At 74.8% G+C, this 115,343-nt stretch carries 89 protein-coding genes (1 of these 89 only partly in view); 51 read left to right on the plus strand and 38 right to left on the minus strand.

From position 1 onward, the window contains the following. The coding region (locus ACIRPP_RS02290) for a HAMP domain-containing protein (protein WP_382553684.1) at positions 1–433 on the minus strand (433 nt) is incomplete at its 3' end. A gap of 446 nt (positions 434–879) precedes the next feature. On the opposite strand from ACIRPP_RS02290, the gene ACIRPP_RS02295 reads away from it, so the two are divergent. After that, positions 880–1,251 carry a PRC-barrel domain-containing protein gene (locus tag ACIRPP_RS02295; RefSeq protein ID WP_403637208.1) on the plus strand — a complete coding sequence of 124 codons (372 nt, stop codon included), beginning with the start codon at positions 880–882 and terminating at the stop codon, positions 1,249–1,251. Between the two features lie 43 nt (positions 1,252–1,294). Here the strand turns inward: ACIRPP_RS02295 and ACIRPP_RS02300 are convergent, their stop codons facing one another. Both ACIRPP_RS02300 and ACIRPP_RS02305 read right to left on the minus strand, forming a co-directional pair. Continuing rightward, entirely contained in the window at positions 1,295–1,729 is a 435-nt protein-coding gene (locus ACIRPP_RS02300) for an ATP-binding protein (protein ID WP_192231648.1), read from the minus strand. A gap of 275 nt (positions 1,730–2,004) precedes the next feature. Continuing rightward, on the minus strand, positions 2,005–3,909 hold the full coding sequence (locus tag ACIRPP_RS02305; RefSeq protein WP_403637210.1) for an AMP-dependent synthetase/ligase: 1,905 nt from the start codon (positions 3,907–3,909) through the stop codon (positions 2,005–2,007). 151 nt (positions 3,910–4,060) lie between these two features. Between ACIRPP_RS02305 and ACIRPP_RS02310 the strand changes: the two genes are divergently transcribed. Beyond that, positions 4,061–4,294, plus strand: a complete 234-nt coding sequence (locus tag ACIRPP_RS02310; RefSeq protein ID WP_403637212.1) for a DUF6480 family protein — start codon at positions 4,061–4,063, stop codon at positions 4,292–4,294. 28 nt (positions 4,295–4,322) lie between these two features. Here the strand turns inward: ACIRPP_RS02310 and ACIRPP_RS02315 are convergent, their stop codons facing one another. The 6 genes from ACIRPP_RS02315 to ACIRPP_RS02340 form a co-directional block, all read right to left on the minus strand. Next, positions 4,323–5,411 (minus strand): glutamate--cysteine ligase, encoded by a 1,089-nt coding sequence (locus ACIRPP_RS02315; RefSeq protein WP_403637214.1) that lies wholly within the window; start codon positions 5,409–5,411, stop codon positions 4,323–4,325. Between the two features lie 109 nt (positions 5,412–5,520). Then, on the minus strand, positions 5,521–7,746 hold the full coding sequence (gene glgB / locus ACIRPP_RS02320) for a 1,4-alpha-glucan branching protein GlgB (protein WP_403637216.1): 2,226 nt from the start codon (positions 7,744–7,746) through the stop codon (positions 5,521–5,523). 3 nt (positions 7,747–7,749) lie between these two features. Further along, entirely contained in the window at positions 7,750–9,108 is a 1,359-nt protein-coding gene (locus ACIRPP_RS02325; RefSeq protein WP_403637218.1) for a maltokinase, read from the minus strand. Between the two features lie 28 nt (positions 9,109–9,136). Next, a complete protein-coding gene (gene treS, locus ACIRPP_RS02330; protein WP_403637220.1) occupies positions 9,137–10,855 on the minus strand; it encodes a maltose alpha-D-glucosyltransferase in 1,719 nt (572 codons plus the stop codon). Continuing rightward, positions 10,852–12,849, minus strand: coding sequence for an alpha-1,4-glucan--maltose-1-phosphate maltosyltransferase (locus tag ACIRPP_RS02335; RefSeq protein ID WP_403637222.1), 1,998 nt, complete (start codon positions 12,847–12,849; stop codon positions 10,852–10,854). Before ACIRPP_RS02335 ends, treS begins: the two co-directional genes overlap by 4 nt. A 73-nt stretch (positions 12,850–12,922) precedes the next feature. Further along, positions 12,923–13,222 (minus strand): DUF5133 domain-containing protein, encoded by a 300-nt coding sequence (locus tag ACIRPP_RS02340; protein ID WP_031101783.1) that lies wholly within the window; start codon positions 13,220–13,222, stop codon positions 12,923–12,925. A gap of 403 nt (positions 13,223–13,625) precedes the next feature. Here ACIRPP_RS02340 and ACIRPP_RS02345 point away from each other — a divergent pair, with 403 nt between their 5' ends. After that, a complete protein-coding gene (locus ACIRPP_RS02345; RefSeq protein WP_403637224.1) occupies positions 13,626–14,138 on the plus strand; it encodes a pep a2 in 513 nt (170 codons plus the stop codon). Next, a complete protein-coding gene (gene glgX / locus ACIRPP_RS02350) occupies positions 14,135–16,279 on the plus strand; it encodes a glycogen debranching protein GlgX (RefSeq protein WP_403637226.1) in 2,145 nt (714 codons plus the stop codon). Before ACIRPP_RS02345 ends, glgX begins: the two co-directional genes overlap by 4 nt. Positions 16,280–16,362: 83 nt before the next feature. Here the strand turns inward: glgX and ACIRPP_RS02355 are convergent, their stop codons facing one another. After that, entirely contained in the window at positions 16,363–17,166 is an 804-nt protein-coding gene (locus ACIRPP_RS02355; protein WP_403637228.1) for a VOC family protein, read from the minus strand. A gap of 250 nt (positions 17,167–17,416) precedes the next feature. On the opposite strand from ACIRPP_RS02355, the gene ACIRPP_RS02360 reads away from it, so the two are divergent. Then, positions 17,417–17,737, plus strand: coding sequence for an ANTAR domain-containing protein (locus tag ACIRPP_RS02360; protein ID WP_403637230.1), 321 nt, complete (start codon positions 17,417–17,419; stop codon positions 17,735–17,737). A 61-nt stretch (positions 17,738–17,798) separates the two neighbouring features. Here ACIRPP_RS02360 and ACIRPP_RS02365 read toward each other — a convergent pair whose 3' ends face one another. Continuing rightward, the gene (locus ACIRPP_RS02365; RefSeq protein ID WP_403637577.1) at positions 17,799–18,596 is read right to left on the minus strand and encodes a SigB/SigF/SigG family RNA polymerase sigma factor; all 798 of its coding nucleotides are present in this window, start codon (positions 18,594–18,596) and stop codon (positions 17,799–17,801) included. A 507-nt stretch (positions 18,597–19,103) separates the two neighbouring features. Here ACIRPP_RS02365 and ACIRPP_RS02370 point away from each other — a divergent pair. Beyond that, the gene (locus tag ACIRPP_RS02370; RefSeq protein WP_403637232.1) at positions 19,104–19,625 is read left to right on the plus strand and encodes a hypothetical protein; all 522 of its coding nucleotides are present in this window, start codon (positions 19,104–19,106) and stop codon (positions 19,623–19,625) included. A 63-nt stretch (positions 19,626–19,688) separates the two neighbouring features. On the opposite strand, the gene ACIRPP_RS02375 is transcribed toward ACIRPP_RS02370, so the two are convergent. Together ACIRPP_RS02375 and ACIRPP_RS02380 are read right to left on the minus strand one after the other, a co-directional pair. After that, entirely contained in the window at positions 19,689–20,465 is a 777-nt protein-coding gene (locus ACIRPP_RS02375; RefSeq protein ID WP_403637234.1) for an NPP1 family protein, read from the minus strand. A gap of 132 nt (positions 20,466–20,597) precedes the next feature. After that, a complete protein-coding gene (locus ACIRPP_RS02380) occupies positions 20,598–21,578 on the minus strand; it encodes an ATP-dependent DNA ligase (protein WP_403637236.1) in 981 nt (326 codons plus the stop codon). A 366-nt stretch (positions 21,579–21,944) separates the two neighbouring features. Here ACIRPP_RS02380 and ACIRPP_RS02385 point away from each other — a divergent pair, with 366 nt between their 5' ends. Beyond that, the gene (locus ACIRPP_RS02385) at positions 21,945–22,412 is read left to right on the plus strand and encodes a peroxiredoxin (protein WP_403637238.1); all 468 of its coding nucleotides are present in this window, start codon (positions 21,945–21,947) and stop codon (positions 22,410–22,412) included. A gap of 30 nt (positions 22,413–22,442) precedes the next feature. Here ACIRPP_RS02385 and ACIRPP_RS02390 read toward each other — a convergent pair whose 3' ends face one another. The 5 genes from ACIRPP_RS02390 to ACIRPP_RS02410 form a co-directional block, all read right to left on the minus strand. Continuing rightward, positions 22,443–23,051 carry a DNA polymerase ligase N-terminal domain-containing protein gene (locus tag ACIRPP_RS02390; protein ID WP_403637240.1) on the minus strand — a complete coding sequence of 203 codons (609 nt, stop codon included), beginning with the start codon at positions 23,049–23,051 and terminating at the stop codon, positions 22,443–22,445. 62 nt (positions 23,052–23,113) lie between these two features. Further along, positions 23,114–23,944, minus strand: a complete 831-nt coding sequence (locus ACIRPP_RS02395) for an aldo/keto reductase (RefSeq protein WP_403637242.1) — start codon at positions 23,942–23,944, stop codon at positions 23,114–23,116. A gap of 120 nt (positions 23,945–24,064) precedes the next feature. Next, on the minus strand, positions 24,065–25,588 hold the full coding sequence (locus tag ACIRPP_RS02400; protein WP_403637244.1) for a metallophosphoesterase family protein: 1,524 nt from the start codon (positions 25,586–25,588) through the stop codon (positions 24,065–24,067). Positions 25,589–25,733: 145 nt separating this feature from the next. Then, positions 25,734–26,489: a dienelactone hydrolase family protein gene (locus ACIRPP_RS02405; RefSeq protein ID WP_403637246.1), complete on the minus strand. Its 756-nt coding sequence runs from the start codon at positions 26,487–26,489 to the stop codon at positions 25,734–25,736. Between the two features lie 2 nt (positions 26,490–26,491). Beyond that, the gene (locus ACIRPP_RS02410) at positions 26,492–27,112 is read right to left on the minus strand and encodes an L-threonylcarbamoyladenylate synthase (RefSeq protein ID WP_403637248.1); all 621 of its coding nucleotides are present in this window, start codon (positions 27,110–27,112) and stop codon (positions 26,492–26,494) included. A 556-nt stretch (positions 27,113–27,668) separates the two neighbouring features. Between ACIRPP_RS02410 and ACIRPP_RS02415 the strand changes: the two genes are divergently transcribed. From ACIRPP_RS02415 to ACIRPP_RS02445, 7 genes are all read left to right on the plus strand, one after another. Then, entirely contained in the window at positions 27,669–29,171 is a 1,503-nt protein-coding gene (locus ACIRPP_RS02415) for a helix-turn-helix domain-containing protein (protein WP_403637250.1), read from the plus strand. Positions 29,172–29,536: 365 nt separating this feature from the next. After that, positions 29,537–29,773 (plus strand): hypothetical protein, encoded by a 237-nt coding sequence (locus ACIRPP_RS02420; RefSeq protein ID WP_403637252.1) that lies wholly within the window; start codon positions 29,537–29,539, stop codon positions 29,771–29,773. Positions 29,774–30,129: 356 nt separating this feature from the next. Then, positions 30,130–31,854, plus strand: coding sequence for a fatty acyl-AMP ligase (locus tag ACIRPP_RS02425; RefSeq protein ID WP_403637254.1), 1,725 nt, complete (start codon positions 30,130–30,132; stop codon positions 31,852–31,854). A 153-nt stretch (positions 31,855–32,007) separates the two neighbouring features. Beyond that, a complete protein-coding gene (locus ACIRPP_RS02430) occupies positions 32,008–46,398 on the plus strand; it encodes an SDR family NAD(P)-dependent oxidoreductase (protein WP_403637256.1) in 14,391 nt (4,796 codons plus the stop codon). Between the two features lie 93 nt (positions 46,399–46,491). Beyond that, the gene (locus ACIRPP_RS02435) at positions 46,492–49,470 is read left to right on the plus strand and encodes a thioester reductase domain-containing protein (protein ID WP_403637258.1); all 2,979 of its coding nucleotides are present in this window, start codon (positions 46,492–46,494) and stop codon (positions 49,468–49,470) included. After that, entirely contained in the window at positions 49,467–50,603 is a 1,137-nt protein-coding gene (locus ACIRPP_RS02440; RefSeq protein ID WP_403637260.1) for an alpha/beta hydrolase, read from the plus strand. The genes ACIRPP_RS02435 and ACIRPP_RS02440 overlap by 4 nt, the downstream gene beginning before the upstream one ends. Positions 50,604–50,669: 66 nt before the next feature. Then, the gene (locus tag ACIRPP_RS02445) at positions 50,670–51,464 is read left to right on the plus strand and encodes an alpha/beta fold hydrolase (protein WP_403637262.1); all 795 of its coding nucleotides are present in this window, start codon (positions 50,670–50,672) and stop codon (positions 51,462–51,464) included. A gap of 13 nt (positions 51,465–51,477) precedes the next feature. On the opposite strand, the gene ACIRPP_RS02450 is transcribed toward ACIRPP_RS02445, so the two are convergent. Then, entirely contained in the window at positions 51,478–52,401 is a 924-nt protein-coding gene (locus ACIRPP_RS02450) for an alpha/beta hydrolase family protein (RefSeq protein WP_403637263.1), read from the minus strand. 393 nt (positions 52,402–52,794) lie between these two features. Between ACIRPP_RS02450 and ACIRPP_RS02455 the strand changes: the two genes are divergently transcribed. From ACIRPP_RS02455 to ACIRPP_RS02475, 5 genes are all read left to right on the plus strand, one after another. After that, positions 52,795–54,453 carry a catalase gene (locus ACIRPP_RS02455; protein WP_403637265.1) on the plus strand — a complete coding sequence of 553 codons (1,659 nt, stop codon included), beginning with the start codon at positions 52,795–52,797 and terminating at the stop codon, positions 54,451–54,453. A gap of 246 nt (positions 54,454–54,699) precedes the next feature. After that, a complete protein-coding gene (locus tag ACIRPP_RS02460) occupies positions 54,700–55,023 on the plus strand; it encodes a hypothetical protein (RefSeq protein ID WP_192235826.1) in 324 nt (107 codons plus the stop codon). A gap of 82 nt (positions 55,024–55,105) precedes the next feature. Next, positions 55,106–55,639, plus strand: a complete 534-nt coding sequence (locus tag ACIRPP_RS02465) for a DoxX family protein (RefSeq protein WP_403637267.1) — start codon at positions 55,106–55,108, stop codon at positions 55,637–55,639. A gap of 114 nt (positions 55,640–55,753) precedes the next feature. Then, complete coding sequence (locus ACIRPP_RS02470; RefSeq protein ID WP_164339270.1) at positions 55,754–56,317, plus strand: hemerythrin domain-containing protein; 564 nt, start codon at positions 55,754–55,756, stop codon at positions 56,315–56,317. A 429-nt stretch (positions 56,318–56,746) separates the two neighbouring features. After that, positions 56,747–57,988 (plus strand): MFS transporter, encoded by a 1,242-nt coding sequence (locus ACIRPP_RS02475; protein WP_403637269.1) that lies wholly within the window; start codon positions 56,747–56,749, stop codon positions 57,986–57,988. Positions 57,989–58,011: 23 nt separating this feature from the next. Here ACIRPP_RS02475 and ACIRPP_RS02480 read toward each other — a convergent pair whose 3' ends face one another. Together ACIRPP_RS02480 and ACIRPP_RS02485 are read right to left on the minus strand one after the other, a co-directional pair. Next, positions 58,012–58,974: an NAD-dependent epimerase/dehydratase family protein gene (locus tag ACIRPP_RS02480; protein WP_403637271.1), complete on the minus strand. Its 963-nt coding sequence runs from the start codon at positions 58,972–58,974 to the stop codon at positions 58,012–58,014. Positions 58,975–59,136: 162 nt separating this feature from the next. After that, the gene (locus ACIRPP_RS02485) at positions 59,137–59,673 is read right to left on the minus strand and encodes a hypothetical protein (RefSeq protein WP_403637273.1); all 537 of its coding nucleotides are present in this window, start codon (positions 59,671–59,673) and stop codon (positions 59,137–59,139) included. A gap of 180 nt (positions 59,674–59,853) precedes the next feature. Here ACIRPP_RS02485 and ACIRPP_RS02490 point away from each other — a divergent pair, with 180 nt between their 5' ends. Next, positions 59,854–61,098: a cytochrome P450 gene (locus ACIRPP_RS02490; protein ID WP_403637275.1), complete on the plus strand. Its 1,245-nt coding sequence runs from the start codon at positions 59,854–59,856 to the stop codon at positions 61,096–61,098. A gap of 193 nt (positions 61,099–61,291) precedes the next feature. Here the strand turns inward: ACIRPP_RS02490 and ACIRPP_RS02495 are convergent, their stop codons facing one another. From ACIRPP_RS02495 to ACIRPP_RS02515, 5 genes are all read right to left on the minus strand, one after another. Beyond that, positions 61,292–62,665, minus strand: a complete 1,374-nt coding sequence (locus ACIRPP_RS02495) for a trypsin-like serine protease (protein ID WP_403637277.1) — start codon at positions 62,663–62,665, stop codon at positions 61,292–61,294. Positions 62,666–62,876: 211 nt separating this feature from the next. Then, the gene (locus tag ACIRPP_RS02500) at positions 62,877–64,532 is read right to left on the minus strand and encodes an alkaline phosphatase D family protein (RefSeq protein WP_403637279.1); all 1,656 of its coding nucleotides are present in this window, start codon (positions 64,530–64,532) and stop codon (positions 62,877–62,879) included. A 324-nt stretch (positions 64,533–64,856) separates the two neighbouring features. Next, positions 64,857–65,621, minus strand: coding sequence for a metallophosphoesterase (locus tag ACIRPP_RS02505; RefSeq protein ID WP_403637281.1), 765 nt, complete (start codon positions 65,619–65,621; stop codon positions 64,857–64,859). Further along, positions 65,618–65,905 (minus strand): BON domain-containing protein, encoded by a 288-nt coding sequence (locus tag ACIRPP_RS02510; RefSeq protein WP_403637283.1) that lies wholly within the window; start codon positions 65,903–65,905, stop codon positions 65,618–65,620. The genes ACIRPP_RS02505 and ACIRPP_RS02510 overlap by 4 nt, the downstream gene beginning before the upstream one ends. Before the next feature lie 63 nt (positions 65,906–65,968). Continuing rightward, on the minus strand, positions 65,969–66,661 hold the full coding sequence (locus ACIRPP_RS02515; RefSeq protein ID WP_403637285.1) for a nucleotidyltransferase family protein: 693 nt from the start codon (positions 66,659–66,661) through the stop codon (positions 65,969–65,971). A gap of 550 nt (positions 66,662–67,211) precedes the next feature. Between ACIRPP_RS02515 and ACIRPP_RS02520 the strand changes: the two genes are divergently transcribed. The 6 genes from ACIRPP_RS02520 to ACIRPP_RS02545 all read left to right on the plus strand — a co-directional run bounded on the left by ACIRPP_RS02520 (position 67,212) and on the right by ACIRPP_RS02545 (position 75,863). Continuing rightward, positions 67,212–67,796: a hypothetical protein gene (locus tag ACIRPP_RS02520; RefSeq protein WP_403637287.1), complete on the plus strand. Its 585-nt coding sequence runs from the start codon at positions 67,212–67,214 to the stop codon at positions 67,794–67,796. Between the two features lie 24 nt (positions 67,797–67,820). After that, complete coding sequence (locus tag ACIRPP_RS02525; RefSeq protein ID WP_403637289.1) at positions 67,821–72,155, plus strand: cation-translocating P-type ATPase; 4,335 nt, start codon at positions 67,821–67,823, stop codon at positions 72,153–72,155. A gap of 209 nt (positions 72,156–72,364) precedes the next feature. Then, positions 72,365–72,964 (plus strand): hypothetical protein, encoded by a 600-nt coding sequence (locus ACIRPP_RS02530; protein WP_403637291.1) that lies wholly within the window; start codon positions 72,365–72,367, stop codon positions 72,962–72,964. Positions 72,965–73,164: 200 nt separating this feature from the next. After that, positions 73,165–74,931 (plus strand): SulP family inorganic anion transporter, encoded by a 1,767-nt coding sequence (locus ACIRPP_RS02535; protein WP_403637579.1) that lies wholly within the window; start codon positions 73,165–73,167, stop codon positions 74,929–74,931. Continuing rightward, positions 74,928–75,359, plus strand: a complete 432-nt coding sequence (locus ACIRPP_RS02540; protein ID WP_403637293.1) for an ATP-binding protein — start codon at positions 74,928–74,930, stop codon at positions 75,357–75,359. Before ACIRPP_RS02535 ends, ACIRPP_RS02540 begins: the two co-directional genes overlap by 4 nt. A gap of 150 nt (positions 75,360–75,509) precedes the next feature. Further along, the gene (locus tag ACIRPP_RS02545) at positions 75,510–75,863 is read left to right on the plus strand and encodes a metalloregulator ArsR/SmtB family transcription factor (protein WP_192232881.1); all 354 of its coding nucleotides are present in this window, start codon (positions 75,510–75,512) and stop codon (positions 75,861–75,863) included. Between the two features lie 48 nt (positions 75,864–75,911). On the opposite strand, the gene ACIRPP_RS02550 is transcribed toward ACIRPP_RS02545, so the two are convergent. Beyond that, positions 75,912–76,565 (minus strand): class I SAM-dependent methyltransferase, encoded by a 654-nt coding sequence (locus ACIRPP_RS02550; protein ID WP_403637295.1) that lies wholly within the window; start codon positions 76,563–76,565, stop codon positions 75,912–75,914. Positions 76,566–76,698: 133 nt separating this feature from the next. On the opposite strand from ACIRPP_RS02550, the gene ACIRPP_RS02555 reads away from it, so the two are divergent. After that, positions 76,699–77,151, plus strand: a complete 453-nt coding sequence (locus tag ACIRPP_RS02555; RefSeq protein ID WP_403637297.1) for a flavodoxin family protein — start codon at positions 76,699–76,701, stop codon at positions 77,149–77,151. A gap of 13 nt (positions 77,152–77,164) precedes the next feature. Here ACIRPP_RS02555 and ACIRPP_RS02560 read toward each other — a convergent pair whose 3' ends face one another. Then, entirely contained in the window at positions 77,165–78,289 is a 1,125-nt protein-coding gene (locus tag ACIRPP_RS02560; RefSeq protein WP_403637299.1) for a YihY/virulence factor BrkB family protein, read from the minus strand. 99 nt (positions 78,290–78,388) lie between these two features. Between ACIRPP_RS02560 and ACIRPP_RS02565 the strand changes: the two genes are divergently transcribed. Beyond that, positions 78,389–79,021, plus strand: a complete 633-nt coding sequence (locus ACIRPP_RS02565; protein ID WP_403637301.1) for a GNAT family N-acetyltransferase — start codon at positions 78,389–78,391, stop codon at positions 79,019–79,021. Between the two features lie 322 nt (positions 79,022–79,343). Beyond that, positions 79,344–81,371 carry a DUF1996 domain-containing protein gene (locus ACIRPP_RS02570; RefSeq protein WP_403637580.1) on the plus strand — a complete coding sequence of 676 codons (2,028 nt, stop codon included), beginning with the start codon at positions 79,344–79,346 and terminating at the stop codon, positions 81,369–81,371. Between the two features lie 132 nt (positions 81,372–81,503). Here the strand turns inward: ACIRPP_RS02570 and ACIRPP_RS02575 are convergent, their stop codons facing one another. Next, positions 81,504–83,777: an MMPL family transporter gene (locus tag ACIRPP_RS02575; protein ID WP_403637303.1), complete on the minus strand. Its 2,274-nt coding sequence runs from the start codon at positions 83,775–83,777 to the stop codon at positions 81,504–81,506. Between the two features lie 216 nt (positions 83,778–83,993). Here ACIRPP_RS02575 and ACIRPP_RS02580 point away from each other — a divergent pair, with 216 nt between their 5' ends. After that, positions 83,994–85,190 (plus strand): serine hydrolase domain-containing protein, encoded by a 1,197-nt coding sequence (locus tag ACIRPP_RS02580; RefSeq protein ID WP_403637305.1) that lies wholly within the window; start codon positions 83,994–83,996, stop codon positions 85,188–85,190. Here ACIRPP_RS02580 and ACIRPP_RS02585 read toward each other — a convergent pair. Continuing rightward, positions 85,187–87,790, minus strand: a complete 2,604-nt coding sequence (locus tag ACIRPP_RS02585) for a SpoIIE family protein phosphatase (protein ID WP_403637307.1) — start codon at positions 87,788–87,790, stop codon at positions 85,187–85,189. The genes ACIRPP_RS02580 and ACIRPP_RS02585 overlap by 4 nt on opposite strands. A gap of 309 nt (positions 87,791–88,099) precedes the next feature. Here ACIRPP_RS02585 and ACIRPP_RS02590 point away from each other — a divergent pair, with 309 nt between their 5' ends. After that, on the plus strand, positions 88,100–88,696 hold the full coding sequence (locus tag ACIRPP_RS02590) for a hypothetical protein (RefSeq protein WP_403637309.1): 597 nt from the start codon (positions 88,100–88,102) through the stop codon (positions 88,694–88,696). A 70-nt stretch (positions 88,697–88,766) separates the two neighbouring features. Here ACIRPP_RS02590 and ACIRPP_RS02595 read toward each other — a convergent pair whose 3' ends face one another. Beyond that, complete coding sequence (locus tag ACIRPP_RS02595; RefSeq protein WP_403637311.1) at positions 88,767–89,459, minus strand: GAF and ANTAR domain-containing protein; 693 nt, start codon at positions 89,457–89,459, stop codon at positions 88,767–88,769. A 148-nt stretch (positions 89,460–89,607) separates the two neighbouring features. Here ACIRPP_RS02595 and ACIRPP_RS02600 point away from each other — a divergent pair, with 148 nt between their 5' ends. The 6 genes from ACIRPP_RS02600 to ACIRPP_RS02625 all read left to right on the plus strand — a co-directional run bounded on the left by ACIRPP_RS02600 (position 89,608) and on the right by ACIRPP_RS02625 (position 94,808). Beyond that, entirely contained in the window at positions 89,608–89,874 is a 267-nt protein-coding gene (locus ACIRPP_RS02600; RefSeq protein ID WP_403637313.1) for a hypothetical protein, read from the plus strand. 162 nt (positions 89,875–90,036) lie between these two features. Next, the gene (locus ACIRPP_RS02605; protein WP_403637315.1) at positions 90,037–90,918 is read left to right on the plus strand and encodes an oxygenase MpaB family protein; all 882 of its coding nucleotides are present in this window, start codon (positions 90,037–90,039) and stop codon (positions 90,916–90,918) included. A 308-nt stretch (positions 90,919–91,226) separates the two neighbouring features. Beyond that, a complete protein-coding gene (locus ACIRPP_RS02610; RefSeq protein WP_403637317.1) occupies positions 91,227–91,733 on the plus strand; it encodes an SRPBCC family protein in 507 nt (168 codons plus the stop codon). Next, positions 91,726–93,369 (plus strand): phytoene desaturase family protein, encoded by a 1,644-nt coding sequence (locus tag ACIRPP_RS02615; RefSeq protein ID WP_403637319.1) that lies wholly within the window; start codon positions 91,726–91,728, stop codon positions 93,367–93,369. The genes ACIRPP_RS02610 and ACIRPP_RS02615 overlap by 8 nt, the downstream gene beginning before the upstream one ends. 27 nt (positions 93,370–93,396) lie before the next feature. Then, on the plus strand, positions 93,397–93,900 hold the full coding sequence (locus ACIRPP_RS02620; RefSeq protein ID WP_403637321.1) for a hypothetical protein: 504 nt from the start codon (positions 93,397–93,399) through the stop codon (positions 93,898–93,900). Further along, positions 93,897–94,808 (plus strand): SDR family oxidoreductase, encoded by a 912-nt coding sequence (locus ACIRPP_RS02625; protein WP_403637323.1) that lies wholly within the window; start codon positions 93,897–93,899, stop codon positions 94,806–94,808. The genes ACIRPP_RS02620 and ACIRPP_RS02625 overlap by 4 nt, the downstream gene beginning before the upstream one ends. A gap of 15 nt (positions 94,809–94,823) precedes the next feature. On the opposite strand, the gene ACIRPP_RS02630 is transcribed toward ACIRPP_RS02625, so the two are convergent. Continuing rightward, entirely contained in the window at positions 94,824–95,519 is a 696-nt protein-coding gene (locus ACIRPP_RS02630; protein ID WP_403637325.1) for an adenosylcobinamide amidohydrolase, read from the minus strand. Positions 95,520–95,705: 186 nt separating this feature from the next. Here ACIRPP_RS02630 and ACIRPP_RS02635 point away from each other — a divergent pair, with 186 nt between their 5' ends. The 3 genes from ACIRPP_RS02635 to ACIRPP_RS02645 all read left to right on the plus strand — a co-directional run bounded on the left by ACIRPP_RS02635 (position 95,706) and on the right by ACIRPP_RS02645 (position 99,118). Further along, positions 95,706–96,149 (plus strand): helix-turn-helix transcriptional regulator, encoded by a 444-nt coding sequence (locus ACIRPP_RS02635; RefSeq protein WP_403637327.1) that lies wholly within the window; start codon positions 95,706–95,708, stop codon positions 96,147–96,149. 10 nt (positions 96,150–96,159) lie between these two features. After that, positions 96,160–96,570: a VOC family protein gene (locus tag ACIRPP_RS02640; protein ID WP_164338259.1), complete on the plus strand. Its 411-nt coding sequence runs from the start codon at positions 96,160–96,162 to the stop codon at positions 96,568–96,570. Positions 96,571–96,727: 157 nt separating this feature from the next. Beyond that, positions 96,728–99,118 (plus strand): ATP-binding cassette domain-containing protein, encoded by a 2,391-nt coding sequence (locus tag ACIRPP_RS02645; RefSeq protein WP_403637329.1) that lies wholly within the window; start codon positions 96,728–96,730, stop codon positions 99,116–99,118. A 66-nt stretch (positions 99,119–99,184) separates the two neighbouring features. On the opposite strand, the gene ACIRPP_RS02650 is transcribed toward ACIRPP_RS02645, so the two are convergent. After that, positions 99,185–99,337, minus strand: coding sequence for a hypothetical protein (locus ACIRPP_RS02650; protein ID WP_403637331.1), 153 nt, complete (start codon positions 99,335–99,337; stop codon positions 99,185–99,187). A gap of 321 nt (positions 99,338–99,658) precedes the next feature. On the opposite strand from ACIRPP_RS02650, the gene ACIRPP_RS02655 reads away from it, so the two are divergent. Both ACIRPP_RS02655 and pgm read left to right on the plus strand, forming a co-directional pair. After that, on the plus strand, positions 99,659–100,087 hold the full coding sequence (locus ACIRPP_RS02655; protein WP_403637333.1) for a hypothetical protein: 429 nt from the start codon (positions 99,659–99,661) through the stop codon (positions 100,085–100,087). Between the two features lie 182 nt (positions 100,088–100,269). After that, positions 100,270–101,913, plus strand: a complete 1,644-nt coding sequence (gene pgm / locus ACIRPP_RS02660) for a phosphoglucomutase (alpha-D-glucose-1,6-bisphosphate-dependent) (protein WP_403637335.1) — start codon at positions 100,270–100,272, stop codon at positions 101,911–101,913. A 67-nt stretch (positions 101,914–101,980) separates the two neighbouring features. On the opposite strand, the gene ACIRPP_RS02665 is transcribed toward pgm, so the two are convergent. Beyond that, entirely contained in the window at positions 101,981–102,496 is a 516-nt protein-coding gene (locus tag ACIRPP_RS02665) for a hypothetical protein (RefSeq protein WP_403637337.1), read from the minus strand. A gap of 371 nt (positions 102,497–102,867) precedes the next feature. On the opposite strand from ACIRPP_RS02665, the gene ACIRPP_RS02670 reads away from it, so the two are divergent. The 5 genes from ACIRPP_RS02670 (at position 102,868) to ACIRPP_RS02690 (ending at position 107,822) form a co-directional block, all read left to right on the plus strand. Further along, the gene (locus tag ACIRPP_RS02670) at positions 102,868–103,959 is read left to right on the plus strand and encodes a PP2C family protein-serine/threonine phosphatase (protein ID WP_403637339.1); all 1,092 of its coding nucleotides are present in this window, start codon (positions 102,868–102,870) and stop codon (positions 103,957–103,959) included. A gap of 183 nt (positions 103,960–104,142) precedes the next feature. Further along, positions 104,143–104,577: a cupin domain-containing protein gene (locus ACIRPP_RS02675; RefSeq protein WP_403637341.1), complete on the plus strand. Its 435-nt coding sequence runs from the start codon at positions 104,143–104,145 to the stop codon at positions 104,575–104,577. Between the two features lie 44 nt (positions 104,578–104,621). Next, on the plus strand, positions 104,622–105,887 hold the full coding sequence (locus ACIRPP_RS02680) for a glycosyltransferase (protein ID WP_403637581.1): 1,266 nt from the start codon (positions 104,622–104,624) through the stop codon (positions 105,885–105,887). Beyond that, entirely contained in the window at positions 105,884–106,699 is an 816-nt protein-coding gene (locus ACIRPP_RS02685; RefSeq protein ID WP_403637343.1) for a transferase, read from the plus strand. The genes ACIRPP_RS02680 and ACIRPP_RS02685 overlap by 4 nt, the downstream gene beginning before the upstream one ends. 97 nt (positions 106,700–106,796) lie before the next feature. Then, the gene (locus ACIRPP_RS02690; RefSeq protein ID WP_403637345.1) at positions 106,797–107,822 is read left to right on the plus strand and encodes a hydroxyacid dehydrogenase; all 1,026 of its coding nucleotides are present in this window, start codon (positions 106,797–106,799) and stop codon (positions 107,820–107,822) included. 126 nt (positions 107,823–107,948) lie between these two features. On the opposite strand, the gene ACIRPP_RS02695 is transcribed toward ACIRPP_RS02690, so the two are convergent. Further along, positions 107,949–108,611 (minus strand): hypothetical protein, encoded by a 663-nt coding sequence (locus ACIRPP_RS02695; RefSeq protein WP_403637347.1) that lies wholly within the window; start codon positions 108,609–108,611, stop codon positions 107,949–107,951. Between the two features lie 211 nt (positions 108,612–108,822). Here ACIRPP_RS02695 and ACIRPP_RS02700 point away from each other — a divergent pair, with 211 nt between their 5' ends. Together ACIRPP_RS02700 and ACIRPP_RS02705 are read left to right on the plus strand one after the other, a co-directional pair. Then, positions 108,823–109,710: a hypothetical protein gene (locus tag ACIRPP_RS02700; protein WP_403637348.1), complete on the plus strand. Its 888-nt coding sequence runs from the start codon at positions 108,823–108,825 to the stop codon at positions 109,708–109,710. A 139-nt stretch (positions 109,711–109,849) separates the two neighbouring features. Continuing rightward, positions 109,850–110,548, plus strand: a complete 699-nt coding sequence (locus ACIRPP_RS02705; protein WP_403637350.1) for a YoaK family protein — start codon at positions 109,850–109,852, stop codon at positions 110,546–110,548. Positions 110,549–110,569: 21 nt separating this feature from the next. On the opposite strand, the gene ACIRPP_RS02710 is transcribed toward ACIRPP_RS02705, so the two are convergent. The 3 genes from ACIRPP_RS02710 to ACIRPP_RS02720 form a co-directional block, all read right to left on the minus strand. Beyond that, entirely contained in the window at positions 110,570–111,646 is a 1,077-nt protein-coding gene (locus ACIRPP_RS02710) for a hypothetical protein (RefSeq protein WP_403637352.1), read from the minus strand. A gap of 108 nt (positions 111,647–111,754) precedes the next feature. Next, positions 111,755–112,780, minus strand: coding sequence for an MASE1 domain-containing protein (locus ACIRPP_RS02715; protein WP_403637354.1), 1,026 nt, complete (start codon positions 112,778–112,780; stop codon positions 111,755–111,757). A 50-nt stretch (positions 112,781–112,830) separates the two neighbouring features. Then, complete coding sequence (locus ACIRPP_RS02720; protein ID WP_403637356.1) at positions 112,831–113,661, minus strand: PP2C family protein-serine/threonine phosphatase; 831 nt, start codon at positions 113,659–113,661, stop codon at positions 112,831–112,833. Positions 113,662–113,924: 263 nt separating this feature from the next. Between ACIRPP_RS02720 and ACIRPP_RS02725 the strand changes: the two genes are divergently transcribed. Together ACIRPP_RS02725 and ACIRPP_RS02730 are read left to right on the plus strand one after the other, a co-directional pair. Beyond that, positions 113,925–115,010 carry a dihydrodipicolinate reductase gene (locus tag ACIRPP_RS02725; protein ID WP_403637358.1) on the plus strand — a complete coding sequence of 362 codons (1,086 nt, stop codon included), beginning with the start codon at positions 113,925–113,927 and terminating at the stop codon, positions 115,008–115,010. Between the two features lie 10 nt (positions 115,011–115,020). Beyond that, positions 115,021–115,343 carry the 5' portion of a carboxymuconolactone decarboxylase family protein gene (locus ACIRPP_RS02730; RefSeq protein WP_403637583.1) on the plus strand. 157 nt of this gene lie beyond the right edge of the window, so only the first 323 of its 480 coding nucleotides appear in the window; its start codon is at positions 115,021–115,023; the stop codon falls past the right edge of the window.

Consider the following 115,343-nt stretch of genomic DNA (forward strand, 5'->3'; position numbering starts at 1 on the left):
TGGTGTTCTTCAGCTGCAGGATCTCGCCGCGCGCGTCCACGTCGATCTTCTGCGACAGATCGCCCTGCGCGACGGCCGTGGCCACCTGCGCGATGTCGCGGACCTGGGTCGTCAGGTTGCCCGCCATGGCGTTCACCGAGTCCGTCAGGTCCGCCCAGGTGCCCGAGACCCCCGGCACCTGCGCCTGTCCGCCCAGGGTGCCCTCGGTGCCGACCTCGCGCGCCACCCGGGTGACCTCGGAGGTGAACACCGACAACTGGTCCACCATGCCGTTGAAGACCTTGGCGATGTCGCCCAGGAGGCCGTCGGCGTCGTCCGGCAGGCGGGTGCCGAAGTCCCCGTCCCGCACTGCCGTCAGCCCTGCCAGCAGCCTGAGCAGCTCCTGGTCTCCGGGCACCGCGTCGGTGCTCTCGGGACTGTTGCCGCTGGTCATGCGCACCCTCGTTCCGCTCCCCGGGAGTTCCCGCCGACGGGAACTCGACCACCCCTGCCGGGCCGCCGCGCGACCCGGCCGCCATCCCCGCGTTTACGCAGTTCACGGCTCCGCAAGATGAGAAAGACGCCGAAGGCTAACCCAGTTCGCGGGCGCTCACCAAAGCGCGGGCACCCGACCGGAATCGGCGGACGTGAACTGGCGCGAGCCGTGCATGGCCCGGACGATGAGGGGTAGTCGGACGAGTTCTCCCGCGGCCGCGGACGGCCCGCCGGACAGGCCGTCGAAGCATCCGGGTTTCCGGCGCCCGACTCGGTGTATGCGCAGGCGGGTAGCCGGGTATTCGCTGCTGTGAGCCGAGCGGCACGCACCCGCCCCGACCGCGCGCCCCCCGAGCTGCCGGCTCCGCGTCATCGTCACGTACCGAAGGAAAGGCAGGGGACAGCGTGCCCATCGACAGCATCTGGTCCTACGCGTCGGACCTGGGTCCGGCCCGGGAACAGGATCTGACCGGCTACACCGTCGTGGCGAGCGACGGCACCATCGGGCACGTGGACCGCCAGGCCGATCACCACGGCATGCGGCACCTGGTCGTGGACACCGGCGTCTGGGTGTTCGGCCGGAGTCTGCTCGTGCCGGTGGGCGTCGTCGAGGGCATCGACAGCGGGGAGCGGAGGATCACGGTGGCCTGCACCCGCGCCGAGGTGAAGGCGGCACCGCGTTTCCGGACCGACAGCGAGACCCAGGATCCCGTCTACCTGACGTCCGTGGGCGACTACTACCGGTCCCTGGGCGGGGGACAGGGGCCCACATGCTGAACCGTCACGTCCGCCGGCCGGACGCCGGTTCCGCCGGCGCCGGTCACCAGGGCAGGAAGACGTGGATGTCCTTGCCGCCGTCACCGGCGACGACACTGACCTGGTCGCACAGCGTGTGAATCAGGTGCCAGCCGATACCGCCCCCGCCGTGACTGGGGTGGAAGGGCCGCGGGGCGGGCTCGGTGGTGCTGGTGTCGTGCATCACCACGTGCACCCCGTCGAAGGTCCGGCGCAACCGCAGCTCGAACGGCCCCGGCGCGTACTGCACCGCGTTGGCGGCCAGCTCCGTCACCACCAGAAGGATGTCGTCCCAGTGCTCCGGGGCCGACGGCGCGGACACCCGGGCCAGGTCGAAGAGGAACTCCTCCGCGACCAGGCGTGCGTCCGTCACATCGTGCAGCTCCCCCGGGAAGCTGGCGACGCGACTCGTGATCTCCTCGGCAGCCAGTGTCCTGTCCCAACGCGACTCGAATGCCATCTCGCCTTCCCGGCCCCGGCTTCGGCGGGGCTGTGGTCCATTCCCTGCGTCTTTTCCCCGTGTGGTTGCTGCGGCTTCTCGGTCTGTGGGTTCCCGCGCCGACGGAGCCTACGCGCCCGCATGCCCGAGAGCCGACGGTGACAAACCCGCCACCGGCCCCGGCGGCCCCTGCGCCGCGTGCCCGTCAGGGCCGGAACGCCCGGCACGCGGCAGGGGCGCCCGCCGACGGATGTCGGCGGGCGCCCCTGGGTGAGTGAGGTCACGGTCCGGCCCGGTCAGCGGAAGACGTTGTCCGGGTCGTCCCAGCCGGGCGGCTCGTCCGCCGCGGTAGGACGTCCGGGACGGGACCGCGTCTGGTACATCGCGTCGATCTCCAGCGCGTGCCGGCGCACGATCTCGTCCCGGCGCAGCTTCATCGACGGCGTCAGCAGCCCGTTCGTCACGTCGAACGGCTCGGGCAGCACCCGGAAGACCCGGATGGACTCCGACCGGGACACGGTGCTGTTGGCCGCCGCGACCGCCCGCCCGATCTCCTCGCGCAACGCGTTGTCCTCCCGCGCCTGCCGGGTCGGCGCGTCCCCCTGCAGGGCCAGGGCGGCCCGCCAGTGGCTGAGGAACTCCGGATCGAGCGTGATCAGGGCACCGACACAGGGCCGGTCGTCGCCCACCACCACCGCCTGGTGGACCAGCGGGTGCATGCGCAGCCGCTGCTCCAGCGCGGCCGGGGCGACGCTCTTGCCGCTGCTGGTGACGATGATGTCCTTCTTGCGGCCGGTGATGGTGAGGTACCCCTCGGTGTCCAGCCGCCCGAGGTCCCCGGTCGCCAGCCAGCCGCCGCGCAGCGCCGCACGCGTCGCGGCCTCGTCGTTGACGTACCCCTGGAACACCGAGGGGCCCCGCACCAGGATCTCCCCGTCCTCGGCCAGCCGGATCTCGCTGCCCGGCAGCGGTCGCCCGACCGTGCCGGACTTCTCCCGGCCGAAGGGCTGCATGGTCACGCCGCCGCTGGTCTCGGTCAGGCCGTAGCCGTCGTGCACATAGATGCCGATGCCCTCGTAGAACAGGGAGAGGTCGCGGTTGAGCGGGGAGCCGCCGGAGGTGGCGCGGCACACCCGGCCGCCCAGAGCCGCCCGCAGCCTGCGGTAGACCGTGCGTTCGTACAGCGCGTGCTGCAGCCGCAGGTCGAGGCCCGGGCCCGGGCCGCGCCCCAGCCGCTGCCGCTCCGCGGCCCGGGCGAAGTCCCGCGCCGTGGTGGCGGCCCGTTCGAAGAGGGCACCCCGGCCGGCCTGCTGCGCCACCCGCAGGAAGTTCTTGTAGATCTTCTCCAGGAGCGAGGGCACCGCGTACAGGTAGGTCGGCCGGAAGGTGCGCAGCGCCGAGGACAGCGCCTCCGCGCTGATGTCCGGCTCGTGTCCCATCAGCAGGCCCCCGCGCACGCACAGGCCCTGCACCATCAGCCCGTAGACGTGGGAGAACGGAAGGAACGCGAGGACGGCGGCCTGCTCCCCGGGCGGTGCCGCGGTGTGGCCCCAGCCCGCCAGCAGGATGTCGCAGACCGAGGCCAGGCTCCGGTGGCTGAGCGCGCAGCCCAGGGCGTGGCCCGAGGTGCCGGAGGTGTAGGCGACCGCTGCCGTGGCGTCCGGCAGGACGATGCGGCGCATCGAGTCCACCGTGGCCTGCGGGATGAACTCCCCGCGCGCCGTCAACTGCTCGAGCGCGCCCGCGTCCAGCTGCCACACGTGCCGCAGCTGCGGAAGCGAGGCGCACACCGACCCGACGGTCATGACGCCCTGCTCGTCCTCCACGACCACCGCGACACAGCCGGCGTCCCGCAGGATCCACTCCACCTGGTCGCGCGAGGCGGTCGGGTAGATCGGCACGACCTCGGCGCCCACCGCCCACAGCGCGTAGCACAGGACGGTCCACTCGTAGCGCGTGCGCGCCATGATGGCCACCCGGTGGCCGGGCGAGAGCCCCGACGCTATGAGCCCCTTCGCGATGTCGACGACCTCGTCGCGGAACTCGACGGCGGTGACCTCCTCCCAGGTGGAGGAGGCCGCGTCGCGGCGGCGGGCGAGCATCGGCAGCGTGGGCGTGCGGGTGGCCGTCTCGAAGAGACTGTCGGCGAGGCCCCCGGTCAGGGGCGGGGTGGATGGGGGAGCCAGAGCGAGGTCGCGCATGCACTGCTCCTGACATGTACGCGGTGTGACTGGGCCGATGAGGACAGTCATCGGCGGTGCCTGAATGTAGCCCAGCCGGAGCCGCGCGGGGCCGGGTACGGCGGATTGTTCCCAGACCGATGATCTCGGCCCGACGGGGGACCCGTACCGCATGAGCCACTTCAATCCCGATCCCGAACCGGACCGCACCACCGGCCTCGAACCGGGCGGCGGCGTACCCCCGGGCGAGACCCCGCCCGCGGAGAGCAGCATGCCCGAGGCGGGCCCGCTGGAACGGCACAACCCCACCAAGGGCTGGAGCAAGGGCCCGCTGACCGTGATCGTCGTCGTCGCGGTGCTGATCGCGGCGTTCTTCCTGGCCTACGCCCTCGTGCTGATCCTCTGACCGGCCGCCCGCGGCCCGCCCGGGCGCCTCACGTGGCCTGGGTGTGCCGCACGCACTGCGTGACGACGTCCCGCAGGCTGCCGGTGCGGTCCAGCAGGGCCCGCTGCACCTGTGCCCCGTTGCCCTCGCGGAGCAGCCGGTCGCAGTCCTCGCGCGCCCGCTCCAGGTCACCGCTGCCGGCCAGCGCGTCGGCCGCGTGATCCAGCAGTGCCTTCACCACCGCCTCGGCGGGCGTGCGGCGCATGGTCACCGGGTGCAGCAGCTCACCGGACAGGCCCGACCGCGCCGACTGCCAGGCGGACAGGCGCAGCAGGCTCACCCCCGGGTCGAGCGGTTCCCGCCCCTCGCGCCACTCGCGGGCCGCGGTCTCCACCAGACCGCGGGCGAGCGTGGCGATCAGCGCCGCGGTCCGCGCGTGCAGGCAGACGTCCGAGACCCGGAGCTCCACCGTCGGGTAGCGCTCGGAGAGCCGGGCGTCGAAGTAGACCATGCCCTCGTCGAGGATCACGCCGGTGGCCACCATGTCGGACACCAGCCGGTGGTACCGCTCGGGCGAGCCGAAGGTCCCGGTCGGTCCGGCCGACGGCCAGCGCTGCCAGACGCGGCTGCGGTAGCTGCTGTACCCGGAGTCGTTGCCCTGCCAGAACGGCGAGTTGGCGCTGAGCGCGGTCAGGACCGGCAGCCAGGGACGCAGCCGGTCGAGGACCGCCACGCCCTCCTCGTCGGACTCCACGGAGACGTGCACGTGGCAGCCCATGACGAGCTGCTCCCGGGTGGCGATCCCGAACTGCTCCTCCATCCACCGGTAGCGCCGGCCGACCCCGATGGAGGGGCTGACCGGCAGCGGGGAGGTGGCCAGGGCCGCCACCGTGCAGCCGATCTGTTCGGCGTGCCGGGCGGCCTCCTCGCGGCACCGGGCGATCTCGGTGTGCAGGCGCTCCATGGAGGACTGCGGATGCGTGGCGAACTCCAGCATCTGCTCGTGCAGTTCCTGTTCGAAGACGTCGTCCGCGTCGTCCCGGGCGGCCCGGGCCAGCACGGCCGTCGACAGGGCCTTCGGCTCGCCGGATTCCGGGTCCACCAGGAGGAGTTCCTCCTCCACTCCCACCGTCCGCACGTGTGGCCGCCTTTCCCTGAGTCTCCGCGACGACGCCCGAGGTGCCCTCGGCCGTACGACCCCGGATGCCCCGCTCAGGGCATCGGACACCTCGCGGCGGCGCGGCTTCTCACGGCAGGGACGGAGTCAGCCACACGGTGGCCAGCGGCGGCAGGGTGAGCGAGAGGCGGCCGTCGTCCGGCTTGACCGGGTCCGGGTTGCCGACGTCGCTGCCGCCGTACCGGGCGGCGTCCGTGTTGAGGACCTCCTGCCAGGCGACCACGTCGTCGCCGGTCTCCAGCCGGTAGTCGTGCCGGACCACGGGGGAGAAGTTCGTCACCGCGAGCAGCGGCCGGCCGCCGGCGTCGTACCGCAGGAACGCGAAGACGTTGTCGTCGGCGGCGTCCACCGCCACCCACCGGAAGCCGGCCGGATCGGTGTCCCGCTGCCACAGCGCCGGCGTGGCGCGGTAGCCGGAGTTCAGGTCACGGACCAGGTCCTGGATCCCGCGGTGGTCGCCCGCGGAGTGGTAGTCGTCGTCGAGCAGCCACCACTCGGGGCCGTGCTTCTCCGACCACTCGGCACCCTGGGCGAACTCCTGTCCCATGAATAGCAGTTGCTTGCCCGGGTGGGCCCACATGAAGGCCAGGTAGGCGCGCACGTTCGCCCGCCGCTGCCACCAGTCGCCGGGCATCTTCGACACCAGCGCCTGCTTGCCGTGCACCACCTCGTCGTGGGAGATCGGCAGCACGTAGTTCTCGCTGTAGGCGTACACCATCGAGAAGGTCATCTCGTGGTGGTGGTACTTGCGGTGCACCGGCTCGTGGGAGACGTACTCCAGCGAGTCGTGCATCCAGCCCATGTTCCACTTCAGGCCGAAACCGAGGCCGCCGGTGTCGGTGGGCCGGGTCACGCCGCCCCAGGCGGTCGACTCCTCGGCGATGGTCACCACCCCGGGGCAGCGCCGGTAGACCGTCGCGTTCATCTCCTGGAGGAAGGCCATGGCCGCCAGGTCCTCCCGGCCGCCGTAGGCGTTGGGCTCCCACTGGCCGTCCTCGCGGGAGTAGTCCAGGTAGAGCATCGAGGCGACCGCGTCGACGCGCAGCCCGTCGATGTGGAACTCCTGGCACCAGTACACGGCGTTCGCGACGAGGAAGTTGCGCACCTCGGTGCGCGCGAAGTCGAAGGTGTAGGTGCCCCAGTCCGGGTGGTCCGCGCGCCGGGAGTCCCCGGGCTCGTACAGCGGCTCCCCGTCGAAGCGGGCCAGCGCCCAGTCGTCCTTCGGGAAGTGCGCCGGCACCCAGTCCATGATCACGCCGATGCCGGCCCGGTGCAGCGCGTCGATCAGGTGCTTGAAGTCGTCGGGCGTGCCGAGCCGCGCCGTCGGCGCGTAGAAGCCGGTGACCTGGTAGCCCCAGGACGGGCCGAACGGGTGCTCGGAGACCGGCATCAGCTCGACGTGGGTGAAGCCCAGGTCCTTGACGTAGCGGGGCAGTTCGACGGCCAGCTCGCGGTAGGACAGGCCGGGCCGCCAGGACGGCAGGTGCACCTCGTACACCGAGAACGGCGCCTCGTGCACGGGCGTGGCGGCCCGGCCGCGCATCCACTCCTCGTCGTCCCACTCGTAGTGCGAGGCCGTCACGACCGACGCCGTGTTCGGCGGCTCCTCCGCCAGCCGCGCCATCGGGTCCGCCTTGAGGAAGCGGTGCCCGTGCCGGGAGTGGATCTCGAACTTGTACCGGGTGCCCTCACCGACACCCGGCAGGAACAGCTCCCACACCCCGGACGAGCCGAGCGAACGCAGCGGGAAGGCGGTGCCGTCCCAGTGCGTGAAGTCGGCCGCGAGACGCACCCCCTGGGCGTTGGGGGCCCACACGGTGAACCGGGTGCCGGTCACGCCCTGGTGCGTCATGGGGTGGGCGCCGAGCGCCGTCCACAGCTCCTCGTGCCGGCCCTCGCCGATCAGATGCAGGTCGAACTCGGGCAGGGCGGGCAGGAACCGGTACGGGTCGTGCGTCTCCACGGGCCGGCCGTCCCCGTAGGCCACGGCCAGCGTGTAGACGGGCACGGCGTCCAGCGGCAGCACACCGGAGAACAGGCCGTCACCCTCCGACACGAGCGGGGTGCGGTCACCGTCGACGACGACCTCCACCGTGCGGGCGAACGGCCGCAGCGCACGGAAGGCGATCCCGCCCGGGACGGGGTGCGCGCCGAGCAGCGCGTGCGGGTCGTGGTGGGCGCCCGCCAGCAGGCGGCCCCGGTCGGCGGGGTCCAGGGGCGGCGCGGTCCCGCCCGCCACCGGGGCGGACGGGGCGGGCCCCGCGGATTCGGGCAGTGGGGTGTCACGCAGGGCCACGGCTCAGTCTCCTCTCACGGCGAGGCGCTCGATCGCCGCCATCGGTACGGGCAGCCAGTCGGGTCGGTGCCGGGCCTCGTACAGCACCTCGTACACGGCACGGTCGGTCTCGTAGGCGCGGAGCAGACCGTGCTTCTTGCGGGGGTCCCAGCCGGCCCGCGCGGCGTAGCCCGCGCAGTAGGCCTCGCGGCAGCGCCGCGCCCACTCCGGGCGCCAGGGGCGTCGCTGCCGGGCGGCGTAGTCGAAGGAGCGCAGCATCCCGGCGATGTCCCGGACGGGGGAGTGGGCGCTGCGCCGTTCGGAGAGCGGCCGGGACGGCTCGCCCTCGAAGTCGATGACGAACCACTCGCGCCCGGCCCGCAGGACCTGCCCGAGGTGCAGGTCGCCGTGGATGCGCTGGGCGGGCGGCCCGGAGTCGCAGGTGGTGAGCGCCGCGAACGCGGCCCGCAGTCCCGGCACGAACGGCTGGAGCGCCGGTACGGAGTGCGCCGCCGAGGTCAGCCGCTCGGTCATCGCCGCCGCCGTGCGGCCGTTCTCCCCGGGCCCGCCCAGCGGGAAGGCCGAGGCCAGGGCCAGGTGCACGTCGGCGGTGGCGCGGCCGAGCGCGTAGGCCTGGGCGGTGAAGTCGTCGCCCGCGGACAGCGCGGCCAGGGCCAGGGTCCAGCCGTCGGACGCGTCGCGCAGGTACGGCTGGAGCACGCCCAGCGTCGCCTTGAAGGGGTGGGTGGTGCGGAACCAGGCGACCGGCGCGGGCACCCGGTGGCAGCCCTGGCGGGACAGCGCGCCCGGCACCTCCAGGTCCGGATTGACGCCCGGCTGGATCCGGCGGAAGACCTTCAGGATGTACTCGTCGCCGTACACCAGCGAGGAGTTGGACTGCTCGGCGTCCAGCAGCCGCGGCACGAGTCCCCCGGGCAGCGGCTGGGACGGGTCGCACTCGAAGTGCAGCGGGCCGGCCGCCCCGGGGTTGCGCAGCCGCTCCAGGAGCAGCTGGGCGCACCGCGGGTCGTGGAGGGCGTCGTAGACCGTCCGGCCGGCCAGCGGCCCGTCCTGCACACAGCCGATGAGGGCCCGGCCGAGCCGCGGCGCGGGCCGCTCGCGCACTCCCAGCAGGAGCTGGTAGCAGTCACCGGCCGGGGGTGTGTGCCCGGGCGTGGGCACGCCGCCGTGCCCGGCGTGGACCAGCACGTGCAGGCAGCCCGGGAACAGCTCCGTCATCGACAGCACGTGGAGGTCGGAGACGGGGCGGTCCTTGCCGGCGAACCAGCGCTGGCCGGGCAGCCAGTCGCGCAGCAGCCCGGCGAGCGACTCCAAGGGCTCGGCGGGGGCGCTGCGGGGGCGCAGGAATGCGGTCTTCGTCATGGTGACGCCTCCTGACGTCGGCGCACGCTCACGGGCGTCGGCCGATGCGGGATGCGACTCGGGTGAGCCGGAACCAGTAGAAGCCGTGTCCCCCGAGGGTCAGCAGATACGGCAGCTCCCCGACGGCGGGGAAGCGCACCCCGCCGAACAGCTCGACCGGGTGGCGCCCGGCGAACTCGCGGAGGTCGAGCTCGGTCGGCTGGGAGAAGCGGGAGAAGTTGTGGACGCACAGGACGAGGTCGTCCTCGTACTCGCGCAGGAAGGCGAGGACGGCGGGGTTGGAGGAGGGCAGCTCGGTGTAGGTGCCCAGGCCGAAGGCAGGGTTCTGCTTGCGGATCTCGATCATCCGGCGGGTCCAGTGCAGCAGGCTGGAGGGGGAGGCCATGGAGGCCTCGACGTTGGTGACCTGGTAGCCGTAGACCGGGTCCATGATGGTGGGCAGGAAGAGGCGGCCGGGGTCGGAGGAGGAGAAGCCGGCGTTGCGGTCCGGGGTCCACTGCATGGGGGTGCGCACGGCGTCGCGGTCGCCGAGCCAGATGTTGTCGCCCATGCCGATCTCGTCGCCGTAGTACATGACGGGGGAGCCGGGCAGGGACAGCAGCAGGGCGGTGAACAGTTCGATCTGGTTGCGGTCGTTGTCCAGCAGCGGGGCGAGGCGGCGGCGGATGCCGATGTTGGCGCGCATGCGGGGGTCCTTGGCGTATTCCGCCCACATGTAGTCGCGTTCCTCGTCGGTGACCATCTCCAGGGTGAGTTCGTCGTGGTTGCGCAGGAAGATGCCCCACTGGCAGCCGGAGGGGATGGCGGGGGTCTTGGCGAGGATCTCGGAGACGGGGTAGCGGGACTCGCGGCGGACGGCCATGAAGATGCGGGGCATGACGGGGAAGTGGAAGGCCATGTGGCATTCGTCGCCGCCGACGGCGTAGTTGCCGAAGTAGTCGACCACGTCCTCGGGCCACTGGTTCGCCTCGGCCAGCAGCACGGTGTCCGGGTACTGCGCGTCGATCTCCTTGCGCACCCGCTTCAGGAAGGCGTGCGAGGCGGGCAGGTTCTCGCAGTTGGTGCCCTCGGCCGCGTAGAGGTAGGGCACCGCGTCGAGCCGGAACCCGTCGATCCCGAGGTCCAGCCAGAAGCGCAGGGCGGCCAGGATCTCCTCCTGCACCCGCGGGTTCTCGTAGTTGAGGTCCGGCTGGTGGGAGAAGAAGCGGTGGAAGTAGTACTGCTTGCGCACCGGGTCGTAGGTCCAGTTCGACGCCTCGGTGTCGACGAAGATGATGCGTGCGTCCGGATAACCCGTGTCGTCGTCGGCCCACACGTAGAAGTCGCCGTAGGCGCCGTCGGGGTCTTTGCGGGACTCCTGGAACCAGGGGTGCTGGTCGCTGGTGTGGTTCATGACGAAGTCGATGATCACCCGGATGCCGCGCTGGTGGGCGGCGTCGACGAACTCCACGAAGTCGGCGAGGTCGCCGAACTCGGGGAGCACGGCGGTGTAGTCGGAGACGTCGTAGCCGCCGTCGCGCAGGGGTGACTTGAAGAACGGGGGCAGCCACAGGCAGTCGACGCCGAGCCACTGGAGGTAGTCGAGTTTGGCGGTCAGCCCCTTCAGGTCGCCGACGCCGTCACCGTTGCTGTCCTGGAAGGAGCGGACCAGCACCTCGTAGAAGACGGCGCGTTTGAACCACTCGGGGTCCCGGTCCCTGGCGGGAGTGTCCTCGAAGGTGTCCGGCACGGGTTCGTTCAGGGTCATGACGGTCGTGGCCCTCCGTTTCGCGGTGCGGCGGGCGGTCGCTGGACGTGCAGGACATGCGCGGGAGCCCGCCCCGGCTCCAGCCGCACGTAGTTGGCGCTGCCCCAGTGATAGGTCTCACCGGTGAGTTCGTCGCGCACCGGCACCGACTCGTGCCCTTCCAGGCCGAGTTGCGGCATGTCCAGCGAGACCGTGGCCTCCTGGGTGTGGTGCGGGTCGAGGTTGGCGACCACCAGGACGACGTCGGAGCCGCTGCGTTTGCTGTACGCGATGACGGCGTCGTTGTCGGTCCGGTGGAAGCGCAGGTTGCGCAGCCGCTGGAGTGCCGGATGCTCCCGGCGGAGGGTGTTGAGCTTGGTGATGAGCGGGGCGATGGTGCGGCCCTCGCGTTCGGCGGCTTCCCAGTCGCGGGGCCTGAGCTGGTACTTCTCGGAGTCGAGGTACTCCTCGCTGCCCTCGCGCAGCGGGGTGTTCTCGCACAGTTCGTAGCCGCTGTAGATGCCCCAGGTCGGCGAGAGGGTGGCGGCCAGGACCGCGCGGACCTCGAAGGCGGGCCGGCCGCCGTGCTGCAGACAGGCGTGCAGGATGTCGGGGGTGTTGGCGAAGAAGTTGGGCCGCATGTAGGAGGCGGCCTCCCCCGACAGTTCGGTCAGGTACTGGGTCAGCTCCTGCTTGCTGTTGCGCCAGGTGAAGTAGGTGTAGGACTGCTGGAAGCCGATCTGCGCCAGCGTGTGCATCATCGCCGGCCGGGTGAACGCCTCCGCCAGGAAGATCACGTCCGGGTCGGTGCGGTTGATCTCACCGATCACCCGCTCCCAGAACACCACCGGCTTGGTGTGCGGATTGTCCACCCGGAAGATCCGCACCCCCACCCCCATCCAGTGCCGCAGCACCCGGCAGGTCTCCGCCACCAGCCCGTCCAGGTCCGCGTCGAAGGCGATCGGATAGATGTCCTGGTACTTCTTCGGCGGGTTCTCCGCATACGCGATCGACCCGTCCGGGCGGTGGTGGAACCACTCCGGATGCTTGTGCACCCACGGATGGTCCGGCGAGCACTGCAACGCGAAGTCCAGCGCCACCTCCATCCCCAGCTCCCCGGCCCGCGCCACGAACCGGGCGAAGTCCTCCAGCGTGCCCAGCCGCGGATGCACCGCGTCGTGCCCGCCCTCGGCCGACCCGATCGCCCACGGCACCCCCACATCGTCCGGACCGGCGTCCAGGGTGTTGTTCGGGCCCTTGCGGAACGTGGTCCCGATGGGGTGGATCGGCGGCAGGTACACCACGTCGAACCCCATCGCCGCGATCGCGTCCAGCCGCCGCGCGGCCGTCTCGAACGTGCCGTGCGGCTCCCGCGCGGTGCCCTCCGAGCGCGGGAAGAACTCGTACCACGACCCGTACAGCGCGCGTTCCCGCTCCACCAGCAGCGGCAGCGGTTCGCTGCTGGTCACCAGCTCCCGCAGCGGATACCGGGCCAGCACCGCCGCCACCTGTGGCGTCAACGCCGCCGCCAGCCGCGTGGCGCAGGGCAGGGTGTCGTCGCGCAGGGTCTCCGCCGCGGCGAGCACGTCGGCCCGGCCGTCCTCCCGGGGGATGCCGGCCGCTGCCCGTTCGTAGAGGTCGCCGCCCTCCTCCAGCACCAGTCCCGCGTCGATGCCCGCGGGCACCTTGATGCCGGCGGTGCGTCGCCAGGTGGCAATGGGGTCGGCCCACGCCTCGACGCGGTAGGTCCACAGGCCGACGGCGCCGGCCGTGACCTCGGCGCCCCACCGGTCGCTGCCGGGCGACAGTTCCCGCATCGGGGTGAACGGGCCCGGACGGCCCTCCGGGTCCTTGAGCACCACGTTGGCGGCCACCGCGTCGTGTCCCTCGCGGAACACGGTCGCCGAGACCTCGAACGCCTCGCCCACCACCGCCTTGGCCGGCCTGTTGCCGCACTCGACGGACGGGCGGACGTCCCGTACCGGAATGCGGCCGATGGGCTGGGTCGTCTTCATGGGTCTGCACCTCCGCCGTGTTCGACGCCGGGCCCGCGCCCGGTCGTGGGACCAAACTGAGGCGGGAAGGTCCTCACCTTCCCGCCGGGGAGTGCCGCTCGCCGACCGGTGGCCCCCTCCGCACCGTCGCGGTGGGACGGGGCCGGTCGTGCTGTTCCTGCAGATACGTGACGGGGGTGGTGCGCAGGTACCGCTCGGCGGCGTCCGCCGCCTCGCGGGCGCAGCGCTTCCCCATCAGCACGCAGAGGGTGTAGCCGGAGTCCTCGAAGGTGGCCCGTACCGTGAGGTCCGCCGGGGCGGCGAGCATCACGCGTTCCCAGGCCCGGTAGCGACGCAACTGCCGGGCAACTTCGGCTTTGGCGGGTAGCAGCATGGCGCCGTTCACCTTTCCGGGGCTCGATGAGGGCACGTTGTCCCGACGGTCGGGCGGCGGCCGTGCGTGTGTCGGCACGGACCCGTAACGGCGATCGAGGTCTTCACACATGGTGCACGTGGGGTGACTCAGCGTCTTGTTGGATTTTCAACCGCCTTCCGCCGCCTTCCGCCGCCTTCCGCCGCCTTCCGCCGCCTTCCGCCCGTCCGCACCCGCCTCCGGGCCGGCTCTCGCGCTCAGATGTCGCCCCCTGTGCCTCAGGCGTGCTCTCGTGTTGCACGAATGGACCAACCCCCTCACGCTGAAGGTGACTCAGAAGCGCCAACCGCTCACGTTCCGTACTCGGGGGTCCGTCCCGACGGACGAGAGGAACGCCGAGCTTCGCGGTGAGGAGCCAACGACGATGAAGACCGCAGTGCCCTGCTACTACCACCTCGACGTGGAAGTCAGCCCGGAGAAGGTCGGGCAGGTCAGCCGCATTCTGGCCGCGTACCTCCGGTTCTGGGACCTGGAGAACCTGATGCAGCCCGTCTGCAACGGCGCCGAGATGCTGCTGCGCGCCATCGACGAGCACGCCACCGACAAGAACACGTCGATCGAGATGTGGTGGAACGGCCAGCACCTCATCACGGCCATCGGGGACAACGACCGCGCGCTGCGCCCGGACCAGGAACTGCGCGGCTGCCTCCAGCACATCGCCGCGAGCAGCGACGGCTGGGGCTGCTGCGCCACCGAGGGCGGCAGCAAGGTCATCTGGTTCTCGCAGCGCGCCCGCGCCGGGGAACGCGTCCCGCTGGTGCCGACCGCACCCGACCCGCGCACGAGCGAGGGCCTGGACCTGCCCCGCGAGGCGGCCGTCGCCCAGGCGATCGCCCTGGTCCGAACGCCGGCCGGGGTCCTGGAGGAGGCCCGGTGACCCGGCGCCGGAACAGGAAAGGGGCGCCCGCCTGGAGCGGGCGCCCCTATCCGCTGGGTGCGTCCCCGGACGGGGAGGGCACCAACTTCGCCCTGTTCAGCGAGGTCGCCGAGCGCGTCGAATTGGTCCTGGTCGACGACGACGGGCGGCACAGCACCGTCCCGCTGACCGAGGCCGACGGCTTCGTGTGGCACGGCTACCTCCCAGGCATCGGCCCCGGACAGCGCTACGGCTACCGGGTGCACGGCCCCTGGGACCCGTCGGCCGGCCACCGCTGCAACCCGGCGAAGCTGCTCCTCGACCCGTACGCCACCGCCGTGGACGGGCAGATCGACAACCACCCCTCGCTGCACGAACGCGACCCGCACGGGCCCGACCCGGGCGACAGCGCCGGGCACACCATGCTGGGCGTGGTCACCGACCCCGCCTTCGACTGGGGCGACGACACCCGGCCCGGCCGCCGGTACGCCGACACCGTGATCTACGAGGCCCACGTCAAGGGCCTCACCCGCACCCACCCGGAGGTGCCGCCCGAGCTGCGCGGCACCTACGCCGGTCTCGCCCACCCCGCCGTGGTCGAGCACCTGACCTCACTGGGCGTCACCGCGGTCGAGCTGATGCCGGTGCACCAGTTCGTCCAGGACGGGGTCCTCCAGGGGCGCGGGCTGGCCAACTACTGGGGATACAACACCATCGGCTTCTTCGCCCCGCACAACGCCTACGCGGCGGCGGGCAGTCGGGGCCAGCAGGTCACCGAGTTCAAGGAGATGGTCAAGACCCTGCACGCGGCCGGGCTCGAGGTGATCCTCGACGTCGTCTACAACCACACCGCCGAGGGCAACGAGAAGGGCCCCACGCTCTCCTTCCGCGGCATCGACAACTCCTCCTACTACCGCCTGGTGGACGGCGACTGGCGGCACTACTACGACACCACCGGCACCGGCAACAGCCTGCTGATGCGCCACCCCTACGTCCTCCAGCTGATCATGGACTCGCTCCGGTACTGGGTCACCGAGATGCACGTCGACGGATTCCGCTTCGACCTCGCGGCCACCCTGGCCCGGCAGTTCCACGAGGTCGACCGGCTCTCCGCGTTCTTCGACCTCATCCAGCAGGACCCGGTGATCAGCCGGGTCAAGCTGATCGCCGAACCCTGGGACCTGGGCGAGGGCGGCTACCAGGTGGGCAACTTCCCCCAGCTCTGGTCGGAGTGGAACGGCGAGTACCGGGACGCCGTGCGGGACTTCTGGCGCGGCGAGGACCACACCCTCGGCGAGTTCGCGTCCCGGCTGACCGGCTCCGCCGACCTGTACGCGCACAGCCGGCGCCGCCCGCGGGCCAGCGTCAACTTCGTCACCGCGCACGACGGGTTCACGCTGCGCGACCTGGTGTCCTACAACGACAAGCACAACGAGGCCAACGGCGAGCACAACCGGGACGGCGAGAGCACCAACCGGTCCTGGAACTGCGGCGTCGAGGGCCCCACCCGCGACCCCGCCGTACTCGAACTGCGAGCCCGCCAGCAGCGCAACTTCCTCGCCACCCTGCTGCTGTCCCAGGGCATCCCGATGCTCTCCCACGGCGACGAGCTCGGCCGCACCCAGCGCGGCAACAACAACGCCTACTGCCAGGACAACGAGATCTCCTGGATCGACTGGCGGCTCGGCGACGAGCAGCGGGACCTGCTGGACTTCACCCGGCGCCTGATCGCCCTGCGCGCCGCCCACCCGGTGCTGCGCCGGCGCCGCTTCTTCCTCGGCGAGACCGTGCGGCACGCCGGCCAGCCCCTGCCCGACCTGGTGTGGCTGCTGCCGAACGCCCGGGAGATGACCGACGACGACTGGCGGCGTTCCGACGCCCACTCGGTGGGCGTCTTCCTCAACGGCGACGCCATCGCCGAGCGCGACCCCCGGGGCCGGCGGCTGGTCGACGACTCCTTCCTGCTGCTGCTCAACAGCCACTGGGAGCCGGTGGGCTTCCGGCTGCCGCCCAAGGCGTACGGCGAGCGCTGGACGGCGCTGATCGACACGGCCGACCCGGAGGGCACCCCGGACGAGGCGGAGTACAAGGCCGCCACCCGGCTGACCGTCGGGGCCAGGAGTCTGATGGTGCTCTCCCGGCCGCCCCACGGCGACGGCTGACCCGCCCCGGCCCCACGGCCGGCGGTGGGCCCCCGCACAGGCGCCCACCGCCGGCCGTGCCGCGCCGATCCTCGTCGCCGGGGTCAGCGGCGCCGGCGGGAGCTCACCGTGAACCGGGCGCCGTCGTTGTCGCGCAGCACGGCCTCGTCCTCGGACTCGGAGAGCACACTGCCGCCGTGCCGCTCGGCGGCCCGGGCGCAGGCCGCGACGTCGGACACGGCGAAGTGCACCCGCCAGTGCGGCCGGATGTTCGGGTCCGGCGCCGACTCCAGGGCCCCCGACTCGATGCGTGCCACGACGTCCCCGCCGCTGCGCAGCACCACCTCGTCGCTCTCGTAGCGCACCTCGCACAGGCCCGGGCCCTGCGAGCCCCAGTCGAAGACCTCGCCGTAGAAGATGGCGGCGTCGAAGGCGTCCCGGGTGTGCAGCATGATGGAGACCGGCTGGGCGCGATGCCAGGTCAGCCAGTCGGTGAAGAGCTCGCCCTCCCAGATCCCGAAGGTCGCCCCGTCACGGTCGGCCAGCAGCGCCGCCCGCCCCGGCGGCAGCGACAGGGGTCCGACGGCCAGGGTGCCGCCGCGTTCCTGCACCCGGGAGACCGCCTCGTCGGCGCTGCGCACGGCGAAGTACGGGGTCCAGGCGACGGCCATCCGCCACATGGTGGCGACCGCCGCGATCCCGGCCACGGGCGCCCCGTCCGCCAGGGCGACCCGGAAGGACTCGCCCAGCCGGGCGGGCCGCCATTGCCAGCCCAGGACGGCGCCGTAGAACTCCTCGGTCGTCTTCACGTCGCGACTGGTCAGACTCACCCAGCAGGGCGCGCCGTACACGGAGTGCGTCGAGACGACGTCCGTCGCGCCGGTGGGGGAGGGCATGTCGTGGTTCATGGAAGTCGTGTCCTGATCTCTTCGGCCCGGCAGCCACCGGAATGACACCAGTGTCCGGCCCGGACCGCCTCGGGCGCCTGCCGAGTACCCCGGCGGCACTGCCGAAACGAAGATCCGGAAGGCTCCCGTCCGGCCCCGGTGGCAGAGGGCGGGACGAGTGGCGACGATGGAGGGGCCGGACACTGGGTGAAGGCACTCAAGCACTCTGCGACGGCATCACGACGGCGGCACACCGGATCCGGAGGTGACCATGCCCACGGACGGGGGCTCGGACCGCATACTCCAGCTGGAGGAAGAGGTTCAGCAGCTCAAGGACGCCGTGGTCTCCCACGCGGTGGTGGACCAGGCGATCGGCATGATCGTCGCCCTTGGACGGGTCTCCCCCGACGAGGGCTGGACCGTGCTCCGGGAGGTCTCCCAGCGCACCAACATCAAGCTCCGCAACGTCGCCGACCTGATCCTGGTCTGGGGGCGGACGGGGCTCCTGCCGCCGGAGGTGCGCGCGGAACTCGAGGACGCCCTGGACCGCCTGGGCCCCACCCGTGTCCTGGGATCACCACCGGACGCCTGATCGGGACGATCCCGGTCCGGCCGCCAGGCCGTGCCCGGTCCCGGCCGTCTGCGCCCCGCCGTCACCGCCCCTCGGAGAGCAGTTCGGCCCGCAACTGGGCGAAGCAGCCGCTCAGCAGCCGGGACACGTGCATCTGCGAGATCCCGAGCCGCTCGGCGATGTCGCTCTGCGTCATCCCGCGGAAGAACCGCAGGTACAGGATGACCCGTTCGCGCTCCGGCAGCGCCTCCAGGCACGGCCGGGCCGCCACCCGGTCGACGACCTGGTCGAAGGCGGGGTCGGGGGCGCCGAGCGCGTCCCCCAGCGCGTAGCCGTCGGTGCCCGGCATCTCCGCCTCCAGCGACAGCGCGGTGAAGCACTCCAGCGCCTCCGAGCCGGTGCGCACCTCGTCCTCCGTCATCCGGGCGTACGCCGCTATCTCGGCGACCGTCGGGGCCCGGCCGGGTGTGGTCTGCGCCAGCTCCCTCACGGCGCCGCGCACCCGGTTGCGCAGATCCTGCACCCGCCGGGGCACGTGCAGGGTCCACATGTGGTCCCGGAAGTGCCGCTTGATCTCGCCGGTGATGGTCGGCACCGCGTACGCCTCGAAGGCACGCCCGCGCGCCGGGTCGTAGTGGTCGACGGCCTTGACCAGGCCCAGCGCCGCGACCTGGTACAGGTCCTCCAGGGTCTCCCCGCGGCCCCGGAAGCGGACGGCCAGCCGCTCCGCCATGGGCAGCCAGGCCGCGACCAGGGCGTTGCGCAGGTCGCGCCGTTCCGGGCCGTCCGGGAGCCGGACCAGCCGCGCGAAGTCGGCGGCCGTGTCGGGAGCGTCGTCGTGGGGATGATGCGGCTTCGTGGTGCTGCCGGCGATACGCATCATGCGCACCTCCCTGAGCAGGTGCCGGGGGACAGACACCGGGGAGGCGCGGGGCTCGGACCACGGGAGGACCCGGGACCCGGCGCGCCGTTCCCGCGGACGTGCCTCCTGTCCGAAGCACTGAGCATTCCTTTCCCGTGACCCGCCATTCCGAAACGGTACGGAAAGCAATATGCGAAAAGACCGGGAAAACAGAACAGCGTCGCACACGGTATGGAATCGCGGGAATTCGAAGTGTGAAATTCCGGGGGCGGGCGCGGAGCCCCGCGGCGCGCGGGTGCGGGCCGCGCCGCGGTCCCGCCGGCCGCCCGGACGGCGCTCCCCCTCCGGACGTGATGTGCGGCACGCCCCGCCCGGGGCACGGGGCGCGGTCCGGGGGAACCCTCCAGCGCAGCGCTTGATCGCCGATTCCGGGGGGCGAACTGCCTGACCACGCCGCATTCTGCCCATTTGACAGTGCGCTGAGCCCACAGATAGGAAGCTGCCACAGAAATCGAGAGGTGCACTGTGTACGAGCCGAACGTGGTCGGGGACTGGCAGGAGTACGACGAGCATGCCGGTCTGCGGGTCCGCGTCCACCGTCTGGAAACGGGCGAACCGCCGCGCGGACGCGACGAGGCCGCCGAAGGGCTGACGTACTTCAGTGTCCGCGTGACCGTCGAGAACCGCGGACGGCGTGCCGTCGGAATTCATCTCGAGGACGGCCAGATCGACGTACGAATCGGCCCCGACGGAGAGAGCGCCTTCATCGACTGGCGCAACTCCCAGTTCATCGAGGGGTTCGACGTCTATCCGCTGCGCCGCGCCACCGCCGTCGTGTACGCGGCCGGGCGCGAGGCGGCCCTGACCCATGTCGACGTCCAGGTCCAGCTGCGCGTCGACGAGGAGTGGACGGCCCGCCGGCTGTGGACGGGCGGCGTCGGTGTGCACGAGGGGTCCCCGGGGGCGCCGGCGGCCGCCGGCCGGGAGAGCCTCGCGCAGCAGGTCAGCGTCTTCCTCCAGGACCAGGCGGAGGAGGGGACCGCCTGACGGGGCGTCCGTGCCGCCCGCGGGAGCCGGGCGGCACCCGGACTCCCGCGGACGGACCGGCGCTCACCCGTTCGGGTCGAAGGGGACGCCCGACGGCTTCGCCTTGGCGAGGTGGGAGGCGAAACTGCCGTCCTTCAGTCCGAAATGGGCGCTGCCGAAGTCGTGGGAGACCAGCTTGTCGCGCAGCCCGGGCGGATAGCCGTCCCAGCCGACCAGGGCCGGGTACTGCCAGGTGCCCCGGTGGTTCTCCGGCGGTTCGTCGCGCGAGGTGGCGAGGCGGAAGCAGTGCGTGCTGATGCCGTCCTTGTGGTACACGACCTTCGGATGCGTCCCCTCGAAGCGCACGGCCGAGCGGGCGTGGATGGTGAACGAGCCGTGGTTGGACGTCGCGACGTACTCCACCGTGCCGTCGCGCACCCATACCACCACGTGCTCCCAGTCGTGGCGGTGGCCGCCGAGGCTGACGCCCGGCAGCGCCTGGTCCTTCTCGAAGTAGAGGGCGTAGACGATGGCGCACCAGCCGTTGTTGCAGGTGGAGCGCGCGTAGCCGTTGGTGTTCTCCAGGTCGGAGGCGTCCCGGCAGTTGCCGTTGAGGGCGCCGGTCGGCTTGAGCCCGGGGTTGACGGAGCCGTCAGGGCCGATGGCGGGGGAGGCGTAGCAGCCGTCCTTGTCGTAGTCGTAGGCGGGCTGGAAGGTCCGCTCGAGGTCGTTGGCGTCGGCCGGCAGGGCCGGGGGCGGCGCGGCGAAGGCGGTGGCGGGGAAGGCCAGTACCAGCGCGGCGGCTCCGGCGAGACCGGTCAGCCATCTCCTGCGGTGGGTCCGGGACGTGCTCGACGACACTGCGTCCTCCTCTTGGTCCGGGCGCAGCCCAACGGCTGTGGGGGGCAAGGGCGTTCAGCATCGCGGCTGGACGCTCCGGTGCCAAGAGGCCTCTGACGCACGATCGTTGAGGGGGAGCGGGATCCGCTCCGATCACACCACGTCGTCCGGAATGTCCGCGGCCGAATCCTCGGGCGCCAGGTCCGGGCGCAGGCGCAGCCAGGACGGCTGGCGCAGCCGCCCGTCCCGGGTACGGGTGCTGTAGCGCACCTCGCCGACCAGCCGGGGCACCACCCAGCGTGCGCCCGGCACCGCCGGCACCGGGTCGAAGGGGCACACGTCGGTCGCGGCGGCCCGCAACAGGCCCGCGAGTTCCGTCCGTTCGTCCTCGCTCCAGCCGGTGCCCACCCCGCCGACGTACCGCAGCCGTCCCGCCGCCCGCTGACCGACGAGGACGGCACCCGGCAGGCCCGTGAGCCGTCCCTTGCCGGGCAGCCAGCCGCCGATCAGGACGTCCTCGCTGCGCATGTTGCGGATCTTGATCCACGCCCTGGAGCGCACCCCCGGTTCGTACACCGAGTCCAGCCGCTTGCAGACCAGGCCCTCCAGCCCGTGCTCCCGGGTGGCCCGCAGGGCCTCGGCGCCGTGGCCCACCAGCGCGACCGGGGTGGACCACGACGGCCCGGCGAGACCGAGCCCCTGAAGTTCCTCCCGGCGCCGCGTGTAGGGCAGCCGCAGCAGGGACCGGCCGTCCAGGTGCATCACGTCGAAGAGGATCAGGTGGACGGGGACGGCCGCGGCCCGCCGCGCCGCCCGGCCGGGGGCGTGCGCCAGCCCCATGCGGGACTGGAGCAACTGGAAACTGGCGCGCCCCTGTTCGTCCAGGGCGAGGATCTCGCCGTCCAGCACGGCGGGGGTGCCGCCGAGGGCGTCCGCCAGCGGCAGGAGTTCCGGATACGCGCCGGTGATCTCATGACCGGACCGGGCGCGCAGGACGATGCCGCCGTCCCCGGGCAGGTACACCACCACGCGCTGACCGTCCTGCTTGGTCTCGTACGCCCAGCGGGCGTCCGCCGCGGGGGAGGGGAGGGTGCCGGGGGTGGCGAGCATGGGCGGAATCAGCGGCAGGGTCACGGGTCAGTTGTGAACGCCCGCCCGTGGCGCCACGCGCGTCCCCCGGCGCTTTCGCCCGAACGGCGCCCCGGGGAGCCGGCCGGGCACGGCCGGAGGAGTCACCGGGCCCGGAGCCGTTGTCCAGGGTCCCTGTCCCCGGGCCGGGCGGCGGGAAACGGCGGTGGGAGCGGCGGCCGGGTCCGGCGGGGCCGGCGCTCACTTACCGTCCGGTAGGGTTGCGGGCCACGTCTCCAGAGGAGGAACCGTGCCCCGGTCACCCCGCTCGCCCCTGCCGCTCTCCGGCCGGCCGGCCGCCGGTGCGCTGCCGCCCCGACCCCGCAGCGCCTCGCCCGTGACGGCCGGCCGTCGGGCCGCGGAGGGCGCCGCGTGAGCGGGCGGGTCGGGGTGGGCGACACCGTCGAGGACTTCGCCCTGCCCGACGAGACGGGCACCGAACGCAGGCTGTCGGAACTGCTCGCCGACGGACCCGTGGTGCTGTTCTTCTACCCGGCCGCGCTGACCCCCGGCTGCACCGCGCAGGCCTGCCACTTCCGGGACCTGGCCGCCGAGTTCGCGGCCGTCGGCGCCCGGCCGGTCGGCGTCAGCGGTGATCCCGTCGAACGGCAGGCGGAGTTCACCGGACGGCACACCCTGGGCATGACCCTGCTGTCCGACGTCGACGGCACCGTGCGGGAGAGGTTCGGTGTGAAGCGGGGCTTCGCCGTGGCCCCCACCAAGCGGGCCACGTTCGTCATCGCCCCGGACCGCACCGTGCTCGACGTGGTACGCAGCGAACTGCGGATGAACGCGCACGCGGACCGGGCGCTCGCCGCCCTCCGGACGCACCGGGGCTGAGACCGGCCGAGGGTTCCGGGCCCCGGCCCGTCAGCTTCCGCCGTCGTCCGCGGCGACCTGGGCCAGAGTGCGGCCCGACATGGCCGAGCGGGCCCGGCGCGGGTCGGGCGCGCCCCGGCCGCGGCCCCCGGCCCGGGCCTTGCGCACCAGCAGCCACGCCTGCTCCGCGTCGCCGTCCCCGCGGAAACGGGTGAGGGCGTAGACACCGCTCAGCTTCCTGCCGTGCAGCCGGAAGGTGGCGTGCCCGCGCCGCAGCGACTCGGCGAAGTCGACGGGCCGGCCCCGGCGGTCGTGACTGAGCGGCTCGTAGGTGCCGAGGTCCCAGACGATGACCGTGCCGCCGCCGTACTCGCCGTGCGGGATCACGCCCTCGAACTCCTCGTACTCCAGCGGGTGGTCCTCCGTGGGCACGGCCAGCCGCTTGTCCCGGGGGTCGGCGGACGGGCCCTTCGGAAAGGACCACGACTTCAGCACGTCGCCCACCTGGAGCCGGACGTAGAAGTGCATCCGGCGCGCGTCGTGGATCTGCACGACGAAACGGGGCTCCGCCTCCCGCCCCGCCGCCCGGCCCCGGGGCTCAGCCGTCCGTCCGAAGTCCCGCCTGGCGTGGTAGTCCCGCAGCCGGTCGCCTTCGCCCACGGTGGTGCTCCTCTCCGTGCCGGGCCGTCCCCGCGCGGGGCCCGGGTACCCGCGCGGCGCCCTCAGAACTCCTCGTGCACCTCCGGGTCGCCGCCGATGCGGCGGTGGGCGCGGTCGGAGACCGTCCGCATCTGGGCGTCGTCCAGGGTGAAGCCGAACACGTCCAGGTTCGCGCGCTGCCGTGCGGGGTCGGAGGACTTCGGCACGGGCAGCGCCCCGAGCTGGAGGTGCCAGCGCAGCACGGCCTGGGCGGGCGTCACCCCGTGGGCCTCCGCCACCGCGGCAACCGCCAGGTCGTCCAGGAGCTTCGAGCCGCGGCCCAGGGGGCTCCAGCTCTCGGTGAGCACCCCCTTGGCCGCGTGGTGGGCGCGCAGGTCCTCCTGCGGGAAGTACGGGTGCAGCTCGATCTGGTTGATCGAGGGCAGCACTCCCGTCTCCCGCTCCAGCCGCCCGATGTGGTCCGCGGTGAAGTTGGAGACGCCGATCGACCGCACGAGTCCCCGTTCGCGCAGGTCGATCATCGCCCGCCAGGAATCGGCGTACCGGTCGACCCGGGGGAGCGGCCAGTGGATGAGGTACAGGTCGACGTACTCCAGGCCGAGCCGGGACCTGGACTCCTCGAAGGAGGCGAGGGTCTCCTCGTAGCCGTGGTGGCGGCCCGGCAGTTTCGTCGTCACCACGATCTCCTCGCGGGGCACGCCCGACCGGGCGACGGCGCGGCCCACACCGGTCTCGTTGCGGTAGTTCGCCGCCGTGTCGATCAGGCGGTAGCCCGTCTGAAGGGCCGTCGTCACCGCCCGCTCGGCCTCCGCGTCGTCCATCGGCCAGGTGCCCAGGCCCAGTGCGGGGATCGTCGTGCCGTCGTTCAGCGTGTGGCTCGGGATGCTGCTCACGGGGGGACCCTTCCGGTGGGGGTGTCGTCCCTCCAGCCTCAGGGACGCGCCGGGGGGTGCTCAACCCGGGGCCGGTCGGCCCCGGGCGCCGTCACCCCGCCGGCCGGTGGTGAGCCGCCGTCACTCCACCGCCCCCGGCAGCGGAATGGTCACCTCGTCCTCCACCGGCGGGTCGATCTCCTGGGCGCGGTTGCCGGTCGCGGCACAGCAGCGCAGCCGGACGGCGTCGGGACCGACGTCCAGCCGCAGGAAGCTCTTGAAGAACGGCGGGCGGTACGTCGCCGAACCCGGCGAGAACAGCTGCGTGTACAGCTTGCGCACCGGCAGCCGGAACCGTCGGGTGCGGTCGGGCCGGCGGCCGGTGCCCAGCAGGCCCGCGACCAGACGCATGCGCCGGGTGACCCGGGCGGGCGCCTCCGGTGCCCGGGTCGGGCCGATGCCCAGGCGCTCCGCGATCACGGCGGCGGCCTCCGCCTCGGTCAGGGCGAAGAAGCGGGGCAGCCGCAGCCGTCGTCCGTAGAGCGCGCTGTAGAAGGCGAGGGAGTCGCCGCGCAGCGGATAGCAGCGGAAGTCCCGCTCGCTCACCCCGGCGACGTCGACGCGGGGGATGGTGTGGGTGGCGTGGGTGAAGGCACCGCCGCCGCCCGCCACCACGTACTGCAGGGTGCGGCCGTCGGGCAGCCGCACAGGGTAGCGCTGGTAGTTGTGGATGTCGCCGCCGATCGCCGCCACGAAGCGGTTGTCCGGGGCGCGGACGATGTCGTCGACGGTGCCGCCGCCCTCGATCGGGCACGGGCGGTACCGGCCGTCCACGTACAGGGGCGAGCCCGTGACGAGGATCTTCGGGCGGGGCCCGCGCGCGACCTCCCGCAGCCAGGCGCCCTGCTCGGCGTCGAGGGTCCCCAGCAGTCCGGTGTCGATGCCGATGACGCGCACCGGCCCGGCGTCGATCGCCCAGTACGGCCCGGGCTGGACGGCCCGCTGGCCGGGTGCCGACCGCAGCGCGCGGGCCTCGTCGAGGCGCCGGCCGTCGTCGGCGCGGGGCCGGTGCCACAGCAGCGCGCGCAGCCGGGCCCGGGTCAGCGGGCGGGGCGCCGGCCCGGGCGGCAGCGCGGGCGCGTCGTCGCAGAACACCCGCATGAACGCGCCGAGATCCTCGTACCAGTCGTGGTTGCCGGGTATCGCGTAGACGGGCGCCGGATAGTCCCGGTAGGGCCGGAAGAACTTGGCGGCGTAGTCGTCGGCGCTGCCCACCGGGTAGATCACGTCGCTGGCGATCACCGCGAACCGGGTGTCCCGGCCCGCCTCCAGCAGCCCCGGGACGACCGCGTACTGCGGCTCCCCGCCCTCACCGGTGTCACCGATCACGAGGAAGGAGAAGCGGTCGGGGTCGTCCCGCCGGATCACCTTGTCGGCGGGTGCGCCGGCCGCCTCCCGCTGGGCCACCCACCGGCTGCGGGTCCGCCCCGTCGGGTCGCCGAACCAGGACGCGAGGACGCCGTTGCGGGCGGCCCACAGCATCCTCGGATCGAGCCAGGAGATCCGCTCCCGGCGGTCCGAGGCGGGCATCGACGGCCGGTAGGTGCCGCGTTCCGCGGGTCCCCAGCCGGCTCCTTCGGCACTCTCGCGCGATGAGGAGGACATCGGGGCACCGTAACAACGCGGCGGGCGGCGGCCGGAGGGCGGGGCGGGCGCCGGGCCCGGGCGCAACCGCCGCAGCCGCACGGGCCGTTGGCCGTTGGCCCCCTGTCGTGCACCCCGCCCGGCCGCTCCACCGGCCGGTCGCGGCTCACAGGGCGCGGCGCAGCAGGCCGAGCAGGGCGGCCCAGTGCCGCTCGTCCGCCTCCCGGTCGTAGGCGGACGTGTCGGCCTGCGTGTAGCCGTGCGCGGCCCCGGCGTACACCTCGCAGCGGTGGCGCACCCCGGCCGCGGCGAGAGCGTCCCCGAGGCGCTCGATCTGCTCGCCGGGCAGCGACGGGTCCTGGTCGGCGTGGCCGAAGTACAGCTCGGCCGTGACGTGGCCGGCCACCAGGTGGGGACTGTCCGGCCGGTCCGTGGCCAGCCGGCCCCCGTGGAACCCGGCCGCCGCCGCCACCCGGTCCGGGTGGGCGCCCGCCGTGCGCAGCGCGAGCGCCGCGCCCATGCAGTAGCCGGTCACCCCGACCGGGCCGTCGGCCGCCACCGGGCAGGCGGCCAGCCAGCGCAGGTAGGCGCCGGCGTCACGCATCGCCCGCTCCGGCGTCAGCTGCCGCATCACCGGCATCATGCGCCGCAGGACCGGGCCCCGCGCCCGGTCGTCGACGAACGCGGGCACCTCGGTGACCGGGGCCCGCCCGCGCCGGTGGAACACGTTGGGCACCAGCACCGTGTGACCGGCTTCCGCGAGCCGGTCGGCCATCGCCCGCACCGCCGGGCGCAGGCCGAAGGCGTCCGTGTAGAACAGCACGGCCGGCCGGGGCTCGCCGTCCGCCGGGTGCGTCAGATACGCGTCGGCGACGCCGTCCCCGGCCGGCACGTCGACCTCGGTTCCGCGTACGGCGGTCACGGTCACTCGAACCGTGAGGTGTCGCCCGCGCCCCGGCGGACGATCTCGGCCTCGCCGCCCGAGAAGTCGATCACCGTGGTGGGTTCGGTTCCGCAGTCGCCGGAGTCCAGCACCGCGTCCACCACGTGGTCGAGACGGTCCTTGATCTCCCAGCCCTGGGTCATCGGCTCGTCCTCGCCCGGCAGCAGCAGCGTGCTGGACAGCAGCGGCTCACCGAGCTCGGCGAGCAGCGCCTGGGTGACGACGTGGTCGGGGATGCGCACCCCGACGGTCTTCTTCTTCGGGTGCTGGAGCATGCGCGGCACCTCCTTCGTCGCGGGCAGGATGAAGGTGTAGCTGCCCGGCGTGGACGCCTTGACCGCCCGGAACACGTCGTTGTCGATCCGTACGAACTGGCCGAGCTGCGCGAAGTCCCGGCACACCAGCGTGAAGTGGTGCCGGTCGTCCAGCTTGCGGATCGTCCGGATCCGGTCGATGCCGTCGCGGCTGCCCAGGCGGCAGCCCAGGGCGTAGCAGGAGTCCGTCGGATACGCGATGAGAGCGTCCGAACGGATGCTCTCGGCCACCTGGGAGATGGTGCGCGCCTGCGGGTTGTCGGGGTGCACGTCGAAGTACTTCGCCATTCACCGAGCTTATGCCTCTCCCGCGGCCGGCCCGCACCGACGACCCCTCCCGTCCCGGCGGCCCCGTCGGGCACGACCCCCAGAGGCGCTCGGGATGAGCCCGGCGCGAGGGTGGGGTAACGTCCCCGGACTGGCCGGAAACAGTGAGCGCGACGAGGGGAAGGCCGAGGTGACAGGCGGCAGGGACGGCATCCGGCGGTCCGACGGGACGGACGGGCCCGGCGGGACGGAAAGCGGTGGGACGAGAGGGACCCGAGGAACGCCAGGGGCCCCCGGGACCGCCGGAAACGGCACCGCACACGGGGCTCCCGGGACCGGAACCTCACCAGGGACCCCGGGCGACGCCGGAACCGCACCAGAGCCCCCGGGCAACGCCGGAACCGCACCAGAGCCCCCGGGCAACGCCGGAACCGCACCAGAGCCCCCGGGCAACGCCGGAACCGGAACCGCACCAGGGGCCCCGGGCAACGCCGGAACCGGAACCGCACCAGGGGCCCCGGCCAACGCCAGAACCGGAACGGCGGGGGTCGCCGCGGCCACCGGGACCGGCGCGCCCGTGGCGCATCCCGCACCGGCCGGCGGGGGCGCCCCCGCCTGGGAGCGGGAACTGCTCGAACACCTGCGTCCCGCCGGACGCGACCTGCGCCGGGTCGTCGACTGGCTCGCCGGGACCGTGCGGGGCGTCGCGGGCCTCCAGGACGCCGACGGCACGCTTCTCGCCGGCACCCTCCTCCCCCTGGAGAAGGGCGTCGCCACCGGCATCACCTCCGGCCGGCTCGCCTCCGCGGCCTGGGAGGGCGAGGGCCGCCACCTGCGGCTGGTCAAGGTCGAGCACGCCGGCCGGATCCACCTGCTGGCCGTGTCCCGCCCGGCCCCCTTCGACCGGCACACCTCCGACGTCGTCACGCACACCGCGCAGGTGATCGAGCTGCTGCTGGCCGCGCGGGAGAGCACCGCCGCCGGGCAGCGGCTCCGCCGCGCCACCGCCGACCTGCGGCTGGCGATCCTGCAGCTGCTGATGGTCGAGGACACCGTCGCCGCGCGCCGGGTCGCCGCCGGCCTCTGGCCGGGCCTGCTCGACGCGGACCGGGCCTGCGTCTACGTCGTGGAGTCCGACGCCGAGCGGCGCGACCGGCTCGCGGAGGAGTGCCTGGACACCACGGAGGAGGAGGCCCTGGTCGTCCGGTGCCCCGCCATGGACGGTCACGTGATCGTCGTGAGCCCCCGCGAGGCCACGGCACCCGCGCTGCGCTCGCTGGTCCGGCGCCACCCCGGCACCTATCTGGGCGGCAGCGTCTGGCAGAGCCTGGCCCGCACCGCCACGGCGTACGGGCAGGCCGTCAGCGCCCTCGCCGTCGCCCGCTTCCGGCCCGACAAGACGGCCGTGTACGCCGAACGCACCCGCCCCGAACGACTGATGGACCCGGCGGCGCTGCGCGGCTGGAGCGCCGCCCTGCTGCGCCCGCTCGACGCGCTGCCGCACCACACCCGGGCCGAGCTGCTCGCCACCACCCGCCTCGGCCTGGAGTTCACCGCGGTCAACACCGCCAAGATCCTCGGCGTGAGCCGCAACACCGTGCGCGCCCGCATGGAGCGCGTCGAGTCCATGCTGGGCACCGACTTCGACGACATCGCCGCCCGGGCCGTCGTGCACCTGGCCCTGCACACCCAGATCAACCTCCAGGACGGGCGGCCGGGCACCGGCCCCTCGGCGGCCCCCGGCAGGCTCGCGGACCTGCTGGCCGGCCCCGCCGTCCGCACCTGGGCCGAGGGGCTCCTCGGTCGCCTGGACGAGGACACCCGGAACCTGCGCCGCACCCTGCGCGCCTGGATCGCCGTCGGCGGCAACGCCGAGCGGGCGGCGCAGACCCTGGGGGTGCACGCCCAGACCGTGCGCGAGCACGTGCGCAGCGCCGAGCCGGTCCTGGAACGCCGGCTGCCGGCCTTCGGCACCGACCTGTACGAGGTGGTCCTCGCGCATCTGGCCCTGGGCGACCTCCCCCGGCCCGTCTTCGCGGCGGAGCGCGCGGGGGAGCCGGGTCCTTCACCGGCCGGCTGAACGACGTGCGGGGACGGCGGAAGCGGATGTGCTCCCGGACTGCGCCCAATCCGGACATCCGGTGTGTTCCGGACGCGGCTGTGCACGGCTGAGTCCTCCCGCGGCTCCACCGGGCACGGACGCGATACCCAGGCCCGCCGCGGGCCGCGTAGTTTCGGCGTATCGCGGGAGCGCGACCGGAACGGGGGACCGGTCGGCTCCCGCGTCGTGCGTCCGTCCGCCGTGCGGACGGCGGTGTGTCCCGGGGGAGGACGGGTACCCGGCTGCCGCTGTGGGGTCCGGGTTCCCCGGACGCGGGACGGTTTCCCGGTGCCGCGGACCGGCAGGAGGGCCCCGAGGGAGAACACCGCGAGGAGGAGGCCCGCATGAGCAGTGGCACGGAGACCGGCGAAGTCACCGGTACCCAGGACAAGGACTACAACCTGATCTGGTACGTCGAGGCCTGCCTGAGCAACGCGCTCCGCCTCGACAGTTACATCCAGGACGCCGAACGGGCCAAGGACACCGAGGTCGCGGACCTGTTCCGCAAGGCCCAGGCGGACAGCCGCAAGGGTGCAGAGCTGGGCAAGGACCTGTTGCGCGCGCGGCTGGGCGGAGGCTGACGCTCCGGCCGACCGGGCCCGGCCGTCGCGCGGTGCGCGCACGGCCGGGCCTTCGGCGTTCCCGGGGGAAGGGCCGCACGCGTCTGCTACGGTCGAATACGCGTCCAACTCGGTTGGTTACGCGCTGTTCACCTCCGCCTGTTCGACCGGGCGGACGGGGTTGCTATCGTGCCACTCGCCGATAGCACGTTGAACGGGGGTTCGGGGGGCGGGTGTTGACCACACCAGTGCTCCCCGGGGTGTCAACGGCATGGGCTGGCAAGGGGGCCAGGCCGGCCGCGGCGTCGCGCGTACCCGGAACGCGGCCCTCTCACTCCGGTCCCTCGCACTGACGCAGAACAGGTGATTCTCCTCCCATGGCCCGATCCCTGGTCGACCTGCTGTTCCACCACGCCGCCGAGCATCCCGACCGGACCGCCTACCGCTTCCTCGTCTCCGGGGACAGCGACGGCGAGGTCCGCACCGTGTCCTACGCCCGGCTCGCCGAGCGCACCCGCGCCGTCGCCGCCCGGCTGCAGGAACGCGGCCTCGCCGGCTCCCGCGCGATGCTCCTGTACCCGCCCGGACTGGAGTTCATATCCGCCTACCTCGGCTGTCTCGCCGCCGGTGTGGTCGCCGTGCCCGGAGTGCCCCCGCGCGGACGCACCGCGAACCACCGGGCGCTGACCCGGATGAAGCGCCTGATGGCCGACGCCGGGGCGACGGTGGTCCTCGGCGACCGCGAGGCGGTCACCGTGCTGGACACCCTGGCCGAGCACCTCCCCGGACCGGCCGGCGTCACCCGCGTCGCCACCGAGGACATCCCCGACGCACTGGCGGCCGACTGGCGCGAGCCCGGCCTCGGCCCCGACACCGTCGCCTTCCTGCAGTACACCTCCGGCTCCACCGCCGCCCCGCGCGGCGTCATGGTGACCCACGGCAACCTGCTCGACAACGAGCGCGTCATCACCGAACGGCTCGGCCACACCCCCGACGTACTCGCCGAGTACGACAACGAACTGTTCGTCAGCTGGCTGCCCGTCTACCACGACATGGGCCTCATCGGCCCGGTGCTCAACACCGTCTACACCGGCGGCACCAGCACCCTCTTCTCCCCGCTGGACTTCCTCCGGCAGCCCCGGCGCTGGCTCGACGCCGTCAGCCGCCACCGCCCGCACACCAGCGGCGCCCCCAACTTCGCGTACGAACTCGCCCTGAAGCACGCCCCGCCCGCCTTCCTCGACGGACTGGACCTCAGCGGCTGGCGGATCGCCTTCAACGGCGCCGAACCGGTACGGGCGGCCACCCTGCGCCGCTTCGCCGACACCTTCGCACCGGCCGGGTTCCGCCCCGAGGCGCTCACCCCGTGCTACGGGCTGGCCGAGGCCACCCTCATGGTCACCTCCGGCGGGGCCGGGGCCCCGCCCACCCTGCTGCGGGCCGACGACGGCGGCCCGCACGCCGGCGCGGCCGACGCGGCGGCCGTCGGCACGGGCCGTCCCGGTCCCGGCGTGACCGTGGTCGTCGCCGACCCCGACACCCTCGACGAACTGCCCGACGGCGAGGTCGGCGAGATCCGTGTCGGCGGCCCGAGCGTCGCCCGGGGCTACTGGCGCAACGCCCTGGCCACCCGCGAGACCTTCCGCGCCGGGGTCAACGGCCGGGACGGCCGTTTCCTGCGCACCGGCGACCTCGGCTTCCTGCGCGACGGTGAACTCTTCGTCACCGGCCGCCTCAAGGACCTGATCGTCGTCGACGGCCGCAACCACTACCCGCAGGACCTCGAACTCACCGCCGAGATGGCCCATCCGGCCCTCCGCCCCGGCTGCACCGCCGCGTTCGCCGTCGACACCGGCACCGACGGCGAACGGCCCGTCCTCGTCGCCGAGACACCACCGGAGAGTGCCGGCGAGGCGGAGAAGATCACCGACGTCGTCCGGGGCGCCCTCGGCGACGCCCACGGACTGGCCGTCCACGACGTCGTCCTGGTCCGGCCGGGCACCATCCCCAAGACGTCCAGCGGGAAGATCCAGCGCCACGCCTGCCGCACGGCCTACCTCGACGGGACCCTGTCCCGGACCGACGCGCCGACCGCCGGGTGACACCCGGTCCGGCGCCACCCCCGCCGGCCGTCCCGCCCCGCGAGGCCCCCGCGGTCCTCCCGCCCCGCGCCCGCGCGGCGGCGGGCGGTGACCGCCGGTCGCCCTCCCGTCACCGAACCAGCCCGCCCAGCGCCCGAGTTGCCTAGGACACCTGTGCCGAAGACGCCCGAGAACGACCGCCCGCACCCGTCCGACCAGCAGGTCCCGACCACCGTGGACGAGGTGCGGGAGTGGCTGGTGGCGGCCGTCGCCGAGGCGGCCGGGGTCGACCCCCGCACCGTCGACCCGGACCGCCCGATCGCAGAACTCGGGCTCGGATCACGGCAGTTGGTGACCCTCGGCGCCGGGCTCGCCGAGCTCACCGGCCGGACGCCGGACGCCTCCGCCGTGTTCGACCACCCCACCGTCACCGCTCTCGCCGCAGCGGCCCTGCACGAGCCCGGCGCGGCACCGGACACCCGGCCCGGCGTCCCCGCCCCACGCCCGCCCTCCGGTCCCATCGCCGACGAGCCCCCCGGTCCCGCCGGCGACGACATCGCCATCGTCTCCATGGCCTGCCGCTTCCCCGGCGGCGCCGACGACCCCGAGGCCCTGTGGCAGCTCCTCGTCGAGGGCCGCGACGCGGTCACCGACGTCCCCCCGGGACGCTGGACCACCGACGGTCTGCACGACCCCGACCCGGAGGCGACCGGCACGGCGTACAGCCTGCGCGGCGGCTACCTCACCGGCATCGACCGCTTCGACGCCCCGTTCTTCGGCATCTCGCCCCGCGAGGCCGAGGCCATGGACCCCCAGCAGCGGCTGCTCCTGCAGACCGCCTGGGAGACCGTCGAACGCGCAGGCATCGTCCCCGGCACCCTTGAGGGCAGCGCCACCGGCGTCTACGTCGGCCTCTACGACAGCGGCTACCTGGCCGCGGCCGGCCTGGACCGGCTGGACGGCCACGTCGGCACCGGCTCCGCCTCCAGCGTGGCCTCCGGGCGCATCGCCTACTCCCTCGGGCTCCAGGGCCCCGCCGTCACCGTCGACACCGCCTGCTCCTCCTCCCTGGTCGCCCTGCACCTGGCCGCCCGCGCCCTGGCCGACGGCACCTGCGACCTGGCCCTCGCGGGCGGCGCCACGCTCCTCGTCACCCCGCGCGGACACGTGGAGTTCAGCAGGCTGCGCGGACTGTCCCCCAGCGGGCGGTGCAGCCCCTTCTCCGCCGACGCGGACGGCGTGGTGTGGGCCGAGGGCTGCGGCCTGGTCCTCCTCAAGCGCCTCGCCGACGCCCGGCGCGACGGCGACCGGGTGCTCGCCGTGATCAAGGGCTCGGCGGTCAACCAGGACGGCCGCAGCCAGGGCCTCAGCGCCCCCAGCGGACCGGCGCAGGAACGCGTGCTGCGCGCCGCGCTCGACGCGGCCGGCCTGCGGCCCGGCGACCTGGACCACGTGGAGACGCACGGCACCGGGACCCGGCTCGGCGACCCGATCGAAGGCCGGGCCCTGGTACGGGTGTTCGGACCGGACCGCCCCGCCGGCCGGCCGCTCGCCATCGGCTCCCTGAAGTCCAACCTGGGCCACACCCAGGCCGCCGCCGGCATCGGCGGCGTCATCAAGACGGTCCTCGCGCTGCGGCACGAGACCCTCCCCGCCTCCCTGCACGCCGGGACCCCGACCGAGCACATCGACTGGGCGGACGGCGGTCTGCGCGTCGTCGGTGCCGCCGAACCCTGGCCGCGGGACCGGCACCGGGTGCGGCGGGCGGGCGTGAGCGCCTTCGGCATCAGCGGCACCAACGCGCACGTGATCCTGGAGGAGGCGCCCGATCCGGCCGGCGCGGGCGAGGAGCCGGCAGGGCTCGCGGCCCAGGGCACCCCGGGAGAGGCGGCATCGCCGTCCCGGCCCGGCACCCCACCGGGGGCAGCACCCGCGGAACCCGCCGGACGCCCGCTGCTGTTCCCGCTGTCCGCCCGCACCCCGGCCGCCCTGCGCGGGCAGGCCGACCGCCTCGCCGACGCCCTGGCCGTTCGGCCCGGCACCCCGCCCGCCGCGGTGGCGGCCGCGCTCGCGCACCACCGCACCCACTTCGAACACCGCGCCGTCCTGCCCGCCGCCGACCGCGACACCCTGCTCACCGCGCTGCGCTCCCTCGCCGCCGGCACCCCCGACCCCGACATCGTGATCGGCCCAGCGCGGGCCCTGCCCCGGGGCAAGGTGGCCTTCGTCCTGCCCGGCCAGGGCTCCCAGTGGGCCGGCATGGCGCGCGACCTCCTCACCCACGACCCGGTGTTCGCCGACGAACTCGACCGCTGCGACGCCGCCCTGCGCCCCTACACCGACTGGTCGGTCACGGCCGTCCTGCGCGGCGACGACGGGGCCCCCTCCCTCGGCCGGGTGGACGTCGTCCAGCCCGTGCTGTTCGCCGTCATGGTCGCGCTCGCCGCCGTGTGGCGGGCCCGGGGCGTCGAGCCGGACGCCGTGATCGGACACAGCCAGGGCGAGGTCGCCGCCGCCTGCATCGCGGGCGCCCTCAGCCTCAACGACGCGGCGGCCGTGGTCGCCCTGCGCAGCCAGGCCCTCACCGGCCTGTCCGGCACCGGCACCATGGCCGTCGTGGCGCTCTCCCCCGGCGAGGCGGAGGCGCGCATCGCCGGGTCCGGCGGCCGGGTGTCCGTCGCCGCCGTCAACAGCGACCGCTCCACCGTCCTCGCCGGGGACACCGAGCCGCTGGAGCGCCTGCTGGACGGCCTCCACCGTGACCAGGTCTTCGCCCGCCGCCTCGACGTCGACTACGCCTCCCACACCGCCCGGGTGGAACCCCTGCGCCGGGAACTCCTGGAGGAACTCGACGGCGTCCTCACCTCACCCACGCCCGTCACCTGGTACTCCACCGTCACCGGCGAACCCGTCACCGGGGAACTGGACGCCGGGTACTGGTACACCAACCTGCGCGAACCCGTCCGGTTCGCGCCCGCCGTCGAGCGCATGATCGCCGACGGGCACCGCTTCTTCGTCGAACTCGCCCCCCACCCCGCCCTGCTCACAGCCCTGCGCACCGTCGCCGGGGACGAGGACGACGTCGTCGTGGTCGGCTCGCTGCGACGCGACGAGGACGGCCCGGCCTGCCTGGACCGCGCGAGCGCCGAACTCCACGTCCGGGGGCTGCCCGTCGACTGGCGGCGGCTCGTGCCCCGCACCGCCCCGGCCGACCTGCCGACGTACGCCTTCGAACCGCACCGCTACTGGTCCGAGCCGGCCGCCGCGGCGACCGCGCCCGGCCTCTTCGACCGTGCCGAGCACCCCCTGCTCGGCCTGCGGGTCCGCTCGGCGGACGCCGCCCGCTGGACCTTCCGCGCCGCCTGGTCACCGGCCACCGCCCCCTGGCTCGCCGACCACGAGGTCTTCGGCCGCACCGTGGTCTGTGCGACCACCCTCCTCGAACTGTGCCGCGCCGCCCTCGCCGAGGCCCGCCCGGACGGCCCGCCGGACGTCACCGGCCTGCTGCTGCCGGCGCCCCTCACCCTGCCCGCCACCGGCACGGTCGAGGTGTCCGTGGAGGTGGACACCTCCCTGCCGGTGCCGGAGGTCACCGTGCACAGCCGGCCCGTCGGCCGGGACGGCGCCGACTGGGTCCTGCACGCCACCGCGTCCGCGCACCCCGCGCTCCCGGCCACCGGTGAGGAACCGCCGCCCCGCCCCGAGGGGGCCGCCTCCACCTGGACCGAGGAGACCTACGACCGGCTGGCCGCCCTGGGGCTCGGCTACGGCCCGGCCTTCCGCGGGGTGCGCGAGGTGCTCCGCACCGGCGACGACACCCTGCTGGCCCGGCTGTCCCTGCCCCGCGCCGCCCGTGACGACGCCGACGGCTACCCGGTCCATCCCGCCCTGCTGGACGCGGCACTCCAGGCGGCGGCGGTGTTCGACCCCGACGACCGGCGGGTGCTGCTCCCCGTCGCGGTGGGCCGCTGCACCCTGCCGCCCGGGGGCGCGAGCGACCTCACGGCGTCCCTGCGGCGCACCGGCTCCTCCGGCCCGGACGTCACCCTCGACGTGCTCCTGTGGGACACTGACGGCATGCCGGCCGGCCGGCTCGACGACGTGCGGCTGCGCGCGAGCGACCCGGCCGACCTGGACGGCGCCTCCGAGAACGCCCGGCACCTGTACGAGGTCGCCTGGACTGCGCTGCCCGGCGGCGCCCCCGGCGGGCCGGACCCCGAGGGCACCTGGTCGGTACGGGAGCCGGAGCGCTCCTCCGCCTCACCCGACCCGTCCCTCACGGAGGCGCTCGCGGCGGCGGGCGTCCCCCTTGCCGCTCCCGGGACCCGCCCCGACGTCGTCGTCCGCCTCTGGCCGGGGTCCGGCCCGCAGGACGAACCGGCCGCCGCGGCGCACGCGCTGGCCGCCGCCGCGCTCACCGAACTGCGGGACCTGATCGCCCTCCCGCCGGACCGGGCACCCGCCCGGACCCTGTGGGTGACCCGGGGCGCCGTCGCCGCCCGGCCGCAGGACACGGTGCCCGGCCTCGCCCAGTCGGTGCTGTGGGGACTGGCCCGCAGCGCCCGCGCCGAGCACCCCGGCCTCGGCCTCGTCCTGCTGGACCTCGACCCGGCCGACTCTCCCGACGACACCGTCGCCGCCCTGCGCTCCGATGACGACACCGTCGCCGCCCTGCGCTCCGCCGCCGCCCGGCACGACGAACCCGAACTCGCCCGGCGCGCAGGGACGTTGCTCGCCCCCCGGCTGGTGCGGGCCCGCCCCGACACCGCCCTCGTCCTCCCCGCCGGCGACGCCTACGCCCTGACCGGCTTCCCGGCCGCGCCACGGGCCGACGCCGTCCCGGCCCCCGCGCCCGGCCCCGGGCAGGTGCTCGTCGAGGTGCGGGCCCTCGCCCTCGGGGACGACGCCGTGCCCGCCGTCGGCGCCGGCGTGATCACCGCGTGCGGCCCCGGCGTCGACGGCCTCGCGCCCGGAGTCCGGGTCACCGCCCCCGCCGGGAGCGCACCGGGCTCCGGCACCGTCGCCGACGCCGCGTCCGTCACGGTGCTGCCGGAGGACATCCCGTACACCGTCGCCGCCGCCGGGACGGACCCGGCCGGCCCGCCGCCGGTGGTCCTGCCCGTCACCGCCGCCCGCGAGGCGGTCCGGCGGACCGCCCCGGGCGGCCGTCCCGTCGTCCTCGACCTCGCCGGGCGCCCCGCCCCGGTACCCGCCGACGGCACCGTGCTGATCACCGGCGGCCTCGGCGCGATCGGCCGGACCGCCGCCCGGCTCCTCGCCGCCCACGGCGTCCCCCGCCTGCTGCTCACCTCCCGCCGCGGCGCCGACGACCCGCGCGCCGAAGACGTCACCGCCGAACTCACCGCGCTCGGCGCCCGCGTGGAGATCGCCGCCTGCGACGTGGCCGACCCGGACGCCCTCGCGGCCCTCGTCGCCGGCATCGACACCGCGGCACCCCTGCGCGGCGTCGTGCACTGCGCCGGCGTCCTGGCCGACGCGGCCGTCACCGAACTGACCGCCGACCGCCTCGCCCACGTGCTGCGCCCCAAGGCCGACGGCGCAGCCCACCTGCACCGCCTCACCGCCGGCCGGCCCCTCGACCTGTTCCTGCTCCTCTCCTCGGCCGCCGGTGTCCTCGGCAGCCCCGGCCAGGCCAACTACGCCGCCGCCAACGCCTTCCTCGACCAGCTCGCCCACCACCGCCGCGCCCTCGGCCTGCCCGCCCTGTCCCTCTCCTTCGGCGCCTGGGCGGACGAGGGACTGGCCGCCGCGCACGCCGACCTGGACCGCCTGGCCCGCCACGGCCACCGCGCCCTCACCCCGGACCAGGGCCGGGACCTGATCGAGCTGGCCCTGCGCCGCACCACCGCCCACCTGGTCGCCTCGGCGCTGGACCTGCCCCGCCTGCGCGACACCGTGACCGGCGGCCCCGCCGCCACCACCGCCGTCTGGCGCACCCTGCTGCCCGCACCGCGCACCGCACCCGGCACCGGCACCGCGTTCGCCGAGCGGCTGGCCCGGCTGCCCGAGGCCGAACGCGGCGCCCGCGTCCTGGCCCTGGTCCGCGAGGAGGCCGCCCGGGCCCTCGGCCTCCCCGGCCCGGACCCGGTCCGCCCCGACGAGCCGCTGCGCGACCTCGGCATGGACTCGGTGACCGCCGTCGACCTCCGCAACCGCATCGGCGCCCGCCTCGGGGCCCGGCTCCCCGCCACCCTGCTCTTCGACCACCCCACCCCGGACCGGCTCACCGCCCACCTGCTCACCGGCGTCCTCGCCGCCGGGCCCGCGCCCGCACGCCCCGCCCCTGCCCGCCCCGCGCCGGCCGCAGGCACCCCGGCCGCCGACGAACCCGTCGCCGTGGTGGGCACGGCCTGCCGGCTGCCCGGCGGGGCCGACGACCCGGAGTCCCTGTGGCGGCTGCTCGCCGAGGGCCGGGACGCGGTCGGCCCGTTCCCGTCCGGACGCTGGGACGTGGAGTCGCTGTACGACCCCGACCCCGACACCCCCGGCACGTCCTACGTCCGCGAGGGCGGCTTCCTGGACGACATCGAGTCCTTCGACGCGGCCTTCTTCGGCATCACCCCCAAGGAGGCCGCCGCCATGGACCCCCAGCAGCGGCTGCTGCTGGAAACGGCCTGGGAGGCCCTGGAACGCGCCGGGATCGTGCCCGGCGACCTGGAGGGCGGCACGGCGGGCGTGTACGTCGGCATGTTCGGCAGCGACTACCTGGCGGGCTCCCGGCTGGACCAGCTCGACGGCTACGTCGGCACCGGCTCCGCGCTCAGCGTGGCCTCCGGCCGGCTCGCCTACACCCTCGGGCTGCACGGCCCGGCGATGACCGTGGACACCGCCTGCTCCTCGTCCCTGGTGGCGACGCACCTCGCCGTGCAGGCGCTGCGCTCCGGGGAGTGCGACCTGGCCCTCGCGGGCGGCGCCACCCTGATGGTGACCCCGCAGACCTTCGTCGAGTTCAGCCGCCTCAGGGGCCTGTCCCCGACCGGCCGCTGCCGCTCCTTCTCCGACGATGCCGACGGCGCCGTGTGGGCCGAGGGCGCCGGCATGGTCGTCCTGAAGCGGCTCGGCGACGCGCACCGCGACGGCGACCGGGTGCTCGCCGTGCTGCGCGGCACCGCCGTCAACCAGGACGGCCGCAGCCAGGGCCTGTCGGCGCCCCACGGCCCGGCCCAGGAACAGGTGATCCGGCGCGCGCTGGAACGGTCCGGCCTGCGGCCCGGCGACATCGACCACGTCGAGGCCCACGGGACCGGCACCACCCTCGGCGACCCGATCGAGGCGCACGCCCTGGCGCAGGTGTTCGGCGCGGACCGCCCCGCCGGCCGCCCCCTCCACCTCGGCTCCCTCAAGTCCAACATCGGCCATGTGCAGGCCGCGTCGGGCATCGCGGGACTCATCAAGGTCGTCGAGTCGCTGCGGCACGAGACCCTGCCGCGCAGTCTGCACGCCGGCACGCCCACCCGGCACGTCGACTGGGACGGCAGCGGACTGCGTCTGCTGCGCGAGCCCGTGGCCTGGCCGTCGGGCGGACGGGTGCGGCGGGCCGGGGTCAGCGCCTTCGGCATCAGCGGCACCAACGCGCACGTCGTCGTCGAGGAGGCGCCGCCCGCCCCGGCCGCAACGGATTCCGAATCGGCACCGCCCGCCCCGGCCGCAACGGACGCCGAAGCGGCACCGCCCGTGCCGGGCCGCGGCCTGTTCCTGCTGTCCGCGCGCAGCGAGCCCGCCCTGCGCGGCCAGGCCGCGCGGCTGGCACACCACCTCGGCGACGGCGGCACACCACTGACCGACGTGGCCCACACCCTCGCCCGGCACCGCGGCCACTTCGAGTGGCGCGCCGGCCTGGTCGCCGGCGACCGGGACGAACTCCTGGCCCGCCTCGACGCCTTGGCGAGCGGACGCATGCCGGTCTCCCCGGTCGCCGCCGACCCGGCCGGCAAGGTGGCCTTCGTGTTCGCCGGACACGGCGGGCAGTGGCCCGGCATGGGCCTCGAACTGATGCGCCAGTCACCGCAGTTCCGCGACGAACTGCACCGCGTCGACGAGGCCGTGCGGCGGCACGCCGGCTGGTCGGTGCTCAACGTGCTGCGCGCACCGGAGGAGTTCTCCCCGCTGGAACGCACCGAGTACCTCCAGCCGGTGCTGTTCGCCGTCAACGCGTCGCTGGCCGCCGCCTGGCGGGCCCTCGGCGTCCGCCCGGACGCGGTCGTCGGCCACAGCCTCGGCGAGATCGCCGCCGCGTACACCGCGGGCGCCCTCGGCCTCGACGACGCGGTCACCGTGGTGACCGCCCGCGCCCACGCCGTCGTCCCGCACGTCGGACACGGCGGGATGCTGGCCGTGGAGCTGCCGCCCGAGGAGGTCGGGGACCTGCTGTCCGCCGCCGACGGACGGCTGTTCGTCGCGGCCGTCAACGGCCCGCGCTCCACGGCGGTCTCCGGCGATTCCGGTGCGCTCGCCGAGCTGCGCGGCCGGCTGGAGGAGCGGGGCGTCACCGTGCGCCCGCTGTCGACCCCGTTCGCCTCGCACACCCCGCTGATGGAACCGCTGCGCGACGAACTCCTCGCCCGCCTCGGCGACATCCGGCCCACCCCGTCCGACGTCCCGGTCTACTCCGCCGTCCACGCCGAGCGCGTCCCCGGCGAACGCCTCGACGCCGCCCACTGGTTCGGCAACCTGCGCCGGCCCGTCCGGTTCGCCGACACCGTCCGCCGCCTGCTCGACGACGGCTACCGCCACTTCGTCGAACTCAGCCCGCACCCCTCGCTCACCGGCTCCGTCGAAGCGGTGGCCGCCGACGCCGGCATCGCCGTGTCCGCCGTCGGATCACTGCGGCGCCAGCAGGACGGCCGGAACGTGCTGCTGCGCCGGGCCGGCGAGCTGTACGCGGGCGGACACACCCCCGACCCGGCCGTCCTGTTCCCGGCCGGCCGGCCCACCGTCCTGCCGACCTACGCCTTCGCCCGGTCCCGCCACTGGCTCGCCCCCGCCTCGGCCGCCGCACCCGGCGCCCCGCCCCTGCTCAGCACCCACGTCGAGGCCGCCGACGAGCCCGGACGGCACCTGTTCCAGACCGAGATCGACCTGCGCGACAGCCGGTTCGCCTACCTGGCCGACCACCGGGTCACCGGTGAGGTCTGGCTGCCCGCCGCCGCCTTCCTGGAAACCGTCCTGGAGGCGGCCGCCGCGCTCGACCCCGGCGCCGGCGCCGAACTGACCGACATCGGCTTCCTGCGCCCGCTGCGCCTGCCCGACGACGGGCCGGTACGGCTCCAGCTGGTCCTGCGGCCCGCCGAGGACGGCGCCCGCGACGTCACCGTCCTCGCCGCGGCCCCCGGCGCCCGCTGGCACCAGCACCTCACCGGACGCGTCCGTACCACGCCCCCGGCCGCCCCGGCGGACCGCGAACCGCCCGCGGCGCTGCGCGCCCGCGCCACCGGGCAGGCGGACCTGCCCGCCCTCTACGGCCGGTTCGCCGCCCTCGGCATCGACTACGGGCCCGCCTTCCGCGGCCTCGCCGAGGGCCACCGCGCCGACGGGGCCGCGCTGGCCCGCCTGACCGGCCGGCCCGCCGAGGGCCACCTGATCCACCCGGCGCTCCTCGACGCCGCGTTCCACACCGCGGCCCTGCCCGCCGGGGCGCCCACGGACCGGGCCTTCGTACCCGCCGGGATCGGCAGGCTGCGGTTCACCGGCCGGCGCGCCGCCCCGGCCTGGGTGACCTGCCACCCGCGGTCGGTGTCCGGCGACACCCTCACCTACGACCTGCGGCTGTGGGACGCCGACGAGCACCTCGTCCTGGAGGCCGAGGACCTCCGGCTCGCCGCGCTGTCCCCGCTGGACGGCGCCCTGTTCGAAACCCGCTGGCAGCCCCGCCCCGACCCGGCCGGACGGCCCGACCGGGGGAGCTGGCTGATCCTCGCCGACGACAGCGGCACGGCCGCCGGGCTCACCGGCCGGCTGGACCCGTCGGTGCCGCACGTCGTCGCCCGGCGCGGAGCGCGGTTCGCCGCCGAGGGCCCCGGCCGCTACGTCCTCGACACCGCCGACCCGGACCAGCTGGCCCGGTTGCTGGACGAGGCGTTCCCCGACGCGCCGCCCTCCCGCGTGGTCCAGCTCTCCGCCCTGGACGCCCCCGCCGTCACCGACGGGCGCACCGCCGAGGAGGCGGCCCGGCTGTGCTGCCTGACCACCCTCCACCTGGTCCGGGCCCTGGCCGGACGCGGCCCGGCCCCGCGCCTCTTCGTCATCGTGCGCGGCAGCCAGGCGGCCGGTGACAGCACCCGTGTCGCCCACCCGCAGCAGGCCCTCGCCTGGGGCTTCGGCCTCGCCCTGGACCAGGAGCACCCGGAACTGTCGACCACCCTGATCGACCTGCCGGAGACGGACGGCGCCGACGCCCTGTGGACCGCGCTCGCGCACGCCGACGACGAACGCCTCGTGGCCCTGCGCGACACCGGACGGCTGGTGCCGCGCCTGACCCGCGCCCGCCCCGACGACGGCGGCACCGGTGTCTCCGCGGACGGGGTCCACCTCGTCACCGGCGGACTGGGCGGCCTCGGCCGGGTCGTCGCCGAACGGCTGGTCCGCGGCGGCGCCCGCCGCCTCGCCCTGATGAGCCGCGGCACCCCCGACGCGGACACCGCGGCCTGGATCGCCGGACTGCGGGACGACGGCGTCACCGTGCACCTCGCCCGGGCCGACGTCGCCGACCGTGCCGCCCTCGCCTCAGCCCTGGACACCCTGCGCCGCGACGCCGGCCCGATCGCCTCCGTCGTCCACACCGCCGGCGTCCTCGACGACGCCACCGTGGCCAACCTGACCGACGAACGCGTCCTGCGCGTCCTGGCGCCCAAGGTCCTCGGCACCGCCCTGCTCACCGAGCTCACCCCCGAGGCGGACGGCCTCGTGCTGTTCGCCTCCGCCGCCGGACTCCTCGGGTCGGCCGGCCAGGCGCCGTACTCCGCCGCCAACGCCTTCCTCGACGCCTGGGCCCACCACCTGTCCCGCGCCGGCCGCCGCGCCCTCAGCCTGGACTGGGGCGCCTGGAGCGGCGTCGGCATGGCCGCCGCGTCCGCCACCCGCGCCGCGGAGACCGGCCGGTCCGGCCTCCTCCCCTTCACCCCGCAGGAGGGCGGCGAGCTGTTCGCACGCGTGCTGGGCACCACCCGGCGCCAACTGGCCCCGCTCGCCCTGGACCGTGAACTGCTGGCGCTGGCCCCCGACCTGGTCCGCTCCCGCCCGCTCCTCGGCGACCTGGCCGGCGGCACGACCGCGCCCGGCGACACGGACGGGCTCGCCGCGAAGGCCCTCGCCGCCACCACCGGCGCCGACCGCGCCACCTGGCTGGAGGCGTACGTGCGCGCCCGCGTCACCGCCGTCTCCGGCGGCACCGTGGACGCGTCCGGGACGGCGGCACTGAAGGAACTGGGCCTGGACTCCCTCATGCTGGTCCGGCTGCGCAACGACTTCGCCCGCGACCTGGGCGTCGAGATCCCCGCCGCCGAGGTGTTCGCGGCCACCGACACCCGCGGCCTCGCCCGCGTGCTGGCCGAGGCCCTGCCCGAGCGGGCGGCCCCCACCACGGCGGCACCGGGGGAACCGGACCGCGGCCGCACCGACGTGCCCGACAGCGAGCTGCTGCCCGCGACCCGGGACGTCGTCCGCCTGCTGCGCAGCGCCCGGCCGGACATGCCGGCCGCCGCCCACGGCATCGGCCTCGCGGCCCGCGTCACCACCCCCGTCACCCGCGAGGACCTCACCGCCCTCCTCACCCGCCTCGCCGCCCGCCACGCGGCCCTGCGCACCGCCGTCGTCCCCGGCCCCGACGGCCCCCGGCTGCGGGTGGACCGCGAACCGGCGGGGCCGCTGCTGCGCTGGACCACCGCTACCGGCCCCGACGACCCCGGCCTCGACCCCGGCGAGCGGCTGAGCGCCCTCCTGGAGGAGCCGTTCGACCTGGCGGAGCCGCCCCTGTGGCGGTTCGAGTTCGTCGACGGCGGCGAACGCGGCCGGTATCTCGTCCTGGGCGCCCACCACGCGGTGAGCGACCTGCAGTCCCTGCTGCTGGTCGCTGCGGAGATCGACGCCGAACTGTCCGGCACCCCGCTCGACGGGAGCCCCGACAACCGTGACCTCGCCCTGCTGGCCGAGGCGCAGCGGACCGGCCCGCACGACCCGGAAGCGGCCGCCGCATGGCGGTCGGCCTTCGAGGGCGCCGCCCGCCTGGACCTGACGCTCAGCCACCCCCGCCCGGCCCGCCGGACCTACCGGGCCGGCAGCGTCACCGTGCCGCTGCCCGAGGACCTCACCGCCCGCATCGCGGCCGCCGCGAGCCGCCTCGCCGTCACCCCGGCCGCCTACTGCCTCGGCGTCCTCACCGTGCTCCTGGCCCGGCTGCGGGAACGCGAACGGTTCGTCCTCGCCGTCCCGGTGGACACCCGCATCCACGCCGACGCGCCCGGCGCCGTGGGCTTCTTCGGGGTGCCGGTGCCGTTCCCGGCGCAGGCCGGGCCGGGGGAGCGGATCGAGGAGGTGCTGCGCCGCACCGACCGGCGGCTGCGGCGGATCCTCACCCGGGGCGCCATGTTCTCCGACGTCCTGCCCGCCCTCGCCCGGCAGGGCCTGCACCGGCCCGAAGCCCCGCTGGTGGAGGTCTACTTCAACTACGTGCGCTCCGGCGGCGGCCGGATGGATCATCTGGAGGTGCTGCCCGCCGGCACGGGCTGGTCCGACCTCGACCTGATGGTCACCATGACCCCCGACGCGGGACGGATCCGGCTGGACCACAACCTCGACATCCTCGACGCGGCGACGACGCACGGCCTGGCACAGGAGTTCCTGCGGCTGCTGGAGACGGCGGCCCAGGACCCCTCCGGGACGGTCGCGGCGGAGACCGCCCCCCGCACGGCCGCCGGACCCGGGCAGCAGGACGGTGCCCGCCCGGCCCTCGCCGCCACCTTCGCCCTCGGCCGGCTGCCCCTGATGTGCGGCACCGCCCTCGACGCCCGGCACGAGCACGACCGAGGCCCCGACCACCCCCGGACGACGGTCGCCGAGGCCCCCTACCACCAGGTCCTCGCCGCGCTCCGGGACCCCTCCGGGGTGCTCGCCGACCCGCGGACGGACGTGGGCGTGGTGCTGCTGCGCGGCGCCGACCTCGCCCGCTTCGGCCCCGTCGACGACACCCTGCTCGCCGAACTGCGCACCGCCTACCCGCAGGCCGTGCGCGACCTGGCCGAACGGACCGGAAAGCCCCTCGTCGTCGGCATCCTGCCCACGGCCCGGCCCGAGGACCGGTTCACGCGCTGGGAACAGGAGGTGACCGCCGCGCTCGGCGAACAGAACGGCGTGGCGGTCCTCGGCCCGGACGACTGGACCCGGCACCACCCGGTGGACGAACGCTTCGACGAACGCACCGAACGCCTCGCCCACCTGCCGTTCACCCCGCAGTTCCAGGCGGCCGTCGCGCTCACCCTCGCGGAGGTCGTCGACACGGTGCGCCGCCCGGCACCCAAGGTGATCGCGGTGGACGGCGACGAGACCCTGTGGGGCGGCGTGGCCGGGGAGACCGGCCCGGACGCCGTGGACCTCACCGGGGCACGCCGGACACTGGCACGCCACCTGCTGCGCCTGCGGGAGGCCGGAGCCCTGCTCGTGCTCGTCAGCAACAACGACGAGGACGTCGTCCGCGCGGTGCTCGACCGTGCCGACAGTCCGCTCGGGCCCGACCACTTCAGCGTGCTGTCCGCCGGCTGGGAGCCCAAACCGGAACGCCTCTCCCGGGCGGCCCAAACCCTCGGCCTCGGCCTGGACAGCTTCCTGTTCCTCGACGACAACCCGGCCGAGATCGCCCGGATGCGGGCCGCACTCCCGCAGGTGCTGTCCGTGACCTGCCCCCCGGCCGACCGACTGCCCGGCTTCCTGCGGCGGTTGTGGCCCCTCGTGCCGGCGGCGGTCACCGCGGAGGACGGCCTGCGGGCCCGCTTCTACGCCCAGGAACGCGAGCGGGACGCGGCCCGCGCCGAGGCGGGCTTCGAGGAGTTCCTGGCCGGCCTGGAACTGGCGGTGGACATCCGGCCCCTGGCCGACGCGGACGTCCAGCGGGGCGAACAACTCGTGCGCCGCACCAACCAGTTCGTGCTGCGCGCCCGGGCGTCCGACGGTACGGACCTGCAGCGGTGGCGTGCCGCCGGCGAGGTCTGGACGGCCGCGGCCCGCGACCGGTTCGGCGACTACGGGCAGATCGCCCTGCTCGCCGTCCGGGCGGACGGCGACCTGCTCGACGTCCTCGCCTGGGCCATGAGCTGCCGGGCACTGGGCCGCGGCGTCGAGGAACGGCTGCTGCAGTGGCTGGCCGACCGCGCCGACGCACTGGGCTGCACGAAGGTCCGGCTGACCGCGGACCGCACCCCGCGCAACGCACCGGCCCGGCGGCTGCTGGCCGCGCTCGGCGGCGGCAGCCCGGACGACGACCGGCTGGAGGCCGTCGTGACACCGGAACACCTGCGCACGTTCCGGTCCTGGCGCACGACGGACGCACCGTCGTGACACCTGCGCACGACCGACCGGCGGACACACCCGCGGCAGCGGGACGGAAAGGACACGGAACAGTGACGGCAGCGAAGGCGTCGGGGGGCTCCCTTGCGTAAGACGGAGGACCAGGACGCGGTGGCCCGCGCCGAGGCGATCGAACAGGGCGGTGGCGGCCCCCTCGGCATCGCCGACCTGCTCGCCAGGGTGGCGGAGGCGGAAGCGGCACAGCCCGCAGAGGCCGAGCCGCCCCGCGACGCGGACGCGGCGGGTGCGCCGTCCCCGGCCGCCGCCGCGGCGGGCCCGCCACCACCACCGGACGCCGACACGGCGGATGCGCCGCCGCGGCCGTTCGAGGACGCAACGGGCGCGCGTTCGCCCGGCGTTGCGGCGTCGGACGTGTCGCCGTCGCCGTCGGTGGCTGCCACGCCGGGCGCGCCCGCGTCGGCTGCTGCTGAGACGGAGCCACGGTCGCCGGCCGCTGCCCGGCCGAACGCGCTGTCGACGGCCGTTGCCGAGACGGGCGTGTCCGGGTCGGGCGCTCCCGTGCCGGACGCGTCCCCGTCGGCCGCCGCCTCGGCGGAGTCACCGTCACCGGCCGCTGCCTCGCCGAGCGCGCCGTCGCCCGCTGCACCCGTGCCGGACGTGCCCCAGTCACCCGCCGCTGCCGAGTCGGACGCGTCCCCGTCGGCTGCTGCCGGGACAGAGCCACCGTCCCCGGCCGCTGCCCCGCCGAGCGCGCCGTCACCGGCCGCCTCGCCGGACGCGTCGGCGAAAGCCGCTGCCCCGCCGAACGCGCTGTCACCGACAGCTTCTTCGCCGGACGCGCAACCGCCGGCCCCCTCCGTCGCCCCGCCTCCGTCCCCGCCCGCCCCGCACACCCCCGACGGCCTGGTCGCCGCCATCGCCGCGACGGCCGGCCGCTTCCTGCCCGGCGGGCACCTCGCCCCCGACGCCGACTTCTTCGACGCCGGAGGCACCTCCGTCGACGCGGTGGAACTCGCCGCCGCCCTGGAGGACGAACTCGGCGTCGTCCTCGACCTGGACGAGATCTTCTCCGACGCCCGCCCGACCAGCCTGGCCCGCCGCTGCCTGCCCGCGGCGGCCACCGGCACGGCCACGGACACACCGACGGCCGCCGACGACACCCCCGCGCCACACACCCCCGCCTCCGAAGCCCCCGCCCCCGAACCCCCCGCGCCCCCAACCCCGCCCCCGGCGGCCCGCCCTGCCGCAGCGCAGGGCGGGCCCCGCGCCGGGGCCCGCCCCGAGGTGCTGGACCAGATCCTCGCCGACCTCGCGCTCGCCGACCGCCTGCCGTTCACGGCGGACCCCGAGCCGCTGCCGCCCCGCCGCCTGCTGCTGACCGGAGCCACCGGGTTCCTGGGCGGGCACATGCTTCTCGACCTGCTGCGGCACAGCGACGCCCACGTGTACTGCCTGGTGCGCGCTGCCGACGAGCAGGCCGGGCTCGCCCGCCTCGGCGAGGCGCTGGCCGGTCACCGCCTGCCCTGGTCCTCGGAGGTGCGCCGCCGCATCACCGTCCTGCCCGGTGACCTGCGCAGCCCGCGCCTCGGCCTGGCGGAGGAGACCTGGAACCGGCTCGCGGACGAACTGGACGGCATCGTCGGTGTGGGCGCCGCCGTGGACTTCCTGCGCGGCTACGCGTCGCTGCGGCAGAGCAACGTCCTCGGCGCGCTCACCCTCGCCGAACTGGCCGCGACGGGACGCCCGAAGCCGCTGCACCACATCTCCTCCGTCGCGGTGTTCAACGAGGTGGGGATCGTCTCGATGGGGGAGGACGACCCGCTCGCGCACGTCGACCGCCTGGTCGCCGGGTACGACCAGAGCAAGTGGGCCGCCGAGGTGGCCCTGCGCCGTGCGCGGGACCACGGGCTGACCGTCACCGCGCTGCGCCCCGGCGGCATCGGCGGCCACACCCGTACCGGCGCCTACAACCCGCAGGACCTCAGCAGCGGCCTGATCTCGGCCTTCGGCCGCTTCCGCACCGTGCCCGCCTTCCGCTACCTGAACGCGGCGCCCGTCGACTGGGTGAGCCGGACGGCGGTCGCCGTGATCTGCGAACCGGACGCCTGGGGCTTCGACTACAACCTCACAGGTGTCCCGAACACGCTGGACGACGTCGTGCGGGACATGGCGTTCGGCGGGCTGCACGTGAGGGTGCAGGACTGGGACGAGTGGCGCGCCGACACCCTGGCCCGTCTCGAGGCCGAGCCGGTCGACGGGCTGTCCTTCCTCACCCGCGTCCTGAGCAGCCCGTCCGCTCTCGCCCTGTGCGAGGCGACCCTCACGGGCCCGGCGGCCGGCATGGAACGCACCGCAGCCCTCGTGGAGGCGCTGGACCTGCCCCGGGCCGCCCGGTACGACGCCCGGGCGCAGCTCAGGACGTTCGAGCGGCTCGCCGAGGACGGCCTGGGGCGGCTGCCGGGCAAGGAGGACCCGCCCTACCTGTGGTTCACCGAGACGACCGAGGGCTCCGTCGGCCCGGCCGGTGCACCCGCCGACAGCCCGTGTTCCATGGCACTGACCCTGTCCGTCGCGAGCATGCACCAACTGGTCTCGGAGCGCCGCGTCGACGTCCGCGGGGTGGTGAGCTGCCCCGCCGTGCACGAGGGGCCGCTGACCGTGGAGGACGGCGACCTGTGGGTGCGGCCCGAGGAGGGCATCCCGCAGCGGCACGGCATGACCCACCAGCTCATCCGCTACCGGCTGCGGTTGCGGGACCCGGACGGCGGCCAGTGGTGGCTGGAGGGGCGCAAACACGCCCGGGCCCGCCGCGACCTGTGGCGGCAGACGCGCGCGCTGACCGTGGAGATCGGACGGGAGGGCGAGCCGGCCCGCCTCACCGGCGAGGTCGTGGTCCCCGCCGACTCCTACGTCCGGGACCAGATCGACGGCATCCGGGTCGACCCGCGGCTGACGGACCGGGAGAAGCGGGCCGCCAAGCTGACCTGGCTCGCCTGGTTCGGTCTGGAGATGGGCCGGGGGCTCCTCGGCCCGTTCGCCCGGGCCGCCGCGGACCTCCTCGACCTGCGTCGCACCACCACCCTCACGGAGCGCCACCGATGATCTTCCGAACCGCTCGTTCCGCTCCCCGGCCCGCGCTGCGCCGGGTCCGGTCGGGTCCCGCGCTGCGGCCCCTGAAGCACCGCCTCGACCCGGCGGCCGTCGAGGAGATCCCGTTCCGGGCGGGCGACGGCGTCCGCCTCGGCCTCACCCGGGTGGATCCCGGCGAGCAGGGCCGTCCGGCGGTGCTGCTCCTGCACGGGCACACCGCCTCCGCCGACATGTTCCTGCTGCCCGAGGTCCGCAATCTCGTCGACGTGCTGCTCGACGACGGCTACGAGCCCTGGCTGCTGGACTGGCGCGGCAGTTGCCGGCTGCCCTCCAACGAGACGGGCGGCCGCTACACCTACGACGACGTCGCCCTGTACGACATCCCGGCCGCCGTCGACCACGTCCGGGCCCGCATCGGGGAGCGGCCGCTGTTCGTGGTGGCGCACTGCATCGGTTCCCTGTCGCTGTCCCTGAGCATGACGGCGGGCCTGGTGCCGGGACTGGCCGGCGTGGTCTCCCAGGGCGTCTTCCTGACGCCGAAGCTGGCCGGCCGCACCACCCTGCGGATGTCCGTGGCGGGGGAGCTGCTGAAGTCCCGGATCGACCACATCCCCGTCGACTTCCGCAAGGTCGGCCTGTGGTCGAAGTACACGCCCCTGTTCGCCCTGGCCTCCCGCGGGGCGGGCTGCCCCGACCCGACCTGCCAGATCCTGCACAACTCGGCCTGGGGCAGCGGCGCCTCGCTGTTCCGGCACGAACACCTCGCCGCGGCCACCCACGACCGGCTCGCCGAACTGCTCGGGCCCGCGCCCCTGTGGATCCTGCCCCACCTGCGCCGCATCGAGCTGGCCCGCACCGTGGTCCGCTGGCACGACACCGACCACCGCTACCGCGCCCTGCCCGCCAACGCGCTGGACGCCGCGGGCCGGATCGACAGCCCGGTGCTGCTGCTGTCGGGGAGCGACAACGGGCTGTGGCTGGATTCCCAGAAGCTGTGCCACGAGGTGCTGACCCGCCGGCAGCCGCACCTGGACGTGCGCTACACCGAGATCCCCGGGTACGGGCACCTCGACACGTTCCTCGGCCGGGGCGCCGCGCTGGACGTGTACGGCCACATCCTGGACTTCCTCGCCGAACGGCGCTGACGGCAACCCCGCCGACCGCTACGCTACCCGTGAGTAACCGGATCGCACTCCAGGAGGCGACGCCCCATGCCGCAGTTCGCTGTCGACGGCGCGGAACTGACGTACGACGACGAGGGGCCCCGTGACGCCGAGGACGTCCCCCTGGTGTTCATCCACGGCTGGACCGCGAACCGGCACCGCTGGGACCACCAGCTGGCCCACTTCTCCGCCGGCCGCCGGGTGATCCGTCTGGACCTGCGCGGGCACGGCGGGAGCAGCGGAGCCGGCGCGCCCAGCATCGACGCGCTGGCCCGGGACGTCGTCGCCCTGCTGGACCACCTCGGCGTCGACCGGTTCGTGCCGGTCGGCCACTCGATGGGCGGCATGATCGCCCAGACCCTCGCCCTCGCCCACCCCGACCGGGTCGAGCGCCTGGTCCTGGTGAACTCCATCAGCCGCATGACCTACAGCCGCGGCCGGGGACTGCTGATGGCGGCGTCCACCCGGGTGCCGTTCCGGCTGTTCGTCGCGGCCAACATCCAGCGGGCGTTCGCCCCCGGCCACCCGCGCGAGGAGGTCCGGAAGTACATCCGTGACTCCTCGGCCACCCCGCGCGAGGTGGTGATGACGCTGTACTCCGCCATGCGGGCCTTCGACGTCCTGGACCGGGTCGGCGAGATCCGTGTCCCCACGCTCCTGGTGCACGGACTCCACGACATCCAGCTGCCGGTACGGCAGATGCTGCGGATGGCGACCCGCTACCCGGACGCGGTGATCCGCATCGTGGACGCGGGACACGAACTCCCGGTGGAGAAGCCCGCCGAACTCACCGCGGCCCTGGACCGCTTCCTCACCGCCCCGGCCCCGGAGGCGACCGCCTGACCACGGCCGTGGGCTACTTGCCGCGCACGTCCCCGAGGGGTTCGGGGGCCGCCTCCAGCGCCGCGACCGCCTCCTTCCAGTCCGTGTCGTCCTCCGCCAGACGGCTGCGCAGGTAGGCGGTGGTGAGCCGCTGGAGCAGCGCCACCCGGGCCGGGTTCTCGTCCGTCGTCTCGGCGGCCTCGTAGCCGGAGATCCCGCCGAGGGAGTGCTCCGCGCCGTACAGGGTGAGCAGGTCCGTGGCGCCGGGGGCGTGGGCGTAGACGTCGGTGAACCAGTCGGGCCCGCGGGTGGACAGCGCGGACCGGTCGTGGTCCCCGGCGACGACGAGCGTCGGTGTGGTCAGCGTGGCGAAGTGCGGGCGCATGAAGGGCAGGTGCTCGACGGCGAACGGCGTCAGGTCGTCGCCCAGCCCGGTCGCGGCGAGCAGGACACCCGCGGTCACCCGGGGGTCGGACAGGTCCTCGCCCACCTCGCCGTCGGGTCCGAGGACCCGCGCGCCGAGCAGGACGCCGGCCGTCTGGGCGCCCCACGAGTGGCCGGCCACGGCGACGCGCCGCCGGTCGACGCGCCCGCCCAGTCCCGGCACGGCCGCCTCCAGGGCGTCGAGTCCGTCCAGGACGCGGGAGAGGTCCGTGACCCGGTGGCGCCAGATCAGCGGGGTCCGCGGGTCCGTCGGCGGCAGGGCGAGCGTGCGGGAGTCGAGGTGGGTGGGCTGCAGGACCACGAAGCCGTGGGCGGCCCAGTGGTCGGCCAACGGGCCGTAGTGACGCATCGAGCAGCCGAAGCCGTGCGAGAGGACGACGACCGGCAGGTCGCCGCCGGCCGCGGGGGCGGACACGCGGACCTGGAGGTCCTCGCCCCGGCCGGGGGCGGGCAGGACGACCGGCTGTGCGGAGATCACGGTGGCGGGGCCACCGGTGGTGTGCGCGAGATCCATGAGAAGTGCCTTCCGGGCAGCACGCGAGGGCGGCCGCCGTGGGGAAACTGAAACGGAACAGTGCTCCGCTTCAAGATACGGATCAGTGTTCCGTTTCGCAATGGACTCCGGAAATCGTCGCTCTGCGTCATCTCCCGGATGCGCCGAGTCGCCGCCCGGATCGATCCACGGCAGCATGGCCCCGTACGCACGCCCTCGCGTGCCCCGGGCACCCGCCGGTGCCGGCCGCGGTCCTCCGCCCGTCCGCCGGGCGGGGCGAACGGGGCTGCCGGAGCGTGCGTGACCCCGCGACGCGGGGATACCCGGCCCTCCGCCACGGCGGCCGGTGGCCGGTGGCCGGCGTCACCCGCACCGGCCCGCCAAGCCATGAGCAGTTCGAAGGAGCCCACGATCATGACGGACGTTTCCAGCCGGGGTCCCGCTCCGGGCGACGAGCGCAAGGTCCTCACCAACCGCCAGGGCCACCCGGTCTACGACAACCAGAACCAGCGCACGGTCGGCGCCCGCGGCCCCGCCACGCTGGAGAACTACCAGTTCCTGGAGAAGATCAGCCACTTCGACCGGGAACGCATCCCCGAGCGCGTCGTGCACGCCCGCGGCGTCACCGCCTACGGCCACTTCGAGGCGTACGGGAAGTGGGGCGACGAGCCGATCTCCCGTTACACCCGCGCCAAGCTGTTCCAGGAAGCGGGCAAGCGCACCGACGTGGCCGTCCGCTTCTCCACCGTCATCGGGGGGCGCGACTCCTCCGAGACGGCCCGCGACCCCCGCGGCTTCGCCGTGAAGTTCTACACCGAGGACGGCAACTGGGACCTCGTCGGCAACAACCTCGGCGTCTTCTTCATCCGGGACGCCATCAAGTTCCCCGACGTCATCCACGCCCTCAAGCCCGACCCGGTCACCTTCGAGCAGCAGCCGCGCCGCATCTTCGACTTCATGTCGCAGTCGCCGGAGTCCATGCACATGCTGGTGAACCTGTTCAGCCCGCGCGGCATCCCGTCGGACTACCGCCACATGCAGGGCTTCGGCGTGAACACCTACAAGTGGGTGAACGAGGCCGGCGACACCAAGCTGGTCAAGTACCACTGGATGCCCAAGCAGGGCGTGCGGTCCATGACCGAGGAGGACGCGGCGAACGTCCAGGCGGAATCCCTCGGCCACGCCACCAAGGACCTGTACGAGGCGGTGGCCCGCGGCGAGTACCCCGAGTGGGAACTGCTGGTCCAGATGATGGACGACCACGACCACCCGGAGCTGGACTTCGACCCGCTCGACGACACCAAGACCTGGCCCGAGCAGGACTTCCCGCCGAAGCCGGTGGGCCGGATGGTGCTCGACCGCATGCCGGAGAACTACTTCGCCGAGAACGAGCAGATCTCGTTCGGCACCGGCGTCCTCGTCGACGGCCTGGACTTCTCCGACGACAAGATGCTCGTCGGCCGGACCTTCTCCTACAGCGACACCCAGCGCCACCGCGTCGGACCGAACTACCTCCAGCTGCCTGTCAACCAGGCCAAGAACGCCGAGGTGCGCACCAACCAGCGCGACGGCCAGATGACGTACCACGTGGACGGCGGCGGGGAGAACCCGCAGGTCAACTACGAGCCGTCGATCACGGGCGGCCTGCGGGAGGGTGAGTTCCCGACCCACGACGAGCAGGGCCCGGAGATCCGGGGCCGGCTCACCCGCAAGCGCATCCCGCGCACCAACGACTACCTCCAGGCGGGCCAGCGCTACTGCCTGATGGAGGACTGGGAGCGCGACGACCTGGTGAAGAACTTCATCGACCTGTTCGGCCAGTGCGACCAGGAGGTGCGCGAGCGCATGGTCTGGCACTGCTACCTGGCCGAGAACGACCTCGGCCGCCGCGTCGGCGAGGGGCTGGGCATCACGCCCGAGGACCTCGCCGGCCTGGAGCCGCTCGCGAGCCAGGACCTCACCGACGAGGACCGCAAGCGGCTCGCCAACCTCGGCGACAACCCCCCGCGGGACGTCGAGGGGCTCACCATGACCCACTGCGTGCCCAACGAACGGCACGTGGTGACCCGCTGACCGACCGGCCCGGCCCAGCGCCGGGCACCCGGCCCCGGGCAGCACCCGGCGGCACCGCACCACGGCACACGGCGTGCACCGGCGACCCGGAAGGGCACCGGCGCACGCCGTGCGGCGTGTCCGGCCCGGCTCTCTGCCCGCCCGCCCCGCCGTACCGCTCCGGATGCACCCGGCACCGGTCACGCGGGACGGTGAAATCCCGCCCCGCACCGATCGGACGGCCGGGCGGCGGGGGACTGCTGGAACATGACGAGTTCATCGTTCCAGCGCACCCTCATCCTGCCCGCCGCCGTGTGCGAACAGGCCGCCCAGTACCTCGAACAGGCGGCCCGCCGGACCGTCGACGGAGCCGGGATCCCCCTGAAGGCGTTCCGCGCCGCAGCCGACAGCGACTACACCCTCCCCGTCTCCGTGGTCGAGCAGGCGGCGGGCTGCCTGCTGGTCCTGGCGACCGAGACGGCGCAGACCGTGCGGCCCTCCGCCCTGCGCGCCACCATCAGCGTCGCCCTGTCCCTGAGGGACGCCGTCGAGGCGCTCCACCAGCCGGCCCTCACCACCCGCTACTGGTGAGGGCGGCCCGCGCGCCGCATGCCCGCACCCCGCCGGGGAACCCGGCGTCCCGTCCCGCACCCACGGAACCCCAGGAGAAGGCATGAGTCTGCTGCGCGTCCTCGGCCGTCCGATGCTGGCCTCGATGTTCGTCGCGGGCGGTCTGGACTCCGTCCGCAACCCGCGGAAGGTGTCCCCGGCCGCCGAGTCCGTGGTGCGGCCGGTCACGGAACGCGTCGACGCCGTGCCCGACCGCACCGAGGACGCCGTACGGCTCAGCGGCGCCGTCCAGGTCGTGGGCGGACTGCTCCTCGCGAGCGGACGGCTGTCCCGGCCCGCCGCGCTCGCGATCGCCGCCACCCTGGTCCCCACCACGCTGGCCGCCCACCGCTTCTGGGAGGTGGACGACCCGTCGGAGCGCGACCGGCAGCGCATCCACTTCCTGAAGAACCTGTCCATGCTCGGCGGCCTGCTGATCACCGCCGACGACACCGGCTCCGCCCCCTCCCTGCTGTGGCGTGGCCGGCACGCCGCCCACGACCTGCGCCGCGACGCCCACCTGGTACGCCGTTCCGTCCGGGCCGGCGCCCGCCCCGCCGCCGCGATGGGCCGGGTCCGCGCCAAGCTGCCGGCCTGACCGACGCCGGCCGCACCGCACGGCCGGGTGCCGGGTTAGTCCCGCGGGGCCCTGGGGACCCGGGGGTTCAGCGGCGCCCGGCCGGGGGGCCGCTGCGATACGGAGGTGAAGACGATGGGACACGGCGGAAACGTCATCGACGAGCTGGTGACCGACCACCGGGAGGTCGAGGAACTCTTCGGCAAGATCGAGGCGCTGCCGCCCGGCCACAAGGACCGCAAGCTGTACGCCGACCAGGCCACGATCGAGCTGGTGCGGCACTCGGTGGCCGAGGAGGCCTACCTCTACCCGGCGGTGCGCGAGCACGTGGCCAACGGTGACGCCCTGGCGGACCGGGAACTGCGGGACCACGCCGAGGCCGAGCAGATGATGAAGGACCTCGAGGGCTGCGACGCGGGCGACGCCGAGTTCGACCGGCTCATCGGCATGCTGATGAGCGAGATCCGCGAGCACATCGCGGACGAGGAGCAGAACCTCTTCCCCCTGCTGCGCGCGGCCTGCGGCCCCGAGGAACTCGACCGCCTCGGCGACAAGATCCGCCAGGCGAAGAAGACCGCGCCGACCCGGCCGCACCCGGCCGCCCCGGACAAGCCCCCGGCGAACAAGCTGCTGGCGCCGGGCGCCGGGATGGTGGACCGGCTCCGGGACGCGCTGAGCGGCCGCGGCAAGGCCGACTGACCTCCGGGTCACGGCGCCGGGGACACCCAAGGAGGGGCCCGTCGGGGAGACGGGCCCCTCCCACGTGCCCGGGTGCCTCGTGAACCGTCCCCGGCCCCCTTGTGAGCAACCCCACTCACACCCCAACGCCCGTGCGCGCCCGCCCCTTTGGCGCCTGCCGGGCCCGGCGGCACCGCCCACCGGACATGACTCGGCGACCTCGTCTGCCACGATGGTCCGCGCCGTGTCCCGGTGCCGGGGGCCGCCGCGCGACGCAGCCGGTGCTCCGCCTCCCGCGCCCCCTCGCCCGGAGTCCTCCGGCTCGTCCCCGAGTAGCGCCCTGTGTCTTCCTCCTCCACCCCTGCCCGGCCCGCCCCTGCCCGCGACGCCGCTCCACCGCCCGCCGGGAAGGGGTCCCACTCGCCGTGGCGGTCCCTGCGCCACCGCAGCATGCGCTGGTGGTCCGTCGCCAACCTCGTGTCGAACGCCGGCACCTGGATGCAGCTCACGGTGCAGAACCTGCTGGTGCTGGAGATCACCGGGTCCGCCGCCGCCACCGGCCTGTCCATGTCGGTGCAGGCCGCCCCCGCCCTGCTGATGAGCCTCCTCGGCGGCGCCGTGGTCGACCGCTGGCCCCGGAAGCTGACGGCCGCCGTCAGCCAGGCCCTGCTCGGCGCGATCGCCTTCACCACCGCGGTCCTGGTCGCCCTGGACCGGCTCGACCTGACGTCCCTGATGACCCTGGCCGCCGTCACCGGCATCGTCGCCACCGTCGACGGGCCGGCCTGCGCCCTGCTCGGCAACGACCTGGTGCCCGCCGAGGACGTGCCCTCGGCCATCGGCGTGGGCGCGCTGGTGCACAACGCCGGGCGCCTCGCCGGTGCCGCGCTCGCCGGGGTGACCGTCGGTCTCCTCGGCACGGCCGCCGCCTACTTCGCGAACGGGATCTCCTTCCTCTTCGTCACCGCCGTCATCCCCTTCCTGCGCCCCGCGCGCGGCGCCGCCCGGCGCGTCGCCGGGGAGCGGGGGAGCGGTGAACGGGCCATGAGCATCCGCGAGGGCCTGGCCTTCTTCGTCCGCCGCCCCCGCCTGCTGGCGCTCGCCGGGGTCACCGGGGTCAGCGCGGTCTTCGGCCGCAACTACGCGCTCACCCTGGCCGTCCTCGTCACCGGCCCGCTCGCCGGCGGTGCCGGGGCGTTCGGCACGGTGTCCACCGTCCTCGCCGTCGGCGGCATCATCGGCGCGGTGCTCGGCGCCCGGCTGCGCAAGCCGTCCGTGCGCCTGGTCGGCGCCCTCGCGGCGGCGGGCGGGCTGCTGCAGGTGGTGGCGGGGATGTCGCCGTCGCTGGCGGTGCTGCTGGTGCTCGTGCTGCCGATGGCGGTGGTCGAGTCCGTCTCCGACACCGCGGGCACGGCCGTGCTGCAGACCGACCCGCCCGCCCGGCTGCGGGGCCGGGTCCTCGGCGTCTGGGGCAGCATCGGCACGGTGTGGGGCCTCGGCGGCCCGCCCGCCCTCGGCCTCCTCATGGAACTGGCCGGGCCGCGCGGCGCGCTCATCGCGGGCGGTCTGATCATCGCCGGCTGCATCGGCGCCGGCCACCTGCTGCGCGGCCGGCGCACCGCGGCGCCGGTCCTGCTGCCCGCGGAGCCGGGCGGGCCCGCCGTACGGCCCGCGCTCGGCCGGGCGGCCTGACGCCCCTCCCGCGGGCGCCGGGGTCAGGCGGCGGCTTCCGCCCGGAACCAGTCGATGGTGCGGCGCAGGCCCTCCTCGGCGCCTGTCCGCGGCTGCCAGCCCAGCTTGTCGCGGGCCAGGGTGATGTCGGGGCAGCGCACGGCCGGATCGTCCACCGGCCGTTCGATGAAGCGGATCTCGGAGTCCGACCCGGCGAGCTCGATGACCAGCTCCGCCAGCTCCAGCATGGTGATCTCACCGGGGTTGCCGATGTTGACCGGGCCGCGCAGGCCGTGCGCGGCCGCCGCGAGGATGCCGGCCACCGTGTCGTCGACGAAGCTCAGCGACCGCGTCTGGCGGCCGTCGCCGGTCACGGTCAGCGGCTCCCCGTCCAGCGCCTGCCGCACGAAGGTCGGCACGGCACGGCCGTCGTGGCCGCGCATCCGCGGGCCGTAGGTGTTGAACAGCCGCACGATGCACGTGTCGGTGCCGTGCGCGTCGGCGTACGCGGTGGTCAGCGCCTCGCCGAACCGTTTGGCCTCGTCGTAGACGCTGCGCGGGCCGACCGGGTTGACGTTGCCCCAGTAGCGCTCCTCCTGCGGGTTCTGCTGCGGGTCGCCGTAGACCTCGGAGGTGGACGCCAGGACGAAACGGGCGCCCGCCGCACGGGCGAGTTCGAGGGCGTTGCGGGTGCCGAGGCTGCCGGTCTCCATGGTGTGCAGCGGCAGCCGCAGGTAGTCGGCGGGGGAGGCGGGGGAGGCGAAGTGCAGGACGAGGTCCGGTGTCCGCCGCACCGGCAGCTCCTCGGCCACGTCGGCCTGCACCAGGGTGAACCCCGGACGGTCGAGCAGGGGGGCGATGTTCTCCGGCCGGCCGGTGCAGAAGTCGTCGACACAGGTGACGGCGGCGCCCGCGTCCAGCAGGGCGGCGCACAGATGGGAGCCGACGAAGCCCGCGCCGCCGGTGACGACGACGTGCTCCCAGTTCCGCGAGATGACGGTGCTCATGGCGATCGGCCTTCCGGGCGTCGGTGGACGGGCCCGGGTACCCAGGGCGTCGGACCCTCGGCCAGCGTGCGCCGTCCCGGGCCCCGCGGCACGGCCGCCTGGTACGAACCGGTGAGTGACGGAACGTGAGGGACGCGGAGCGTGAGCGGGACGCCGGGGGCGTCAGGCGGTGAGCGTGTGGTCCGGCGCGAGGCGGTCGACGAGGCCGGCGTGGTGGAGCGCGCTCACCGGGGCCAGCAGATCGGGGTGGCGCAGCAGGGCCGCGGCCCTGCGGTCCGCCTCGTCGGGTTCGAGCAGGCGCCGGAACTCGCCCGGGGCGGCGCCGGGGCCGTCCGCCGCGAGCGCGGCCACCGCGCGGGCCGCCAGCCGGGGATCACCGAGCAGACAGGCCGCCCAGCTGGCCACCACCTCGTCCACCCACGTCCGCCAGGCGTGGCGGTCGCCCGCCGCACCGCAGTCGTCGGCCGTGCCGGTGTCGGCGCCGGTGACCCAGTCGAGCCGGGCCGACCCGCCCGGGCCGGCCACGCCGACCAGCGCGGCGTCCATGGCCGTCGGGTAGCGCAGCCGGGCGGCGACGGTCACCGCCTGCCGGGCCTGCACCTCGCACAGGGCGGCGGACAGCGCACCGCCGGAGGCGGGGAAGGAGAGGGTCAGCCACTGCGCGGTCGCCGCGACGACGGGAGAGAGATCTGCGTGCACTGCGGGCCGTCCGAACGGTTGGGTAAGGTGAGCCTTCCTCGGCACCGTAGCCCGCCCCGCGAGCGGCCCGGAGTGATGTAAACCTCCTCCGCGGTGTGGGATCGGCCACACCGGTGCCCGGGCCCGGCGATCACCCGACGGGCGGAGTGTCCCGGCAGGCCGCCGGGGCACCCGCCGACCATGGACGTACTCAGCCGCCCCCTGGGTGACCGCACGCTGCCCCTGCTCGTGGAGGGATACGGCTGGCTGCCCAACCGCATGCGCGACAGTGCCGGCCCGGTCGTCCGGACCCGGCTTTTGGGACGGCCCGCCCTGGCCCTGCGCGGGCCCGACGCCGTGCGGTTCTTCTACGACGAACGCAACGTGCAGCGGCACCGCGCCATCCCCGAACCGGTGCTCGGCACCCTGTTCGGCCACGGGGCCGTGCACACGCTCGACGGGCCCGCCCACCGCTCCCGCAAGGGGCTGTTCCTGCCGCTGACGGAGCCGGACCGGATCGCCCGGCTCGTCGACCACGTCACCCAGGCCTGGGACGAGGCGGTCCAGGCCTGGAGCGGGCGGGACTCCGTGGTCCTCTTCGACGAGGCGAGCACCGTGCTCACCCGCGGTGTCCACCGCTGGGCCGGCGTCCCGCTGGACGGCGCCGAGGCGGAGTCGACCGCCCGGGACATGATCGCCATGGTCGACGGGTTCGCCACCGCCGGACCCCGCCATCTGCGGGCCCGCAGGGCCCGCGCCCGGCAGGAGGAGCGGCTGACCGCCCTCGTGACCGGGGTCCGCGCGGGCCGTGTCCCGGCCCCGGCGGGATCCGTGCTGGACCTGGTGTGCCGGCACCGGGACGCGGAGGGCGGCGTGCTGGACGCGGACACGGCCGCGGTCGAACTCCTCAACGTCCTGCGCCCGACGGTCGCCGTCAGCTGGTTCGTCGCCTTCGCCGCCCACGCCCTGCACCGCTGGCCCGGACACCGGGCGGCGCTGCGCGCGGGTGATCCCGCGTTCGCCGCCGCCTTCACCCACGAGGTGCGCCGCTTCTACCCCTTCGTGCCCTTCCTCGGCGGCCTGGCCGTCCGCGACCTGGAGTGGCGGGGCGAGGCGCTCCCGGCGGGCGGCCTCGTGGTGCTCGACGTGTACGGCCAGAACCACGACGAGGAGCTGTGGGGCGACCCGTACGCCTTCCGCCCGGAGCGGTTCCGGGACCACGCGCCCAACGGCGACACGCTGATCCCGCAGGGCGGGGGCGACACCCGCACCGGACACCGCTGTCCCGGCGAGGGCGTCACCGTCGGCGTGCTGGAGGCGCTCACGCAGCGGCTGGCGCGCCTGGAGTACACCGTGCCCGAGCAGAACCTGACGATCGCCCTGCACCGCGTGCCCACCCGCCCGCGCAGCGGCGTCGTCGTCACCGGGGTCCGCCCGCCGGGGTGAGGAAAACGCCAGGGGTCCGGGCCCGGCCCGCGGCGCCCGCATGCCCCGGCCGGGCAGCCCGCTCCCGTATGACGTTGCCGGGTCCGGACGGCTGAGAGCCGAAGACCCCGGCCGGCACCCGGCACGCACACGGCGGCGCCGGCCGCGGCACCGGGGCCGCCGCCGGCGCCGGAGCGCGCCGCCGGAAACGGTGTCAGACGCGCTGCCACAGGGCCGGGGTACCGGCGGGTGCCCACGCGCTCTGCGCCTGGTGGGTCTGCAGGCACCGGTAGCTGACGCCGTCACGGGTCACCGTGGCACCGGCCTCGTAGACCCGGCCGGCCGTCCACGCCCGCGGGTCGCCGTCCTGGGGGAGCGGGGCGGCCGCCTGCCCGGCGGCGGTGGTCAGGGTGAGACCGAAGTCGGCGAGGACGGGGTTCACCGGCTGGTAGAACGTCGTGCCGCCCCTGGTGCAGTCACCGGAGCCGCCGGAGGTGACGCCCTGCGCCTGGGAGCCCGCGAGGTAGGGGCCGCCGGAGTCACCCGGCTCGGCGCACACCGTGGTCCGGGTCAGTCCGTCGACCCGTCCCTCGGCGTAGCTGACGCTCGTGTCGTGCTGCTGGATGGTGCCGCAGTGCCATCCGGTGGTCGAGCCGGAACGGCACACGGACGCCCCGACCAGGGCCTGCACCGAGCCGGTGACCTGGACGACCTCGCCGTCCTGCGCCTTGACGCCGGGCGTGGCCGTCCACTGGTCGTTGGTGGCCACCCAGGCCATGTCCTTGCCGGGGAAGGTGGACGCCTCGAAGGTGCCCTGCGCGGTCCGGTCGAACCCGGTCGTCGTGTCACCGGGGTCGCCGCAGTGCCCGGCGGTGACGAAGCCCGGCTGTTCGTCCGCGGTGACGGAGAACCCGACCGAGCAGCGGGCCGAGTCGTCGATGTAGAAGGCGTCGCCGCCGGTGATGTCCGCCAGCAGGCGTGGCCGCTGCTCGGCGACCCGGACGGCCACGTCCTGCCCCGCGAGCCCGGCGGCCTCCACGAAGGCGGTCCCCGCGGCCTCGTCGAGCGCCTCCACGACGACCCGGTTCGCGGTGACGTCGACGTACCACAGCGGGGTGTCGGCGGTGTCCCGGCCGGCGGCGGCCGCGTCCAGCTTGCCCTTGGCCGCCGTGAGGTCGGCCAGGGTCCGGCCGACGACCGCGGCTTCGGCGCCCTGCTCCCGGATGGCGGGGACGTCCGCCGCGTCGGTGGTGGCGACCGTGAGCTCGCCGGAGGTCGCGCCGCGCACCCAGGCACCGGCGAACCGGTCGCCGAGGGAGGCGCGCAGGACACCCGCCCGGGTGCCCGCCTCGGCCTCGTTGACCAGGCGTTCGGAGGCCTGGGCGGAGGTCAGGTCCAGGTCCCGCCCGAGGGCCTGGAGCAGGTGCGCCGACGGCCGGTCGGCGCCCAGCGTCTGGGCGGCGCCGGGCACCGGCCCGGCGGTGGGGGCCGGTTCGGCGGCCACGGCGGAGGGCGCCGCGGCCAGGGCGAGGGCGCCGAGGGCGGCCAGGGCCGCCCGGGCGGCGGTCCCGGCGTGTCTGTGGACCATGCGGTGGGTCTCCTTCGTTCGGTGGCGGGCTGCCGCGAGCGGTCGACGTCCTGTCGTCACCTCGGCGCCGGTCCCGCGACGTCCGGCACGGCCCCAGTCCTTGCCCGCGGCGTCCGGCGGGATGTCACCGGGGGCACCTTTTCGCGCGCTTTGGGGAACCGGACGGGCGCCATGTGCAGTACGGGGGGCGCGGCGGGGTGCGCCGGCGCGGTCAGACGGGCCGCAGGCCGGGCGATCCGGCCTCCGTGACGAAGGAGGCCGTGGTGGTGACGGGGGCGCCGGGGGTGGTCACGGCGGTGACGGTGCGGAAGTCGGCGCGGGCGCTGTGCCGTCCCAGTTCGACCCGCAGGTAGCCGCGCCGCCCGTCGTAGTGCTTCAGGTGCGGGTTGGCCCGCATGTAGGTGTCCCAGTTGGCCGGCCGCTCCACGCCGTCCCGCCCGCTGGTCACGGAGGTGCAGGTGAGTTCGGTGCCCAGGGTGGCGGAGTCGGGGTCGTCGAAGTCGTCCTTGATGTCGAGGGCGTACGCGACGTGGACGTCGCCGGTGAGGACCAGCCAGTTGCCGGCGCCGGCGGCCTTCGCGCCCGCGACGACGCGGTCGCGGTTGGCGCGGTAGCCGTCCCAGGCGTCCATGGACAGCTTCGCCCGCGCGTTGAGGTCCAGTCTCCGCTGGGAGAAGCACACCTGCTGGGGCATCACGTTCCACAGCGCGGTCGACGCCGCCCAGCCGTCGATCAGCCAGCGCTCCTGGGCGTCCCCGGTGAGACTGCGCGCCGGGTCGTCGCTCTCCGGTCCCGGAACGTGCGGCGCGTCGCCGTAGGCCTGGTCGGAGCGGTACTGGCGGGTGTCGAGGATGTCGAACTGGGCGAGGGAGCCCCACCGGAGCCTGCGGTACACCTGCGCGTCGGGGCCCTGCGGGATCTGGGCGGCCCGCAGCGGCTGGTTCTCCCAGTAGGCCCGGTGGGCGGCGGCGCGGCGCACCAGGAACCGCTCCGGAGGGCTGCCGTTCTCGTCCCGGTCGGCGGCGTAGTTGTTCTCCGTCTCGTGGTCGTCCCACGTGACGACGAACGGGTGCGCCGCGTGCGCGGCCCGCAGGTCGGGATCGCTCTTGTAGAGCGCGTACCGCATCCGGTAGTCGGTCAGGGAGGACGTCTCCCGGTTGAACACCGGGGGCAGCACCCGGTCGGTGTACCCGCGGGCACCGCCCGCGGAGTTCACCGCGTACTCGTAGAGGTAGTCGCCGAGGTGGAACACCAGGTCGACGTCCTCCTCAGCGACGTGCCGGTGCGCGGTGTAGTAGCCGTCGTGGTACGCCTGGCAGGCCACGGCGGCCAGGCGCAGACCCGGCACGGCGCTGCCGGCCGGGGGAGCGGTGCGGGTGCGGCCCGTGGGGCTGATCCAGCTGCCGGTGCGGAACCGGTAGTGGTACGGGGTGCCGGGGATCAGGCCGCGCACGTCGACGCGCACGCTGTGGCCGTACTCCGGATGGGCGAGGGCGGTGCCCCGCTGCACCACCACGGCGAAGGAGTCGTCCAGCGCGACCTCCCAGGACACCGGCACGCGCCGCTGCCCCAGCCCGCCGTCGGCCTCGAAGGGGGCGGGGGCGAGCCGGGTCCACAGGAGCACCGAGTCGGGCCGCGGGTCGCCGGAGGCGATGCCGAGGGTGAACGGGTCGGCGGTGAGGCGGGCCCCGTCGAGTTCCGTGGCGGCGAACGCTCCGCGGGAGGGGAGATTGGTGGTGAACGCGAGGGCGGCGGCGGCCGCGGTGACGGTGAGGAAGCGACGGCGGGCCAGGCGCGGGGCGGCGCCGCGCAGTTCGGCGTCGTGCGGGGAGGCGGCATGCTCACGGAGGCGGCCGGTCGGCGCCATCGGGTGTCCTCTCGGGGGCGGGCGGATCGGTCGACGAACGGCACGACGAGCGATACGGCCCCCGGCGGTCGCCCCGCGCAGGCCGGCGGCGAGCCCGGCCGGCCGGCGCGGTCCGCCGCCCGTGCCCGGTGTGTGGCGACAGCGATCACGGGAGGCGGAGCCTGCATGGTAAGCAGGCAAAATGCTTGAACCGGGCGCACCGGGCGGGCCGTTCACACAAGAGGCGGTACGCGGGACCCGGCGCGCACGACGACAGCGCCGCCGGCGGACGCCGACGGCGCTGGGGGAGCGGGGCGGTGGGGGGAGTGGTGCAGCGGGCCGGGCTCAGCCGGCGGGCCGGGCACCCGGGCCGGAGACCACCCGTTCCCGGACCGGCAGGTGGTACACGTGGAACGCCCGGCCGATGACCGGCTGGGCCACGTTGCGGACCTTCACGCCCCCCGTGGTCATGCCGTGTTCGGTGCCCGCGTGCGCATGGCCGTGCACGGCGAGATCGGCACCCGCCGTGTCGATCGCCTCGGCCAGCAGATAACTGCCCAGGAACGGATAGATCTCCAGCGGCTCCCCGGCCAGGGTCTCGGGCACGGGGGAGTAGTGGGTGAGCGCGACCCGCGCGTCGCAGACCTCGCCCGCCAGCCCCTCCAGCGCGGTGCGCAGCCCGTCGGCGCACTCCCGCGAGTGCCGCACGAACTCCTTCATCACCGGCTCGCCGAACTCCCCGGCGCTGCGCCCCGGGAAGCCGCCGCCGAACCCCTTGGTGCCGGCCACCCCGATGCGGGCGGAACCGGTGTCCACCACCGTGCCCTCGCCCTCCAGCACCCGGGCGCCGGCGTCCCGCAGCAGCGACATGACCTCCCCGGGGCGGTCGTCGTGGTGGTCGTGGTTGCCGAGCACCGCCACCACGGGGACGCCGAGCCCCCGGATCTCGTCGGCCACCACCCGGGCCTCCTCGACGGTGCCGTGCCGGGTGAGGTCCCCGGCCAGCAGCAGCACGTCGGCGCACTCGGGCAGGGTGTCGAAGGCGGGCCGCAGCAGACCCCGGCTGTCGGGGTCCAGATGGATGTCCCCCACGGCGGCGATGCGGATCATGTCAGCTCCTCCGCGTGGTCGGGCGAGGAGGCGTCGGCGACCACCAGGTCGCAGTGCACCTCCAGTCCGGTCAGCTCCTCACGGACGGTGCGCAGCACCTCCTCGCGGCACGGGGCGGAGGGTACGGTCCCGGTGACCAGCACCGCCCCGCCGCGCACCTCGACGCGCACACCGAGTTCGCCGGGCTCCCCGGCCGCGAGCCGCTCCTGGAGGTGGGCGACGCGGTACTCCGGGCTCTGCTCCGGGGGCACGCCGCCCGCGGAGGCGGTGCCTTGGCTGCTCATGGGTGCTCCTCTCCTCGGGCCTTCGGACGCCGCGCATGCGCACGGTGGCCTCCGGCGGCGCCCTCACGTCCCGGGGCGCCGGATGACGTCCAGCCGCTCCAGCAGGTAGAAGAAGGCGGACGGCATGGGCTCGTCCCCGCAGTCGCGGCGCACCCGCTCCCAGTCGACCTTCTCCCGCAGCGCGCGTGCGATGGGCAGCACCGCGCCGAAGTCGCAGTGGTGTTCGGAGAACGCGGCCATCAGGCTCCACAGCAGGTCGGTGGGCGCCAGGACCGGCATCCGCACCGACTCCACCGGGAGTTCCTCTGCCCGGCCGAGCATCTCCGCGGAGACGGGCCGGTGCGCCATCTCGAAGATGATGTCCACGTCCTGGCCGAAGCACCGCGCCTTGATCAGCCAGTCCTCCGGCGGGGTGTAGACGGTCAGCCCCGCCTCCCGGAGGGTGGCCGCCACCCGTTCGGCGTCCTCGGGCAGCACGCAGAAGTCGACGTCGTGCTGGAGGTTGCCGCTGCCGCCGTGGGCGTACACGGCGACGCTTCCGGCCAGCGCGAACGGGTGCTCCGCTCGCTTGAGGACCGCGCCCACCTGCTTGGCGGCCTCCAGGATGGCCTGGTTGCGGTCGCGCGGCAGTTCCGCCTCCGGGCCGCCGGACGGTGCCACGCCCACCGGGGCCTGCCCGGCGACGTCCGTGGCCAGACGGAGGTCGGGGATCCCCGTCCGGCCCACGAACGGGGTGTCGTCACCGTTCTCCGTCATCGCCACTCCACTCCCTTCGTCCCGGACCGGGGTGCTCGGACCCGCCGCACATCCGGTCCGGGCCCGTGTTCCGCCCGTGCTGAGTACCCTCCGCGCCCGCCGCGACACGGGTCCGCCGGACGGCTTCCGGCAGCCCCCCGGGGGGTACGGCGGCGGACGCCCAGCGATGGCGGACGTCGCCCCTCCTGGTGAGGCTGGGGCCACCCGGCCCGCGTCCCAGGGAGCACCCATGCACCGTCCGCCGTCCTCACCACCGGCGCCTCCGCTCTGCCGTGCGCACCCGCCGCCGCGGCCGCTCCCACCGACGCCGAGGCCAGGGAGTGCATCGCGGGCGGCGGCATGATCGCCATCTCGGAGGAGGGCGCCGGGTCCCCGGCGTCCACCATGCGCTGCTCCGGGGGGGCCCACGACGGCGGGACGGTCGTCCGACGGCCCGCCCGGCGGCCGACCCGGGCCGTCCCGGAGCGCGCCGGAGGCGAACCAGGCCGAATATGGGGCCGAGGACAGGGAAACCGACCATCGCCCCGGAGACGCGCTCGTGGAGGTCGTCATGGACCAGGACACATCTCGCTCGCCCGATCTTCCCCCGCCCCTGCGGGCCGTCGTCTCGGGGCTGAAGCACCTGCCGGGAGCCGAGCAGGCCGGAAAGGCCGCCGGCGGCGCGCTGGACGCGATCGGCGCGGTGTCGCCGCGCGGCCGCCGCATGGCCGTCTACGCCGGGGCCGGAGTGCTCGGCGTGGCCGGACTCGTCGAGTGGCCGGTGGCCGTGACCGGTGCCGCCGTCGCCTGGCTCACCCGGCCGCGCCCCGGGCACGGGCCGGAGACGGGACCCGCCGACGGTACCGGGGCGCACGGCGCGCGCCCCGCCGCGGAGACCGCCCGGACCGGCTCCGGCGACGCCCCGGCCGCCGACCTCGGCCCCGGTGACCGTCTGGAGTCCTCCCGCCGCCGCCCCCGTCCGCCCGCACCCACGGCGCACGAACAGCCGGCGAAGGTCGGCGACACGGCCACGGCCTCCGCGCTGAAGCAGGTCGCCGAGGCGACCGCGCACCACGACCCCCACCACGAAGCCCCGCACCCCGCCCGGCAGCCGGACGCGGACGCGGCCGACGGCGCCGGCCGGCACGACGGCTGAGCCGAGGAACCGGGACCCCCACAGATGCTCACACGAATCGACGTCGCCCCCCTCGCCGGCGCCGTGGCCGGGGCCGCCGCGGGCGCCGCCCGCACCACCGCCCAGGGCCTGACGTCCGCCCACACCACCACCCGCCGCATCGGCCACGTCGCCCGCAACGCCCTGTCCGGCGGACGGCACTGGCGCGCGGGACACCGCTTCCACCTCGCCCTGCACGGCGCCGGGGACGACGCCGCCCCCCTCGCCCGCAAGGTGGCCGCCGAACTCCTCGACCACCCCGACGTGCTGACCGCGTACTGGGACGCGGGACTGTCCCGGCTGGTGGTGACCGCGGTCGGGGACGCCGCCGCCGACCGCGTGACCGAGCGGGCCACCGCCCTCGCCACTCGGCTCGGCCTCGGCGAGGGAACCGGACCCGGACCGGACGACGACACCCCCCACCCCGGGGACCCCCGCGAGGTCCGCGTCGCCGCCGCCGCCCTGCTGCTGAACGCGGCCGGCGCCGCCGGAGCCCTGGCCGGCCGGTCCCTGCGCCTGCCCCCCACCCCGAAGACGGTCACCGCCACCGTGACCCTGCTGCGCGAGAACCCCCAGTTCAAGGCGATGCTGCGGCGCCGACTCGGCAGGAGCGGCATGGAACTCGTCCTGGCCGCCGCCAACGCCGCCGCGCACGGCGCGGGCCAGTCCCCGGTGTCCCTCCTCCTCGACGGACTGCTGCGCGCCGGCCAGCTGGCCGAGGCGACGGCCCGGACCGCCGCCTTCGAGGCCCTGCACGACGACCTCTGCCGCGAGCAGCGCACCAGCCTGCCCCCGCCCGACGGCGTCCGCCCGCCGCTGCGGGTGACACCGGCCCAGGAGTACGCGGCCCACGCCGGCACCGGCAGCGTCGCGGGCGCCGCCGCCACCCTGCTGGTCACCCACGACACCCGGGAAGCGGCCGAGGCGGTCCTCGCCGGGTCGCCCAAGGCCGCCCGCTACGGCCCCGCGGCCTTCCACGCGGCCCTGGGCACCTTCCTCGCCCGGGCCGGGATCCTGGTGCTCGGCACCGAACGGCTGCGGCAACTGGAGATCGCCGACTCCCTCGTCCTGCACGCCGACGCCCTGCGCGGCCGGCCGCACGACGCCGCCGCCCCCTCCGACGGCCTGCCCGACGACCCGGTCGACCCGTTCGCCGAAGCCGTCCTGGACGCGGCCCGCCGCGCCGGACTGCACGTCGTCATCACCGGCGGCCCCGGCCTGCGGGACATCACCCGCCTCGCCGACGAAGTCGCCCCCGCCGACCTGCCGTTCGGGGACGTGGTCCGGTCCCTGCAGAACGACGGGCACATCGTCGTGGGCGTCGCCCGGCCGTCCCCCGGCGGCGACGACGACATCGCGGAGGGGCTGCCCGCCGGGGACGTGGCCATCGCCCTCACCGGCGACCGCGCGGCGGTCCCCTGGGGTGCCGACGTGCTCGCGCCCGGACTGACCGACGTGGTGCTGCTCCTCGCCGCCATCCCCGCCGCCCGCCGTGTCGGCCGCCGCTCACAGACCCTCGCCCGGGCCGGCGCCGCCCTGTCCGGGCTGATGGTCGCCCGCGGCGGCACACCCGCCGGCCGCACCTGGCAGCTGCTGACCCGGCACGGGCCCGTCAACATCGCCGCCCTGAACGCCCTGTTGGCCGGCTGGATCGAGGCCGCCCGGGTGGCCCGCGCCACTCCGCCCGAGCCCCGGCTGCACATTCCGTGGCACGCCCTGGAACCCCACGAGGCCCGCGACCGGCTGCGCCGCGACGACACCGCGGACGAACCCGGCGGCCTCGCCCTCCTCACCGACCGCGCCCGGCAGCAGGCCGCCCGCCTCGCCCGCCATCCCGTGGCCGGGCCCGCCCGCTGGACCTGGCAGGCCACCGGCGCGGTCCGCCGGGAACTCGACGACCCGCTCACCCCCGTGCTCGCCACCGGCGCGGTCGCCTCCGCGCTGCTCGGCTCCCTCGTCGACGCGCTGCTCGTCGTCGGGGCCATGGACCTCAACGCGGTGGCCGGCGGCCTCCAGCGGCTGCGCGCCGAGCAGGCCCTGGCCCGGCTCGCGGCCCGGCAGCAGCCCAAGGCCCGCCGCCAGGACGCCCGTCGGCGCACCGTCACCGTCGACGCCGCCCGGCTGCGCCCCGGCGACCGCATCGACCTGGGCGCCGGTGACGTCGTACCGGCGGACGCCCGCCTGCTGGAGGCCGACGGCCTGGAGGTCGACGAGTCGTCGCTCACCGGGGAGTCGCTGCCCGTGACCAAGGACGTCGGCCCGACCCCCGGCGCACCGGTGGCCCGGCGGACCTGCATGGTCTTCGAGGGCACCACCGTGGTGGCCGGACACGCCACCGCGCTCGTGGTCGACACCGGCGACAGCACCGAGGCCGGCCGCGCCGTCGCGCTGGCCGCCCGCACCCCGCCGCCCGCCGGGGTCCAGGCGCGGCTGCAGGAACTCACCCGAAAGGCCCTGCCGGTGACGCTCACCGGCGGCGCCCTGGTGACCGCGCTGTCCCTGCTGCGCGGCAGCCCGGTGCGGCGGGCCGTCAGCGGCGGTGTGGCGGTGGCGGTCGCCGCCGTCCCCGAGGGCCTGCCGCTGGTCGCCACGGTCGCGCAGATGGCGGCCGCCCGGCGGCTGTCCCGGCGCGGCGTCCTGGTCCGCACCCCGCGCACCCTGGAGGCGCTGGGCCGGGTCGACACCGTCTGCTTCGACAAGACCGGCACCCTCACCGAGAACCGGCTCCGCCTGGTCCGGGCGGCCACCGCCGACGGCACGGTCCACGCACCGGACGCCGAGGGCGCCCTGCCGGTGCTGCGGCTGGCCGCCCGGGCCTGCCCGCAGGAGGAGACGGGTCAGGGGCGCCGCGTCGCGCACGCCACCGACGAGGCGGTCCTCGACGTCGCCCCGCCCGACGACGCCTGGACGCCCTCCGGCGAACTGGCCTTCGAGGCCAGCCGCGGCTACGCGGCGGCCGTCGGCCGGGACGGCGACGCGGACACCGGCGGGCTCCTCGTCGTCAAGGGCGCCCCCGAGACGGTGCTGCCCGCCTGCCGGGACCTGCCCGAGGCGGCCACCCGCACGGCCCACGAGCTGGCCGGACAGGGGCTGCGGGTGCTCGCCGTCGCCCGGCGCCCCTGCCCGGCCGAGGACCCGGCCGACGCGCTCGACGCCGACCTGGGGGGCCTGGAGTTCGCCGGGCTGATCGCCCTCGCGGACGTCCCGCGCGACACCTCCCGGGCCCTGCTCACGGACCTGCGCGGGCTGGGCATCGACCCCGTCATGCTCACCGGCGACCACCCGGAGACGGCCCGCGCCATCGCCCTCCAACTGGGCTGGCCGGAGGAGACGGAGGTCGTCACGGGGGACGAACTGGTCGCCATGGGCAGGCGCGACCGGGTGCGGGCCCTGCACGGCGCCGCGGTCGTCGCCCGGGTCGCCCCCGAGCAGAAGCTGCACGTGGTGGAGGCCCTGCAGCAGGCCGGCCGGGTCGTCGCGATGGCCGGCGACGGCGCCAACGACGCGGCCGCCATCCGCGCCGCCGACGTCGGCGTCGGCATCGAGACCCGGGGCTCGGCGGCCGCCCGGAACGCCGCCGACCTCGTGGTCACCAACGGGGACCTGTCGCCGCTGGTGGACGCGGTCGCCGAGGGGCGCGCGCTGTGGCGCAGCGTCGCCGACGCGGTGAGCATCCTCATCGGCGGCAACGCCGGCGAGGTCGGCTTCAGCGTGCTGGGCACCCTGCTCGCCGGGGCTTCTCCCCTGTCGACCCGTCAGCTGCTGCTGGTCAACCTGCTCACCGACATGTTCCCGGCCATGGCCGTCGCGGTGACACCGAGCGACGACCCCTCCACGGCCGTGCACGCCGAGACCGGCCCGATGGGTCTGGACGTGCTCGGCGCGCCCCTGCTGCGGGCCATCCGGCGCCGGGGCGTGACCACCTGCCTCGGCGCGGTCACCGCCTACCTCATCGGCCGCGTCACGCCCGGCACCGAGCGCCGGGCGACCACCATGGCGCTGTGCGGAGTCGTCGGCGCCCAGCTGGTGCAGACCCTCTCCGGCCGCCGCCACAGCACCCTGGTGTGGGCGACCGCGCTGGGGTCCGCCGCGGTCCTGGCCGCGCTCGTGCAGACACCCGGCGTCAGCCACTTCTTCGGCTGCACCCCGCTCGGCCCGGTGGCCTGGTCGGGCGTGGCCTTCGCCATCGCCCTGTCCGCCCTGGCGCCGCGCCTGGAACGGCTCGCCCCGGTCCGCGGCCTCTACGCCGCGGCGTCCCGCGGTGCCGTGCGGCTGGGCGAGTACGTCGAGCAGCTCCGCCGCCTCCTGCACAGCGGCGTCGCGCGTCCCGTGGCGGCCTGACGGGCGGCGCGCGAGCGGCCCGGGCGGGCGGCGCGGGCCGGGACCGGGCGGTCCGGGCCACCGGTCCGGGCCCTTCGGCCCCATGCGCGCGGCGGCCGGGTGGCCCACCCTGGAAGAGGTGACACCGTGCCGCCGCGCGCGTGGTGCGAGCGCCTTCGGCAGGACCGGCGCGGCGCGGTGTGCGGGACCGCGCGAGGAGGTGACGACCCATGGCGAGGACGCGGGGTGAGTGCCCCCGCAGGGTGCGGTTCTGGCGCTGGAGGCGGAATCCGCTGCGGCGCCGCAGCGATGTGATCGAGGCCTGGCTGCTGCTCACCACGCTGGTCCTGGGCATCGTCCTCGGCGGGTTCGGTGCCCTGGCCGCCGCCGGGGCGGTGGACGACTCGCTCGCCGAACGCCGGGCGTCGAGCCGCGAGGTGCGCGCCGTGCTGACCGAGGACGCGGCCCGTGCCCTGCCCGCGCCCGCCCCCGAGAGCGGCGACACGCGGGTGTGGACGAAGGTGCGCTGGACGGCGCCCGACGGCACCGGGCGGACCGGCCGGGCACGGGCCGACGCGGACGCCGAGGCGGGCAGCGCGGTCACGGTGTGGACCGACCGGGAGGGACGGCTCGTCTCCGAGCCGCCCGGCGGAGCCGAGGCGCGCTTCCAGACCCTGATGGCCGGGGCCACGGTCGCGGCCACCGCCGGAGGCATGGCGCTGCTCGCCGCGTGGGTGCTCAGGACCCGGCTGCTGCGGCGGCGCGCGGCGGAGTGGGAGACCGAGTGGCGGCTGGTCGAACCGGCCTGGCGGAAGCGGATGACGGGCTGACGGACGGCGCTCCAGCGCGGTCCCCGGCGGGGCGGCACAGCGTTGACCTGCGCAGTTGCAAAATTTAGCAATTGCATACATGCTATAAGTCGTAATCCCGTGGAATTCCGGGCGGGCCGAGAGCGCCCGCCCGCCGCCGTGTGCGGCCCGGACCGCGGGAACCGCAGCCACCGGGAGAACGAGGAGTCGTGTCCGTACCTATGGCGCGGGCCGGAGTCCTGTCCCGGTTCACCGCGCTGCTGCCCGACCGCACCGATCTGCGCCAGATGCGGCGCCGTCCGCGCCGTGACCTGCTCGCCGGTCTGACCGTCGCCGTCGTCGCCCTGCCGCTCGCCCTCGGCTTCGGCGTGTCCTCCGGGCTGGGCGCCGAGGCCGGGCTGGCCACCGCCGTGATCGCCGGCGCGCTCGCCGCCGTGTTCGGCGGTTCCAACCTCCAGGTGTCCGGGCCCACCGGGGCGATGACGGTGGTGCTGGTGCCCATCGTCGCCGACCACGGCCCCTCCGGAGTGCTCACCGTCGGCCTGATGGCCGGACTGATGCTGGTCGTCCTGGCCCTGCTGCGGGCCGGGGGCAGCATGCGCTACGTGCCCGCACCCGTGGTGGAGGGCTTCACCCTCGGCATCGCCTGCGTGATCGGGCTCCAGCAGATCCCCAACGCCCTCGGGGTGTCCCCACCGGACGCCGAGCGGGTCCTGGAGGTCGCCTGGCTGGCCCTGCAGGACTTCGCGCGCAGCCCGGACTGGGCCGCCCCGGCCCTGGCCGTCGCCGTGGCTGCGGTCATGCTGCTCGGCGCGCGCTGGAAGCCGACCGTGCCCTTCTCCATCCTCGCGGTGATCGGCGCCACCCTGCTGAGCGAGGCCGCCGGTCTCGGCGTACGCCCCATCGGGGACCTGCCGTCCGGCCTGCCCGCCCCCTCGCTCGGCTTCGTCGACACCGCCGCCCTCGGCAGCCTGGTCGCCCCCGCCGTGGCGGTGGCGGCGCTGGCCGCCCTGGAGTCGCTGCTGTCCGCGTCCGTCGCCGACGGCATGACCGTCGGACAGCGGCACGACCCGGACCGGGAACTCTTCGGCCAGGGCATCGCCAACATCGCCTCCCCGCTGTTCGGCGGCGTCCCCGCGACCGGCGCCATCGCCCGCACCGCCGTCAACGTGCGGACCGGCGCCACCTCCCGGCTGGCGTCCCTGGCGCACGCGGCCGTCCTCGCCGTGATCGTCTTCGCCGCCGCCCCGCTGGTCTCGCGGATCCCGCTCGCCGCCCTCGCCGGTGTGCTGCTGGCCACCGCCGTCCGCATGGTCGAGGTCGGTTCGCTGCGCGCGATGGCCCGCGCCACCCGCTCCGACGCGCTGATCCTCGTCCTGACCGCCGTCGCGACCCTCGTGCTCGACCTCGTGCTCGCGGTCATCATCGGACTCGCCGTCGCCGCCGTCCTCGCCCTGAGCGCGGTCGCCCGCCAGGCCCGGCTCGCCCCGCTGCCCCTCGACCGGCAGGGCGACCACAGCGACGCGGAGCACGAACTGCTCACCGAGCAGATCGTCGCCTACCGCGTCGACGGCCCGCTGTTCTTCGCCGCCGCCCACCGCTTCCTGCTGGAGCTGACGGAACTCGCCGACGTGCGGGTGGTCATCCTGCGCATGTCCCACGTGAGCGTCGTCGACGCCACCGGCGCCCTGGTCCTGAAGGACGCGATGGAGAAGCTGGCACGGCGCGGCATCGTCGTCATGGTCTCCGGGATCCGCACCGAACACCGCCAGGTCCTCGACTCCGTGGGCGTCCTGGACCTGCTGCGGGACGGGGACGGGGAGTACGCCACCACCCCCGAGGCGATCCGCGCGGCCCGCGACCTCCTGCACCGCACCAGCGTGTTCCCGCCGGCCGGCACCGCCGACCCCGCACCGGTCGTCCCGCCGCCCGGACGGCCGGCGCCCACCTCCGCCGCGGCGCACGCGGCCGCCCGGGAGACACCATGACGACGATCCTCACGCCGGCCGCCCTCCCGCACCGGCACGTCCTGACCCTCCCGACGGAGCCGGCCGCCGTCCGGGTAGCCCGCGAGACCGCCGAACGGGCGCTGGCGGAATGGGGGATCGACCGGCACCACCCGGCCGTCGGTCCCGCGCTGCTCATCCTCGGCGAACTGGTCACCAACACCGTCCGGCACGCCGCCGCGGTCTCCCCGCAGACCACCGTCGTCTACGCGGCGGGCCCGGACTGCCTCGTCCTCGCCGTGCACGACCGCCACCCCCACCGGCCGAGCCTGCTCACCCCGGCACCGGGCCGCGGCACGGGCGGCCTCGCCACCGTCACCGAACTCACCCACGGTCTCGGCGGCACCGCCGTGGTGCGGGGGGACTCCGACGGCCGGGGCAAGAGCGTGTGGATCACGCTCCCCCTGTGACGGGCGGGACCCGGGCCCGCACGACGGCGCGCAGGCAGGGAGTTGCTAGTGTCGGACACCGTCGAGGCCGGGAACGGGCGGACGGATGAGGCGAGGGACTCGGGGCCGGCCGTCGGGGCCGTGCCGCCGCGCCGGAAAGGGAACGGCACGATGACCACGCCGCTGTACCAGCTGAAGGCCGAGTTCTTCAAGACCCTGGGTCACCCGGCCCGCATCAGGGTGCTGGAACTGCTCAGTGAGCGCGAACACGCGGTCGCGGAGATGCTGCCCGAGGTGCGCATCGAACCCGCGCACCTCTCCCAGCAGCTGGCGGTGCTGCGGCGGGCGAACCTGGTCGTGGCCCGCAAGGAGGGCTCCACCGTGTACTACTCGCTGACGAGCCCGCACATCGCCGAGCTGCTCCGGGTGGCCCGCACCATCCTGTCCGGCGTGCTCGCCGGCCAGGCCGAACTGCTCGCCGACCTGAGGGCCTCCTCGCAGAACGAACCCGGACAGCAGCCGTAGGCCCACCCCCGCGGACCGCCGCGCCGGGCGCGGGCCTCCCACGCCCGGTCAGTCCGCGGACGGCCCCGGACCGCGACGGCAGTGCAGGAACAGGTGGGGCTCCGGAGCGGCGTCCGCATGCGTCGGCCGGAACATCACGCTCTGCTCCGACAGCACCGTCAGACCCGCCTCACGCACCAGGGCGACCACGTCCTGGGCGGCGAAACTGGTGAGCCGGACCCGCTGCCCCATGAAGACGCCCTCGAAGTTCTCCACGTCCAGCGGCACGGTGGCCAGCACCAGCAGCCCGCCCGGCCGCAGTGCCCGAGTCAGCCGCCGGACCACCGCGGCCTGCCCGGCCCGGGACATCAGCAGCAGCGAGAAGTACACGCAGACCGCGTCGAACGACTCCTCCTCCAGCGGCATCGACGCGACGTCGGCGCAGCGGAACTCCGCCTCCGGAACCCGGCGCGACGCCAGCTCCGTCATCACCGGGGAGACGTCCACCCCCAGCACCCGGTGGCCCGCCCCCGCCAGCACGGCGGCCGTCGGCCGTCCGGTGCCGCTGCCCGCGTCCAGCACCCGGCTGCCCGCCGGGAGCCGCTCCAGCAGCCACTCCAGCGACGCCCGGTGCGCCGGCGAACCGGCGAACGCCTTCTCGTACTCGCCGCCCAGCGCGTCGAACACGGCTGCTGCCGATGACCTGTGACCCTCGTCGACCAACCCGCACTCCGTCTCCGCGTACCGATGCCGGGCATGCTGCCACCCGTCACGAGCCGTGACAACGGGACCCCGCCGCCCGGCGCGCCCCCGGCCCGGCTTGCGGAGCCGGGCCGGGGCACGGCAGGGTCGGGGCGTGCCCACTCTCCTGATCGTCCATCACACGCCCTCGCCGAACTGCCAGGCCATGTTCGAGGCCGTCCTGTCCGGGGCGACGGCGCCCGAGATCGAGGGGGTCCGGGTGGTGCGGCGGGCGGCGCTGGCCGCGACCGCCACCGACGTCCTGGAGGCCGACGGCTACCTCCTGGGCACCCCCGCCAACCTGGGCTACATGTCGGGGGCCCTCAAGCACTTCTTCGACCAGATCTACTACCCCTGCCTGGACAGCACCCGGGGCAGGCCCTTCGGCGCCTTCGTGCACGGCGGCAGCGACGTCACCGGGGCACTGCGCGCCCTCGACACCGTCACCACCGGCCTGGGCTGGCGCCGCGCCGCCGACCCGGTGACCGTGACGGGCGCCCCCGGCAAGGCCGACACCGAGCGCTGCTGGGAACTGGGCGCCACGCTCGCCGCCGGCCTCACGGACTGACCCCGCCGGGGCGTCAGGCGCCGTCCAGGCGCCGGCGGTCCTCCTCGTCCCAGGCGCGCGTGTCGCGCGGCTCGGTGTACGGCTCCTCCTCGGGCGGATGGCCGCCCGCGATGGCCCGCTGCCGGGCGATCTCGGCGTCGAACTCCAGCCCCAGCAGGATCGCCAGGTTGGTGATCCACAGCCAGATCAGGAACACGATGACACCGGCCATGGTGCCGTAGGTCTTGTTGTACGAGCCGAAGTTGGCGACGTAGAAGGCGAAGCCGGCGGAGGCCAGCAGCCAGATCACCAGGGCCAGGAAGCTGCCCGGTGTGATCCAGCGGAAGCCCTTGACCTTGGCGTTGGGGGTGGCCCAGTACAGCAGCGCGATCATGAAGACCACCAGCACCACCAGCACCGGCCACTTGGCGATCGACCACACCGTGATCGCCGTGTCCCCGAGGCCGAGGAAGTCACCGGCCCGGCGCGCCAGACCGCCGGTGAAGACCACGATCAGCGCGCTGGCCACCGCCAGCACCATCAGCACGACCGTCACCCCGAGCCGTACCGGCAGCACCTTCCAGACCGGCCGGCCCTCCGGCACGTCGTAGACGGCGTTCGCCGAGCGGATGAACGCGGCCACGTAGCCGGACGCCGACCACACGGCCAGCACCAGGCCGAGGATCGCCACGAGCGACCCGGTGCCCGCGTTGCCCTGCAACTGCTCCACGGCCCGGGTGATGATGTCCCGGGCCGGGCCCGGGGCCAGGTCCTGGACGTTCTCCAGCACCTTGTCCGTGGTCGACTGCCCGGCCAGGCCCAGCAGCGACACCAGCACCAGCAGGGCCGGGAACAGGGCCAGCACCCCGTAGTAGGTGAGCGCGGCGGCCCGGTCGGTGAGCTCGTCCTTCTTGAACTCGCGCAGGCTGCCCTTGAGCGCCGCGCCCCAGGACTGCTTCGGCAGCCCCGTGGGGCTGTCCGGCGCCGCCCGTTCCACGTCGTCGTCGGGGCCCGGCCGGGAGCCGGCCGCCCGCCGCGCGCTGTCGTCCGGGCCCGGTCCGGGACCCGCCGCGGGCTCCGTACCGGAACCCGGGCGGACGTCGCCGTCCGCGGCCTCGCCCTCGTGCCGGGTGTTCCGCCCCGGAAGATGCAGTTTCATGCGCACCGGGTAACCACCGAACCCGGCGCTAAGCCAGAACGCCGGCCGCCGGAGGAAAGATACTTGTGGGAGCGCTCCCATCCGGGCAGGATCGACACCATGACGTCGCAGCCCCTGATCCGCCCGTACGACTCCGCCGATCGCCTCGCCCTGGACGACATCTGCATCCGCACCGCGCACAACGGCCTCGACAGCCGCCCGCACTACCGGGATCCCGGCATCCTCCCGGACATCTTCGCCGCCCCCTACGTCCACCTCGAACCGAATCTCGCCTTCGTGCTGGACGACGGGCGGGGGCGCGCGGTCGGCTACATCCTCGGCACCGCCGACACCCCCCGCTTCACCGCCGCCTTCCGCAGCGAGTGGCTCCCCCGGGTGGCCGACCGCTATCCCGAACCGGCCGGGGAGCCCGCCACGCCGGACGAGGCGATGGCCCGGCTGCTGCACCGCCCCGAGCGGATGGTCCTGCCCGAACTCGCCCCGTACCCCGCCCATCTCCACATCGACCTGCTGCCCGAGTGGCAGGGGCGGGGCCACGGACGGGAGTTGATGCGGAGCTTCCTCAACGCCCTGCGCGACGCCGGGGTTCCGGCCGTCCACCTCGTGATGTCGACCGCCAACAAGCCCGCCCGGGCCTTCTACGACCGGATGGGCTTCCACGAGATCGTCACCTCGCTCGACCCGACGGTCGCCTGCCTCGGCCGGACGACCGAGGACGCCGGCCGCCTCTGATTCTTCCGTCCGGCCCCACCCTCGCCGCCCCGCACTCCGCGCCCCGCCGCCCTCGCCCCGACCTGCGTCGATCCCCGTCCGGGGCAGGGGAGTCGGAAGGGGAACGCGAGGCCCCGGGGGCGGCCGGGGCGTCGGATACGGCGAAGATTTCGTGCGGCCTTTGAACACCCGGCGGTCCGCCTGCGTATGGGGCGTGGGAATTCCATGCCGACCCCCCGCTACAAAGCGTAGGAGTACTGCCTTGGCACGCAACACACGCAGACGCCCGAAACAGCGCGCGACGCTCGCCGCCTTCGCCCTGATCCTGGGCGGAGGCGGGATGATGGCGGCCAACGTCTACGCTTCCGCGACGGAAGACGGCGGCGACACCGCGCAGGTGTTCTCGGGCGCCACGATCGACTGCCCCGACGTGGCCACCGAACTGACCTCGGTCCCCGACGAGGCGCGGGCGGAGGTGGACAAGGAACTCGCCGCCCTGGACGCACAGATCGCCGACGCCTACAAGCGGATCGGGGAGTCCGCCGACGCCCTGCGGCAGGACCCGGCCTTCGCGCAGAACGCGATCGCCGGCCCGCTCACGGAGAAGCGGTCCGCGACCCTCGCCCGCATCGCCACCGCCATCGACCGCGTGGGCGACCGCCCCGAGGGCCTCGACGAACTCGCCGCCTGCGAGGTGCGCGAGTCGGGCAACGCCCCGGCGGAGCCGGAGGCTGGCCAGGACGGCGGCGACAACGGCGGCCAGGGCGGACAGGCCGGCGACGCGGACGGCGGCCAGGACCAGCAGGGCGAGGAGCAGGGCCAGGGCCAGGAGGGCCAGGGCGGAAACGGCGGCCAGGCCGGCAACGGCCCGGTGGCCGGCGACTACGTCGACATCAAGAGCGTCCAGCCGAACGTCTCGGCGCCCGAGCCGTCGAAGAACGCCTCCCGCGGTACCTTCGTCAGCGAGTGCGGCGTCAACGAGAACGGCCTGTTCAACTCGGACAACGTGATCGCGGCTCCGGGTGTCGCCAACGGCGCCCACCACTTCCACGACTACATCGGCAACCAGGCCACCAACGCCTTCTCCAGCGACGACGACCTGGCGGGCGCCGAGACCAGCTGCGCGGACCAGGGTGACAAGTCGTCGTACTACTGGCCGGTGCTGCGTCTGCAGAACGGTGTCGAGGAGCGCGACGCGAACAGCCCGGGCGGTGGCATCGAGGGCAACGTCGGTGAGATCGTGACACCCAAGGAGGTCACGCTGACCTTCGAGGGCAACCCGCAGGGCGAGGTCACCGCGATGCCGCGGTTCCTGCGCATCATCACCGGTGACGCGAAGTCGTTCGTCAACGGCCCGGCCAACGCCAACGCCTCCTGGAGCTGCACGGGCTTCGAGGACCGGCAGCTGACGGACAAGTACCCGCTGTGCCCCGAGGGCAGTGACGTGGTGCGCACCTTCGACTTCCAGAGCTGCTGGGACGGCCGCAACACCGACAGCGCCAACCACCGCACGCACATGGCGTTCGTGGACGAACAGGGCAACTGCCCGTCCGGCTTCAAGCCCGTTCCGCAGCTGGTGCAGCGCATCGTCTACGACGTCGACGCGCCGAGCCTGAACGACGGCGGCAAGACCGTCCCGCTGTTCGCGGTGGACTCCTTCCCGGAGCAGCTGCACAAGCCGATCACGGACCACGGCGACTTCATCAACGTCTTCGACGAGGACCTGATGAACGAGGTCGTCTCCTGCATCAACGAGGGCCGCACCTGCGGCGCCGGGGGTGACGGCGGCAACGGCGGCGGCGACGACGGCAACGGCAACGGCGGCAACAACGGCGGCAACAACGGCGGCGACAAGCCGGAGGAGCCCACGGCCGAGCCCGAGGACCCGAACCAGGGCGGCGACCAGAACAACGGTGGCGACCAGGGCAAGGGTGACGACGGCAAGCAGAACGACGGCAAGCAGGACGACGGCAAGCAGAACGACGGCAAGCAGGACGACGGCAAGCAGGGCGGCGACCAGGGCGACGGCGGCCAGGAGCCGTCGAAGGCCCCGGCCACCCAGGAGCCGGCGGACGACAAGGGGGCCGAGAAGCCCGCTCAGCCCAACGTGAAGGCGTCGTCCCCCGCGGACGACGACCAGGACGCGGGCGCCGGCGGCAACGACGGCAAGGACGGCAAGGACGACGGCGGCCAGGCGGCCCAGGCCTCCCAGGTGCCCGGCAGCCTTCCGGAGCTGGAGAAGACGACCGGGGCGCAGGCCCAGGGCGGCAGCCTCGCCGAGACCGGCGCGCAGCTCTGGCCGGCCGCGGTCGGCGGAGTGCTGGTGATCTTCGGCTTCTTCGTCCTGCGGAGTGTCCGGCGCAACGCCTGATCCTCCACGGCACGTGCACGGCGGCAGGGCCCTCGGGCCCTGCCGCTTCGCGTTGCGCCGGCGTCCCGTCGGGCCCGCGCCGGTGGGCCCGCCGCGGCCCGACGGCCGCTACGACGGTGTGCGCGCGGGCGGTTACGACGGTGTGCGCGCGGGCGGCGCCGCCACCGCGCCGCCGCCCTCCGCGTCGATGTGCGGCATGATCCGGTCGAGCCAGCGCGGCGTCCACCAGGCGTGCCGGCCCAGCAGGGTCATGACGGCCGGCACGAGCAGCAGCCGCACCACGGTCGCGTCGATCAGCACGCTCACGGCGAGGCCCAGACCGAGCATCTTGACCACGATGTTGTCGCTGACGATGAACGCCGCGAACACGCTCACCATGATCAGCGCCGCGCAGGTGATGACCCGGGCGGTGATCTCCAGAGCGTGCGCGACGGACGCCTTGGCGTCGCCGGTGCGTTTCCATGCCTCGTGGACCCGGGACAACAGGAAGATCTCGTAGTCCATGCTGAGGCCGAAGATGATCGCGAACATCATCATCGGCACATAGCTCTCGATCGGCACCGTGCCGGACACCCCGAGCGCGGGCCCGCCCCAGCCCCACTGGAAGACGGCCACCACGACGCCGTAGGACGCGGTGATGGACAGGACGTTGAGGACGGCCGCCTTGACGGCGATGAGCAGGCCGCGGAACACCGCCAGGATGATCAGGAACGCCAGGGCCACCACGACGCCGATGATCAGCGGCAGCCGCTCCGCGACGACGTCGCGGAAGTCGACCTGGGCGGCGGTGGTGCCGGTGACGTAGGTGGAGGCGTCCGTGCCCCGCACGGCCTGCGGCAGCGTGTCGTCGACCAGCCGGTTGGTGAGGCCGGTGGTGGTGGCGCTCTGCGGCGACTCGGTGGAGTACACCGTGCCGACCAGCACGTCCCCGTCCTGGGTGGGGGTGAGCGGGGTGACGGCGGCCGCGTCGGCGACCCCGTCCAGGGTCTTCTGGGCCTGCGAGGCGAGGTCCGACCGGTCGGAGGCGGGCACCGAGGTCTGGTCGATGACGACGGTGAGGGGCCCGTTGGACCCGGGGCCGAACGCGTCGGTCATGAGGTCGTAGGCGCGCCGGTCCGTGTCGGACGTCGGGTCCGCCCCGTCGCCGATGTGGCCGAGCTGCATGGAGAACACCGGAATCGCCAGGACGGCGATGGTGACCACGCCCGCGGCCAGGAACTGCCACGGTCTGCGCGCCACCCGCTGCGCGTACCGGTGCCAGGTGCCGTGGGCCTCGGCCCCCGGCGCGGCGTCGGTCTCGGCGACCGGCTTCCGCACGTGGTAGCGGTCGATGCGCCGGCCGATCACCCCCAGCAGCGCGGGCACCAGGGTCAGCGCCCCGGCGACGGCGGACACCACGGTCACCGCGGCGGCCAGCCCCAGTTTGGCGATGAACGAGACACCGGACGCGGACAGACCGGCCAGGGCGATGATGACCGTGCAGCCGGAGACCAGGACCGCCCGGCCGCTGGTCGCGTTGGCCTGCCCGGCGGCCCGCGCCGGATCCATGCCGTCCATGAGGTTCTGCCGGTGCCGGGTGATCAGGAACAGCGCGTAGTCGATGCCGACGCCGAGGCCGATCATGGTGGCCAGGGTGGGGGAGACGGTGGCGAAGGTGAAGGCCGCGGCCAGCAGACCGAGGATGGCCAGACCGCCCACCACGCTGACGAGCGCCGTCAGCAGGGGGAGTCCGGCGGCGATCACGCTGCCGAAGCCCACCAGGAGCACGACGATCGCGACGCCGAAGCCGATCAGCTCGCTCACCCGGTCGTCGGGCGCGGGCCGGGCCAGCTCGCCGAGCGGACCGCCGTACTCGACCTCGGCACCGGCCTGCCGCAGCGGCTCGACCGCGTCGTCCACGCCGTCGAGGTAGCCGTCCCCGAGGGTGGAGGGCTGCACGTCGAAGCGGACCGTGATGTAGCCGGTCTTCCCGTCGGTCGACAGCGGGCCCACGTTCGGCTGTTGTTGTTGCTGGTCGGACGATCCGGCGGCGGACAGCGGGTTCTGCGCCGACAGCACGTGCGGCAGCTTCTCCAGCGCACTGACCGTGCCGGACATCTGCGAGCCGAGGGCGGTCAGCTGCTGCTGGTCGTCGTGCAGCACGATCTGACTGCTGTAGCCGCCGGCCTGCGGATCGTGCTGCTGGAGGACCTCGATGCCCTTCTGGGACTGGGCGTCCGGCAGCGTGAAGTTGTCGGAGTAGGTCCCGCCGACCACGCGGCTGACGACCTGGAGCGCCACCAGGGCCACCAGCCAGCCCACGATCACCACCACGAAGTGCCGGGCACACCACTCGCCCAGCCGCCGCAGCAACCCCGCCTTCGCCTGCCCCCCGGACCCGCCCCCGTCGTCCCGTCTGGAAGCCATTGCGTGGCCCCTCCGACCGGCCGAGCCGTTCTCGGCCCCTCACCTCATTACAAGCGGGCGGGATCGTCCCGGCATCTCGGGCGGCGCGGCACCCGCCCCTCCGGCGCGGGGGTCCCGGGGGTGCGCCCTTGCTCCGGATGCCGCAGTACGGCGGGCCGCGGTGCGGACCGGCGGTGAGGCTGTGCCTGCCGTTCCGCTCGCCCCCCGGGAGTTCCCATGCCAGTGCGCCCCCTGCCGTCCCGCGCCGCCCGTGCGCGGTCCCGTTCCCGCCTGCGTGCGTCCGCCGTCCTGGCGGTCTGTGTCGCGGCCCTGTGTCCGGGCGTGGCCGACGCCGCCGCCCCGGCCGAACCGCACGACGGCCGGCGCCTGCGGCAGCAGATCGAGGAGTTCGTGCACAGTCCCGGCGGCCCGCCCGGCGTGATCGCCGTGCTCCGGCGCGACGGCGACACCCGCGTGGTGCGGGCCGGGGTCGCCGACCTGGAGACCCGCCGCGCTCCGCGCGTCGACGACCACATGCGGATCGCCAGTACGGCCAAGGCGTTCAACGCCGCCGTCGTGCTCGCCCTCGTCGACCGCGGCGCGCTCGGCCTCGACGACCGCCTGCGCGAACGGCTGCCGCGGCTGCCCGCCGCCTGGGGCGACGTGACCCTGCGGCAGCTGCTGAACCACACCAGTGGGCTGCCCGACTACTCCGAGGACCCCGCGTTCCTGGAGATCCTCGCCGCCGATCCCCGCCACCGCTTCGACTCCCGGCGGCTGCTCGACTTCGTCGCCGGTGAACCCCTCCGGTTCCGCCCCGGCAGCCGGTACCGGTACTCCAACTCGGACAACATCGCCGCCGCCCTCATGGCCGAGGCTGCCACCGGCACCCGCTACGAGCGGCTGCTGCGCGACCTCGTGTACCGGCCGCTCGGACTGCGGCACACCAGCCTCCCCCAGGGGTACCGGCTGCCCGACCCCCACCTGCACGGCTACGACGTCACCCCGCCCCCTCCCGAGGACGTCAGCGAGGTCCTCAGCGCCTCCGCCGTCTGGGCCTCCGGTGGCATCGTCTCCACGCCGGCCGACATGACGCGGTTCGTCCGCGGCTACACGGGCGGCGCGCTGTTCGGCCGGGCCGTCACCCGGGAGCAGCGCCGCTGGCGGGAGGGCGCCTCCGAGCCCGCGGGGCCCGGCCGCAACACGGCCGGCCTGGGCATCTTCCGCTACGCGACCCGGTGCGGCGCCGTCCTCGGACACACCGGCAACTTCCCCGGCTACACCCAGCTCGTCGCGGCGACACCGGACGGCCGCCGGTCCCTGACGTTCTCCGTCACCACGCAGATCAACGAGGCCCTCGCACCGGACCGGCTGGCGCGGCTGCGGGCGATCCAGGAGGACTTCGTCTGCGCGCTCCTGCGCGAGCGCAGCTAGCCGCTCACCGGCCCCGGCCGCTCCCGGTCCTCCCAGCCGTACGCGGTGAGCAGCAGGGCCACGTCGTCCGGCCGGTCCTCGGCCCTGCGGGCCGCCTTGATCAGCTGGTCCGCCAGATGCTCCACCGAGCCGGTCCGGGTCCGGGCGAGGCAGGCACGCGCCGCCTGGATACCGGTCTCGATGTCGCTGCCGGGCTGCTCGACCAGGCCGTCGGTGTACAGCGCCAGGACGCTGCCGGGCGTCAGGGTCAGCGCGGTGACCGGGTACAGGGCGTCCGGCTCCACGCCCAGCATCACCCCGCCCAGCAGGTCCAGGGTCTCGGTCCGGCCGTCGGGGTGCCGCAGCAGCGGCGGGGGATGACCGGCCCGCACCGCGAGGGCCCGGCCGCTGCGCGGGTCCAGTTCGATGTAGCAGCAGGTGGCGAAGGCGTCCGCCTCCAGTTCGGCGAGCAGCCGGTTGGTGTGGGTGATGACCTCCTGGGGAGGCCGCCCGCTGGTGGCGAAGGCGTGCACGGCGCTGCGCAGCTGCCCCATCACGGCCGCCGCCCCGACGCTGTGTCCCTCGACGTCGCCGATGACCAGGGCGACGCCCCGCCCCGTCTTGATCACGTCGTACCAGTCGCCGCCGATGGCCATGCCCTGGGTGCCGGGCAGATAGCGGCCGGTGGTCACCAGCCCCTCGATGGCGGGCAGCCGGTGCGGCAGCAGACCCTCCTGCAGCCCGCGCGCGACCGCCGACTCCGCGTCGTAGAGCCGGGCCCGCTCCAGCGCCTGGGCGGACAGCCCGCTCAGCGCGGTCAGCGCGGAACGCTCGTCGGGGGTGAACCGGTGCGGCTCGGCCCAGCCGAGGATGCACGACCCCACCGCGTGCCCGGAGGCGATCAGCGGCAGGAACGACCAGGACTGCATGCGGTCCAGGGCGATCCCCGGGTACGCCTTGCTCAGCGCGTCCGGCGACTCGAAGAACAACGGGAACCGCGTGGTGAGCGCGTGCACCCCGGGCAGCTGGGCGTCCAGGGGGACGGCCTCGAAGGGGGCGAGGAAGCCCGCCTGGTAGCCGGACTCCCACAGCAGGTGCATCCGCCCGTCGCGGACCGTGTACAGGGCGATCTCCTGTGCCCCGAACGCCGGCAGCAGCTGCTCGGCGACGGCCCGGCACACGTCCTTGACGGTCACCGCCTCCGTGAGCACGCTCGCCATCTGCACGACGTGGTACAGCACTCCCGCGCGGGCCGCCACGACCGGTTCCGGCGGCCCGGCGGCGCCCGTGCCGATCAGCGCCCCGGCCCGGCCGGGGGTGGTGGGCCGGGTGCTCACCGGCGCGGTGGTGCGGAACACCCGGCCGGTCAGCCCGTGCACCCCGGGATACAGGACGAAACCCAGCCAGGTGCCGTGCGGATCGTGCACCAGGTACGTCACCGGCTCCTGCGACAGCATCGCCGCCCGGTAGCGGTCCTCGTAGGCGGGATCGTGCAGCCAGGTGATGACCTGCCAGGGGAGGTGGCCGAGCAGCTGCTGGCGGTCGCAGCCGAGCAGTTCCTCGCACCGGCGGTTGGCGTAGGTGACCCGGCCGTCCTGGTCGAGGGAGAACAGGCCGTCGGGCAGGCGTTCGGCGGCCTCGGCCGCGGTCACCCCGCCCTCCGTGTCCACCAGCGCGCCCACCAGCAGTTTCCCGGCGGCGCCGACCCGGACCACATGGCCCCACAGCTCGACGGGCCGGTAGCGGAGCTGGCCGTCCTCGTCGGGATCCTCCATGACTCTGAAGTGCCGGGAGCGCACCTGCCCGTGCGTCAGCGCGTCCCGCCGCCCCGCCCGCAGTTCGAACAGGTCGTCCGGGCACACCTGCGCCTCCACGTCGGCCAGGGTGCCGCCGAAGTCCTCCCGCGTGAGACCGAGAATCTGCAGCGCCTCGTCGTCCGCCGACCACCGGTCGCTGTCCAGGTCCCACTCGACCATGCCGACCTGCACCGTGTGGGCCGGCGGGGTGGGCAGCCGCACGCTCACCGGCTGGTCGTCGTACTCGATGCCGTACGCCACGACGTCCGGGTCCGCGGTGCGGGTGTCCGCGATCCGGCGCGCGTACCGGGTGAGCCGGGCCTCCATGTCCTGCCCGGCGGCGCGCAGCACCGGCTCCACCTCGTCCGGGCCGACCGGGTCGCGCACCGAGCGGAGCACGGTCATCACGCCCACGGTCTCGCCCTCGACCCGCACCGGCCGGTACGCGGACGCGAACGCGTACGGCAGCGCGGCGGTGAACTGCGGGAAGCGGAGCATCGTCGCCTGCTCGTCCGGCAGCCACATGACGTCACCCGTGCGGTAGCACTCGGACGCCGGCAGCGCCCCGCCCACCGGCACGCGCCACCAGGCGTTCAGCAGGGACCTCGGCACCCCGGTGACCACCGACAGCACCAGCGAGCGCCGGTCGCGGGAGCGCAGGTACACCAGGCCGCCGTATCCGCCGATCCCCTGGACCGCCGCGACCAGCGGCTCCGCGAGCGCGTCCTCCAGCCGGTCCGCCGTGGCCCCCGTCCCGTGCCCCGCCGAGCCACCCGCGCGCACGCCGGAGCGCCCGTCGTCCGGTACGGCGGCTGGCATTTCCATCTCGCGTCCTCCCCGGTGCGGACGCACGGGACATCGTTCGCTCCCCCCAGGATGTGTCATGGCGGGCGCTCCGGCGCGGTGGATGCGCACACCAGGTCGTCGCCGGCCACCGCGTCCGGGCCCGGAGAGGCCCCGGGCGTATGCCCGTCCCCGGTGCCGGGCACCAGGTCACCGGCGGCTCCCGCCCCGTGCGTCCCGCTGTCACCGTCGGTGGCGGGAACCTCACGTTTCGCCGGGGAACAGCGCAACCATCGGGTGAACCCGGCCGTCTCACCCGATATCAGCAAGAGGCCACCTCGGGGGGCGAAAATGCTTCGAACCAGAACAATCCGATCCGCAACCATCTGCGCGACCCTCGCGCTCGTCGGCGCCGCACTGGGCACCGTCGCGGTCCCGGCCGCCGCCACCACCACCCGGGCCGCGACGCCACAGTCCACCGCCTGCCCCACCGGCTGGGGCAGCCTGCCCGAGACCGGCACCCCCGCCACCGCCACACCGGTACGGGACATCAGGACCGGCCGCCACGCCTGCTACGACCGGATGGTCGTGGACGTCCCCGGCGCCGGGAACGTGGGCTACTCCGTCCGCTACGTCGACCGCCTCCACCAGGACGGCTCCGGCCGTCCCGTCCCCGTCACGGGCGGCGCCGTCCTCGAGGTCCGGATCAACGCACCCGCCTACGACCCCGCGACCGGCCGGGCGACCTACCCGGCACAGGCCGGGCGCGCCCTGCCGGGAGTGGACCTCACCGGGTACCGCACCTTCCGGGACGCCCGGTTCGCCGGCAGCTTCGAGGGCGACACCCAGGTCGGTCTCGGGGTCCGGGCCCGGCTGCCGTTCCGGGTCCTGCAACTGCCGGACCGCGTCGTGATCGACGTGGCGCACAACTGGACGGGCGCCCCCTGACCCCGGGCGGACGCTCCGGGAGCGGGACGGCCGGGCGGGACAGCTCCCGCCCGGCCTGCCGCCGGCCCGCTCAGGGCTCCGCGGCGCCGGTCTCGCAGACCCGGCGCGCCACGTCCCGCAGCTTGGTGTTGGTGCGCTGCGACTGGGTGCGCAGCAGCTCGAAGGCCCGCTCCTCGGTGACGTGGTGGCGGCCCATCAGGATGCCCATCGCCTCACCGATCATGTGCCGGGTGGCCAGGGCCTCCTGGAGCTGGGCGCCGGTCAGCGCGGTGGAGAAGGCCACCGCCGCGTGCGAGGCCAGCAGCCAGCCCGCCGTCTCGCTGTCCTCGGTGAACACACCTGGCTTGCGGGAGTACATGTTGAGCGCGCCCAGCTCCTCCTCGCGCGTGTACAGCAGGAATCCCATCATGCTGCCCAGCCCGAGGTCCCGGGCCCGCGGCACATAGGCGGGCCAGCGCTCCGGCGGGGCGGTGAAGTCCGGGATGCGGAAGACCCGTTCGTCGAGTTCCGGGCGGGCCACGTCGAAGCACGGCCCCTCCCGGAGCCGGTCCTGGAGGCGGTCGCTGTCCACGACCAGCTGGTCGGTGGGCGCCAGGGACCGGGCCCGGCCCTCCTCCAGCACGAGGATCCCGGCGGCGTCGCAGCCCGGCACGAGCCGGACCGCCGATTCGGTGATCTCCTCCAGGGTGGGTTCGAGGCCGGATTCGGCCAGCAGGTTCCGGGCCATGGAGGCCATCTGCTGCGCGAAGTCACGCCAGTCCACGGTTCGCCTCCTGCTCCCTGCCGCCATCGACACTGCCATCGTGGCACGTCGTTCCGGGACCGCGGTCCTGATCGAGCCCCGGTGCCCGGTCCGCCCCGCTTTTCCCGCCGCGCGGCCCATTGTCAGTGGGAGCTGTCACCCTGCGGTCATGGACGAGCTGGAGTTCATGCGCGGACGGGTCTACGGCGCCGACCACGACGATCCGGGGCCGCGCGACGGGAGGGTGTACGCGGAGCTGGCGGGCGGACCGCTCGACGGACTGCTGCTGGACGTCACCGACCGGTCCGGACCGGAGCTGGCGGACGGGATCGGCCTGCGCACCGAGATAGGCCGCTACGGCCCCGGCGGACGGGCGGTGTACGTGCGCAGAGAACCGGACGGGCACGTCCTCGACTGGCGCGGCGACGTGCCCTGAGACGACGGGAAGGGGGACATGCGGCCGGTATGCGGCCCGCGGGCGGCCGGGTCCGGAGCGGAGGGCCCGCCGCGCCGAGGGGTACCCGGGCGCGGAGCCGGGCAGACGACAGCGTAGGGCGGTGGACGGCCGGGCGCGGCAGGCCCGCAGGGCGGAGGCACCATGGGACTTCTCTCGGACGGCGGTCCGGCCGTGCGCGACCGCATCGGCCGGGCGATCTTCACCCGGGTGGCCGGACCGGACGGGCCGGACAGCCGGGCCCGCATCCACGGCACGCCCGGCCCCCGCTGGTTCGGGCCCGACCGCCCGGTCCGCCGGGTGCACGGGGACGCCTCGATGTTCATCGGCGGCCTCGCCGCCCTGCTGCACCAGTCGCTGCACCCTCTCGCCATGGCGGCCGTCGCCGGGCACTCCGGATTCCGCGGCGACCCCTGGGGGCGGCTCCAGCGCACCAGCACCTTCCTCGCCGTCACCACCTACGGCACCGCCGACAGCGCCCAGCGGGCGGTCGACCGGGTCCGGGCGGTGCACGCCACCGTGCGCGGCACCGCCGCCGACGGCCGCGCGTACCGCGCCGACGACCCCCGGCTGCTGGGCTGGGTGCACATCGCGGAGGTCGACGCGTTCCTGCGCGCCCACCAGCGCTACGGTGCCCGCCCGCTCGACGCCGCGGGCTGCGACGGCTACGTCGCCGACATGGCCCGCATCGCCACCGCCCTCGGCGTTCCCGACCCGCCGGTGACACGCGCCGAGCTGGCCGCACGCCTTGCCGAGTACCGCGGTGAACTGCACGCGACCCCCGACGCCCGGGCCACCGCCCGCTTCCTGCTGCTCAACCCGCCCGTGCCGCTCGTCGCCCGCCTGCCCTACGGCGTCCTCGCCGCCAACGCCGTGTCCCTCCTGCCGGTGTGGGCCACCCGCGAGCTGCGGGTGCCCCGGATCCCGCCCGCCGAGGGACTGTGCGTCCGCCCCCTCGGCACCGCCGTGACCGCGGGCATCCGCTGGGCGCTCGCCCCCACCCGGGAGGGCACCGTCCCGGCCTGAACCGCCGGTCCGGCCCCTGGGCCGTGTCTTTCGGATCTCCCCGGGGCCGCGGGGCTCGGCACGCACTCCCCCGGAGGGGGCACCCCCAGCCGCGTTGTCGTCGGTTGCCGATGCTCCGCATCGGCGCCCTCCTCCGCCTTGCAGCTGCACGCACCGAGCCCCGCTCACCGGCAACCGTCAAGGCACCGTCGATCCGAGTCGGAGTGATCCGAAAGGCACGGCCCAGCCGCGGGCACCACCGGTTGACGCGTCGCAGACGGGGCACTCAGTGCTGACCGAAAGACCGCAGCCGGACACGGGAGGTCGCAGTGGCGGTTCGTCATCGCCTGATCAGAACGAGCCCGCGGACCGTCTGGGAGGTCCTCTCGGACGGCAGCCGCTACGCCGAGTGGGTGGTGGGCACCGCCTCCACGGAGCCGGTGCGCGGACGGTGGCCGGAGCTCGGCTCGGCCATCCGCTTCCAGGTGCGCCTCGGGCCCGTGACCCTGTCCAACCACACGGTCGTGCGCCGCTGCGAGCCGGGCAGCGACCTGGAACTGGAGGCGAAGGCCGGCTCCCTGGGCACCGCCCGGATCGCCATCGCCCTCAAACCGTGGGGCGACTACTGCCTGGTCGTCGTCGACGAGCATCCGCTGCGCGGCATGGGCGGCTTCGTGCACAACGCCGGCGTGGAGGCGCTGATCCAGCTCCGCCACCGGTCCATGCTGCACCGGCTGGCCGACCTCTGCGAGGAGGTCGCCGCCGAGGAGGAACGCCGCCGTCCCATGGGACACGTCGTCGCGCCGCAGACCGGTGGGGGAGAGCCCCGTGGCTGACGCCGTCGTGATCGGCGCGGGACCCAACGGGCTCGTGGCGGCGAACCTGCTGGCCGACGCCGGATGGAGCGTCGAGGTACTGGAGGAACAGCCGGAACCGGGCGGCGCCGCCCGCCACGACCGCGGCGTCGACCCCGAGTTCGTCAGCGACCTCTTCAGCGCCTTCTACCCGCTCGCCGCCGCGTCCCCCGTCCTGGCCGGGCTCGGACTGCACGACCATGGACTGCGCTGGCAGCACGCTCCGCACGTCCTCGCCCACCCGCTGACCGACGGCCGCTGCGCCGTCCTCGACCGCCGGGTGGAGGTCACGGCCGACTCCCTGGAGGCGTTCGCGCCCGGCGACGGGGCGGCCTGGACCCGGCTGCACGACACCTGGCAGCTGCTCCGCCCCGACCTGCTGGAAGCGCTGTTCACCCCGTTCCCGCCGGTGCGGTCCGCCGCGCGGGTCGCGATGCGGCTGCGGGCCGCCGGAGGACTGCGCATGGCGCGCACCCTGGTGCTGCCCGTGCGCCGGCTGGCGGAGGAGGAGTTCCGCGGGGAGGGCGGCGGGCTCCTGCTGGCGGGCAACGCCCTGCACGCCGACCTGGCCCCGGAGGCCGCCGGCAGCGGCGGCTTCGGCTGGCTGATGTCGATGCTCGGCCAGACCTACGGCTTCCCGGTGCCCGAAGGCGGCTCCGGTGTCCTCACGGGCGCCCTGGCCCGCCGCCTTCAGGCCCGCGGCGGCGTCCTGCGCTGCGGGCAGCGGGTGGAGCGCATCCTGGTGCGAGACGGCCGGGCGGCAGGCGTGCGCACCGCTGGCGGGGAGACGGTCGCCGCCCGGCGGGCCGTCCTCGCCGACGTGTCCGTCCCCGCCCTGTACGGCGGCCTCGTCGCCCCCGAGCATCTGCCCGCGCAGGTCCTGTCCGACCTGCGCCGCTTCCAGTGGGACTTCGCCACCTTCAAGGTGGACTGGGCGCTCGACGGCCCGGTGCCCTGGCAGGCGGAGGGAGCCGCGGGCGCCGGCACGGTGCACCTCGCCGACGGGGTCGACGAACTCACCCGCTTCGCAGCCCAGCTCGCCATGCGCCAGATCCCCGACCGGCCCTTCTCCCTGTTCGGCCAGATGACGACCTCCGACCCGTCCCGCTCGCCCCGGGGCACCGAGTCGGCGTGGGCCTACACCCACGTCCCGCACCAGGTCGCCGGGGACGCGGCCGAGGAGGGACTGACCGGGGCCTGGGACGCCAAGGAGCAGGAGGTCATGGCCGACCGCGTCGAGCGGCAGGTCGAGCGGTTCGCGCCCGGCTTCCGCTCCCGCATCCGGGCCCGCCGCATCCTCGCCCCGCCCACCCTGCAGTCCATGGACCGCAACCTGCACGGCGGCGCCATCAACGGAGGTACGGCGGCCATGCACCAGCAGCTGTTCTTCCGTCCGCTGCCCGGCACCGCCCGCCCGGAGACCCCCGTGCCAGGCCTGTACCTGGCGTCCGCGTCGGCGCATCCGGGCGGCGGCGTGCACGGCGCGCCGGGCGCCAACGCGGCCCGCGCCGCACTGCGCCGCAAACCCGTGCCGGCCCTGGCCCAGCGGGTGCTGACCCGCCGCGACCGCACCGGACACAAGCGGCCGCTCACGGAACGCCGGGCACCCGGCACCTGAACGACGACCCCACACGGAGGCGACACGATGACCGGTCACGACGACGGACCCGACCGCGCCCACCAGCGTCCCGAGGGCGTCAGCGCCGAGACCGTGGAGGCACTCGGGGCGCTGTCGAAGGCCCTGGAGACCACCGAGCGCGCCCGCGGTCACCTGTACAGCTTCCACCAGCTCACCGGCACCGCCGACCTGGAACTGGACCGCGCGGTCGAACTGCTCCACAAGGCCGGCCACCCGGACTGGGCCGAGACGGTGCGCACCCAGGTGCTGGGCCGCAACGTCATCCCCGGACACTGGACGTTCCAGATCGTCGAGGCCTACGACGACACCTACTACCAGCCGTTCCGCGACATCGAACGGGCCGCCGTCGACGAATTGGCCGAGGGGCGCGACCACCTGTACGAGGCCGCGATGAAGGAGGACCGCCGCACGGCCGGCCACCCGGACCACACCGCGCGCCCCGAGACCTCCCCGGAGAGCGAGACGTCCGCGAAGGAACGCAACGCCTCCGGGCGGGCGGACCCGGCGTGACGCGGACCGGGAGCGCCCTGCGCGCCGGGCGGACCGCGCCGCTGCACGGCCGCACGGTCGTGGTGACCGGTGCCGCGCGCGGGGTCGGCGCGGCCCTCGTCCGGGAGCTGTCCCGGCGGGGCGCCCGGCCGGCCCTGCTCGGACACGAGGGCGCGGAACTGGAGGCGGTGGCCGCCTCGCTGCCCACCCCCGCCCTCGCCCACGAGGCCGACATCACCGACGACGCCGCCCTGGAGCGCGCCGCCGCGGTCGTACGGGAACGGCTCGGCCCCCCGTACGCGGTGGTGGCCAACGCGGGCGTCGCGGAGGGCGGTCCGTTCGCCGGCTCCGACCCGGCCGACTGGCGCCGGGTCGTCGACGTCAACCTGACCGGCAGCGCGGCCACCGCCCGCACCTTCCTCCCCGACCTGTTCGGGACGAAGGGGTACTACCTCCAGGTCGCCTCGCTCGCGTCCCTCGCCGCCGCCCCCATGATGAGCGCCTACTGCGCCTCCAAGGCCGGGGCCGAGTCCTTCGCCCACAGCCTGCGGGCGGAGGTCGCGCACCGCGGTGTGGACGTCGGCATCGGCTACCTGAACTGGATCGACACCGCCATGATCCGGGACGCCGACCGGTACCCGGTGATGCGGGAACTGCGTGCCCACTTGCCGCGGCCCGCCCGCCGCACGCTGACGCCGGAACAGGCCGCCGCCCGTCTCGCCACGGCCGTGGAGCAGCGCAGCGCGGCCGTCTACCTGCCCCGCTGGCTGCGCCTGGCGCAGGCGGCACGCGCCGCGCTGCCGCCCGCGGTGCTGTGGGTGACCCGGCGCGAACTGGGCCGGCTGGAGGCCGAGGCCCCACTGCGGCACACGGGCCTGCTGGGCGAGGGCGGCGCCGCCGACCGGCGGGCGGCCCGGCCCCGCCCCTGACCCGGGCGCCCCGCGTCAGGGCGCGGGCGTCGCCCGCAGCACCGCCCCGTGCACGGCGCGGGCCAGCCGCGCCCCCCACACCGAACGCGGACCGGCGAACGCGTGCGTCTCCTGGCCCGGCGAGGGCACCCGCGCGGCCACGCACACCGCGTCGGTGGGCGTGCCGGAACAGTCGTAGCCGGCCTCCAGCAGCGCCTGCACCTTCGCCTCCGTGGCCGTGCTCACCGCGTTGACCAGCGCGGCGTCCCCGAGCGCCACCGGCAGGGCCACCACGATGTTGATCGTGCCCGCCCCCGGCGGACCGTCCGTGCCCTCCCGTGCCGAGGCGGCCCAGCCCCGCACCGAGATGCCGGCCGTCGCGACGGCCTCCGCACCCTCGTCGTGCCCGTGGCCGTACGCCGAGACGTCCGCGGCGGTCATCAGACCCACCCCCGGCCCGCGCATCCCCGCCGCGGCGGCGAGGGAGGCCAGGTGCCGGTCCGGGTCGGTGCGCCGGTAGCCGTGGGACACCTGCGCGTTGAGGATCCACTCCCGCTCGCCGAGCCCGCCGCCCAGCACGGCGCTGCTGATCATCCGCCAGCCCGGCCCGGCCGTCCACAGCAGCGCGTGCAGCTCCTCGCCCTCCTCGACCCGGCTCAGCCGCCGCAGCGGCAGCAGTCCGTCGACGGTCGGGGGCGGCGGGGCGGCGGTCACCGGGCGGACTCCAGTCATCGGTCGGACGGGGCCGGCCGATCGTATGCCGGGACGCCGGCCCCGCCCGCACCGGGGCCGGACGGCGGCGACGACCCGGGCGGCCCGGACCCCGGGCGGGACACGAGAGGAACCGGGCAAGCCGGACCCCGGGCGGGACAGCAGAGGAACTGGGCAAGCCGGACCGGACGTGGCACGATCGCACGAGTGAGCAGCAGACCCGCCGCACCACAGCACCTGAGCGACCTCGCGCGGCTGCGCCGCGTCCGGGACCGCATCGACCGCGAGTACGCCCGGCCGCTGGACGTCGAGGCACTGGCCCGGGGCGTGCACATGTCGGCCGGACACCTCAGCCGCCAGTTCCGCCTCGCCTACGGCGAGTCGCCGTACAGCTACCTGATGACGCGCCGCGTCGAACGCGCGATGGCGCTGCTGCGCATCGGCGAACTCAGCGTCACGGAGGTCTGCTTCGAGGTCGGCTGCGCGTCGCTGGGCACCTTCAGCACGCGCTTCACCGAACTCGTCGGCATGCCGCCCAGCGTCTACCGGCGCGAGGCGGCCCGCGCCACCGCGGGCATCCCGTCGTGCGTGGCGAAACAGGTCTCGAGGCCGGTCAGGAATCGAGAAGCGCGCACCAGGACCGACGCCTAGCGTGGGGTCCATGGACATCACCATTCACTCGAGCTTCCTTCCGCACGACGACCCGGACGCCGCGCTGGCCTTCTACCGCGACGTCCTCGGCTTCGAGGTCCGCAACGACGTCGGCTACGAGGGGATGCGCTGGATCACGGTCGGTCCCAAGGACCAGCCGGCCACCTCCATCGTGCTGCACCCACCGGCCGCCGACCCGGGCGTCACCGACGACGAACGCCGCGTCATCGCCGAGATGATGGCCAAGGGCACCTACGGGGGCATCATCCTGGCCACCCGGGACCTCGACGGCACCTTCGAGAAACTTCAGGCCGGAGACACCGAAGTGGTCCAGGAACCGACCGAACAGCCGTACGGTATCCGGGACTTCGCGGTACGGGACCCCGCGGGCAACATGGTCCGGGTCCAAGAGGTGCGGTGACCGGTCGCCCGACCGGAACCACCGCGTCCCGCCCCGCGGCCACGGCATCCGTCCGCCGCGGGGCGGGACGCCGCGGAGTCACAGTCCACCGCACGGCCCGACCGAGCCGCGCGCCGACGGGGCCGACGGGCGGCCCCGCCTCATCGACGGAGAACACATGACCAGCACGGGGAAGAACAAGCGGCCCGCCGAGCCGCACGCCGCCGACCGCCACGACCTGATCCGGGTGCACGGCGCGCGTGAGAACAACCTGAAGGACGTCAGCGTCGAACTCCCCAAGCGCCGCCTGACGGTGTTCACCGGAGTGTCCGGCTCGGGCAAGAGCTCGCTGGTGTTCGACACCATCGCCGCCGAGTCCCAGCGGATGATCAACGAGACCTACAGCGCCTTCCTCCAGGGCTTCATGCCCACCCTGGCCCGGCCCGAGGTCGACGTGCTCGACGGGCTGACCACGGCCATCACCGTCGACCAGCAGCGCATGGGCTCCGACCCGCGGTCGACCGTCGGCACCGCCACCGACGCCAACGCCATGCTGCGCATCCTGTTCAGCCGGCTGGGCAAGCCGTACATCGGGCCGCCGAGCGCGTTCTCCTTCAACACCGCCTCGGTCACGGCCAGCGGCGGCATGACGGTCGACCGCGGCGCCGACAAGACGAAGACCGAGAAGGTCACCTTCAGCCGCACCGGCGGCATGTGCACGCACTGCGAGGGCCGCGGCACGGTCTCCGACATCGACCTCACCCAGCTCTACGACGACTCCAAGTCCCTCTCCGAGGACCCCTTCACCATCCCCACCTACACCGGGGGCGGCTGGACGGTGCGGGTCATCACCGAGTCGGGCTTCTTCGACCCCGACAAGCCGATCCGCAAGTACACCAAGAAGGAACGGCACGACTTCCTGTACCGCGAGCCGACCAAGGTGAAGATCAACGGGATCAACCTCACCTACGAGGGCCTGATCCCGAAGCTGCAGAAGTCGATGCTCAACAAGGACCGGGAGGCGATGCAGCCGCACATCCGGGCCTTCGTGGACCGGGCCGTCACCTTCGCCACCTGCCCCGAATGCGACGGCACCCGGCTCACCGCCGGAGCACGGTCCTCCAAGATCGGCAAGGTCTCCATCGCCGACGCCTGCGCCATGGAGATCAGGGACCTCGCCGAGTGGGTCCGCGGCCTGGACGAACCGTCGGTAGCGCCGCTGCTCACCGCGCTGCGCCACACCCTGGACTCGTTCGTGGAGATCGGCCTCGGCTACCTCTCGCTCGACCGGGCCTCGGGCACGCTGTCCGGCGGCGAGGCCCAGCGGGTCAAGATGATCCGGCACCTCGGCTCCTCGCTCACCGATGTCACCTACGTCTTCGACGAGCCCACCATCGGACTGCACCCGCACGACATCCAGCGCATGAACAACCTGCTGCTGCGCCTGCGGGACAAGGGCAACACGGTGCTCGTCGTGGAGCACAAGCCGGAGGCGATCGCGATCGCCGACCACGTCGTCGACCTCGGCCCCGGCGCCGGCACCCGGGGCGGAACGGTCTGCTACGAGGGCACCGTGGAGGGCCTGCGGGCCAGCGACACCGTCACCGGCCGGCACCTCGACGACCGGGTGTCCCTCAAGCAGACCGTGCGCGAGCCCACCGGCAAGCTGCCGATCCGCGGCGCCACCGCGAACAACCTGCGCAACGTCGGCGTCGACATCCCCCTCGGGGTGCTCACCGTCGTCACCGGTGTCGCGGGCTCCGGCAAGAGCTCGCTGGTGCACGGCTCGATCCCCGCCGAGGAGGGCGTGGTGGCGGTCGACCAGACGCCCATCCGCGGCTCCCGGCGCAGCAACCCGGCGACCTACACCGGGCTCCTCGACCCGATCCGCAAGGCGTTCGCCAAGGCCAACGGGGTCAAGCCCGCGCTGTTCAGCGCCAACTCCGAGGGCGCCTGCCCGACCTGCAACGGCGCCGGGGTCGTCTTCACCGACCTGGGCATGATGGCCGGGGTCTCCACCACCTGCGAGGACTGCGAGGGCAAGCGGTTCCAGGCCTCGGTGCTGGAGTACCGCTTCGGCGGCCGGGACATCAGCGAGGTGCTCGCCATGCCGGTGTCGGAGGCCGAGAGGTTCTTCGGCGAGGGAGAGGCGCGCACGCCGGCCGCGCACCGGATCATCGAGCGGCTCGCCGACGTCGGTCTCGGCTACCTCACCCTGGGCCAGCCGCTCACCACGCTGTCCGGCGGCGAGCGCCAGCGCCTGAAGCTGGCCACGCACATGGGCGACAAGGGCGGGGTCTACGTCCTGGACGAGCCGACCACCGGCCTCCACCTGGCCGACGTCCAGCAGCTGCTCGGGCTCCTCGACCGGCTGGTCGACTCCGGCAAGACGGTGATCGTCATCGAGCACCACCAGGCCGTGATGGCGCACGCCGACTGGATCATCGACCTCGGCCCGGGAGCGGGTCACGACGGCGGCCGGATCGTCTTCGAGGGCACCCCGGCCGACCTGGTCGCCGCGCGGTCCACCCTGACCGGTGAACACCTCGCGGAGTACGTGGGCGCCTGACCGCCCCGGCCCGGCGTTCCCGTGGAACGCCGGGCCCCGGTCCCTCCCTCGGTCCGCCCGGCCGGGTCAGCGGTGGCCGCCGCCGCGGAACCTGCCCAGCAGCCGGGTCGCCTGCTCCCGGCGTCGGGGGTCGGACGCGGCGCGGCGGACCTGCTGGGTCGCACGCCGTCCCTGCGGGCTCCGGCCGAACTCCTTGAGACGCTGCAGCATGCTCGGCATGGACTGCTCCTTTCCGAGGTCCGTGCGGGGGCGGCACGCCCCCCCACGGACCGGTTACCCCCGCACGGCGGCCTCACCCCCTGCGCCCCCGGGTCGGGCACCGCACGCCCCACGTCCCGGCACCCGTACCCGCTGCCGCCCGCCCCACGTACGGCACCACGGAACCCGTACCCGCTGCCGCCCGCCCTCCCGGCGGCCGGCGCCCGGTGAAGTGACACCCCGGCACGACCCGTTCGCCGCCGGGACCGTCACGTCACCGTCCCGCGGACGGATTGTGACCGACCGTGTTTGCCGTGGGAGGGAGAGGCAAGTCGAAAGTCCATGAGCGAACAGAGCAAGAACACCCGTCAGAAGTCCACGTCCACCCGGACCGCGGCGGACAAGGCCCGGCAGACCGCGGACAAGGCGACCGCCCCGGCCGCCGAGACCGCGAAGGGCGCCGCCACGAAGGCCGGTGACGTCACGTCAGCGGTCGCCTCCGGCAGCGAGCGCGTCGCCGCGGTGACCAACGGGGCCGTGCAGTCGGCGGCCAAGGGAGTCGAGGCCGGCCGCCGCGCGGTCGTGGCCACCACCGGCCAGGTCGCCGCCGGCGCCAAGACCGCCTGGACGGTCGTCGCCCACCGCAAGCTGGTCGCCGCCGGTGTCGGCGCCGGCCTCACCGTGCTGAGCGCCGCCTCGTACGCCGTCGGCCGGCGCGCCGAGCGCCACTCCTACGGTCCGCTGACCCGCATGACCGGCGGACGCATCTGACCGGGCCGGCGGCACCGGGCCCGGGCACGGCGGCGACGCCGTATCCGGTGCCCGGCCCGCGCCCGGCGGCGCCGGCGGCCCGAAGACGCGGGTGGCCGCCGGCCCTACTCGCGCGTCCGGGTCCTGAAAAGGGAAGATGTGTCCGCAAGCGAAGGATGCGACCCTCACGGAGGAGTGGGCACATGCAGCACGAGCGAGCCGGCGGCCCGGCCGGCCCCGAGGATCTCGTCGACGTCGCTCGGCTGGTGACGGCGTACTACGCGCTGCGCCCCGACCCCGACGACCCGGCCCAGCGCGTGGCGTTCGGCACGTCGGGGCACCGCGGCTCGTCACTGAAGGGCGCCTTCAACGACGACCACATCGCCGCGACCAGCCAGGCCATCTGCGAGTACCGCGCCGCCCAGGGCACCGACGGCCCCCTCCACCTCGGCGCGGACACCCACGCCCTGTCCGAGCCCGCGCGGGTCACCGCCCTGGAGGTGTTCGCCGCCAACGGGGTCACCGTGCTCATCGACAGCGCCGACGGCTACACGCCGACCCCGGCCGTCTCGCACGCCATCCTCACCCACAACCGGCGCAACCCGGCCGGTCCCCGCGCGGACGGCGTCGTCGTCACGCCCTCCCACAACCCGCCCGCCGACGGCGGATTCAAGTACAACCCGCCGAGCGGCGGCCCCGCCGGCTCCGACGCCACGACCTGGATCCAGGACCGGGCCAACGACATCATCCGGGGCGGCCTCAAGGACGTCCGCCGCATCCCGTACGCGCGCGCCCTCGCCGCCGACGGCACCGGCCGCCACGACTTCCTCGGCAGCTACGTGGCCGACCTGCCCGAGGTGCTGGACCTGGACGCGATCCGGGCGGCCGGAGTACGGATCGGGGCCGACCCGCTCGGCGGCGCGTCGGTGGCCTACTGGGGCCGGATCGCCGAGGAGCACCGCCTCGACCTGACGGTCGTCAATCCGCTCACCGACCCCACCTGGCGCTTCATGACGCTGGACTGGGACGGGAAGATCCGGATGGACTGCTCCTCGCCGCACGCCATGGCGTCCCTCATCCGGCAGCGCGACCGCTTCGACATCGCCACCGGCAACGACGCCGACGCCGACCGCCACGGCATCGTCACCCCGGACGCCGGGCTGATGAACCCCAACCACTACCTCGCCACGGCGATCGGCTACCTGTACGCCCACCGCCCCGAGTGGCCCGCGGCGGCGGGCGTCGGCAAGACGCTGGTGTCCTCCGCGATGATCGACCGGGTCGCCGCCGACCTGAAGCGCGAGCTCGTCGAAGTGCCCGTCGGCTTCAAGTGGTTCGTCGACGGCCTGGCCGACGGCACGCTGGGCTTCGGCGGCGAGGAGTCGGCCGGGGCCTCCTTCCTGCGCCGGGACGGCTCGGTGTGGACGACCGACAAGGACGGCATCATCCTGGCGCTCCTCGCCTCCGAGATCACGGCGGTCACGGGCAGGACGCCCTCCGAGCACTACACCGCGCTCACCGCCCGGTTCGGCGAGCCCGCCTACGAGCGCATCGACGCCCCGGCGACCCGCGAGGAGAAGGCCCGCCTGGCGAAGCTGTCCCCGGCCCAGGTCACCGCCGACACCCTGGCCGGTGACGACGTCACCGCCGTCCTCACCGAGGCGCCGGGCAACGGCGCGGCCATCGGCGGCATCAAGGTGACCACCCGGAACGCCTGGTTCGCGGCGCGTCCCTCGGGCACCGAGGACGTGTACAAGATCTATGCCGAGTCGTTCCGGGGCACCGAGCACCTGCGCCGGGTCCAGGAGGAGGCGAAGTCGGTGGTGCTGTCCGCGCTGAGCGGCTGATCGCGGCCTCGCGCCCGAGCCGCCCCCGCGCCCGAGCCGCCCCCGCCGCGTCCCGGTCCGCGCCCGGTCAGCCGGGCTGTACCGCGGGCGTGGCCGGGGACGGGGAGCGGGGGCCGGGCACGGAGGTGGTCGCCGGCAGTTCCACCGGTGCCTCCTCGGACTGCTGCAGGATCGTGTCGCCGGGCCCCTCGTGACGAGGCGCCCTGCCGGTGGACGTCACCGACCAGACACCCAGCACCAGGGCGACCGCGGCCGCGGCGCCCACCACCCGTCCGACACGACGCCGCCGGGCACGGCCGTCCAGGCTCCGCCAGGACGGGCCCTCCCACGGGTCGTCCGGGTGCCACAGGTCACCGACGGCCTCGGCGCTGCCGCGTTCCCGCTCCGTGGCGTCGGTCGCGGGCGCCGGGCGGGGCCACGGGCGTGCCGCCCGCTGGAGGGCGGACGGTTCCTTCGGGGCGGAGGCGCGGATGGCGTGTTCGTCGTCCATGAGGAACCGCTGCCAGACGTCGTCGGGCAGCGACGGCGCGGGCTCTTGCCCCTCCGGCGTCCCGCCCTCGTCGCCGGGCCACTGCGCGGTCACGTCCGTCGCTTCCTCTCGTGTGAGGGAGTCCGCCGGCCGCCCCGCGAGCCCCCTGCGCCCCCGAATACCGCAAGGATCATCGCACAGGGCGGCCACGGGCCCGAGGGAGCCCGCCGGCTCCCGTCCCGGCAGGGGAGATCCTACGGATCCGGCCCCGGGAAGCGTGCCCACGGCGCGGGCGTCGCACACCGGACCGTCACCGGCCACGGCGCGTGCACGCGTGAAGGCCCTGGAAGGGGACTCGATCGGATAAAAGTCCGCCGTGGGAGCCGCCGTCGGCCGACGGCCGTTGCATAGGCTCAAGGCGGGGGAGGGCGGCCCGCGGTGGGACCGGGGCGGGCCGGAGCGCGTCGACACCGTGGGAGCAGGGGATGACCGACAGCAAGCCGCCACCGGGCCAGACGGCGCTGGCCCTGACGCCGTTCGTGGTGATGGCGGCGATCGCGGTCATGGACCTCCTGGCCGGACCCGGGGTCGGGCTGCTGCCGCTGGTGTCGCTGGGCCCGGCCTTCGCGGGACTGGTGGGCGGCTGGCGCCGGACCGCCGTGATCGGCGCGCTGGCCCTCCTGCTCTGCGTCGGCCTCGGGCTCTACAACGGGCTGTTCGCCGAACGGCGGGGCTACGCGGCGATGGGGTCGGTGGCCGGGGTCACCGGCGTCGGCATCGCCGCCGCCGTGGCGCGCTCCCGGCGGGAGGCCGAACTCGCCAGCGTGCGCTCGATCGCCGAGGTGTCCCAGCAGGTGCTGCTGCGGCCGGTGCCGCTGACCGCGGGGCCCGTCCAGGTCGCCGTGTCCTACACCTCCGCCGTCGCGGAGGCCAGGATCGGCGGGGACCTCTACGAGGTGGTGTCCTCGCCGCACGGCGTGCGCATCATCGTCGGCGACGTCCAGGGCAAGGGCCTGGCCGCCGTGGAGACGGCCGCCGTGGTGCTCGGCGCCTTCCGCGAAGCCGCCTACGACGAACCGGACCTCGTCGGACTCGGGGCGCGCGTGGAGCGGAGCGTGGCCCGTGAACTGGAGGGCGAACGCTTCGTCACCGCGATCCTGGCGGAGATCGGTGCCGACCGGGAGGTGGTGCTCCTCAACTACGGTCACCCCGCACCGATGCTGGTCCGGCGCGACGGCAGCGCCGACTTCCCCGAGCCGCCGTCGTACGCCCTGCCGCTGGGCCTGGGCGCGCTGGCCGCCGACGGGCCGCGGCCCTTCCGGGTCGGTTTCGCCCGCGGTGAGCAACTGCTGTTCCACACCGACGGCGTCACCGAGGCACGGGACCAGGACGGCCGCTTCTACCCGCTCGGCGAGCGCACCCACCTGCTGAAGGAACCGGACACCCACCGCGCCCTGGAGGCGCTGCGCGAGGACCTCGTCCAGCACGCGGGCGGCCCGCCCGGCGACGACGCCGCGATGCTCCTGGTGCGCTACCACGGGCACGGCGACGGCACGCCCGGACCGGCCTCCCCGTGAGGGAGCCCCGACGAGGGCGCGGCCCTGCCGTCCGCCGGCCGAGGGGGCGCCCCGCCGCCGCGCACCCGGGCCGGGTGAGGCGTTCGGCCGCCCGGCCAAATGCGCATGCTAGGTTCCTATTTGCGATGCCGGTCCGAGCTCCCGGCACCCGCGCCACGAACCCCACGGGACAGGTGACACCTGATGACGGCAGACGGCAGTGAGACCCCCGTGCCGCCCGGCGACGACGACCCGCTCCCGCGGATCCTGAGCGACACGGCCGCCCTGGCCGCACTCGACGACGCCCCCGGCGGGGCCCTGTGGCGGCTGGCGGAGCCCGGCCGCCAGCTCGACGCCAACGTCGTGCGCATCCCGCCCGGCCGCCGGGTCGACACCCACCGCGAGCCCGAACTGGACGTCCTGCTGCTGGTCCTCGCCGGCAGCGGCACCCTCACCGCCCCGGACGGGACGCATGTGCTGACCTCGGGCACCCTGACCTGGCTGCCGCACGGCTCCACCCGCGCCCTCGCGGCCGACGACGGCGGACTGACGTACCTGACCGTCCACCGACGGCGCCCCGGCATGCGGATCCAGCGGCCGGGCCCGGACTCTCCCGGCCCGGCCGGGGCCACAAAGTGATAACAGCAGACAACGCCTGAACGAATGATGCGGTCTTGACCGCCATGAAGATCTCTTTTCTGATCCACAACGCCTACGGGATCGGAGGGACGATCACCACCACGTTCAACCTGGCCGCCGCCCTGGCCGCGCAACACGACGTGGAGATCGTCTCCGTCCTGCGCCACCGGGAGGACCCGAACCTCACCCCGGGGCCCGGCGTCGCCCTGCGGGCCCTGGTGGATCTGAGACGGGAACAGGACCATCCGCTGCACCGGAGACCGGCCGCCGTCTTCCCGGCCGCCGAGTACCGCTACCACCAGTACAGCGAACTGACGGACCGGCGGATCGCCGAGTGCCTCGCCGCCACCGACGCCGACGTGGTCGTCGGCACCCGGCCGGGACTCAACGTGCACCTCGCGCTCCAGGCCCCCGACCGGGTCGCCCGGATCGGACAGGAGCACCTCACGCTCGCCCACCACTCGCCGCGGCTGCGGACCGCACTGCGCCGCGCCTACCGCGGCCTCGACGTGCTCACCACGGTCACCGAGGCCGACGCCGACGCCTACCGGCGCCGCATGCGGCTGCCCGGGGTGCGCGTGGAAGCACTGCCCAACAGCGTGCCCGACCCCGTGCTGCCCCCCGCCGACGGCACGGCGCACGTGGTGATCGCCGCCGGACGGCTGGTCCCCGTCAAGCGCTACGACCTGATCGTCCGGGCGTTCGCCCGCGTCGTGGCGGAGTTCCCCGACTGGCAGCTGCGCATCTACGGCCGGGGCGAGGAACACGACCGCCTGCGGGCGCTGATCGAGCAACTCGGGCTGTGGGACCACGTGTTCCTCATGGGCACGGCCAGCCCCATGGAGGCCGAATGGGTCAAGGGCGCGATCGGCGCGGCCGCCGCCGACTTCGAACCCTTCGGCATGACCCTCGTCGAGGCCCTGCGCTGCGGCCTGCCCGTGGTCAGCACCGACTGCCCGCACGGCCCGCGCGAGATCATCGCCGACGGCACGGACGGCCGCCTGGTGCCGCCCGGCGACACCGACGCCTTCGCCGCCGCCCTGCTGGACCTGGTCCGCGACGACGTCCTGCGCCGCCGCATGGCCCGGGCCGCCCTCACCCGCGCCGCACGGTACGCCCCGGGACCCGTCGTGGCGCGGGCGGAGCGCCTGCTGCGGGCCGCGACCGAGGCCCGCGCCGCCGGCACCCGGCCCGCTCCGGTCCGCGCGGGACTGCACCACGCCCTCGTCGGCCACGGCCACGCCGCACGCGACCTCGCCCGCATCGCGGCCTCCCGCACCCTGCGCACGCTCCGGAAGGGACGCCGATGACCGCCGGCGAACGCGATCCCCACCCCCGCGCCGACTGCACGGCCGACGCCTCCGGCCGCCTCACCGTCACCCTCTGCGGGCCCGCGCCGGAACACGCCCGGCTCGCGCTGGTCCGGCGCCCCGGCAAGGGACGCCCGGAGGAGGAACCGCTGGTGATCGGCCTCCGGCAGGACGGCGACGACGGCCGGCCGCGCGCCGAACTGCCCCCGGAGCCCGCGCTGGTGGAGGGCCGCTGGGACATGTACCTGCTGACCGGCCCGGACGGGGCGCGCCGACGACTGCGCCCCCGGCTGCGGGACGTCCGGGCCCTCGTCGACGGCCGCCGCCGCGACCGGCCCTCACCGGTGGCGGTCCGCGTGCCCTACACCACCAGGGACGGCTTCCTCGCCGTCCGGGCCTGGCTGCGCACCGCGCACGCGGAAGCCGGGCCGCTCGCCCTCGACGACCGCGCCCTGACTCTGCGCGCCCGGCTCCACGGGGCGCGGTGCGCCGACGGAGCCGCCGCGGTGCTGCGGCTGCGCGCGCGCACCGGCACCGTGCGCGAGCTTCCGGTGGACGCCGACGGCCGGGACGTCACCTTCACGGTGCCCCACGCCGAACCCGTGGACGACGGGGACCACATCTGGGACGTGTACGTGCGGCCCGCCGTGGACGCGCCGCTCATCCGGGTCGGCCGCCTGCTCGACGACGTGGCGGACCGCAAACGTGTGCACGTGTATCCGCGGGTCACGGTCGGCGGAGCGGCACTGCGGCCCTACTACACCGTCGACAACGACCTGTCCCTCGCGGTGACCCGGGCGTCCGAAGGCTGACGGCCGGCCCGCGGACGCCGGGGCCGGGGGAGCGGCCGGGTGCCGTTCCCCGGCCGGCCCTTGACCGTTCACCGTGCCGGACGGTTGTGTCACCCCCATGACCCAGCCGCCCCCCGGCCGCCGCCCGCGCGCCGCCCTGGCCATGTCCCCGGACGCCGCGGCCGCCGTCCTCGACGCCGAGTTCCTCGCGGCCCTCGCCGCGGTCTGCGACCTCACCGGGCACCCGGTGCTCGACGACCTCACCACCCCCGAGGCCCGCGCCGTGCTCGCCGGGACCGAACTGCTGGTCACCGGGTGGGGCTGCCCGCCCCTGGACGCGGCGGTGCTGGAGTCGGCGCCGCTGCTGCGGGCCGTCGTGCACACCGCGGGCAGTGTACGCGGCCATGTCACCGACGCCTGCTGGGAACGCGGCATCGAGGTCTCCTCCGCCGCCGCGGCCAACGCCGTGCCGGTCGCCGAGTACACCCTCGCCATGATCCTGCTGACCGGCAAGCACGTCCTGGAGTCCGCCCACGCCTACCGGACCTCCCGCACCCGCCCCGACTGGCTGCGCACCCCCCGCTCCGTCGGCAACCACCGCCGCACCGTCGGCATCCTCTCCGCGTCGCTCATCGGGCGCCGGGTCATCGGCCTGCTGCGCCCCCACGACATCGACGTGCTGCTGTACGACCCGTACGTCACGGACGACGAGGCCCGTGAACTCGGGGTGCGGCGCGTGGGGTTGGCGGAGCTGTTCCGCGGGTGCGACACGGTCAGCGTGCACACCCCGCTGCTGCCGGCCACCCGGGGACTGGTGAGCCGCGAACTGATCGGGTCCATGCGGCCCGGCGCCGTGCTGGTGAACACCGCGCGCGGCGCGGTCGTGGACCAGGACGCGCTGACCGACGCCGCCCTCGCCGGTCGCATCCGCGCGGTGCTCGACGTGACCGACCCCGAACCCCTGCCGCCGGAGCACCCGTTGTGGAGTTGCGGGAACGTCCTCATCACCCCGCACGTCGCCGGTGCGCTCGGCAACGAATGGCGCCGCCTGGCGGACTGCGCGGTCGCCGAGGCCCGGCGGTGGGCGGCAGGGGCCGGCTTCCGTCATCCGGTGCGGCGCGAGGGCCTGGCCTTCCTCGCCTGAACGTCCGCCCGGCGGACCGACGAGGCAGGCGATCCCCCTGCCGATTCCCGGCCGAAGGGCGGCACCCGCCTCCCAAGCGGCCGGACGGGAACATCTCATCGGCGGGTGAACCGGCGCCCCGGGCTGTCAGGACGCGGAGGCGTCGCCCTCCCCGGTGTCCGGGGCGGTGGCGTCCGGCGCGCTGTAGAAGACCGACGAGCCCTGCTTGCTGCGCTGGGCCCGGTTGCGCGCGACCAGCCCCTCCAGCGTGCTGCGCACCACGGTGATCTTGACGGCGCGTTCGGGGTGGGCCGCCCCGAGCGCCCTGGTGATCTCGGCCGCCGAGCGCGGCTCGCCCTGCTCCGCCAGATGTCCGCGGACCAGGTCGACCAGCTTGGGACCCTCCGACGTCCCCTTCGCCTTCGCCCCGCCCGCCGCACGCGCCGGCGCCTTCCCGGCCGCCCTTCCCGAGCTTTCGCGCCCCGGGGCCCGTCGCGCCGCCGACGTGCTCCTCCTCCCGCGCTTCGGCTGTTCCGCGGCCTCCTTGGCGCCCCGTTTCCGCCGTGGCGCCGGGACGGTCGTGCTCCCGGCCGGCGCCTCCGCCTCCGGCTGCGCGGGCGCGGCCCCCAGCGCCTGCTGCATGTTCAGCAGGACGGCGTGGTCGTGCTGCAGGGCGGCCAACTGCTGCTGCAGCGCGGCGATGTCACCGCTGATACGTTCCTGCTCCTTGATGTTGCGCTCGAGGTCGCTCGCCACCTGCGCGGTGTAGTGGGACGTGAGATCCGTGGCGGCAGTGGTGCTCTCGGACATGGCGGTGTCCCTCCCGTAGGTGTCCTGGTGGCCAGTCATGCTACGGCCGCCCGGCCCGGCCCGTGGCTCCTCCCGGAGGGTCACCGTCCCCACACGCGGTGCGCGGAACGCCTGTTCCCCCGCGGACGGGGTCTTGCTCCACTCGGGGCACCGGCGCCGGACCCGCGCGCCGGACCGACGGTTTCCGGCCCGCCGAAGTCAGGCTGACCCCATGGCTTCATCGATCGAGCGTCCACCGCGTGAGGGCCACCGGCACCGCCCTCCGGTCCGGGCGGGACGGCCGTCCGCCCCTGTCCGCGCGCGCCGCCGCCTGCCGTCGGTGGTCGTCGCCCTCGTCGTGACAGCGGCCCTGTCCGCGTGCGGTGTTCTCGGGGGCGGCCCGGCGCCGGACGCCGCACCGGAGAAGGCCCCGGCGACGTCCGCCCCGGCCTCCGTGGCCCCGGCGGCCGGCGCACCCGGTGCCGCGGGCACCGCGCAGGGCAGGGCGGGTGCCGGAGTGGCGACCACCGCCCCCGCCCGGCTGCCCGGACTGGGACCGGAGACCCTCGGGCAGATCCCCGGGGACACCGGTCAGGTCGTCGTGGTCACCGGCCGCGGCAAGGACTCCTCCCGCTCCGAGGCCGTGCTGCACCGGCGGACCGCCACCGGATGGGAGGCGGGTCCGGCCTGGCCGGCCCACAACGCCCTGAAGGGCTGGACCGACGACCACCGCATGGGCGATCTGAGGTCCCCCGTCGGCGTGTTCACCCTGAGCGACGCCGGCGGGCTCCTGCCCGACCCCGGGACCCGGCTGACCTACGACCAGTCCCCGGGCTTCGCCATCAGCGGCACCGGCTTCGAAGGGGAGTCGCTCGAGGGGTCGTTCGACTACGTCATCGCGATCGACTACAACCGCGTGCCGGGCACCTCCCCGCTGGACCGGACCCGGCCGCTCGGCGCCGACCGGGGCGGCGGCGTGTGGCTGCACGTCGACCACGACGGGCCCACCCAGGGATGCGTGAGCCTGAAGGAGCGGCACATGAAGGAGCTCCTGCGCGTCCTCGACCCGGACCAGCACCCGGTCGTCGTGATGGGGGACGCGGAGTCCCTCCTCCGGTGAGCGCGGGCGCACGTCACGCCGCCGCGCCGCCGGCCGCGCGTCGCCGGACGGCGGGCCGCCGTAGCCCGTCCGGGTGGGTACGGCGGCCGGGCGCCGCCGTACGGTGCCGCTCCGCGGCGGTGCCGCCGGGGCGGGGCGCATGACCCGGCACGCCTCGTCCGACCCGCTGCCGAAGGCGCTCGTCGCGGTCACCGCCGTCACCGCGATCGTCGACGCCGTGGCCTTCCTCGGGCTCGGGCAGATCTTCACCGCCTTCATGACCGGCAACCTCCTCTTTCTCGGCTTCGCGGCCGCCGGCGCGGACGGCCTGGAACCGCTCGGGTCCGGCACGGCGCTCACCGCGTTCGCCGCGGGCGCCGTCGTCGGCAGCCGGCTGGGTGCGGCGATGGCGGCCCGCCGCTACCGCCTGTGGCTGTTCACCTCGGCGACCACCGCGGCCACCCTGCTGGTCGCGGCGGGGGTCACGGCCATCGGCCTGGACCTGGTCGACCAACGCGACCCGGTGCCCCGGCACCTGGTGGTGATCGCCCTGACGGCCCTCGCGATGGGTCTGCGCAGCGCCACGATGTGGCGGCTCGGGGCGGTGCTGAACACCACCCTGGTCACCGGCACCCTGGTCACCCTGATCCGGACCTCGGCCCTGGGCGGGGGAACAGGGGGAGAGCTGCAGCGGTACCGGGCGGCCGGCCTGATGGCCGTCGTCGCCGGGGCGGCGATCGGCACCCTGCTGCTGCGGGTGGGACTCTCCGCGGCCCTGCTGGTGGCGGCCGCCGGCGTCATGGCGGGCATGGGCGCCTACGTCGCGCACCCGGCGTCGCGGCGTGGGCCCGGGGCGTGAGACGGCGCCGGGGGTACGGCGTCACCGGCGGGTGATCCGCAGCGTCACCACGTGCCAGTGGGTCTCCACCGCCTTGGGGTCGGCGGCGGCGCGGGCCCGCAGCCCCTCCGCGAGCGCCCCGGCCGCGGCGGACACCTCCGCCTCGGAGCGTCCCGGGTCGAGCGCACTGAACAGGGACGGCTGGAAGGCGGCCTGGAAGAAGCCCGTCACCCCCTCGGCGAAGGCCGCGGCGTCCCCGCTCTCCTCGAACCGCTCCAGGTGCAGGTCGGGCAGGGCCACCAGGTCGTGCTCCTCGACCTTGAGCACCTCCGCCAGCGGTTCCGTGCGCAGCGGCGCGAGGAACTCCTCCGCGGTGCGGTTCCAGGTGGGGATCGTCATCCGCGCGTACTCGGCAGACGTGATCAGGCCCTGCCGCGCCAGGTCGCCCAGGACGTCGTCGGCGGCGTCCATCAGCCCCTCGGCGCCGCTGGCGCCGTCGTCGGTGCACGCCCCGCCCAGGACGACGAGCTGACCGCCGGAGCGCAGCTCCCGCGCCCGGTGGGTCAGGAACGCCTCCCAGTCCTGCCGGGACTGCTCCCGCAGCGCCTCGCGCACCGCGCCGGTGGCCCGGGAGCTGAAGACGTGGCCCATGACCGGACCGGGCACCCGGGACAGCCAGTGCACGGCGATCGCGCTCCAGGCCAGGTGGAGTTCCGCGGTCGGGAACAGAGGTTCGTAGAAGGAGCGGGCCTGCGCGCAGGCGTACACGTCGGGCTCTTGCACGTAGGAGTCGGGGGAGCCGGTGAGGGTGTCGAACAGGGCGTTGAAGTCGTTCGCCGGGATGTCGGTGTGGACCACCGTGACCGGGGTGCGGGCACCGGTGCGGGCACGGACCCCCTCCACCACGGCACGCAGCGGGGCCAGCGAGTTGGTCCCGGCCGCCGCACCGAGGTCGGCGACCCGGAACGGGGAGCCGTCGCGCGGCACGACCATCGTCTCCAGGGCGCGGTGCAGCAGAGGCATCCCGTGGTCGGCGGCGCGGTGCTGCACGCGGGAGTGCCGGGCGTACCCGTGCCCCATGGCGCCTTCGCCGACCTGGGGGCTGTCCGACCCGCTCATACGCACCTCGCTCCGGCAGCTCTGCCCCCTCTTTCACCCTAGTCAGGGCGCCGCGGGCCGCCACCGGTGACGGCTCGCGCCCGGTGGCGGGCCCGCCCGGTCCGGGCCTCAGGTGCTGTCGAGGTCCGGCGGCGGATGCTCCCGCGGCCGTCTCTCGGGGCGCCCGGGGCCGCTCTCCCCGGCGGTGAGGTGCTCCAGCACCTCCATCAGCTCCTGGCAGGCCCGCTCCACCGACCGTCTCGTGTTGTGCTGTTCGGTGATCACCGCGGACAGCAGCAGGGCGGTCAGCGCCATCGCCCCGTTGAACGCCTGGAGATTCAGCATCACCTCGACCCGGTTCAGCTCCTGGAAGGGGCCGGCCCGGTCCGTCGCCGCGACGGTGGCCATCACGGAGGCCAGCAGCACGCACAGCATGCTGCCCGCCAGCTGGAAGCGCAGGGCCGCCCAGATGACCAGCGGGTACACCAGGAACAGCAGGCTGGCGGGGCTGCGGGTGGCGATCGGCACCAGACAGCACGCGATGAGTGCCAGGCCCACCGCCTCCTTCCACCGGTCCCACCGCCACGGCCGGCGCAGCCGCAGCCGCCACAGGAGCAGCAGGACCGGCGTGATGATCAGTACGCCCATCGCGTCGCCCACCCACCAGGCCAGCCACAGCGCCCAGAAGCTCTGCTCGCCGACCCCGGCCGTCGCCGCGAGCAGTCCGGCCCCGGTGCCGGAGCTGATCAGCATGGCGCCGAACGCGCCCAGGAAGACGAGGGCCAGCCCGTCCCGCAGGCGCGCCAGATCGGTGCGGAAGCCCACCCGGCGCAGCATCAGGCAGCCGCACACCGGGGCGATGGTATTGCCGGCCACCAGGCCGAGGGCGGAGGGCTCGGGGGACGTCGTCAGGGACAGGATGACCGCGAAGGCGCCCAGGGAGATCCCCGGCCACACCCTGAGTCCGTAGATCAGCAGCGCGGCCGTCGCGACGCCGGTGGGCGGCCAGACGGGGCTGACGACCGAGTCCTCGATGACCAGTTCGCGCAGCAGGCCCAGCCGTCCCGCGGCGTAGTAGCAGGCGGCGATCGCCAGCGTCCGTACGGTGAAGACGGCGGCTGCCCGCGGATCCAGGCTGGTCGTCACATCAGACATGAGACACCGGCGCCGCGCCGTCTGCGAGGCGGGAGCGGCGGGCCCCCGCCCTATGGCGCAGCGGCTCGCGGGTCGTGCGCGAGGACCAGGACGGCGGCGTCGTCGTCGTGCCCCACCCGTTCCGCGCCCTTGATCACGGAGGCGGCCAGTGCGTCCGCGTCCATGGCGGCGACGGCCGCGACGCCCGCCAGCCGCACGACCTGCCCCAGCCCCTCGTCGAGCGGCATCGACGGCCCCTCCACCACACCGTCGGTGAGCATCACGAACACCCCGCCCGTGGTCAGCCGGTAGCGGGTGACGGGGTAGGCCGCGCCGGGCTGGACGCCCAGGGGCGGACCCCCCTCGTCGTCGGTGACGCCCGACCGGCCGTCCGCCGTGGCCCACACGCACGGCAGGTGGCCGGCCCGCGCGCTCTCCAGCACCCCGTTGCCGGGGTCGAGCCGCATGAAGGTGCAGGTGGCGAACAGCGACGAGCCCAGCGACAGCAGCAGGTCGTTGGTCCGGGCGAGCAGCTCCCCGGGCTCCCCGGTGACGGAGGCGAGGGCCCGCAGGCCGACCCGCACCTGGCCCATGAAGGCCGCCGCCTCGATGTTGTGCCCCTGTACGTCGCCGATCGACAGGGCGATCCGGCCGTCGGGCATGGGGAAGGCGTCGTACCAGTCGCCGCCGACGTTGAGGCCCTGGTAGGCGGGCGCGTAGCGCACGGCCAGGTGCACTCCGGGGGCCTCGGGCAGATCCCGGGGCAGCATGCCGCGCTGGAGGGCCACGGCCAGCTCGACCCGGGAGCGCTGCACCTCGGCCTGCGCGCGTGCCTGAGCGGTCAGCGTCCCGAGTCTGGTCAGCAACTCGTCGCCGTCGTCCGCGGGGCCGGTACGGGACATGGATCACTCACTCGGGGCCGAGGACGAGGCGGCCCGTGATCGCCCTCCGGGCGAAAGGTGCCTGTCCGGGTGTATCGGATCATAGTGCCGGTCGGTGGGGGGCAGCCAGTCTGTGTGCGGCCCTCTCCGTGCCCCGCGGCTGGCGGTCCGCCGCGGCCCGGAGGCCGGACCCGAGTCCCCGCCCGTCGGCCCACCGGTCCGGCCGCCATGATTTTCGGTGCACGGCTCTGGGAAGGTACGGGCCCCGTCGCTACCCTCCGGCCATGATTTCCACGGTGGTGTGGGGTACCGGGAACGTCGGCCGCGCGGCCGTCCGCGCCGTGGCCGCGCACCCCGCGCTGGACCTCACGGCGGTGCTGGTCGCCGACCGGGCCAAGGTCGGCCGGGACGCGGGCGAGCTGTCGGGTCTCGACGAGCGGCTGGGCGTGGCCGCGACCGACGACGTGGCCGCGGTGCTGGCCGCCCGGCCCCGCGCGGTGGTCTACGCGGCCTCCGGCGAGGTCCGTCCCGATGCCGCGCTGGAGGACATCGCGCGGGCGGTCCGGTCCGGGGCGGTGGTGGTCACCCCGTCCGTGTACGGCCTGTACGACCAGCGCAACGCGCCGCCCGGGATCAGGGCACCGCTGCTGGACGCGGTGGCCGCGGGCGGCGGCTCCCTGTTCGTCTCCGGGGTCGACCCGGGCTGGGCGAACGACGTGCTGCCCCTGCTGATCAGCGGGGTCGGCTCCCGCATCGACGCGATCCGCTGCCAGGAGATCTTCGACTACTCCACCTACGACCAGGAGGACTCGGTGCGCCACCTGGTCGGCATGGGGCAGCCCATGGAGCACCAGCCCCTGATGCTGCTGGAGTCCGTGCCCACGGCGGTGTGGGGCGGCCAGGTGCGCATGATGGCCCGGGCCCTGGGCGCCGAGCTCGACGAGGTGACCGAGACCGTGGAGCGACGCCCGCTGCAGGCCACGGTCGTCACCGCGGCGATGGGCGAGTTCCAGGCGGGCACCCAGGGCGCCGTCCGCTTCGAGGTGTGCGGTGTCGTCGGGGGCGAGGCCCGCATCGTCGTCGAGCACGTCACCCGGATCCACCCCTCCTGCGCCCCGGACTGGCCCCAGCCGCCCGGTGACGCCGCCGGGGTGCACCGGGTCGTCATCGAGGGCCGCCCGCGGATCGACGTCACGGTGCGGGCGAGCGACGAGGGCGGCAACGCGTCCGCGGGCGGCAACGCCACCGCCGTCGGACGACTGGTGAACGCCGTCGACTGGCTGACCGAGGCGGAACCCGGCCTCTACGACGCGCTCGACATCCCGCTGCGGGCCGCCGTCGGCCGCCTGGGCGGGCCGGGAAGGACGTGACCGCATGACCCTGCGCATCGACATCCCCGAGGGAGAGAACCCCATCTCCTATGTGTGGGGCGAGATGGTGCCCGGCATCGGCCCGGCCGCGGCCGACTTCTCGCTGGCCGTCTACGCCCACACCACCCTCGGCCTGCGGGAGTTCGAGGCGGCCCGGCTGCGGGTCGCGCAGATCAACGGCTGCGCCTTCTGCCTGGACTGGCGCACCGAACGCGACGGGCACAAGGTCGAGGACGGCTTCGCCGACGCGGTCGCCGACTGGCGCACCACGGCCTCCTTCGACGCGCGCACCCGGCTGGCCGCCGAGTACGCCGAGCGCTATGCGCTGGACCA

The sequence above is a fragment of the Streptomyces sp. NPDC101219 genome (assembly GCF_044767675.1).
In the GTDB taxonomy this organism is placed as follows: domain Bacteria; phylum Actinomycetota; class Actinomycetes; order Streptomycetales; family Streptomycetaceae; genus Streptomyces.

Excerpts from the sequence above, each read along its gene's own strand:
- ACIRPP_RS02440 (WP_403637260.1), top strand. The coding sequence starts at position 49,467 with ATGATCTTCCGAACCGCTCGTTCCGCTCCCCGGCCCGCGCTGCGCCGG.
- ACIRPP_RS02590 (WP_403637309.1), top strand. The coding sequence starts at position 88,100 with ATGCTTCGAACCAGAACAATCCGATCCGCAACCATCTGCGCGACCCTC.
- ACIRPP_RS02425 (WP_403637254.1), top strand. The coding sequence starts at position 30,130 with ATGGCCCGATCCCTGGTCGACCTGCTGTTCCACCACGCCGCCGAGCAT.
- ACIRPP_RS02540 (WP_403637293.1), top strand. The coding sequence starts at position 74,928 with ATGACGACGATCCTCACGCCGGCCGCCCTCCCGCACCGGCACGTCCTG.
- ACIRPP_RS02410 (WP_403637248.1), bottom strand. The coding sequence starts at position 27,112 with ATGGCGAAGTACTTCGACGTGCACCCCGACAACCCGCAGGCGCGCACC.
- ACIRPP_RS02480 (WP_403637271.1), bottom strand. The coding sequence starts at position 58,974 with ATGAGCACCGTCATCTCGCGGAACTGGGAGCACGTCGTCGTCACCGGC.
- ACIRPP_RS02725 (WP_403637358.1), top strand. The coding sequence starts at position 113,925 with ATGATTTCCACGGTGGTGTGGGGTACCGGGAACGTCGGCCGCGCGGCC.
- ACIRPP_RS02575 (WP_403637303.1), bottom strand. The coding sequence starts at position 83,777 with ATGGCTTCCAGACGGGACGACGGGGGCGGGTCCGGGGGGCAGGCGAAG.
- ACIRPP_RS02455 (WP_403637265.1), top strand. The coding sequence starts at position 52,795 with ATGACGGACGTTTCCAGCCGGGGTCCCGCTCCGGGCGACGAGCGCAAG.
- ACIRPP_RS02630 (WP_403637325.1), bottom strand. The coding sequence starts at position 95,519 with ATGACTGGAGTCCGCCCGGTGACCGCCGCCCCGCCGCCCCCGACCGTC.
- ACIRPP_RS02530 (WP_403637291.1), top strand. The coding sequence starts at position 72,365 with ATGGCGAGGACGCGGGGTGAGTGCCCCCGCAGGGTGCGGTTCTGGCGC.
- ACIRPP_RS02345 (WP_403637224.1), top strand. The coding sequence starts at position 13,626 with ATGAAGACCGCAGTGCCCTGCTACTACCACCTCGACGTGGAAGTCAGC.
- ACIRPP_RS02685 (WP_403637343.1), top strand. The coding sequence starts at position 105,884 with ATGACCGCCGGCGAACGCGATCCCCACCCCCGCGCCGACTGCACGGCC.
- ACIRPP_RS02585 (WP_403637307.1), bottom strand. The coding sequence starts at position 87,790 with ATGGAAATGCCAGCCGCCGTACCGGACGACGGGCGCTCCGGCGTGCGC.
- ACIRPP_RS02695 (WP_403637347.1), bottom strand. The coding sequence starts at position 108,611 with ATGTCCGAGAGCACCACTGCCGCCACGGATCTCACGTCCCACTACACC.
- treS (WP_403637220.1), bottom strand. The coding sequence starts at position 10,855 with ATGACCCTGAACGAACCCGTGCCGGACACCTTCGAGGACACTCCCGCC.
- ACIRPP_RS02475 (WP_403637269.1), top strand. The coding sequence starts at position 56,747 with ATGCGCTGGTGGTCCGTCGCCAACCTCGTGTCGAACGCCGGCACCTGG.
- ACIRPP_RS02365 (WP_403637577.1), bottom strand. The coding sequence starts at position 18,596 with ATGCGTATCGCCGGCAGCACCACGAAGCCGCATCATCCCCACGACGAC.
- ACIRPP_RS02325 (WP_403637218.1), bottom strand. The coding sequence starts at position 9,108 with ATGACGAAGACCGCATTCCTGCGCCCCCGCAGCGCCCCCGCCGAGCCC.
- ACIRPP_RS02600 (WP_403637313.1), top strand. The coding sequence starts at position 89,608 with ATGGACGAGCTGGAGTTCATGCGCGGACGGGTCTACGGCGCCGACCAC.
- ACIRPP_RS02720 (WP_403637356.1), bottom strand. The coding sequence starts at position 113,661 with ATGTCCCGTACCGGCCCCGCGGACGACGGCGACGAGTTGCTGACCAGA.
- ACIRPP_RS02470 (WP_164339270.1), top strand. The coding sequence starts at position 55,754 with ATGGGACACGGCGGAAACGTCATCGACGAGCTGGTGACCGACCACCGG.
- ACIRPP_RS02490 (WP_403637275.1), top strand. The coding sequence starts at position 59,854 with ATGGACGTACTCAGCCGCCCCCTGGGTGACCGCACGCTGCCCCTGCTC.
- ACIRPP_RS02675 (WP_403637341.1), top strand. The coding sequence starts at position 104,143 with ATGACGGCAGACGGCAGTGAGACCCCCGTGCCGCCCGGCGACGACGAC.
- ACIRPP_RS02650 (WP_403637331.1), bottom strand. The coding sequence starts at position 99,337 with ATGCCGAGCATGCTGCAGCGTCTCAAGGAGTTCGGCCGGAGCCCGCAG.
- ACIRPP_RS02300 (WP_192231648.1), bottom strand. The coding sequence starts at position 1,729 with ATGGCATTCGAGTCGCGTTGGGACAGGACACTGGCTGCCGAGGAGATC.
- ACIRPP_RS02710 (WP_403637352.1), bottom strand. The coding sequence starts at position 111,646 with ATGAGCGGGTCGGACAGCCCCCAGGTCGGCGAAGGCGCCATGGGGCAC.
- ACIRPP_RS02340 (WP_031101783.1), bottom strand. The coding sequence starts at position 13,222 with ATGCTGCTACCCGCCAAAGCCGAAGTTGCCCGGCAGTTGCGTCGCTAC.
- ACIRPP_RS02560 (WP_403637299.1), bottom strand. The coding sequence starts at position 78,289 with ATGAAACTGCATCTTCCGGGGCGGAACACCCGGCACGAGGGCGAGGCC.
- ACIRPP_RS02495 (WP_403637277.1), bottom strand. The coding sequence starts at position 62,665 with ATGGTCCACAGACACGCCGGGACCGCCGCCCGGGCGGCCCTGGCCGCC.
- ACIRPP_RS02655 (WP_403637333.1), top strand. The coding sequence starts at position 99,659 with ATGAGCGAACAGAGCAAGAACACCCGTCAGAAGTCCACGTCCACCCGG.
- ACIRPP_RS02680 (WP_403637581.1), top strand. The coding sequence starts at position 104,622 with ATGAAGATCTCTTTTCTGATCCACAACGCCTACGGGATCGGAGGGACG.
- ACIRPP_RS02705 (WP_403637350.1), top strand. The coding sequence starts at position 109,850 with ATGACCCGGCACGCCTCGTCCGACCCGCTGCCGAAGGCGCTCGTCGCG.
- ACIRPP_RS02445 (WP_403637262.1), top strand. The coding sequence starts at position 50,670 with ATGCCGCAGTTCGCTGTCGACGGCGCGGAACTGACGTACGACGACGAG.
- ACIRPP_RS02605 (WP_403637315.1), top strand. The coding sequence starts at position 90,037 with ATGGGACTTCTCTCGGACGGCGGTCCGGCCGTGCGCGACCGCATCGGC.
- ACIRPP_RS02510 (WP_403637283.1), bottom strand. The coding sequence starts at position 65,905 with ATGAGCAGCCAAGGCACCGCCTCCGCGGGCGGCGTGCCCCCGGAGCAG.
- ACIRPP_RS02700 (WP_403637348.1), top strand. The coding sequence starts at position 108,823 with ATGGCTTCATCGATCGAGCGTCCACCGCGTGAGGGCCACCGGCACCGC.
- ACIRPP_RS02360 (WP_403637230.1), top strand. The coding sequence starts at position 17,417 with ATGCCCACGGACGGGGGCTCGGACCGCATACTCCAGCTGGAGGAAGAG.
- ACIRPP_RS02515 (WP_403637285.1), bottom strand. The coding sequence starts at position 66,661 with ATGACGGAGAACGGTGACGACACCCCGTTCGTGGGCCGGACGGGGATC.
- ACIRPP_RS02690 (WP_403637345.1), top strand. The coding sequence starts at position 106,797 with ATGACCCAGCCGCCCCCCGGCCGCCGCCCGCGCGCCGCCCTGGCCATG.
- ACIRPP_RS02460 (WP_192235826.1), top strand. The coding sequence starts at position 54,700 with ATGACGAGTTCATCGTTCCAGCGCACCCTCATCCTGCCCGCCGCCGTG.
- ACIRPP_RS02505 (WP_403637281.1), bottom strand. The coding sequence starts at position 65,621 with ATGATCCGCATCGCCGCCGTGGGGGACATCCATCTGGACCCCGACAGC.
- ACIRPP_RS02500 (WP_403637279.1), bottom strand. The coding sequence starts at position 64,532 with ATGGCGCCGACCGGCCGCCTCCGTGAGCATGCCGCCTCCCCGCACGAC.
- ACIRPP_RS02465 (WP_403637267.1), top strand. The coding sequence starts at position 55,106 with ATGAGTCTGCTGCGCGTCCTCGGCCGTCCGATGCTGGCCTCGATGTTC.
- ACIRPP_RS02450 (WP_403637263.1), bottom strand. The coding sequence starts at position 52,401 with ATGGATCTCGCGCACACCACCGGTGGCCCCGCCACCGTGATCTCCGCA.
- ACIRPP_RS02580 (WP_403637305.1), top strand. The coding sequence starts at position 83,994 with ATGCCAGTGCGCCCCCTGCCGTCCCGCGCCGCCCGTGCGCGGTCCCGT.
- ACIRPP_RS02520 (WP_403637287.1), top strand. The coding sequence starts at position 67,212 with ATGGACCAGGACACATCTCGCTCGCCCGATCTTCCCCCGCCCCTGCGG.
- ACIRPP_RS02525 (WP_403637289.1), top strand. The coding sequence starts at position 67,821 with ATGCTCACACGAATCGACGTCGCCCCCCTCGCCGGCGCCGTGGCCGGG.
- ACIRPP_RS02570 (WP_403637580.1), top strand. The coding sequence starts at position 79,344 with ATGGCGGCCAACGTCTACGCTTCCGCGACGGAAGACGGCGGCGACACC.
- ACIRPP_RS02305 (WP_403637210.1), bottom strand. The coding sequence starts at position 3,909 with ATGCGCGACCTCGCTCTGGCTCCCCCATCCACCCCGCCCCTGACCGGG.
- ACIRPP_RS02715 (WP_403637354.1), bottom strand. The coding sequence starts at position 112,780 with ATGTCTGATGTGACGACCAGCCTGGATCCGCGGGCAGCCGCCGTCTTC.
- ACIRPP_RS02335 (WP_403637222.1), bottom strand. The coding sequence starts at position 12,849 with ATGAAGACGACCCAGCCCATCGGCCGCATTCCGGTACGGGACGTCCGC.
- ACIRPP_RS02535 (WP_403637579.1), top strand. The coding sequence starts at position 73,165 with ATGGCGCGGGCCGGAGTCCTGTCCCGGTTCACCGCGCTGCTGCCCGAC.
- ACIRPP_RS02310 (WP_403637212.1), top strand. The coding sequence starts at position 4,061 with ATGAGCCACTTCAATCCCGATCCCGAACCGGACCGCACCACCGGCCTC.
- ACIRPP_RS02670 (WP_403637339.1), top strand. The coding sequence starts at position 102,868 with ATGACCGACAGCAAGCCGCCACCGGGCCAGACGGCGCTGGCCCTGACG.
- pgm (WP_403637335.1), top strand. The coding sequence starts at position 100,270 with ATGCAGCACGAGCGAGCCGGCGGCCCGGCCGGCCCCGAGGATCTCGTC.
- ACIRPP_RS02640 (WP_164338259.1), top strand. The coding sequence starts at position 96,160 with ATGGACATCACCATTCACTCGAGCTTCCTTCCGCACGACGACCCGGAC.
- ACIRPP_RS02565 (WP_403637301.1), top strand. The coding sequence starts at position 78,389 with ATGACGTCGCAGCCCCTGATCCGCCCGTACGACTCCGCCGATCGCCTC.
- ACIRPP_RS02420 (WP_403637252.1), top strand. The coding sequence starts at position 29,537 with ATGAGCAGTGGCACGGAGACCGGCGAAGTCACCGGTACCCAGGACAAG.
- ACIRPP_RS02355 (WP_403637228.1), bottom strand. The coding sequence starts at position 17,166 with ATGAACCACGACATGCCCTCCCCCACCGGCGCGACGGACGTCGTCTCG.
- ACIRPP_RS02620 (WP_403637321.1), top strand. The coding sequence starts at position 93,397 with ATGACCGGTCACGACGACGGACCCGACCGCGCCCACCAGCGTCCCGAG.
- ACIRPP_RS02645 (WP_403637329.1), top strand. The coding sequence starts at position 96,728 with ATGACCAGCACGGGGAAGAACAAGCGGCCCGCCGAGCCGCACGCCGCC.
- ACIRPP_RS02400 (WP_403637244.1), bottom strand. The coding sequence starts at position 25,588 with ATGTCCTCCTCATCGCGCGAGAGTGCCGAAGGAGCCGGCTGGGGACCC.
- ACIRPP_RS02545 (WP_192232881.1), top strand. The coding sequence starts at position 75,510 with ATGACCACGCCGCTGTACCAGCTGAAGGCCGAGTTCTTCAAGACCCTG.